This is a genomic window from Bacillus sp. FSL W8-0645 (assembly GCF_038007905.1).
Classification (GTDB): domain Bacteria; phylum Bacillota; class Bacilli; order Bacillales; family Bacillaceae; genus Bacillus; species Bacillus pumilus.
Genome location: NZ_JBBOYC010000001.1, coordinates 3,050,752 through 3,162,954, shown reverse-complemented (window position 1 = coordinate 3,162,954; position 112,203 = coordinate 3,050,752). Strand labels below are relative to the sequence as shown.

Below are 112,203 nucleotides of genomic sequence, written 5' to 3'. Positions count from 1 at the left end.
TCCTAAACTAGAGTTGCAAAAATTGGAACTTGACTATAAACTCTAATAGTCAGGAGGTGAACTAATGAAGTACTTAACCAAAGCACTGATTTTAGCTAGCATAATTCTGTTTGTTTCAGGGTACCAAGCCACTGTATCAACTACAGAACCTGTTTATCAAACCAAAGACGTAAAAGTAGGAATGTAAAAAGACGTTACCAGAAATGGTACCGTCTTTCGTGTTTTTATGGGGAGTTTCCTGTTTTCTGTTTTTGCGAAAACAGGAAACCTTTTAAAAATCCAGTCGCTCAAATCATAAAATAATAATAGATTAACTACATATACTAATATTTTTGTTCTAATTGAGGAGGGCTATTATGAAAATTGATATTGATTATGAAGAGTTCATGGACATAATTAAAGGCAATAAAGATCAAATGGATTCTTAATCTTTATTGCCTATGTTTTGTGAATTTCTATAACTTTCTAAAACAGTTATCATCACTTTTAACTCATCGTCAGAAACGGGTTGTCCTTTGTGAGTAATATTGTATTTTTCTTTTAAGTTTTCAATTGAAAGGTCTTTCTCAAACGTTAGAATTTTTTCACCAGGAGACATTTCTTCAATCTTATCATCTTCTAAGAAAAAATAAGATTTATGAACGCCAAAGTAATCGGCCAGTTTCTCTATCATATCCATAGAGGGTTTTTTCAAACCTCTTTCAAGTCTCGATAAATAGCTATGAGTAACATTAATTGCCTCTGCAACTTCTCTAAGTGTTTTTTTCTTTTGTTTTCTCAATGAACGAATTGACTCACCCATTTTGTTTTCCACGGTAAAACACCCACCTTATCTAGCTCAATTATATCACAGAATGTTCCTGTCATGAAAAATCTTTTTGTATAACTATTGTGTTAAAAATAAACCTGTGGTAAACTTTTGGTACATCACAGACACCAAAGAGGGTGAATAAAGTATGTCCGTTTTCATTGAATTTGGAAAACTAGTCAGAAGAATTCGTATTAAAAGAAAGCTTTCTCAGACTGAATTAGGAGAAATGACCGGGTTTTCAGCTTCATTCATCAGTAGAATAGAGAATGGAAATGCGAAGCCAAGTATTGATGCAGTTGAAAAAATTTCAAAAATATTAAATATAGAAGTGAAATTTTTTTTGATAAATTAGGTGTCTGTGAGGAAACAAAATATTGGGAGGAGTTACATGCACTTAAATCTATTTGTTGCCCGTAAGGAAAAAAGGATGTCTCAAAGAGAAATAGCTGAATTGATTGGAACACACCCACAAACTTATCATCTGAAAGAAACTGGGAAAAGAGATTTTCTGCTTGATGAAGCTTTAACTATCGCTAGTTTTTTTGGTCAGAAAGTGGAGGAGTTATTTAATAAAGAGGAGGTTAAATCATGAATAAAAAAACAAGTGAACCAAAACTTCAAAGTAAAAAAAAGAAAAAAAGAAACGTGTTTGTTGGAGAGGAATTTTTTGGAACAGAAGACAGGGAAAAACTCTTTACTGAGGCTGTGGCGCCTTATTACACACCAGTAAAAAAAGAGAAAAACAAAAAAAATAAAGAGGCTTGAAACTTTTGTTTTACCTTTTTTTAGAGGACAAGCTTTAATAAGAAAAACTATTTATGAAAAACATTAGGAGGCTTTTAAAGATGGGGGAAGTCAAATGGGTGAAACTAAGCACCCAGATGTTCGATGATGAAAAAATCAAACTCATTGAACAAATGCCTGAATCTGACACTCTGTTGATTATATGGGTTAAGTTACTTGCTCAAGCAGGAAAAACTAACGCATCTGGTTTTATTTATCTAAGTGAAAATGTGCCTTACACAGACGAAATGTTAGCGCATATCTTTGGAAGGCCACTAGGAATTGTCCGAATGGCTTTAGACACTTTCAGGAAATTCGGGATGATAGAAATTAATGAACAGAATTATATCAGTATATGTAATTGGGAGAAACATCAGAATTTAGATGCCCTTGAAAAAATTAGAGAACAAAACAGAAAAAGAGTCTCTAAACACAGGGACAAACAAAGAGCTTTGAAACTCCCAAAACCGTGTAACGTTACAGATAACATTACGGTAACGCAGAGTAACGCAACAGATATAGATAAAGAATTAGATAAAGATAAAGAATTAAAAGATATATTGTCGGGCAACCCGACTGTTAATCCTGAAACTCAAGAATCTGAAATTCCATTCAAGCTGATCATTGATCTTTTGAACAAAGTAACAGGGAAGTCTTTCAGACATTCATCTGCTGCTACACAAAGATTAATTAAAGCGCGCTGGAATGACGGATTCAGATTTGAAGACTTTAAAACAGTGATCCTGACAAAAACTAATCAATGGCTTAAAGACGACAAAATGAATAAATACTTGCAGCCAACGACATTGTTTGGAACGAAGTTTGAAGGATATCTGAATGAAGGTTCGGGGGTGATGAAGCGTGCAGAAGCAAGAGCAAAAGAAACAACGCCGTATGACAACCTTTTCTAGTGTAGGTGCTCAATTATCACATCTTGCACCGCAGCTGATTGGTGAAAGGCAATGTCCTAACTGTAATGAAATGGTGCCTATCTATTTGCAAAGAGACAAAGAGATCAGTATTTGTCTTTCATGTGACAACAAAAACATTCAAGAAAGCATGGAACAGTTTCGGATAAGAACTGAGGCCGACAGGTTTTTCAAGTCTTACAGTCTCGTTCCTGATGAAACAAGAAAAGCGACATTTGACAATTTCTATCCCAATGGACTTGACCAATCTCAAGCAGATGCTCAACACACGTTACAAAGATATGTGAAAGAATTTGATAATTTGAAAGAAACCAAGTCTTTCCTGCTACAGGGTTTATACGGATTAGGGAAGAGTCACCTAGCTCACAGTGTTGCTATGGCGTTGAAGGACCAATACAAAAAAGTCATTTTTGTAAACTCAAAACTTTTGTTGAAACGGATTCAATCGACCTACGGTTCATCAGAAATTAGCGAATCTCAAATTTTACAGCAGATAAATGATTGTGACTTATTCATTCTCGATGATATTGGTGCAGAGTATGTCAAAAGAGAAGCGAACGATACAGAGTCTTGGGGAATTGATTTGATGCTAACTATTGTTGAATCAAGAGAAAACAAAGCCAACATTTACACCACGAATTACAACGCAAAAGATTTGGCAGAAAAGTATGGGCGGCATGGTGGACGCATTTTGTCACGAATGGCACATGGCTGTCGGACCCTCAAATTAACAGGACAAGACCGACGAATCGCTGGAATCTTGTAGCCAATATGTTTCAACACTACTCAAGGTTGAGAGTTTATTAGCTCAATTGGATGCCAGTTTAAAAGACTATGAAAAACACAAGGAGGAACGATCATGAAAAAAGGCGGTAGAAAGCCGACAAGAGCCGAAAGGAAGATTTTAGTGGTAAATGGGTTAAACCCACTTTATTGGCTCGTAGAAAAGAATCTGGCGACATCTGTGCACGTTGTACACAAAGAGGTTGGGCGCAGAAAGGAAATTGCGAAATGAGTGTCACTAGAATCATTTTGGATCATGTCAATTTCGAATGGACGATTGTTGGCCTCAAGAGATTTTTGGATTACTGGTACGAAGGCAGGTCGATCGAAGAGATGGCGGAGTTATTTAACCGACCATCAGAAGAAGTGTTGCTGCTGATGATTGATTTTTCAAAAAGAGGAAAGATCAAGGAGCGACCGAACGGTGTCGGCGCAAACGAGCCTATCTATATCAAAAAAAGCGCAATGAGCTACAAAAAAAGAGATTTACGCAGGCTGTTTGAACAACAACCGGTTTACTATGCTTGTCCGCACAGCGATTTCATATGGGATGAAAAAGACATTATTTTATTTAGACAAATGTGGCAGGACCATGAGCCGATTAGACACATCGCAAATCGTTTGGCCCGCAATGTCCATGACATCCTGTTGCTGATTATAGATCAAGCCGAACTAGGCAAGATCGAACCACGTAAAGGCGGCGCACTAGGAAAGGAGTACAAGCATGAAAAGAAAAAGCATCCTGTTGCCATTTGAAAAAGCGACAGCGCGACAACTCGAAGTCATTGCGAGATATGAAGAGTGTCCGAAACAGCTAAAGACAGCAGCCGTGCGCCACCTCAAAAAGAGGGGAGGCATTAAGTGATGACAGTTGCAGAGAGAGAATTTCTGATCGAGTGGTTGAGTCTTACAAATGGGGCTTATGGGCGAGAGCATTGCGAGAAACTGACTGACGAAGAACTCGAAAGAATCTTTAATCTCAACGTTCCGCAGCGTGACGAATAGGGAGGTGAACATATTGGAAAAAGTAACGAACCCATACAAAGCAGGACCAGTTGAAAAACGGATAATGTCCGAAGACGAATTGGCAGCTTACAGGCAGAAGCATCCACCAAAACCATATAAAAAAAGACTCAGACGTATAGATTGGCGTTGGCATCGCACAGATCAATACGTTGAATCTCAGTGGTAAGAATTCACATCAGTTCAATGTGAGTAATTAAACTTAGGAACCTTAATTATATCACACTGGAGTGAAGATTGTGAATAGACCACAGGCTATCTCATTAACAAAAAACGAGCCTTTCACAACATTAGTTGAACAAGGAAAAGTACAAGTGATCGTGCTGGACGGGATCAACAACACAGCGCATTACATAGAGGCTCCCGAACACGGTCACACAATCATTGAAACGATTAAAGGGAGTTTTGACCGAGTTAGATTTGATTTCAGTTATAAAACTAAACAATAGCAGGGGTTCATCCCCTGCGGGGGGAGGAACCACGATGTTATCAAAAGATCAATTAAGCGTTGAGGCCCTTTCGCATGAGGTCGAATGTTTAAAAAGAGAAATAGAGAAAAAGAATGATGCTCTTTACTCATTCTCACAGTTTTTCTTAAACGAACTGGATTGGGAGCAGAAACAATTTAAAAGAACTAAATCTGAGTTTCACAGAGGTGGATCAGAAGTCCTGAAAAACCTTGAGAAGCATTATGAATTTGTTTTTATGAAGCGATTGGACGGTGAAAAAGTATGAGTCAGAAACTCAAAAAAGGCGACATGGTAGTCATGCATACATGCGTGGAAGCGGTGCTAAACGAAGGTAGAGTGTGGAAATGTGCAGCTGATGAATTTAATCCAAGCGCACCTGCTGTTTTCCTAGAAGGTTTTTCAGGATACTTTGCTACTGAATTTCTGCAAAAAGTAGACGTGCCTGTCATTGAGTCAGAAATGGACCTATACAACGAGATTCAACGCCTAAAGCAAGAATTGAGGTTCTCAAACAAAAAGAATGAGCAGTATTTGAATGAATGGAAAAAGGCTGAAACACAGGCAAACAGAGCAACGGAAAAACTAGGGGATGTCACCATTGAACTGAAAAATTTACAGCGATCTTTACTAATGGAGGCGGGGAAATAATGAGCCTATCAATTACTACTTCTTCAAAAGTTGAGTTAACTAAAGAACAAGCCAAGGCAGTAGAAGCAGGCGTGAAATATTACGAATCACATGGGATGGAACGTGGCGTTAGATTGAATAGATTGTTTGTATTTGAACATTGGCTAGTAAAAAGAGGCGACACACCACCGTGGGAACTATTATTCACACCTTTAAATGATGTTGATCCGCATGACTTAATGAGTGCTTTAACAAATGGCTATGTGGTGAAGGAGGAGCAACGATGAGTCTACCAAAACATATCGAGCTTTCACAGACTGTCAAAGCCTGCAAACATCAAGCAATGACAATAGATGATGCAGCTGCACATCTTCGAGTGCCTGACTATGTGGTGCCGATGCTGGTACGCAAAAACGATGATCTGATCATAGAGGGCAATGTTGTCATGGCAAAGCGTGAGTCAAACGGGCCTGTCATCTTCACGCTACTGTTTTTCATGGGGATTATTGCTGTCGCTGGGTTGATGCAATGAAACAGCTCAATCTATTCCGTGAAATCATTGTAGACAACTTTGCAGGTGGCGGGGGAGCAAGCACAGGCATCGAGCTTGCGACAGGCCTATCGGTTGATATAGCTATCAATCACGATCCGGCTGCCATTGCAATGCACAAAACGAATCATCCTGAAACTGAACATTATTGTGAATCTGTGTGGGATGTTGAGCCAAAAGAAGCTGTTAAAGGTCGAAAGGTTGGCTTAGCTTGGTTTTCCCCTGACTGTAAGCACTTTTCTAAAGCAAAAGGCGGTAAGCCAAAGGATAAAAACATTCGCGGTCTAGCATGGATCGCAGTTAAATGGGCCATTGCTGTAAAACCAAGAGTCATCATGCTGGAAAACGTAGAAGAGTTTCAAACATGGTGTCCGTTAGATGATGCAGGGTACCCAATCAAAGAGAAAAAAGGCAAAACCTTTAAATCATTTGTGAAATCGCTTGAGGCGTTAGGATATGAAGTTCAATTCAAAGAATTAAAAGCCTGCGATTATGGCGCACCGACAACCAGGAAACGTTTTTTCATGATAGCCCGCTGTGACGGTAAATCCATTGTTTGGCCGAAGCCAACGCATGGCGATCCAAACAGCCTACCTGTTCAAACGGGAAAGCTGAAACCGTGGAGAACAGCTGGTGAAATTATTGATTGGAGCATAGGAACACCATCCATCTTCAATCGAAAAAAGCCACTTGCGGATAATACGTTAAGACGAATTGCACGGGGCATCCAACGTTTTGTGGTTAACAATCCAAACCCGTTTATTGTTCGTATCGGTCAAACTGGATTCGCTGGTGATCGGCTGCAATACGAGTTAACAAAACCGTTAACAACGATCACAACTAAACAGGAGCATTGTTTAGTTTCACCAACACTTATGGTAAACACAACAGGACATGCAGGAAGCAGAGTTGATCAGCCCATTAAGACAATTACAACAGGTGGTCATCATGCATTAGTCACACCATTTCTAGCAACCTATTATACAGAAACAACAGAAAACGGTGTCAGGGGCCAAACACTAGGCGAACCAATTGCAACAATACCAACTTCAAATAGATTCGGCTTAGTCAAAGCATTCTTAACAAAATATTACGGTTCAGATGTCGGACAGAAGATAAACGAGCCATTACACACCATAACAACTAAAGATAGATTCGGGTTAGTCACCGTAAAAGGAGAAGAATATCAAATAGTGGATATCGGCATGAGGATGTTACAACCTCATGAATTATTCGCCGCACAAGGTTTCCCATCAAATTATGTAATTGATCGTGATTGTGACGGAAAGGTTTACCCGAAAACAAAACAGGTAGCAAGATGCGGTAATGCTGTTCCGCCACCATTCGCAGAGCAGCTGGTGAGAGCGAATTTACCTGAACTATGCGTACCTGTACACATGAACAAATATTATAGCAAAGCAAACTAGCGGCTTAGGAGGAAAAATCGTGAGAATAGGCAGCATGTCAACATATGAAAGTAAACCATGTGCATTATGCAATAGAAAAACTACCAGCTATAAAATCTATGAACAATCAAATATGCAATTAAGAATTCCTCTTTGCGACACAAAAGACAGGAAGTGCTTTGACAAAGTGGATGTTAAAGATACAACAACATTCTTCTTAAAAGTTATCAAAAAGGATATTCAGGAGGACGCGAAGTGAAGCTCAATAAAAAGCAACAAAATCAAATAATCGAGAGAATGAACGACTTTGGAGAAAGAGGAGTTCGTTCGAATGGAGCGGATAAAGAAGCTGTTGCCGGAATGGCTACTCTTCTTTGGATGCTACAGGTCTTAAACATTGATATGGATTCACTAAAGGAGGAAGCACGATGAACGAAAACCCGATTATCTCATCTGTTATCGAAAAACTAAACCGCCAGCAGGAAAAGGGCCTGCAAAAGTACGGGGTTGAGGTCAAAACCTCTTCCTACGACTTAAAAGGCTGGTTAGAACATGCTCAGCAAGAAGCAATTGATTTTGCGACATACCTTGAAACTGCCATTCAGTTGTTGGAAGAACAGGTTAAAAGCAAAAACAAAGAAGAAATGAAGTTTTATGAGACGCACGAGCCTTATTACGCATTGATTAAAGCGCGCAATATCGAACGTGCAATGGAGATTTACAATAATGACGTTACTGGTGATGAAGAGAAAGAACTTGCGGAAAGTATCAAAGAAGTAACGGCACTATATGCAGCAACAAAGTATAGTCGCTGTACTGGAGAAGATAACAAAACAGTTCCAATTGAAGAAGTTCTTGAAGATTTAACGAACGAAAAAGAAATGAGATTGGCAATAGACGGGAGCTTGCTATGAAATATTCAATTTTGAGTGTTCGTGATGCTTCTAAATATGTTCCAAGAGATCTACTAACGAAATTTTTGGAGCATCTAGCAGAGGTGGAAATTCATATAGAAGAAGGCCGAATAAAAGATGGAAAAAAGCCTTCTAACAACTATGTGATTATTAATCAAGATGAGCCATATATCCATGAAATAATTGACGTTATGAAAAGAAATGGGCACTGGGAAGGGGAATGAATCATGGGATTAGATTTTACTCATTGCGCTGCACATTGGGCATACAGCGGATTCGGTAATTTTAGAAGAAAGTTAGCAGCATGTATCGGAATGAATTTAGATGATATGCAGGGCTTTGGTGGAGATATACCATTTGAGAACTATGATGATGACATCATTCCATTGCTGGATCATTCAGACTGTGAAGATGACTTACCGCCTGACGTTTGTAAAACTGTTGCTGCTAGATTGAAAGAACTTGTCCGCAACTGGCCTGATGATGATAGAGATAAAATAAATGCCCTTTATCTTGCAGAGGGAATGGAACTAGCGCATCAACTAAATGAACCATTGGAATTTATATAAGAGGGGACAATGACAAATGAAAAAACTACTAATCACACTAACTATTATTATTGCGGCGGTGCTTTATGCGCCGTCTGCTCAAGCGGTATGGTCAAACTGGCAGACTGAGGGATATGGTCATCAAGCGCGAGTCTTTACGGATGACACCAATTACTATGCAGGTGCAAAAACGGTCGATTGGAGAGCGGAAAAGAAGGGATCGAGCACAATCTATTACACCGCTGGCGTTTACAAAAAGCGAAGCGGTGGCGGCCTAACGGATACGAACCTTATACAAAGGGGCAGCTTCAAAGCGGCCACGCCTCTAAAGTCGTTTAGTGTGAGTGAAATCCGCAAGCGTACCGGCAAAGGAACATATGTTATCCAGCTGGACTGCTACACCGATTCCAAGAAACGAAACTATATCGGCACCTTTGAATCCTTGAAATTCAATATTCGATAGGAGGTAGCGGAATGACAAAAATGACTGCAAAGAAAATGGCGGATATGTTAGAAGGCTATGAACAGAATGCTTATGAAGGATATTTTGGAGTAGATTGGCTCACTGATGTGGGTGAGAATCTGAGAATGTATATGATTAACTGCCATCTTGAAAAACGTGATCCAACCTTTGAAGGATTAATGCAATGGATTACTGATCTTCATATTAAAGCAATGGCTTAAAAACTAAATAAGTCCAAGACGGAGAGCCTGCGGACACTGATCAACACCTTTTACGGGTGCTGGTTGGTGTCCGTTTTTTATTTGTCGGAAAGGAGCAACACCATGAAGAAGGAAAAGCCAAAAAAACAGCCGCAGGAGCTTACAGAAAGAGAGATACGCGAGCTTATGGGGCAAAACATGCAACGGTTAAAAAGAGCCAAAGGCGGGGCCATGCGCCGGAAATAAAAGGAGTGATTGGGATGGCTAATAAAAATGATAAGAAACCAAACGAACAAACAGATCAAATGAATTTAGATATCCCTCAAATCGACGAGGAAAAAACAAGATTCAAAATGGAAAAGATGATGGAAAAATATAAAATGCTTAGGTTGCAAACGCCAGATGACTTTCTTCCAAAGATCACAACAACTTATACGATTACACCACCGAGTTTTTCGAACCAATTCCACTCATCCACCGAAGAAGCAGCTCTTAAAAAGATGGATTGGGAGATTGATCGTGAAAAATATATGAAGCGAATCGAAAGGGGTATTAATCGTCTTACGCAAAAAGAGCGGCGCATATTAGTTATGCTCTATATGCAGGATGAAGAAATGTTCGATTACGAAATTTATGTGGACATGGGTCTCAGCCAGCGGAACTATTACCGATTCAAAAATAAAGCCTTTTACCGTTTAGCCTTCGCGCTTAGAGAAGAAGTGTACAAGGGGGACAAGTCATGAATTTTGTTCAGCCGATAAGAGACTTTGAAAAGGTGGAGCAAATGAAGGCTTATCTAAAAAGGAAAAACAGAAGGAATTATATATTGTTCATATTGGGGATCAGTACTGGCTTAAGGATATCTGATATTCTCAAGATCAAAAAAGAAGACTTGTTGAAAACACACCTGGTCCTCAGAGAAACAAAAACAAAGAAGCAAAAGAGGATTCGTATACCGCCATCAGTTAGAAATGAATTAATCGCTTACGCTAAGGATCTTAAAGATGGATCATACGTAATCAAAAGCAGGCAAGGGGAAAATAAAGCGATAGATAGATCGGTGGCATATCGCATTCTTAGAGCGGCCGCTGAACAAGTGAACATCACTGAAATAGGCACGCACACATTAAGAAAGACCTTCGGCTACCATTTTTACAGACAGACAAAGGATGTAGCCATGCTGCAAGAAATATTCAATCATGCCAGCCCAGATATCACAATGAGATACATCGGAATCAACCAAGACAACATGGATTCCGCAATGATGAAGTTTAAGATATAATTTTTTTAGATATATCTGCACCAAAAAATATCAAGGAGTGCAGTCATTAAAGAAATTAAGAGAAAGCTTTATGTGGCAAGGATTTCAGCGATCCCGTGAGTGCAACACGCTATGTTTTATAATGCAGTCAAATTTACTAAGGAGGAAGATGATAAGCATGAACATTGAACAGGCAAGAAATCGAATTAGAGAATTGGAAAATTTCATAGAGATGGTGGAGAATTACAATGCCGATACGTTTGAAAAAGAAGCCATTAAACTCTATGTGTTGACTGAGAGCGTCAGCAAGGTTGCGGATGAACTTAACGATAAAGGGTACAGAGTTGGGAATAGGAAAGTGATTGGTAAAGATGTTTCTGATATCCTTAGAAGTAAAGCCGAAGATGATTTGCACGCTTTGGCCAATAAAATGTTTAGTAGGAATAAAAATAAAGCTTCTAGGAGGTGGTGAATAAAATGATTAAAGCTATCACAAAAGGTAATTAATTTAAGAGCGGCTTCCAATAAGGAGGTCGCTTTTTTGATTGGCATGAAAATGGCACACTTTTGGCACGATCTTGGCAAAGCATTTTGTCTGAGAGCGGTTATGATGGTATTAGGTGATAAATTGAGAGCGGCTTCCATTGTGGAGGTCGCTTTTTATATGGAGGTGTTAGCTGTGGTAGAAGTAACTGTAATCTCTATGGAGCGACACATGAAAGAAGAAGTTGAGGAGTTATATCGAGGAGCAGATTTACTCATACCGTTTAAGCGTGTTCCTTATGTCGTTGTGAATGCTGAAATTAAACACAAGGGCAATATGATTAAATCAGAGTATACATTCTTTGATGCCGAGGATATGTCTTTCAAGGAAGCGCAAGAGCGCATAATTGATATGCTGGCGAATGGTCTTGCCGATTGAATTTGTGGAATAAATGACAGGAGGTAACAAGTATGAGCGACAAGCAAAATAAAACAACCCCTGCGGCAACAGAGGTTGATGATGAACGGATGCAAGCTGAACAGCTTTTGAATGATATTAATTCTGGAAATATCTCAATTAACAAAGCAAGATCTGTTCTAGGTTTGTCACCGTTAGCAAATCAAGCAGCTAATCTAAAATATATTGCTAGTCAAAATAGTTCTATTTGATATATAGAAGGTTCCTCATCTAGTTTATTAAGATTTTGCAGATTTTTTAATGCTCTAATTTGCATGTTGTTATGTTTACATAATTGTGGAATAGCAACTAACAAAGCCTCATGAGGAAGGTCAAGATTGTAATGACGGGCTAATACTTCTCGAAGCTCAGCTGAATTAATTGTATTAAATTTCTCACCTAAAAAAAGAATACCAAACCTTTCACTTTTTATGTTATTTAGACTAATACTTTCTTGCTTTAAATCTTGCAGCGCTTTACTAATGATCATCATTTCATTAAATGTATTTTGAATATCTGACTTAATATCACTCATATTTTCACCTCCTATCTAAACATATAGGAATATTATACCAATGAGTAAGGAGAAAAGAGAATGACAAATAAGAACATTATTGTTTATTCAAAAAAAGATGGGGTCAACAGACTTTTACCTATTGACACCAACGATTTGATTTCTTTGACAAAAATCGTTGAAAAGAATTATCCGACAGAGAAAGATTTTATCTATGCCTTAGTGCAAGGTGTAGAAATTAAATTATTCTAAACGAGTGAAATACATGTGAAGCGCCTTTCCAATGGATGGGTGCTTTTTATTATGAGGAGAGTGTTGAATATGTTTTTAGACTTAACTTACAGAAGCATCTATGACCAACTTGATGAAGCGTTAACTAAGAAGACTTTGATCGTTATCACTGCTAGGACAAGACGAATCGGCAAGACAAAAGCGCTTGCGCATCTGGCTGCAATTAAAGAATTACCGATTGTCGTCAAGGATTCAATGGTTAATATGTATACAAAAGAGTATCCAAATGTACGGATTACCGGGGAATCTGCCGCTAAAAGAAGTACCTTTTTAAATACTGTGTTGGTTGAAGAAGGCGTACAGGAGACAACTATCACTATATTAAGAGATAAGGGCGTTACGGTATCTGGGTTCTTTGTTGACCCAAGATGGTCCGTGGTATCTGGGGAATATGTTCCGTACGAAGAACGAAAAAGAACTGAACACGGCACCGAACAAGCAACAACTGTATCGGAACCTCCTTTGCTACAAATCACATTGAAAGATATACATTCAGTTCCTGAAGTGATTCACAATGGTGAGCCATTGGAAGGACGGATTGATATAGATTTCAATTGGAAAACGGGCGGATTTGATACAGTTGGCTCTACTTATATTAATCTGCGGACACTTGGGAATAAGGGTAAGAAACCAATTGAAAAAAGGATTGAGTATAAACGCGGAGAAGCAATGGATGAGCTGCCGACAAAAGATGATCTAGTTTGGGATAAAGAACGAGGCATTTACCTTCGTCCTTGAAAAAACGTGAATGATAGCACTGTCCAATAGGGCGGTGCTTTTTATATGGAGGAGTTATCTGTGGTAGAACTCTTAATCTTAAAAGGTTGTTCAAAACAACGCACAAGGACTTTCATCGTAGGGGCAAACACTCGTCACGCAAGAGCACTATGGCGACATGTGAAAAAGAAATTCCCACAATATAAATACCCTCACTATGTTTCTAGGGACCCTGCATTGCTGGACGGGGTGAATCCTAGCGAAACAATTTTAATTTTGTTACCAGGCTACTCTCGAAATCCAGTAGTCAAACACTTTGAGTTCCAATGGTTGAAGGAAAATGCCATTGAAGTAATTCATATCAATAGTGAATAAAACAAAGGGGTGAATGATATGACAACGGAACCGCCTATAGGTGTTATGCCTAAGTGGATACATGATGAACGTAGAGCAGAAGATCTGGCAGCAGCTATTGAACGAAGAATAACAGAAAGATTAGAAATTCCCCATGAATGGTTTGAAGAGTATAACAACCTTCTCGAATCCCAAGTGAAGAAATAATGGTGGTGTCATATGAAATGAATGATGTCTTATGTGAAAAATGCAAAAAATATTACGCTGTGGAAGTGAGGGAAAGAAAAGAAGCGAAAGGAATTGTAGTTCAATTCTTTCTTTGTCCTCATTGCGGAAACGTAAATATTGTTTCTGTAACGAATAAAGTCATACGTCAGAAATTGCGAGAATTGAGGAAGGCGCGCACCTTTTATGAACAAGCAACGACACATAGAAGCGCACAACGGCGTTTTGAAAAGTACACGCAACTACATGAAAGTGTCAAACGTCTTATGCTGCCTTTAATTGATAAAGTAAAACAACAATATAGTTAATTAGCATCCTTCGGGGTGCTTTTTATTTTGGGGAGGGACACAACGTGGACAACTCACTCAGGGAACTAATCATTAACACAGCAATTGGACACGCAATAAGAACAGACCAATTGTATAACGGTCTTAAAGCCCTTAATAAAAGGGGATGCATATGGGCGGATGGGGAGATCATCAGGGGGTTAGGGCTGCTTGGGTCTTATGGTGTGAGGGATAGGCAAGCTATAGACAGCCTGTTACATGTCAGCCAGACTCTGTCCTATGAAGCAGCACGATCCTATCTAGCATCATATCAAAGGGAGTACAGGGAGTTTTATGCCGTACAGAAAGTGGGGCATCTTCATGCCTTTGTTTTGTTTGCGATGATAGCTGGTGAATCCAATGCCACCTAAACCATTGAGAGAGTGTAAGGTGCGAGGGTGCAGGGAGTTAACAAGGGATGGTTATTGTCCTGCTCATGCTGATGGTAAGCAGCAGGAAGCGAAGTATTACAACAAACATGTTCGAGATAAACAATCAACAAGTTTTTATAAATCAAGAGAATGGAAACAGACAAGACAACTTGTTCTAATGCGAGACAATTACCTTTGTCAAAGCTGTTTAAAACAAGATCGTGTCGTTCCTGCTGTCATGGTTCATCACATAGTGGAGCTAAAACAGGATTGGAACAAGCGATTAGACTTAAACAACCTCGAAAGCATGTGTAATAGCTGTCACAACAAGGTTCATGGCAAGCGAGGGTCATAGTACCCCCCGGCATTAAATCCCTAGGAAACGGCTTCGTGATGATCGGTGAGCCGTCGTCTACAAACAAACACCGCTTTTCAAAGTTTCCGAAAACACGAAAAACCCCCTCGGAGAAAATACCGAGAGGGCTTGATACGACTGGTTTTGTTGTTAATTCGATCATAGCATGATTTTGCTCAAAAACAAGCATAAATTTCAAAAAATTGAAACGGAATGAGGTGAAAAATATGCCGAGACCTGCAAAATCCGCAACACTTCAATTGATACAAGGTAACCCAAACAAGAAAAATACTGAAGAATTGGAAATGCGCGCCGAGCAAGAACAGAAAATGAAAATGCGATCAAACAACATCAAACCTCCATCCTGGTTAGATAAGGTTGCTAAAAAGGAATTCAAACGGATTGCCGAGTTATTAAAGGAAGTGGACATTATAACGGAGGCAGATATCAGCATGTTGGCCGCCTATTGTAATGCCTATTCACAATACATTTCAATCACTAAAGTTATAGAAGAAGATGGAATCATGGTTCATAAGGATGGTTTTGATGATGAGGGGAATCCAATTGAATTAATTGGAGAAGAACATCCTTTATTGAAACGGCAGAAAAATTTCTTTGATCAAATGAAGTCAACTGCAAATGATTTTGGACTTACTCCGTCAGCACGCGCAAAATTGGCTATCACCAAAACACAGGAGATAAGGGAAAAGACGGCAGCGGAAAAGGAGTTTAATATATGAAGACTATCAAACAATTTATGATTGACTATTCGCGTGATGTGTTATCAGGTGAAATTGTGGCGTGCAAAAAACACCAATGGGCTTGTCAACGTTTTCTAAAAGATATTGAAAGAGAAGGGACAGCAGATTTTCCCTATTTCTTTGATGACGAGAAGGCAAGGCGCTTTCTATTTTGGATGACACAGTTTAAACATACAAAAGGTCCATTACAAGGTGAAAATATTGTACCTGAACCCATTCAGATTTTTATTTTCGGTAATATTTACGGTTGGGTCCATAAGGATACAGGGTACAGAAGATTTAAAAAGGCTTATTGGCAAGTCGGTCGTAAAAATGCCAAAACACAAAGCCTTGCTTGTGTAGGATCATATGAGGCGTTTGCAAATGATGAATACATGTCTGAGGTGTATATTGGTGCAACAAAAACGGAGCAAGCCAAGATATGTTGGAATGAAATTAAAGCTCAAATCAGCAAGTGTGAGCTGCTTAATGTACCTGAAAAAAAATACCGGGTCGCCTATGGACAAATAGAACACCTTAAAACGTTGTCAAAAATTGAGGCGCTATCAAAAGATGCAGGGAAAACAGGTGATGGTTTTAACCCTCAATGCGGCATTATAGATGAATATCATGCTCATAAAACATCTGAAATATATGATGTTCTTGCATCAGGGATGGCAACAAGAACACAACCACTCATGATGATTATTACGACAGCTGGATTTGAATTAAATAATCCTGCATACCGAGTAGAATACCCTTACGTTACTAAAATTATCGATCCAAACAATGTTGAAACAAACGATCAATATTTTGTCATGATTAATGAACTCGATCCAGATGATGACATCAAAGATGAACGAAATTGGATTAAAGCAAATCCGATTGTTGCCGCAAATGAACATGGATTGGATTTCTTGCGCGGAGAGTTAGAAGTGGCCCTTGCAGTTCCAGAAAAAATGCGTAGTTTCTTAACTAAAAACATGAATATTTGGGTCAATATGCGTGATGGCGGATATATGGACATGCAAGCGTGGTCTGATTGCGGGAAACAGGAGAGTCTTCCTGATCTTTATGGTAAAGAGTGTTATGTAGGCATCGACTTGTCAAAACGAATCGACTTAACTGCTGCAAGTTTTGAATTTCAACTTGATAACGGTATGTTTTTTGTGACATCACATGGTTTCATGCCAGAAGATACATTTCATGAACGAATGAAGACAGACCGAGTCCCTTATGATCTGTGGGTTAAGAAAGGTTGGCTCACGCTTACTGATGGAGCTGTTGTTGATTACGATTATATACGTGCTTACATCAAACGTCTTGAAGAAGAAAAGGGTTGGAAAATTAAAGAGATTGGTTATGATCCATATAATGCTACGCAGTTTGCTCAGCAGATGGAGGCTGATGGCTACGTCATGATCGAGATTAGGCAAGGGGTGCAGACTTTGTCAGAGCCAACTAAAGATTTTCGTGAAAAGGTCAAAGCGCGAAAAGTTATACATGATAATAACGATCTTCTAACTTGGGCAATGGGGAATGCTGTAACAAAAATTGATGCTCAAGAGAACATCATGCTTGATAAATCAAAATCGTCACAACGTATTGACCCAGCAGCTGCACTCATAAACGCTCATGTGAGAGCTAGTCAAGTAAATCAGCATTTTGACTTAAATGAATATATCCAGTCTGGCCAATTTAGTTTTTAGAAGGAGAGCTATTGAATGAAAGAATGGTCAAAATACTTAGAAGATGTTTTCCTTTTACTTGGAATGGTTTTGATTGCAATTGCATGTTTTAGAATCTCCGTAAACACCGGGCTTTTTGTCTCAGGTGTTTTTTTCGTTTCCACTGCTTTTTTAATTAGCAGAGTCACCCTGAATCAAAATAAAGAAGATGAAATAGACAGGGGTGAATGAATTTGTTATTACGAGGACGACCGAAGATTGAAAATCGTGTAGCAGAAGAAGACAGCGGATCTCTATTGAGTCCTGCTAAGTGGTTTCGGAACATTTTTGCAGGTGTTGAAACGTCATCAGGGGAGCATGTCTCTTCTGAGAATGCGATTTTACATCCAGATGTGTATGCTTGTGTGAAAGTGCTTGCTGAAGATGCAGCTAAACTCCCTATAAAATTATTTCAGAGCAAAGAAGGAAGCGTAAAGACTATTCAAAACGACATTAGCAGGATGATTTTGCATAAGGTAAACCCGTATATGACCAGTTTTACGTGGAAAGCTCTTGTCATGTTAAGAATGGCAACCTGGGGGAACAGCTACAATCGTCTTGTCTATAATAGTGATGGTGATGTCAAAGCGATTTACCCACTTAATCCAGAGTCAACAAATACAAATATTGATCCTAAATCGGGGAAGGTTTGGTACTCAACTACGATCAATGGTGAGTATGTTGAACTGCACTATCATGAAGTCCTGCACTTCAAAAACCTATCTTTAGATGGCATCGTAGGTCAAACGCCTATATCAGTTATTCGAGATAATATTGGATCAAATAGGGCAGCCACAAAATTCAATGCTAAGTTTTACAAAAATGGTGGGGCACCGTTTGGTGTCATCAAAACACCGTCTTTGTTGAATAGAGAGAGTAAGAAGGTTCTTAGAGATGATTGGGAAGAAGTCAACGCAGGTCAATCCATTGCGGTACTTGATGCGGGTCTTGATTATTCACAAGTAACAATGCCTATGAAAGATGCTCAATTTATTGAATCTATGAAATGGAATCGTCAGCAAATAGCCTCCATCTATAAAGTGCCACCTCATAAAATTGGGGAATTGGATCGAGCAACCTTTTCGAATATCGAGTCACAGTCTTTGGATTACGTAAAAACAACCTTGCAGCCTATCGTGACAAATATTGAACAAGAATTGAACGATAAAATCCTTACTCCTGCTCAATTAAAAGAAGGCTTTTATTTTAAATTCAATTTGGAAACAGAATTACGTGGAGACAGTAAAACAAGAGCTGAATTTTACGAAGTCATGCAGCGTGTAGGGGCATTCACTATTAATAAAATCCTAGAAAAAGAGGATATGACAGGTATTGGAGAAATCGGAGATGAGCATTTTGGTAATTTGAATCTAGTTCCCCTTTCAATCATGAAAGAATATCAGTTAAGCAGGGTGAGGAAGGAGAATCTGAAAGGGGGTGACGGAGATGAAGAAAAAGAAGAAGTATTGGAACATGAAGCCACTGAATGATGTTTCTGCAGAAATAACTTTGTATGGTTCCATTACTGGCGAAGGCTGGTTTAGTGAAAGTTCTTCTAAAGCATTTCAAGCAGATTTGAAAGATTTGGGCGAAGTGACCGAAATCGATCTTTATATTAATTCACCGGGTGGTGATGTATTTGAGGGACAAGCAATCCACTCGATGCTGCAGCGGCATAAAGCGAAGATAAATGTTTATGTCGATGCGCTAGCAGGAAGCATAGCTTCTGTCATAGCAATGGCTGGCGACACTATCACGATGCCGAGTAATTCAATGATGATGATCCATAACCCTTACATGGGTATGATCGGTAATGCTGCGGAATTTAGAAAAGCTGCAGAAGACTTGGACAAAATCACTGATAGCATTGTTTCAACCTATTTGGCAAAGGCAGGAGAGAAACTAGAAGAATCGACCTTGCGCGACCTTTTAGATAATGAAACATGGTTAACAGCTGATGAGGCGTTGCAATATGGATTAGCTGATGCAGTTGCAGAGGAAAAGAATGTTGCAGCTCAGATAGATGAGAACATTGTTTCTCAGTTCAAAAACATACCTGCTACAATCGTTGCAAAACTATCCAAAGAACCTGAAAGCAATCAAGAGAACATCATAAACTTGAAACAACAACAGAATGCCATACATGCAGCACTCCTAGAAATTTAGGGGTGTTTTTTTATGGGAAATTTGAGGAGGAAACCATTTTGAAAAAATCAAAAACACAGAACAAATTGCTACGCCTGCCTATCCAATTCTTCGCTAAGGAAGGTATGACAGTAAAAGAAAGAGAACTACGCCAATCTTTAGCGGAAAAACGTGATGAGATCATGGCCCTAAATGATGAGGGCAAGGTTGATGAAGCTAAAACAATGCTTGCTGAGGCGCAGGTTTTGAAAGAACAAATTCAAAACTATGAAGAAATGCGAAATATGTACGTTGATTACGGTGATGAGGATCAGCAGGATGATCAGGGTGTTAAATCGCAGGTTGTTTCAAACGATGTCAGCGGTAAACAAGTATTAAATCATACAGAATTATTTGCTGATGCCATCATGAAAGGTAAGGCACCAAAACCATTGGCTGCAATGAAAGAGTCTGTGGATGAAGATGGAGGCTTAATTGTACCAGAAGACATCACCACAAAGATCAACGAAAGACGACGTCAATTTGATACGCTGGCTAATCTTGTTGATGTTATTCCAGTTGGCACAAATAAAGGCGCAAGAACGCTTGAGAAAAATGCTGATATGCAGCCTCTGGTCGACATTGATGAATTAGAAGATATTGAAGAATTGGAAAATCCAAAGTTTGAGAGAATTAAATACGACATTAAAAATCGAGCCGGTATTTTAGTTCTTTCAAATGATCTATTGAGTGATACGAGGGAAGCCCTCATGCAATTCTTAGTCAATTGGTTGGGAAAAAAATCAGCTGTTACACGCAACGTGAACATCTTGAAAGTATTGAACAAATTAGACAAAAAAGCTGTTTCCACCACAGATGACATTAAAGACATTACAAATGTACAGCTCGATCCAGCTATCAATGAAACTTCTGTATTTGTAACAAACCAGTCAGGATTTAACTATCTTGATAAGTTAAAAGACAACCAAGGAAGATACCTTTTACAGCCAGATCCAACAAACAAAACAAAAAAACTATTATTTGAAAAAACTGTACATGTGATTTCAAATAAATATCTTCCAAATGGCGGTAAAACAAAACCTAAATATCCTCTGATTATTGGTGATTTGCGTGAAGCAGTAAAACTTTTCGACCGTCAGCAGTATTCCATCCGATCTACTGATGTAGGTGGAAAAGCGTTTTATAGAAACTCAACAGATGTACGAGTTATCCAAAGGGATGATGTTGTGCTATGGGATGAAGAAGCTGTCGTGTTTGCTGAATTCACCGGAATTGAAGTTATTGATGAAAAGCCACCTGAAACTGATGATGATAAAGCTGTAGACGCTGGAAAATAAACAAAAAATGAAAGGAATTGATTAATCATGGCTAAAGATTTTTTGAATGAAAGTAATGGAGTATACACATCTGCAGAGGCTGGCGCTGATGGGAAACCTATCACGCCTGTTTCTATCAGAGACAACAGTGAAGAAAATCCTCTTATTGTTAAGGGATTAAAAGGTGATCCTGGTGAACAAGGTCCTCAAGGTCCAAAAGGTGAAAAAGGGGATCAAGGAGAGCAGGGGCCGAAAGGTGATAAGGGTGACGCAGCAGTATTAGAGTCTGGCTCTATTAAAAATGAACATCTAAGTGATGGCTCAGTAAATTCCCGGTCGATCGGCAAAGGCAGCGTTATGTGGGAAAATCTCAATTCTGCTGTAAAAGACTTGATCACCGAATTGCAAAATAGAGTCGAAGCTTTAGAAAACCCAAAATCTGAATAAAGGTGATGCCAAATGACTGAGGCAGAACAAAAAGAGCTTGAAAAAGCAAAAAAATACCTCCGCATTGATGGTGATGCGGAGGATGATTTGATTTTACATTTTATCGCTGCAGCAAAAGAGTACATCAGCTCTGCAACGGGTCTGAAATTTCCTAATAATTTAGCACGAGCAGAACTGGCCGTTATGTCTTTTGTGACTCACTGGTATGAGAATAGGCAAATATCCGGAACGACATCAAATCTTGATGGTGTGCTCACAACAATGGTCAATCAACTCAAATACTTGGTTGTGGATGGTGAAAAAGATGTTGAATGATATGAGGCATCGCATTCAGTTCCAAAAGAAAAAAGAAAAGAGTCGTTTGCCTGTCGATGGTGACAACGGCTGGGAAACTATGATTGAGTGTTGGGCCAAAGCAGAGGGATTAAAAGGTGCTGAATATTATGCTGCAGCTGCCATTCAAAAAGAACATACAATCAAATTCACCATACGTCACAGGGAAGATATCGACGAGCACATGAGACTCCTATTCCAAGGAAAAACTTACGAAATTGAGTCTATTACACCCAATTATTCAAGACTTCATTTCCTCACAATTAGAGCTAGGGTAAAGGCGGCGAAGTAATGTTTAATTTACAAATCGACGGCTTAGAGGAATTAGAGAATGCAATTGGCAACATGCAGAGAAAGGTCAGTAAGATGCATAAAGAAGCTCTTACAGCTGGCGCAACCGTGATAAAAGATGAACTTCATCCAAACACACCAAGATCCGACAAAGGCCAAAAACACATGCAGGATGATCTTGATATTACCAGGCTTCGCACTGATGGGGACGGGTTGAAATATGTGGCGGTTGGTTGGCCGAAATCAAAGTCACGTAAGGACACGAAGTGGAGAATTCATTTCCCTGAATTCGGCACCTTACATCAGCCAGCGCAAAAATTCTTTACGAGAACTGTCGATGCGAAATGGGATGAGGCTATACGTAAAGTAGCAGATAAATACCGACAGGCGCTGAGCAAACTATGATCAATCAAAACTTAATAAGGCGTGCAGATACTTGCAAGAATGCCATTTTTGAAGCGTTGGAGAATGATCCAGCGCTTTTGTCTTTAATAGACAAAGATGACATCTATGAGCTTGCAGTGCCAGAGGGTACAAAGTCGAGTCCACCGTATGTCGTGTTGCAAGAAATCAACTACAAACCGATCAAATGGGCTGATAACAGGCCCATACAAGATAGCGCAACCTATCAAATAGATGTTTATCACAATGCCGATCCGCAATCCATCATGGCTACAATCGGGGATGTGATGGAGCGTTTAGATTTTGCCCCAACGATACCCATTTCTGATTTTTTAGAGAAAGAGAGGTTAATCAGAAAAGGATATCGTTTTGAAAAAAATATAATACTAGGAGGCTAACTATGGCTGAGTACAGTTCAGTAACTGGTTTGCAAAATGTTCAGTTTGCACCACTGCAAAAGAAAGGGAAATTCTTTGTGCCAACTGAAATTTTAAAATATGAATATGCAATCAATATGAAGGTGGAAACTGAGACATCAACCGAGAAGCAGTATGCAGATAACAAGCTGGTCGATTTAGTGGTTTCAACTGGTTCTACAAAGCTAGAAATTGAAATGCGGGATCTTCCTATGGAAATTCTTGCGAAGTTGCTAGGAATCGAACAGGACAAAAACGGGTTGTACTTGTTCAAAAAGAACATTACCCCGCCGTGGGTCGCAATGACGTTTGAAGGTCCAAAAGCAAACGGAAAGTCTCGTCATGTCGGTTTAGTAAAAGGGCGTTTTTCTCTTCCAGGCGATGAGTGGAAGACAAAAGAAGATAAGACAGATTTCCAAACCATTAAACTGTCTGCGGAATTTGTTGACCGTGAGCAGGACGATCTTTTTAAAGTGGTCACAGATGAAGATGCTGAAAACTTTAATCTTGATGCTTTTTACAAGTCTGTTTTTGGAGAAGCATACAAAGATGATAAAACAGAAAACGGCAGCAGTGTTGATATTGGAAAAGGTGTTTAAGAGGGCTGAAAAGCTCTCTTTTTTCATTGGAAAATAAAAAACAAGGAGGAGTCACGATGACTCAAAAACAAATTTCTATCTCTATTTGGTTCGAAGAAGAGAAAAAACACAAAACATTTATTGCGCCAAGAACAAACGCAAAAACACTTTATGAGGCATTTGAGTTAGATGAAAAAGCAACAGAGACGAAGAATGCGAAAGAACTTGTTAAAAGTCTGAATGAACGAATCAAATTTATTGTACGTGTCTTTCAGAATCAATTTACTTTCGATCAGTTTCAAGAAGGCTTTCAATCCTTCGAAATTGCGGATGCAGTTAGAAAAATCATGATGGAGATCATGGGATTTAAAGCAGCCGAAACGCAGGAAGAAAAAGATTTTTTGCCCGACATGAAGGCGTAGATGAGCCTTTAAAAAACGGCAAAGATCAATTAAATAATATCTATACTAAATTACTTGAGCAAGGCTGGAAGATGCATGAAATTGATCAAATGGATATTTTTCATTTCTTAGAATTGAATGCATCAAGCAAAGCAAAAGAAGTGACGATTGATCAAATATTCTAAGTCTTGAAATCTTCGTCAGGAAAGCGGGGTGGTACATAAATGACTCAAGCAATCGGCAATATGGTCGCCAAAGTCAATCTGGATGACTCAGGTTTTAACAGAGGTATAACAGGTCTTCAAAGGCAAATGCGTCTTGCTAATTCTGAATTTAAAGCAGCTACTGAAATTTATAAGAATACCGGCAATCGAGCAAAAGAATTGCAAGCCAAAGTTGATGGACTTAACAATAAATATCGTATTCAGGGTAAAGTAGTAGAAGAGCATCGAAAACGTTATGAACAATTGGTAAGAGAAAAAGGGCGTGATAAAAGAGAAACACAAATTCACGCTCGAAAACTCAACGAATCCATCGCTGTACACCAGAAGCTAGAAAAAGAGCTTCGGCAGGTATCTAAAGAATTCGAGCAGTTACAAAGCACCAGCAATAAAGCAGCTGGTGTTTTTTCTGTTTTTAAGAAGAATGCTGGGGAAGTATCAGAAGAGTTACAATCTGTCTACTCTGCTGCGGGAATGGCAGGGAAGGCATTAACAGGTATCGGAGTAGCAGGCACCGTCGCAATAGGTGGAGCTGTTAAAGTGGCCGCAGACTTTGAAAAGGCGATGAGCAGGGTCGGTGCTGTGGCAAACGCCTCTTCTGTCGAAATGGATCGTCTCACAGAAAAGGCGCGTTATTTAGGGGCTACGACACAATTTACAGACGGACAAGTTGCCGAAGGAATGCAATACCTTGCAATGGCTGGTTATAAAACAAATAACATCATTGGTGCAATGCCGGGCTTGCTTGCTACTGCGGCAGCAGGGCAAACAGATTTAGGTGTAACAGCAGATATTGTATCTGACATCTTAACGGAATTTCACATTGCTGCAGAAGATACAAACCGTGTGGCGGACGCCATGACCTACACGTTCACTAACTCGAATGCGACATTACAGCAGATTGGTCAAACGATGAAGTACGCGGGACCAGCTGCAAAAACTGCAGGTGTCAGCATGGAAGAGTTAGCGGCCGCAACGGGCATCATGGCGAACAGTGGAATCAAGGCAGATATGGCGGGTACTGCATTACGATCCACCTTAACAAGGTTAGCATCACCACCAAAACAAGCAGGAAATGCAATAAATGAACTTGGCTTGAGCGTTACCGATTCTACTGGAAAAATGCGCCCTCTTGCAGATATTATTGGCCAAATTAACGAAAAGACCAAGAATTACACTGAGACTGAAAAAATACGTATTGCAAAACAATTGGCAGGGCAGCACGCCTTATCAGGTTTTATTACTTTGCTACATGCGGGTGAAGGTAAGCTTAATAAATTCACTAAAGAAATAGAAAACAGTGGCGGTATAGCTGAAAAAGTTGCAAAAGAGCAAATGGACAACCTTGCAGGATCTGTGGAATACCTGCGTTCAGCCGTAAATAACGCGGTTATTTCATTAGGTAATCAATTTATTCCTACAGTCCGCAAAGTGGTAGATGGATTAACAAAAGTCGTTAACTGGTTTGATCATCTTCCTCCATCTGTTATGGGAACTATTGCGGTTACTGGTGCAGCAGTTACAGCTTTCAGTCTTTTAGGTGGAGCTTCGTTGTTGTTATTGAGTCTCATCCCAAGAATGGCCGAAGGATGGAGAGTGCTGCGTACTGCTGGCACGTATCTGACAGGCACTGTCAGAGGATCATCAGCAAGTCTAGGCGTATACTCGACACAAGTTGCTACAGCGGGCGTTGCTTCACGAACTGCGGCAACTGGCATCAACACAGCTGCAGCATCAACAGCCGTTATGTCCACTCGAATGGGTCGTTTACAACAAAATACGGGTCTAGCGACGACTCGAATGGGCCGTCTAAATCAAACGGCCACAAGAACATCAAGGACAATGCGTGGTCTTGGCGGTACGTCTCGTATTGCTGGTGGCGGTTTAATGATGTTTGGTGGACCAATGGGTATGATTGGAGGTCTTGCACTCTCATTTTTGCCGGAGATACTAAAATTCGGTAAGGGCATAGTGATGATGGGTGTAAATGCCGTAAAAGGCGCAGGAGGATTCACAAAACTTGCAAAAGGCGGTTTTGGCCTGTTTAACATCCTTAAAAAAGGTGCAGGTGTTGTGAGTTTGCTTAGAGGCGGTTTATCTGTGCTTGGTGGTCCTGTAGGCATGTTAATAACAGGAGTCACGCTTCTAGGCGAAGCAGGTTTTAAATATTATGACAACCTGAAAAAACGCGTCTTACCAGCAACGATAGATTTTGGTGATAAGGTATCTGAATCCACTTCTAAAGCTATAAATGCTTATAAAGACATGGAGACAAAAGCCAATGCAAAATTAGACAGCCTTTATCGACATCAAACAAAGATCACAGATGATCTAGCCAAAGATATAACAGGTAAATTCTCAGAGATGGCAGGCACGTTGAAAAAAGGTTACCAAGACAGTGCTGATAAAGCCTTAGATGTTTTGGGTAAATTCTATGCGGAAAATGATGCTCTTAAAGATAAAGACGAGCAGGGAATTCTTAAGAGCATCGAAGAAGGTAATCAGAAAAAGCAAAAGGCAATAGAGAAACACGAGAATAAAGTAAAAAAAATCTATGAAAAAGCAGCTAAAGAACACCGTAAATTAACTAAAGAAGAATGGAAAGAAGTCAAAGAACATACACAAGCAATGAATAAAGAAATTGAAACGGCTCTTACAAAAAGCAAGGATGAACAAACACTCATTTCCAAAAAGCTAAAAGCTGAATCGTCCAATTTATCTGCAAAGCAGGCTGCCGCAACGGTGAAAAATAGTAAATCAGCAAAAGACAAAGTCATTAGTGATGCTGAAGAACAATACAATGCAGTTGTGAAAGCTGCAGATGACCAGCGTTACGTCAAAGGTAATATTAGCCAAGAAGAACATGATGCGACCGTTAAAGCTGCAAAAGAACAAAAAGATAAAACAATAGAGAAAGCTGAAGAAACTCATAAAGGCGTTGTGAAAGAAGCAAAGAAACAAGCACAAGGACACATCGATCAAGTTGATTGGGAGACTGGCGAAGTGCTAGATGAATTTAATACATTTATTGTTGATTTAGCTGGTGTCGTCAATACCGTTACTGACTATATCAATAAAGTCCTCGAATTCATGAACATGAAGACAATTCCTGAGTGGAAACCTAAAGGATACGTAAGTAAAAAAGGCGGCGCAAAAAATGCATATGCCAAAGGTACTGACTACCATCCGGGCGGTCGTGCGCTGGTTGGTGAGGAAGGATATGAGCTTGCTCATACTCCGGGTATTGGAACATATATGGTCGGCGTTGGTGGTCCTCAAATTTGGGATTTACCTCGCGGAACATCAGTCTTGCCACATGACGAGACCAAAAAAATCACTTCACAGGGCTTACCGGGTTATGCAGGCGGTGTTGGTGATTTCTTTAAAAAGGGCGTCAAAAAAGCTGGTGAAGTAGTCGGCAAGGTGAAAGATTTTGGGTCAGATATGTTTGACCTTGTGATGGCTGGTCCAAAGAAAATTATCAGCAATATATTTGGCGGTCTTATTCCCTTTAAATCCGGCAAAGGGATAGACGGACTTGGAACAGGTATTTTAAAGACGATTCAAAAAGGAGCTTTAGGATTTCTAACAAAATCGTTAGGTGATTTTGGAGGCGATGGCGGAGCATTCAAAGGTTTAGGTGGTAGTGCTGCAGTCAAAAAGTGGGTTGCACAAGCTATCGGTATCACAGGCATTTCCCCATCCTATGCAAAAGCATTAGAAACCATTGCCATGAAGGAATCAAGTGGTAACCCGACATTAGTTAACAGATGGGATAGTAACTGGAAAGCAGGACACCCATCACAAGGGCTTATGCAGTTTATACCAAGCACATTTTCTGCATACAAAAAGTCTGGATATGGAAACATCAAACATCCAGTACACCAAATTGTTGCCGCAATTAACTATCTTAACAAACGTTATGGCGGTATCTATAACCATCCGGGATTAAAATCTATGGCGCGCGGTGGCCCTTACATCGGTTATGCATCTGGTGGTGTCATTGACAATCATCAAATTGCGCAGCTAGGGGAGAACGGTTGGCGCGAATATGCAATCACCACTGAACCAAAGTACCGTAAGCGTTCTTTACAGTTGTATTCTAATCTCGGCAAAGAGCTTGGGGTGCCTAGTTTTGGAGAAGGTATGATCTCCACAGCTTTACAGATGCTTGATCGCATTAGTAACAAAGGAGACAAGCCTCAGAGCAGGCAGCAAGATGGATCTGACATGAGACAGATGATTGAAAATCAAAACAAGCAAATTGGTCTTATGGCTCAACAAATAGACCTGTTGTCTCAAGGATTAATGATGATGCAGAAGGGGTTTGAACAATTAATTGCGAAGGACCCTAACTTCAAAATTGATGGTCGAAAAGTTGACCAAACCACAGGAGATAGATACAGAAAACAAGCATTTATGAGTGGGGTGAGGTAGATGGAATTATATATTGATTTTAACAATGGATTGGGTGAGCAAAGTCTAAATGACTTGCTTCCTCACTTCCATCCGTTAAGCCTGACACCTGCCTCACCAATTGTTGAATTTGAGACAGTGTCATTGCCACGAATTAACGGTATCATGTTACCGCAACATCCACGGGATGTGAAGTACAAAGAAAGACAGATTCAGCTTGAAATATATATGAACTCAATCATTGCTGAAAATTTCTACAGCTATAGAAGTGAACTATATGCTTTATTAGTTAAACCGTACCCATACTATATTGCTTGCGATTTATTCCCAAACAGGCGCTTCTTGGTGACTTGTGATGGGAATTTTTCAGTTCCAAAGGAAAAAGAAAAGAATCATGTTGTGTTTACAGTAGAATTTACGGATGTTTTGGGTGCTGCTGAATCGAAAAGTACATCACTAAATCGTCAATCATTTGAGGGTGAACGGTGGAGTCCTGGAATGAATATTGAGATGCGTGACGACCTAGAGTATTCATTCAAGAATAAAAAAACGTTCAGCATCTACAACATCGGAGATTTTAGAATCAACCCTTTGAGGCATGATTACCAAGTGACGTTGAAAGCCAAGGGAAAAGGTGTAACCATCATCAATCATACAACGGGGGAGCGATTGAAAATTGAAGATGAGTTAACTAAGTCACGCGAAGTTTCTTTTATTAAACAGTACACCGTTGCTAACAAGAAACGTCTCAAGACATCTGGTAGGCTTCCGTCACTTGATATCGGCAGAAACGATTTCGAAATCCAAAACGCCAGCGATATTGAAATTGTGTTTGACACAAGGTTCTATTACGCATAAGGAGGGGTGACATGGCTGCGGCTGACTTTATTAAAAAACTGGCACCGGGAGCGCAAAAGGTTTACAAAAAATATAACGTGCTTGCAAGTCTTGTCATCGCTCAAGGGTGCTTAGAAAGTGGTTTCGGGACGAGTGGTCTTTCTAAACAAGCCAACAATCTGTTTGGGGTCAAAGGTACATATAACGGAAAATATGTACTGATGTGGACAAGTGAGCAAGATAAAAAGGGGAACGTTACCAGGATACAAGCTAAGTTTAGAAAGTATCCATCATACGCAGAGAGCTTAGCTGATCTTGGGAGCTTATACACTCGTCTAAGTCGTTACAAGGCAGTGGTCGGTGAAAAAGATTATAAAAAGGCAACTACAGCCGTTTTCAAAGCTGGATATGCTACTGATATACATTACCCGTCAAAACTCAACAGCATCATTGAAAAATACAATCTGACTAAGTACGATGGCGAAATCGTTCCTGACGTTCCCGATGTTCCAGAAGAACCAAGTGAACCAGAAACACCAACTAAACCGACATATCCAAGCAAGGAATACGATGGGAAGGACATGCCACTCAATCAACATTTGCCGTCTGATGTGGATTTCCCGCAGCTTCACGTATCAAGCAAGGATGGAAAGGATGTCATAGAGATCACTGGTGTGTCTGTTGACTTCACGGCCGATCCAACAGGTAAAAAATCGTTCAGCTTTACACTGCCGCGTACACAGGAAAATGCCACAGAGTTTGAGCTATTGGTTGTGGACAACATTTTATATCTTGATGAAAAGAAATATAATCATCAAAAATACTACATTACGAATGTAAGTTTGCATCAGGAAAATGGAGTGCTAACAAAAACGGTTACAGCTGCGCATATCTTTTCTGTTCTATTAATTAATAACAGAATTGAAAAAACAGTTTCTAAGAAATTAAGCATTAAAGAAGCGCTTGATATTGCTCTCAAAGGAACTGATTTCAAATATGTCATTCATGCAAAAGATGGTGAAATTTCTTCTGCGGAACAAGAAAACTTCGGTGAAAAAAATTCCACAGAGCTTATGGATGAAATCATTGAAGATTATGATATAGAGTTAGACGTAGATAATTACAAAATCCATGTTTACAAAAAAATGGGACAAGAAATAGATTTTGTGCTTGATAGTCGCTATAACATGCCTGGGATCACAATCACGACAGATTCTCAGAATTGTACAACTCGGGCATGGGGATACGGCGCTCAAAAAGAAACGGATTCTGTTTCTAAATCAAAGGATGACAGCAAAACAACAAAAGATGAAAAAGAAGCATCAAAAGATGAAGAAAAAGAGCCTGAATATGTTTTTGAACCAGTTCTTTATATTCATCCCGATGAAGATAAATTCCTCATTGAAGGTAAACCACGCTGGGCGGAACCAATTAAGGATGAGAGATACAAAAAATCTAGCAGCATCATTTCAGCATTAAAAAAGCATGTAAATCCATATCCTGAAATGACAGTAGAGGTGGAGTTTCAGAAAATATATGAACCAAAACTTCTTGAAATTGAGCAAGATTTCTGGTTAGGCGACACGATACATGTCATCGCCGACACAGCAGACGGAATAACCTTTGAGGACGATTTGAGAGTTGTCTCAATTCAGCATAACCCTCTCAATCCGTATAGCAGCCCAACGATAACATTTGCGAACTTCCGCAAAGACATACAACGAATAACAGTAGATCAAGCAAAACAAGTAAAAAACTTACAACGATATATAAACGACATGCTCAAGACGCTTAGATAGGGTCTTTTTATTTTTGCCAAAAAAGGAGAGTGAGAACATGGTAAGGCTGAGAAAACAATATGATACAACTCGAAACTCAAGATACGCTCATCAGTTGAGTGAAGATATGCAAAAAATCGAAGATCAATTGAATCAAAACGAAGATCAATTGAAAACACACAAAAAGGGCGTTTTAGTTCACACATCAGATCAAATTAAACATGGTTTGTTCACCGTTGCAAATAGGATCGATAATGTGTGGGCTAGATTGACAAACCTTGTATTGAATCATGATGGCAAGGACGTAAAAGAGGTTGTAGATATACGAGTCGCAACGGACGCTAGTATACACAAGACGGCTAAAGATCGCCTAGACTACGAGTTCGCAAAGATTGATAAGCGATTCAAGCGCGAAGTGCATGTGGACGATTTTGGAGCCGTACCCGATGGAAAGACAGACTCTACAGAGGCTTTTAAAAAGGCGTTTGGAAACGGTCGAGTTCGAGTAAAAGCATCTGCCGGCGTATATATCGTTCGCGGAATACGTATTCCTTCTAATTCGGCATTGATCGGACAGGGAAAAGGGATTACTACTTTCAAACTTCATGAGGATGCACCTGCCAGCACGATTCTTTTAACAAACAAAGACCATAGCGGTAACAAAAACATTTACGTTGATGGTTTTTCATTAGACTGGAATCGTGATCGACAGGGCGGCATGAGGGCAACGGGCGGCATTGCCTCAAGTGCATTAACTTTCGCCAAAGTCCATTTTGGCTGGGTGAAAAATGTTCAATCCATTAATCCGGGATTACATGGTTTTGACTTCACCGCACCATCTTACAATATATCAGGATCTAATTATACAAAAGATGGATGTAGATATATTTGGATTGAGAACTGCGAGGCGAGTGGGTACGGTGATGACGGTATTTCGACTCATTATAGCGAATACATCTTTATCAAGTCATGCCATTGCACTAACCCTAGCGGAAAGGCACATAAAGAAGGCGAGTCAAATTCTAACGGTATTGAGATTGATGATGGATCTCGAAATGTTTGGGTAGATGGATCTTATACAAGCGGGAACATTAGAGGAGTAGAGGTCAAAGCACATGCACAATGGCCGGCGGCTCAAAATGTTCATGTATCAGATCATGTATCTTATCGAGACGTGCGGAGTTATGATGCACGACACATTGGACACCACAGCGCATCTGACCCGCAAAGTACAACAGCGCGCGATGTGTCGTTTACAAATTGTGTGTCGATTGAACCTGTATTTAATGATATGTACAAGGGGTTATCGCCTAGAGCGCTTGTAGTGTCTGCTTACCATCGTGTTAAAGTAACTAATTTTACAGCGATAGGTAACCCATCTTATGACTACAAAGGGAATCCAGTTGTTGCTATTCAATACAAAAGTAGACGGGTGGATATCAATGGTTTAACAATCACTGGCTTTAAAAGAGCTTCTCACGATGTTCGAGTTTTTGGTGGCCCGCAAAGAGCTGATGATGTTACTATCACGAACTTTAATATCGAGAATTCCGCACCTATAGGGATTGGGATAGGTGGAAGGGTCTATTCAGTCAAACTGATGGCAGGAAATCTTATTCATTCTAACGGCAACATTGGGGTGTATTCACCTAATACACAAACAACGATTGTAGGAGTACACGCAAATGGCTATAGCAAAGCAGCAGATCTAGCTAAAAATACTAATAAGCAGATGCCGACACGCTTAAAAGGTGGATTGGTTGCTGGTTCAACGTCAGGACACGCTTTGTCAGATTCGAGCGCGGTCATTGCTGCTACGGGTTCATGTAAAACAAAAGGTCCTGCAAATAGTGTATTAGCTTCTAGGGCGGGATCGTCAACCGAAGGATCAAGACAAGCTGTCATCGCATCCAACAACAGCCACACGAAGGGTAATGGATATGCCCGTACAATCTTGTCATCACATAATGTTAAACAATCAAAGAGTTACACTATTTCAGGGGGATACAACGATCTTAAATGGCAAATTTCATCTAAGTCAGGAAACATCACGAGTGCAGGTCAAGTACGTGGCGGGTCTTCTCTTTCGGATTACGCGGAGTATTTTGAAAGCGCAAGTGGTCATGAGATTCCGACAGGTACAATCGTTACACTGAAAGGCGAAAAAATTATGCCAGCACAATTAGGTGATTATCTACTAGGAGTGGTGTCAAATACTGCCGCAGTTGTTCTTGGAGAATCCACCTTTGAATGGCAAGGGAAGTATTTACGTGATCGTTTTGGTGCCTTGATAACTCAAAAAGTTGAAGTTGCTCACTATGATGAAGAAGGCAATGAAATTTTCGAGGTGCTAGATTTACCTATAGAAAACCCTGACTATGATCCTGAAAAGTCAAAAGCCTATCAATCAAGAGCTGAACGTAAAGAATGGCATGTGATTGGATTGGTTGGACAAGTCATGGTACGGATTGATGACACGGTAAACGTTGGTGATTCAGTCAAAGCTAAAAACGGTATTGCGACAAAAGGTCAGTCCAATTGGCAAGTGATGAATATTGAAACGCCTTATGATTCCGAAATGGGTTATGGTATTGCAAAAGTATTTATTAGATAGGAGGTGTCATTTATGGTTTCTAAAAATGGGAGATTAGATTTTGATGTAAACGCATATACCAGTTCAAGTGTATCAACCAGCATAAATTTTTGGACGCAGGATCGTCAGACAGCAAGGCTCATTTTCAAACTCACGAAAGATGGAGTACCACTGCCTTTAGCAGCTGTCACGGGAAAACTTGTATTAGTTATGTCTGACGGCAGCCGATTCATTCGAGACATAAATATTATTGATCGAGTGAACGGTCACGCCGAGTACGTTTTGTCAGACAAAGAGGTCAAGCACTACGGCACAGTACAAGCTGAGCTAAATTTGTACTATGCAAATGATCAATCTATGTCTGTGCACCAGTTTTCTTTTAACATTTCGAAGTCTCTCATTGATCAGGATATTATCCCGGTCACAGAATACTATGTGGACGAATTCGAAGCTTTAAAATCAAAGATAAATGATCTTTACGAAGAGTCTATAAAAACGATTGATGATTTGAGAGCCAAGTTTGAGGACTTGGAAAAGATCGAAACAAAACAAGGCGCCCAGTCTAAAGCAGATGCAGCACTTGCATCAGCTAAAAAATATACGGATGAACATGCAGAAACACCTGCAGGTGCAGAAGGTAAAGCAGCGGCAGCACTGGAAGCGGCAAAAGAATACGTCGATCCACACTTTAAAAACGAAAAAATCCATGTAACGGAATCAGAGAAAAGCAACTGGAACAAGAGCCAGCTTTATAGGCTTACACCTAACGATGGTAAAGTTGCAAGGATTCCGAATGGTACCGACATATTTACCCTACCTACAGGTCCTTACATGGGGGCCCAGCTCCTTAATGCTCCAGTAGAAAATGATACAAGCTTTTATTACGTCAATGTGTTGGAGACGGCCTATGAACAAAATGAAGTAGTTTATAAGTGCATTATCGCTACAAGGTCTTTTGATAACATAACTTGGATCGGTACATTTCATGCCCAAGGTTTCAAAGGATGGGATCGAGTGTTATCCGAAAAAGATTTAAGCAGCACATGGAACCAAGTAACGTTAGTCGCTGGAACAGTAAAACAATTTACGGGAAATCCTCTCCAATTCTCTATACGCCAAAATGACTTACTTCTTCGGGGATCGTTTGAGGGAGTCCCGGCGAACGATACAGTCATTGCCCGTTTTGCTCAAAAACCGTCAGGGGAAACCGTATTTGGGGGTGCCACGGTTGGATCGTACGGGTCGGCACGTTTGACGCTTGCGAAAGATGGATCATTAAAATTTGACGGTCTCAACGCAAATGATAATTCCAAGGTGAAGAGAATTGAGATAAATGAATCTATTCCGTTGTGGTAAAGGAGGGAAGCATCATGCACATTTATTACTTTGACGAGAATTTTAAATATCAAGGTGAAGATGTCATAAGTGATTATGAAGAGATGCCGAAAAATGCTACGGATGTACGGCCGAAAAAGGGTTTATACCTTCCTGAATATGATGCGGACAAGAGAGAGTGGTTTGAATCAGCATCCGAAGAGTATATAGAGGGCTTGCAGCCTAAACCCCCTTTGCCCAATGATATACCCACACTTAAAAAACAAATGGCTTTACTCACATTGCAGGTATCGCAGATTCAGAGGGGTGGGTCATCATGATATACCCGACGGCTGACGATATCAAAGTATTTTGGGATTGGGGCGTTTACACTCTTGAAATAATGAGAGAGTATGTCTCTTTAAAGGTAATCACAAAAGAAGAATTTGAGCAGATCACAGGCGTTTCGTTTGATAAGCCAGCTGCTTCTGCGGATTTAGGAACAACAGCATCTTAACAGGTGCTTTTTATTTTGCCTTCGAAAGGAGGTGGACAAAATGAGGGAGTAGGTGAGTGAAATGGAAATGGATTTGGCGCAGTATTTAATGACACAAGGACCGTTTGCGGTGTTGTTTTGTTGGGTGCTGTTTTATGTGCTCAACACAACAAAAGAGCGTGAAAACAAACTGATTGAGCAAATAGATGCTCAAAACCATGTGCTAGAAAAATTCAGTGAGAAATATGACGTTGTCATTGAAAAACTAGATCGTATCGAAAGAAACCAAAAATAAGACGAAAAGAGGAATTTATATGAAAAACTTTGACAAAGGCACTGTGATCCGTACGGTGCTTCTTTTAGTTGCTTTGATTAATCAGTTTTTAGTGATGTTTGGAAAGACACCTTTACCACTGGATGAAGAATCAGTAAACAATTTAGCAGATGTTTTATATGTTGCTGGCTCGACACTCTTCACAACTGTTATGACGCTCATCACATGGTTTAAGAACAACTATGTGACATCTAAAGGAAAGAAACAAAAAGAAGTCCTAAAACAAAAAGGATTAACGAAGTAAAGGGCTGCCCTAGGCGGCTTTTTTCTATACAAAGGAGAGATTGAATATGACGAAAAAAATTATGCTTGATCCAGGACATGGTGGGCACGATCCAGGCGCAGTAGCAAACGGATTGAAAGAAAAAGAACTTGTACTAACTATTGCTAAGAAAACTAAAGCGATTCTTGAAAAGGTGTATGGGGCATCAGTTAAGCTCACACGATCAACCGATGTTTACATTGATCTGTCTCAAAGAGCTAGACTAGCAAATAATTGGGGCGCTGATTATTTTGTATCTATCCACATCAACGCTGGCGGAGGAACGGGTTTTGAGACGTTTCGTTTTGATAAACTATCAGCATCATCCAGCACTGGCAAACAGCAAAAAATTGTACATGATGTAATTTATAAAAAGCTGAAAGGAACAGTATCAGACCGCGGAACTAAGTCTAAAAATTTGGCCGTCTTAAGAGAAACAAAAATGCCAGCAATTTTGACAGAGAATCTCTTCATCGACCGTAAAGAAGATGCCGCGCTGCTGAAACAAGATTCGTTCCTGAACCTATTGGCCGAGGGACACGCAGAAGGTATCGCGGGGGCCGTCGGTTTAAAAAAGGTGTCATCATCATCTAAAACAAGCTCTAAAAAAGAAACGGCGCCAAAAGGCATTAAAATGGCCGTAGTGAAGCCGAATGCAGACGGGTGGCTATGGGTCTATGATAAACCCAATTGGTCAGCGAAGCACAAAAAAGTAAAGCCTGGTGAAGCGTTTACGATTGATAAGACCGTCAACGTAAACGGATCAAAAATGTACAAGCTGAAATCAGGTCTTTATATCACAGCTGCATCTAAATATGTTGAGATATTAAAAGTATCAACAAAGTTAAAATCAAAGCAGAAATAAATGAAAAGCCCTTCCAAAATGGAGGGGCTTTTTTTATTTGTCGTAATTTCCATACTTTATTACTAACCAGCCCTTTGGTATTCGGTTATTTGTAACTATGGAAATTACTGTATATTTTAAGTTATCCTTAACCTGTGATTACAAAAGGGGGAGGGTTTGACTTGAATAAAAAATGGATAAAAAGAATATCATTGTCCATTGTAGCTACGTTGGGTATTTCCTGTACGCTTGGAGAGTTTGCAGATGCAAAAACTAATCAGTCACAATATGTGCAACAAAACGAAACAACAGAATCTTTCACCAAGAATGATCCTGAATTATATCAAGGCGCTTTAGAACTTGGCCTATCTGACAATGACATCTTTAAAATCGACAGTCTTTTCGACAAAGAAGATAAAGCCACAGTACATAATCCGTTTTTTGTAGTAATGGCGGCAATTACAAGCATGGCTGCCGTTGTTGGTACAGGATATGGCGCAGGGCGTTATATTGCAAAACAACTGTACAAACGTAAACAGCTCAGCAAGAAGTTTTACAAAAAACATAGATGGAAATTCAGAGCCGCATTAGTACCTGTTATCGGTATTCCCGGAACGTTTGGCTTCGATGACTACTACATGGACATTTGATTATGTTTGAATATATTTTGATTTTACTCATAATCGCAACTTTGTTACTGACAGTCGTAGAGGTTTCTAAGATCAAACGAGAAAATAAATCCCTCAGAAACGAGATAGAAGAAATAAAGAAAAACATTAACAAATGATACTTGTCGGCCGTCCATCCGGGCGGCTTTTGTTGTTTACTTAAACCTCCATTCCTTCTTCTCTTTATCCCATTCTAATTCTTTTCTTGTGATAAGGTTTTTAACAGCCTTACGGATCGCGAGTTCATCTTTACCCGTTTTCCTTTTAAGGTCATCAATCGAAGGATTCTTGCGAAACCGGCTCATATTATAAATGATTCGGTAAAGTTTCCTTTCAAGATCGGTCACACCGTACCCTCCTATAAAAGAATGTATGTTCGATTATAAATGTAATAAAAAACCCTTCAACTTGAAGGGTCATTTTTAAGAAGAAACTTTATCGGTAATTTTCATTTGTTTCCCAGCACGTTCATACTAGAATTTAGCTACTGTTTCACATGCAATTTATCATTGCACATGTGCGGTGGCCGCTACTAATTAGTTTTTATGATTGCTGGCACATTAATTCTAGTTGTTTGATTAGTATCTATATCAGTAATATCTAACTGACTTGAAGAATAATAATTCGCTTTATAAGTACCATTATCAATCTTATAGTTCATTTCATCAGGTGCATTATAAGACCATCCATTATATTCACTTATTCCTTTAGTTAGGAACCAGTCACCGATTTGCATAAAATTAAATGGAACCTCACCTTTATTTGGTGAGAAATAGGCCATACCATTAGGAGTCCAACCTTTAAGTGTACCATAAAACCCTAATTTCCCTACTGCCTCACCTTCAGTGATTAGATAAGTAACTTCAACACTTTGTCCAGGATCAACGGTTATTTTTTGAGATGGTATTTTAATAGTATTACTTTCAGTTGTTGTTTGTGATTTAGATTCTCCGTACTTATATACTGCAGATAATTCTGTTTTTGTACTACCAACTAAAGGGATCATAAACTTTGAGGTAGACTTCAATCCGAAATCGGCATTGTTCGTATGAGTTAAAACTGTAGAATATGTTCTTGTAAAAGATCGTTCTGGAGTTAATAATTCTCGTGGTTTATTTGTGTTATTAGTGAGAACCTCCTTAGTAGCTATAACATTATTAGTACTAGTCTGTATTGGATCTCCGATGCTTTTTACAAATTGATTATCCATCCATGCTGCTACATGCCCATCTATTGGAGGAGAAGAAGTAAAATAACCTTGTGCATACACTTTGTAGTATTCCTCTGAACTATTAAAATAACGAGGCTTTGAAAGTACCTGGTTGTCTGGGTAATTAATAACTAGATTATTTCCATAGCGCAAATCATACGACATGTCAGACCATCGGTGTTTTAACTGAGTGTATGCATCACTATCGGCGTATACATCTAGCGGTTTAAAAGTAAACATTAGAAGTAAAACAAATACTGAAAAGAATGCACATGTAAATATTTTTCTTGTTTTCATTCGTTATTCATCTCCGTTTATTTTTTAGAAAAGAAGTTATAAATATAAAATCCACAACATTCTCTTTGATTTAACTATAGTTAAATTTTCCAATTATGTAAAGGCTTTATTTTTTATCATTTTATGTTATTTGGTATTTTTTCTACAGATGTTTTTTCCTTTTAAGGTCATCCATCGAGGGATTCTTTCCGAATCTGCTCATATTGTAGATGATTCGGTAAAGTTTCCTTTCAAGATCGGTCACACCGTACCCTCCTATAAAAGAATGTATGTTCGATTATAAATGTAAATTTAAAGCCCTTCAAGTTGAATTGGAGGGCCTTAATAATTTTAAAAAGATATTGCTACAATTAAGAATTTACTTAGGTTCAATATTTAGTATTAATGACATACTAGGAATTTTAGTTAACTGCACAGAGTAATCTCCATCGATTACATTAAGTGAATCTTTTTCGCTATCTAAAAAATCATTTAAATGATTAATATCGATATCCAAAGCTTTTAACACTGCTATTGTATGGAGTGCACCTTGTTCAGATGTTATATTTTCTGATCCAGTTGTAAATATGTGCAGGCGATAGAAGTTTTTATCTAGATCATGCCATGCTTGCAGGTTAAAAGTACCGTCAGAGTCATCAGTTCTGTTTAATAACTCTTTTGTGAAAATTTGTCCACTTGCAATTTCAGTTGGTGTGAAATCACCGACTTCATCAATTTTAATTTGCTGGATGTTTACTCCTTCTTCAGCATTTTTAAAGGCTAGCGCTGTTTTATTATATGATTTGGCGAACTCTTCAATTTTGAAATTAAATGGTTTTTCTGGATCTTTAACTTCACTTACTTTATTATTTTCTTCACTTTCAACTTTCTTAGTTTCTTTTACTTTTGAAGTGGTGTTTTCACTGTTGCATCCAATTAACAATGTAGTACATATCAATAGGAAGAAACACGCTTTAATGTAATTCAATATAAACCCTCCATAACAATTATTTTCCATATCAGTGTAGCATATTAACTGATATGAAGGACGAAAACATTGAATGTCATGGCAACATCATGGCGACAATTTGGCTACAAAAGCTTAAAATCATTGTTTTAATTTCTTGTAAAAACAGTACACTAAAGGTTGAAGAATCAACGGATTCAACTATTTTTATAAGTATAATGAAGCAATCTAATAGACTCCCACCGTCTCCATCAAAACTTTTAGAATGCAGTCGTATCAAGGGTTTGAAAGCCCTTGATGCGGGTCTGGCATCATTTTTTCAACATGTTGTTCTAAACGATTGGTTAGCACAAAAGGATTTTATTAAAAACTTTAATAAAAAAAGACGCTAAAAATAGCGTCTTTTTTTTATTTAGTCATAGTATTATAACCTAAATTTTTATTCGGAGTCTCCTTGTTTACAGGTATTAAGAATTTAACTTTTATAGGAGGTATTTGTAAAGGTGTCGATGAATTTATTTTTTAAAAGAGTTTCAATTTTGACAGTAATTATCTTCACGATTAGTTCATTATCTACTCTAACTAGTTTCGCAGAGTCAGATATTGAGGAACAACCTGTGTTAGAGGGAGTTCTAGTAGGTGAAACAGTAGAGGGTATAAATTCAAATGATGTTAAATTGAGTAGGGAAGTTTTATCTGAAGAGTTCGATCTTGAAGAAGAGGTTAGAAATATGCCTTCGATAGATGAAATGACGAAAGATGAGAGAAAACTTTTTGATAAAATAGTAGAAGAACAAACAGAGCTATCAAATGTTACTGAGAAGGAAATATTTAGAAAAGAACTAACAAATTTCTTCGATAAAGAATCTGATACATATAATGATTTGTCAGCAGCACAAGAAGAGTTAGTGGAAGAAATAAATGATTCAACTCTAGTAGATAATGAGGATTTTGCATTTTCTAAAGATCTATTTGTTTCTTCCTTTGGGGTTAAAGAAGTTGAAGCTGCTAAAAAGAAAAAATCATCAGGTATAAAGGTTGGTGTATCTGTTAGGTTTGCAGGTGCAGTTTTCAATGCTGTTATTGGTTTTGCTGTCGGGGGTGGCGTTGGTGTTATACAATCATTTATTATTAAAAAAGGCAAAGCAGAAGCGAAAAGAATATTCACTAAAACCGTGTCAAGTAGATTAAAGGCGTGGGGAGCTAAAAAATTAGCGGTTTCTATTGGTGTTGCTGTCGCGATTGCTCTAAATTATTTGGATATTGGAACCCAAATTGCTAAACAATTGGATAAAAGGGATAAACGCCCTAATAATGGTTGGGTGGATATTTATTAGGAGGAATTTTGTGAAAAGTATAATGAAGTATGCTGTTATGATTCTCTTTATCAGTGTATTTTTCTATTATTACAATATGTTTGTACCAAAAAACTTTTTGTACATTATCATTGCACTTCCTATTTGTCTTATTGCTATTAACATTATTGATAAGTTATTTACTAATAAGTGATTATGAAAAATAAGCAAGCAAAAGCTTGCTTATTTTTTGTAAGGTAATTCAATTGAATATAATCTAATTGATCATTTACATTTAAATACTAGTTAGCTTTCTATTTAACTTATAATTAAACTGACAAAATAAGTACTAACATAGTCTCAATTTTGTATAGTTTTCAAGAACGTGTCTTCTGAGAAGACACCACCAACCGCACAAACAAAGGACAAACCACAATCACTGCCATCATCATCAACAAACCATTCGATACAATTTTCACAAACGTTGTTTGAATCACATAAACTGCAATCAGCAGTAAATAACTCACCAAAAATATCAATCCAGATGTTCTCTTCTCAAATGGCTTCTCCAAAAGAACCAGCATAAACAGCCCCGCCATGATAATCATAAAAGTCATATGCCTTCCGAGCCTCCTCTTCATTGATTCCCAATCCCCACATTGTACAGATATTTCTCCGAGCGCAACATATCTCTCCCTCAAATTAAGCAAAAAGTAGTGGAAATATAAGGTCTCATGGACAAAAGTCGACCGAAACTTTACAAAAAACCTCCACCCAAATCAAAATCACATCTTCCCATTTGTGACTTCCTCATATATAGTAAGATAGACTAGTTCTAAATAACTGAAATTGGGGCGTTTACATGGATTCGATTGTTTTATATTTTATTATGATCATGAGTGTTTCTGGCATTCTGTCCGTGATATTATCAATCATTGCTCATGCGAACCGCCACCGGTATATTGGCTGTCAATTGTTTATGTACATGTCTGGAGCAACTGCGATTTATATCTTTGGGCACACGTTTGAATTATTGGCAAGTACCCCTGGAGAAATCATGTTCTGGGTTTGTTTTCAATACATAGGTCTTCCGTTCATCGCGCCATTCAGTCTGATGATTGTGCTGCAATTTACGGGGTTCCATCAATATTTCACAAAGCGCCGCGTGCTTCTCATTTTACTGATTCCAATTCTCACCACCATTATGGTGTTCACCAACTCTTTTCATTCACTCTTTTACCGAAGCATCACGATGAATCCAGTAGACGGAATTTTATTGGCTGATTTTACGATTAGCTATTGGTATATCATTCATGGCGTTTATACATTTGGCTGTTCGATGCTCGCTATTTTTATGCTGGTTTGGTTTTTACGTGTCACAAAAAAAGAATATTTAAAGCAGATCCTCATTCTGCTAGTGGGAATGCTACTACCAACCATGACATCTTTTATCTATTTATTAGGCGTTACGCCTCTTCATATTGACCCGGTCCCTGTGGTGATGTTTTTAACCAATGCACTCTACTTATGGGCGATTATGTCGTTCCAGCTCTTTAAGTTCTCTCCCATTGCAATGGAGCGTGTGTTTGAGCATATGTCTGAAGGAGTTCTCATTTTAGATCGATACCGGACACTCATTGACTACAACCCCGCTGCTGCATCGATCGTTCCAGCACTTGCGAATAAAAAGGGAATTGGCTATAAAATCGACGATATTTTCTCAGAAATCACTAAAGAGTCAGCGTTCATTCAGTGGCTGCGTTCTCCACAGGATCATTCGCAATATGATTTAATGTGGAAAAAGGAAGAAGACCAGTCCAGCTATTATCACCTGACCGCTTCATCGTTATTTAATAGAAGAGGAGAGATCGAGGGCAGGCAAATTGTGATCAGTGATGTAACAGAGCAGCGTTTGCTCCAGGAAGAGCTGGAGCGCCGTGCGTATATTGATGGATTGACGAATATCTTCAATCGGTCTTCATTTATTGAACGAACGCAGATGATCCTAGAAGAGGATGCGCAAGATACGGCTGTTATGTTGTTTGATATTGATTTTTTTAAACAAATCAATGACACGCACGGACATCATATTGGAGACGAGGCGCTGCGTCATGTTGTCACCATTTGCCAGCAGCATTTACAAATGGACGATTTATTCGGACGATATGGCGGAGAAGAGTTTGCTATTTGTCTGCCGCATCATTCTTTTGAAGAGGCGTGTCATATTGCGGAGCGAATTAGACATTCGTTTGAGATGAGTTTCTTTGAGAATGATGAGGAAAAAGTGCGAGTGACAGCGAGCTTTGGAATTGCTCACACAGCTTATGATCCCAATGTATTAGAAACTCTTCTATTTGAAGCAGACCAAGCTTTGTATATGTCAAAACGCCAAGGACGCAACCGGATTTATGCGTCCACTGGAGCGGACTATATGCTTTATGAAGAGCATTAACCTGCTGCTAGCTTCTCATTGACGGTTGTCCTGACATTCGATATGATAAACATAACATTTGAACGGTTTCCTAAAGGGGAGTAGCTTTTACGGTTTGGTCGTCATTACAGAAACATCCGTTGTTTCTCGGCCATTCCGGCATGAACATGTTAGCCAGACCTTTGCCTATTACACATGAGGCAAAGGTCTGGCTTTTTTAGGTCTTATTGCATCTGTGTGATGGGGGGAGCGGGACAAATGATGCTTTCAACCTCAGATGAAAGGATGATCAATCTTGAAAAAATATGTGATCTCTTTGCTCTTTTCCGGCACGCTTGTATTAAGTGGATGCTCTGGTTTGCTTGACCAAGTAAGTGATACAACGACATATGTCACAGAGGCAAATGAGTATGTGACGGACATTCAGCAATTTACGGAGGACTTTCCACAGTTCGCAGAAGAAGCTGTGAAAAACGCCGCCAAAAAAGCAGAATTAACCCAGCAGTTAGAATCATTGAATGCAGACATTCAAGAATTTAATGAAATCACAGCACCTAAAATAGCAGAAGACCTGCATGCGCAGATCATTGAAAAAAATAAGGTGCTGTCAGAGGAAATACAAACGTATTTACAGCAATTGAAAGCAGACAACATCGACGTTGCCGCCATGCTTGAGGATCAGCAAGGATTGATCAAGCAGCTTCAGCAGTCCGTCAATCTATTGCAGGACATTGAACAATTAACAAACTAAAGCAAACACGATAGAGTGTATTCAGCATATCTTTGCCTTTTCCGGTGGAGATATGCTTTAATTTAAGTAAAGATAAGTCATATTAGAAAAAAGGTGATCACATGACAGAACATGAAGAAAGACATATGGCTTCGCCAAGAGCCGACAAGGATAAAGATCAATTGATCAATCGATTGAAACGAGTGGAAGGACAAGTGCGTGGGATTCAGCAAATGATTGAAAACGATCGTTACTGTATAGATGTTGTCAATCAAATCTCCGCTGTCAATGCGGCTTTGAAAAAGGTCAGTCTTCAATTGATGGAAAAGCATACCCATCATTGTGTAGCAGATGCAATCAAGAGCGGCAATGGGGATGAAGCCATTGAAGAGTTAATGACGGTCTTTACGAAACTGACAAAATCGTAGCATTTATATGTTTACATTTATACCCTACTAGGGTATAGTAAGGTGTAGAAAATGATTGATGGAGGCGATGAGAAGTGGAACAAGCAACACTTCAAGTGCAGGGCATGTCTTGCGGACATTGCGTGAAAGCAGTCGAAGGAAATGTAGGAGAACTAGCAGGTGTTGAATCTGTGAAAGTCCATTTAGACAAAGGAGAGGTGGAAGTTTCATTTCACCCAGATCAAGTCACGTTACACCGTATCTCTGATGTAATTGAAGAACAGGGATATGATGTCGTATAAATGAACATACGTGCTGCATAACAGCACGTATTTTTTTCAAAAAAAGATACCCCTATGGAGTATATGAAGAGGTGAGATGAATGAAAAAGGAAATTGATTTTCAAATTACGGGGATGACCTGTGCTGCCTGTGCAGGACGCATCGAAAAAGGATTGAACAGGCTGGAAGGTGTGGAGGATGCCAATGTGAATTTGGCGCTTGAAACATCTCATATTGTGTATGAAGCAGAACAACTCACACCAGATGATCTCAAGCAAAAAATTCAATCCTTCGGCTACGATGTGGTGATGGAGCAAGCGGAATTTGATATAGAGGGAATGACGTGTGCAGCGTGTGCCAACCGAATCGAGAAAAAAATAAACCGGATGGAGGGTGTTGATCACGGATCTGTGAACTTTGCGCTGGAGACCCTTCAGGTCACGTATCACCCAGGCCAAACGTCTACAAGTGATATAAAGGAAGCGGTTCAGTCCATTGGGTATTCTTTAATTGAACCAGCTGTAGATGAAGCAGAGGAAGGAAAGAAAGATCATCGCCAAGCAGCAATAGAGAAGCAAACGGCACGCTTTTTATTTTCAATGATTCTGTCACTGCCGCTTCTTTGGGCAATGGTCAGTCATTTTTCTTTCACGTCTTTTATTTGGCTGCCTGAAGCGTTCATGAATCCTTGGGTTCAGCTAGCGTTAGCAGCGCCCGTTCAGTTCATTGTCGGCTGGCCCTTTTATGTAGGTGCGTATAAAGCGTTACGTAATAAAAGTGCCAACATGGATGTTCTTGTCGCACTTGGGACGTCAGCTGCGTTTTTCTATAGTTTATATGAAAGCATTCAGTCAGCGGTTCAAGGCACACATGAGGCAGCCCTCTATTATGAAACAAGTGCTGTACTCATTACGTTGATCGTGCTCGGAAAATTAATGGAAGCAAGAGCAAAAGGGAGATCATCAGAAGCGATTCAAAAGCTGATGGGCCTACAAGCGAAAGAAGCGGTCATCGAGCGAGATGGGAAAGAGATGACCGTCCCTATTTCCGAAGTGAAAGTGAATGATCTTGTGTTTGTCAAACCGGGAGAGAAAGTGCCGGTAGATGGAGAGATCGTGGAGGGAACAACCGCAATTGATGAGTCCATGATTACGGGCGAAAGTCTGCCTGTTGATAAAACGGCTGGTGATGCGGTCATCGGGGCAACGATCAATAAAAATGGGTTTGTGAAAGTGAAAGCGACAAAGGTTGGAAAAGAGACCGCCCTTTCACAGATTATTAAAGTCGTAGAACAGGCACAGGGCTCAAAAGCACCGATTCAAAGGATGGCCGATCAAATATCAGGGATATTCGTACCCATCGTTGTAGGAATTGCTGTGCTCACCTTCATGATCTGGTTTTTCTTTGTTGATCCAGGGAATGTGACTTCAGCACTTGAAACCTTTATAGCGGTCATCGTCATTGCGTGTCCTTGTGCACTTGGTCTTGCTACTCCAACCTCTATTATGGCGGGTAGCGGCCGTGCGGCTGAATCAGGCATTCTGTTTAAAGGCGGAGAGCATTTAGAAGTGACCCAATCACTGGATACGGTGGTTTTAGATAAAACAGGAACTGTGACAAAAGGGGAGCCGAGTCTGACAGATGTAATAGCGTCTGCCAATTGGACAGAAAATACGCTCCTACAGTTAGCAGGATCAGCTGAACAACAGTCGGAACACCCGCTTGCCAGAGCGATCACAGATGGAATGAAGGAACAAGGTCTAGAAGCGGTCGAGATTGAAGCCTTCCAAGCTGACCCAGGTCATGGAATTGAAGCAAAGGCGGCAGGGCGCAAGCTTTTGATTGGAACGCGTAAGCTATTACAGAAACATCATATCCCATATGATCAAGTCGAAGCATCCGTCACAACGCTGGAGCAGCAAGGGAAAACGGCTATGCTTGTTGCCGTTGATGGAGAAGTCGCCGGCATTGTCGCGGTCGCAGATACGATCAAATCATCTTCACCTCAAGCGATCAAGCGTCTGAAAAAGCAAGGGATTCACGTCGTGATGATGACAGGCGATAACAAGATGACAGCAGAGGCGATTGCGAAACAGGCGGGCGTTGATCATGTCATTGCTGAAGTTCTGCCTGAGGAAAAGGCTGCTCACATTGCGGCGCTTCAGGAACAAGGAAAGAAAGTCGCCATGGTCGGAGATGGCATCAATGATGCACCAGCCCTTGCGACAGCAAATATTGGGATGGCAGTTGGAACAGGGACAGATGTCGCCATGGAAGCAGCAGATATCACACTCATGACAGGAGACCTCCATGCCATTGCTGATGCGCTTGAATTTAGTCGAAAAACGATGAGAAACATCAAGCAAAATCTATTTTGGGCGCTTGCTTATAATTGTATTGGGATACCGATAGCTGCTTTAGGACTTCTTGCGCCATGGCTTGCAGGAGCAGCAATGGCCTTTAGCTCCGTGTCGGTTGTATTGAATGCGCTCAGATTGCAGCGACTGAAACCGGTTAGAGAGGGAGTGGCACAATGAAGCTGAATGTCAAATGGATTTGGACGATTAGTGCATTGTTCTACGTTGCTCTGGTCCTTATTGGATATGCGATATACGCTGGAGCTTATTTACAAAAAGATACACCAAGTGAACAAATGCAAAATTATTAGGACTTCGCCCAAAAGCGAAGTCTTTTTTTAACAATTTTGTGGAAAAACCCACCTTTTAAAAGATTTTTCATAAAAAATTCACTTCTTTTTGTTCCTTTTTGTCGTTTTTTGTAGGTTCATCGTTAAGATGCGATTAAGCAACAAAGAAAGCGTTATCAAAAAAAGGGGGTTCACGTATGAAAAAGTTAGGGTTAGCTTCTCAAATACTCATTGCGCTTGTTCTGGGTGTTATCGTGGGAGCGCTGTTTTATCAAAATGAAACCGTTATTAATGTGTTAACGCCGATTGGCGATATATTCATCCATTTAATTAAAATGATCGTTCTGCCAATTGTTATTGCTGCGTTGATTGTAGCAGTAGCTGGTGTAGGGGATATGAAAACCATCGGAAGACTCGGTGGGAAAACGATTCTTTACTTCGAAATTGTGACAACGATTGCATTAGCAGTAGGACTGCTTGCAGCAAACGTCTTCCATCCTGGTACAGGAATTGACATGAGCAACATGGAAAAAGGCGATATCTCTAAATATGAAGAGACATCGAAAGCTTCTTCCGAAAAAGCAAGTTTCTCTGAAACGATTGTGCATCTAGTGCCAACAAACGTTTTCCAATCCATTGCAGAAGGTGATCTATTACCAACGATCTTCTTTACCGTCTTATTCGGATTAGGAATAGCCGCAGTAGGAGACAAAGGGAAACCAGTGTTAGGGTTCTTTGAGGGTATACTCGAAGCCATGTTCTGGGTGACCAATAAAGTGATGAAGTTTGCACCATTTGGTGTATTCGCGCTCATCAGTGTGACGGTGATCAAATTCGGGGTCGGAGCGCTTCTCCCGCTAGGTAAACTGGTACTTGTCGTTTACGGCACAATGGCATTCTTCGTGATTGTCGTACTTGGCATTATCGCAAAATTAGCTGGAACAAGCGTCTTTACACTATTTAGAGTGCTAAAAGAAGAAATCATTCTTGCATTCTCAACAGCAAGTTCAGAAGCTGTACTGCCTAGACTAATGGATAAAATGGAGAAGTTCGGCTGCCCGAAAGCGATCACGTCGTTCGTTATCCCAACAGGCTACACCTTTAACTTAGATGGAAGTGCCATCTATCAATCCATTGCCGCCATATTTGTTGCACAAATGTACGGCATGCCACTTTCCATCTATGAGCAAATTACGTTACTATTAATCTTGATGCTGACATCTAAAGGAATGGCTGGTGTACCAGGTGCATCAATCGTTGTTGTCATCACAACACTTGGTGCAATGGGACTGCCGCTTGAAGGACTTGCCTTCATCGTTGGGATCGACCGTATTCTTGACATGGTTCGTACAACTGTTAACGTATTTGGTAACTCACTTGCAGCCATTGTCATGTCTAAGTGGGAAAAAGTTTTTGATCAAGAGAAATCGAAGAAGTATATTGAGGAATTAAAACAACAAACAAAAGCAGCGTAAAAGGAGATCTTTTCAAATGACGAAGCTACAGGACAAGCAAGTTCGAATCGAACGAGACTTTCTAGGTGAAAAGGAAGTAGACACTCAAGCGTATTATGGAATTCAAACATTACGTGCAGTAGAGAACTTTCCAATTACTGGCTACCATGTTCATGAGGAACTCATCAAAGCATTAGGGATTGTCAAAAAGGCAGCCGCACTTGCAAATATGGATACACAGCGACTATATTCTGGTCTTGGAGACAAAATTGTTCAAGCCGCAGACGAAGTTATTGAAGGAAAATGGAACAATCAATTTATTGTCGATCCAATTCAAGGCGGGGCTGGCACTTCAATGAATATGAATGCCAATGAAGTCATTGCAAACAGAGCGCTTGAACTACTAGGAAAGGAAAAAGGTGCTTATACTGAGCTAAGTCCAAACACGCATGTGAACATGTCGCAATCAACAAACGACGTTTTCCCAACAGCGATTCATATTTCAACATTGAATATGATTGAAAAACTACTTTATACGATGGAAAACATGCATCAAGTCATGACAGAAAAAGCGCAAGAATTCGATCATGTCATCAAAATGGGACGTACGCATCTTCAGGACGCTGTTCCAATCAGACTTGGTCAAGAGTTTAGTGCTTATGCAAAGGTTCTTGCTCGTGATATTAAACGTATCAAGCAGTCTAGACAGCATTTATATGAAGTCAATATGGGAGCAACAGCAGTCGGAACTGGATTAAATGCTGATCCTAAATATATTCGCCAAGTGGTTGGCTATCTATCTGACATTAGCGGATTACCGTTAGTTGGAGCTGAAGACTTAGTCGATGCCACGCAAAATACGGATGCTTATACAGAAGTATCAGCTGCACTGAAAGTATGTATGATGAATATGTCCAAAATGGCGAACGATATTCGCTTGATGGCATCAGGTCCAAGAGCAGGCTTTGGTGAGCTTCACTTGCCGCCAAGACAGCCAGGTTCATCCATCATGCCAGGGAAAGTCAACCCAGTGATGCCTGAGGTCATGAACCAAGTGGCATTCCAAGTCATCGGAAATGACCACACGATCTGTCTTGCATCAGAGGCTGGTCAGCTTGAGCTGAACGTGATGGAACCAGTCCTTGTGTTCAACTTGCTTCAATCTCTCAGCATCATGAAAAATGTATTTGAGTCCTTCGTAGACAACTGCTTGCGTGACCTAAAAGCAGATGAATCTAGATTAAAAGAATATGTAGAAAAAAGTGCTGGTGTCATGACGGCGGTCAATCCGCATATTGGTTATGAAGCTGCTGCACGAATTGCCAGAGAAGCGATTCTTACAGGCGTATCTGTACGTGAGCTTTGTCTGCAAAATGATGTTTTATCAGAGGAAGAGCTTGATGTCATCTTGAATCCTTTTGAAATGACTAAACCAGGTATTGCTGGCGCATCACTTTTAGAAAAGGATCGTTTAGAAGATTAAGCGGCATCATGAGAAGCGCACACCGACAAAGTTCCGGTGTGCGCTTTTTCATGGATGTTTGTTTTTCTCAAGCCCACATAGTATACTATCGTCAATTATTAGGGATGTGACTGCGTTTGAATCTACTGAAAAAATGGCTAAATACAGAGCCTTATTTAATTGTGATGCTCATTGTACTGACACCGATTGGCGGAGAGTTTAAATTTTATCCTTTTGAGGACAGCTTTCGGGTCAGCTTTGGAACCGTTGTCTTTTTCTTTATCCTGCTTCAAATGAAAAAATTCCCGGCATGGGCAAGCGGTATCATTGCAGGGGTTTCTGTTTTTGCGTTTCGCGTGCTTCTTGATACAGCCGTCACAGGTCATCTTCCGCTGGAAGAGGCGATTTCATTCAGATTTCCTCCCCTGCTTTATTACGTCGTCTACGGCACGCTCTTTTATTTATTAAAGGTCAGACGTTTCCGCGATCAGCCTTGGCTGATTGGAGCGACAGGTATCATCATGGAGCTATGTGCGAGCGTTGTTGAAATGATTGCACTTCGTGGCACCATCGATGAAATTTTAACGATGCGGACGCTGTTTCAACTTTTCGTTCTAGCGATTTTCAGAAGCTTTTTCGTGTTGGCTTGTTATACAATGATTCGCTTATATGAAGAGCAGGCGAGAGAGCGTCAAATGAAAAAGGAAAAGGAACATCTGCTCATGCTCCTGTCTAATCTTTACACGGAATCTACATACTTTCATAAAACACTTGCACATGCTGAGCACATTACAGCGACATCCTATCAATTGTATCAATCCTTGCATCACGCAAAGGATGCAGAGTCAGTGGATTTGAAAAAGCTCGGAAAAACAGCCCTGCAAATTGCAGGAGAGGTGCATGAGATCAAAAAGGATAACCAGCGGATTTTTTCTGCCTTATCAAAGCTGATTCATGAAGAAAATTTCCAGGCTTATGCAAGTCCTGCCCATATTGCTGGGCTTGTGATTCGTATCCATGAAAATTACGCAGAATCTCTTAAAAAAAACATTGTCTTTCATTATGATGAAGATGGGCAGCATCCCGCCTATCACGTGTATACCATTCTATCTTTGTTAAATAATATCGTTTCCAATGCTGTCGAAGCCATTCCGGTGGATGGAGAGGTGTCTCTCTCTATTTCCCAGAAAGAGAACCATGTGATTTTTCAAATTAGTGACAACGGGCCTGGCATTAAAGAGCGTAATCATCATGTGATTTTTAAACCCGGTTTTACTTTAAAATACGATCAGGCTGGGAATCCATCAAGCGGTATCGGGCTTTCCTATGTGAAGGATACAGCGGAGAAGCTTGGCGGAAGTGTTGAGATGAGGAGTATCCCAAATAAACAAACGATTTTCACGTTAACGATACCATTGGATCCAGTTAGTAGAAAAGAGGGGGTTGGGAGATGAGATTTTTTATTGTGGATGATGATGAAGCCGTGCGTTCTTCACTGGCTCAGCTTATTGAAGATGAAGAGCTTGGCATTGTCGCGGGGGAAGCAGAGGATGGCGCAGAATTAACAGCAAGCTACTTAAATGATTTGCATATTGATATCTTATGTATTGATCTATTGATGCCGGAACGAGACGGACTTGAAACGATTCGAGCTATTAAGGATGAGTTTCATGGGAAATACTTAATGCTGTCACAGGTAGAAACAAAGGAATTAATCGGCCAGGCGTATACGCTTGGTGTTGAGTATTATGTGACAAAGCCAATCAATCGTGTAGAGGTCTTAAGTGTGCTCCACCTCATGATTGAGCGGCTTCATTTAGAGCATTCAATTGAAAATATTCAGCACTCACTCAAATCCGTCATGCAGTTTCAGCAGCGCGGTCAGACGAAAACGAAGCAGCGGGGGAAAAGTCTTGCAGAGGCAGGTCAGTTCTTGCTGGCGGAGCTTGGGATTGTCGGTGAGAAGGGGTCTAAAGATTTATTAGATATGATTCTCTTCACAGATCAATATTTAGCGCTGCATACCGATCATCATGATTCCTTTCCTTCTTTAAAGGTTATTTTCACGGGCGTCACCGAGGAAAAATTAAATGAGCCTTACACATCGGCAGACATTGCAAGAGAAGCGAAGGCAGCGGAACAGCGAGTAAGGCGTGCGATCAACCAATCATTGAAACATATCGCATCACTTGGGTTAACCGATTTTTCTCATCCGACCTTTGAAAATTACGCATCTAAATTCTTTGATTTCACCATCGTGCGAAAGAAAATGAGTGAATTAACAAAAGAGACGAGCGGTAGAGAAGAACATACCCGTATCAATGTGAAGAAATTTGTGCAGGTGCTCTACTACGAAGCAAAACGTATTTTTATGGAAGATTAAAAAAAAGACATGCTCCCTCATGAGGGAGACATGTCTTTTTTGGTGATGGATTGCAGGTGCATCTGCAGTACGGAGCGTATGAGCTGAGGCGGTAAGCGATGAGGCTGCAAGATTCCATTCAATGCAAGTCCGTTGATGACCGCATAAAGCCGCTCAGTTTCGACTAAAAGATCGATATGATCAAGCAAGAGCCCATCCTCTTTTAATTTCATTAAACAATATTGGGTCATTTGGAAAAGCTCGTCATACATCTTTGCATTGAGCGGCTGTAAATCAGGTTCAGTCATCGACTTGACTGTAAAAGCCTGCCACACCTCCATTTCAAATCTTCGTTCTTCGTCAAGTGGAAGAACCTGCTCCAATAACGCGAGGACATTTTCTTCCGTTGAACCGTTCAGCTGAAGTCCTGTCATCCGCTCTTTGACTCTTTCCTGAATCAATGTCATAGAGAAAAGAAATAGCTCCTGCTGTGTGGAGAAATAATGGCGCATAGAGCCCGCTGAAATGCCAGCTTCTACCGCTACTTTTCGTACAGAAGCGTTCTCCAATCCATTCTGTTTAATCACTCTCATGGCAGCTTGAGCGACTTTTTGTTTTTGTTTATGGTGATCGACGATTTTTGGCATACATTGATTTTAGCACAGCTATTGTTTTTTTAACACAGTTGTGTTACTTTTTATTTAATACAATTGTATTAAAAAGGATGTGGTGAATATTGATCGGGTTATTGATTGCGGCATGTGAAATTGGATTTTGGCTGTTTATTCTGGTGGGTTTAACACTTCGTTATGTGTTTAGACAGAAAAAGTGGGGCGCCTTTTTTCTCATTTGTACACCGATTTTGGATCTCATTCTTCTTGCAGCGACGTATATGGATTTAAGGCAGGGGGCTGTGGCGAGTGTCATTCACGGGCTCGCGGCTGTTTATATTGGGGTGAGCCTCGCTTTTGGACATCAAATGGTGAAATGGGCAGATGTCCGGTTTGCTTATCGATTTGCAGGAGGCCCTAAGCCGAAGGGAAGACCAAAGTACGGGAAGGAACGGTCTGTGTATGAAATAGTCGGCTGGACGCGGCATCTCGTCTCTTATGTCATCGGAGCCGGTCTACTAATTGGGTTATCCTACCTCATCCAAGCACCAGAACGAACGGAAGCACTGATGCAGCTAGCGAGAGTATGGGGAATGGTCTTAGCCATTGATTTCGTCATTAGCATCAGCTATGTGATCTGGCCGAAAAAACACCCGCAAAATATAGCCAGCTAATAAAAAAGACAGGCGAAATCACTCCGCCTGCCTTTTCTTATGATGAAAGCCCTTTGTAAATGGTGTCAATATTCCATTTCATCATCTTATAGTAGCTGTCCCCATCTTCACCTTTCTTTCCAATGGAGTCAGTAAATACTTTTCCTTTAATCGGAACCCCAGTTTCTTCAGATAGGCTTTCAAGGCTGCGTTGATCGACACTTGTTTCAAGAAAGAGCGCAGGCACTTGATGATCTTTGACGAAATGAATGATGCGCTTCATTTGTCCAGGTGTTCCTTCATTTTCTGTGTTAATCTCCCAAATGTAGCCTGCCTTCAGTCCATAGGCATCTGCAAAATACTTGAAGGCTCCCTCACTTGTCACAAGACGCTTTTTGTCTTTTGGCAGCTGGTCGAACTTGTCTTTTGCTTCATCATGAAGCGCTTGAAGCTTTTTGATATAGGCTTCTGTATTTTTTTCGTAATCCTCTTGATGCTCAGGGTCCGCTTTAATAAGTGCATCTCTGGCATTTTTAGCATACAGAATCCCATTTTCGACATTTAGCCAGGCATGGGGGTCCTGCTGGCTTTCCAGTCCTTTTGAAGACAAGTGCTTTACTTTGACGCCTTTACTTAATTCGGCTACAGGTGCATCATCCCCGTCCTTGCCACTCGATTCGAGCAGCTTTTGAAACCAGCCATTCCCTGTTTCAAGGTTTAAACCATTATATAGAACAAGGTCTGCATCCGTTGTATGCTGAACATCCTTTGGCAGTGGGTCAAATTCATGTGGGTCTGTACCAATGGGAACAATGCTGTGAATAGAGACGTGCTCTCCGCCTACTTCCTTCACAATGTCATAAAGAATGGAGTAGGTCGTGACGACTTTTAATGTGCCGTCATCTTTGCCGGAATTATTTTGTTTTGTAGAACAGCCTGTGATGACCATAAGGGCAATGAATACTGCGGTCAAACGGATTGCAAATACCTTCTTCATATATGTCCTCCTTTTACATAGACGCTTCCTTTTTTAGCTGCGTTCGTTTTCGTTTAGATCTTAATGATCTCCATAGAATTCCTTGCTTTGGTGAAAGGATAAAGGCACTCCCGAATAAAATGGTCGCAACTAGCACGATAGAAGCGCCAGACGACAAGTTATACGTAAAACTAAGCCCAAGTCCGACGACGGCAGAAACTGCCCCGAAAAATGCAGATAAATAAATCATAATCCATAGCCGGTCTGTTAAGAGATACGCAGTGGCTGCCGGCGTAATAAGCATGGCAACGACAAGAATAATCCCAACAGTTTGCAATGAAGCAACGGTCACAAGGGTCAACAACGTCATGAGAAAATAATGGATCATTCGATTCGGTAAACCGTAAACCGAAGAAATCACCGGATCAAATGAACTAATGAGCAATTCTTTGTAGAAAACGATGACGGCCAGCAGGATAAAAATGCCGATGCCAAGCGTAATCCACATATCAGATGATCGAACAGCTAGAACGTTTCCAAACAAGATATGATATAAATCACTGGAACTTTTCAAAAATGTGATCAAAATGATCCCGATTGAGAAAAAAGCGGTGAAAACAATGCCAATCGCAGAGTCATTTTTAATGCGGCTGTTTTGACTCACGTATCCGATCCCAATCGCTGTTAATACGCCAGTTAAGACGGCTCCGAAGAAAAAGTTAATTCCCAGCATATAAGAGATGGCGACACCTGGCAGCACAGCATGCGATATGGCGTCTCCCATCAAGGCCATGCCCCGTAAAATGATAAAGCAGCCAATGACCCCGCAAATAATGCCTACCATCACGGATGTAAATAACGCTTTTTGTAAAAACGCATATTCAAAGAGTCCGGTTAAAAATTCCATTACACGTCTCCTCCTGCTGATTTTAAGAATGGTAGCTGCGTTTCATATGCCTCCAGCATGACCTCTGGGCGAAGGATGTCGTGTACAGGTCCCGCTTTGATGAGTTTTTTATTTAACAGAACGAGATGACTGAAGTAATCATCGGCTTTACTTAAATCATGATGGACCACTAAAATGGTTTTTCCTTCATCCCGTAATTCCTTTAAAATGCGAACCATTGTTTCTTCACTTGCCATATCAATTCCAACAAATGGTTCATCTAAACAGAAGAGCTGTGCGTTTTGCGCAAGTGCTCTTGCAAGGAAGACACGCTGTTGTTGACCGCCGGATAACTCACCAATTTGTCTTTTGGCAAAGTCCTGCATGCCGACTTTTTCTAAACAGTGGTATGCATATGCCCGGTCTTCTTTTTTCGGACGTTTGATCAGGCCAAGCTTCGGATATGTTCCAAGTAGGACGGTATCCAGCACATGAATAGGAAACGTCCAGTCTAGATCATTTCTCTGAGGTACATAGGCGATCTGTTTTCTAACTTGTTTAAAGGGCTGTTCAAAAAAGCGAATATCCCCTTGGTCTTTTTCAATTAAATCTAAACATGCTTTGAGTAAAGTCGATTTACCGGCACCATTTGGACCTATGATTCCTGTCATCGTTCCTTCCTGTATGGAAAGAGAGATGTTCTCTAAAGCATCCTGCCCATGATATGAGACATGAAGACGGTCGATTGTTAAAGCATTTGGCATCTCTTGCGGCCCCTTTCAATCATCATTGCACTTCCTAAAGATATATGCATACATTAAATAATTTTGACTAAAGGATGAAATGATTCTCTAATGCTATTTTGTTTCCTTAGGGAAACTTTTATTTTATTCTAAGCGTCTGTCCTTCTTTTGTAAAGAGAAAAACTATATCTTATTCTGTCAGAGGGCAAATGATCGTTTTTATGTTATGCGCAGAGCGGTGGGCATGAGCTTGGTTTATTGAAAATCCGTGTGACAGAATGGGACACAAAAAAACCAATTATTTCTTCATAAATGATTGACAGAAGATAAGAAATCCTCATATAATAAGGGTAATCCAATATATGAATATATGCTCATATATAAAGTTTTTAATTTTTAATAGGTTGAATCGATCCAGGGAACGTTACTTATCATATAGAAAAAGGTGAGAACATGAAAAAGATGAAGGATGAATACGTATTAAGCGGTCTTGATTGCGGCAACTGTGCACGTAAAATAGAAACAGGTGTCAGCAAAATGGATGGAGTGGAAGCTTGCTCTGTTAACTTTGCGACAGGCACCTTGACTGTGACGCATGCAGATAAGCAAGAAACGATGTCAAAGCGAATTGAAAAAACTGTTCAGTCCATTGAACCTCATGTGAGTGTATCACCGAAAGAAGATGGTCATCATCACGATCATGATCACGGGACGAAAAATTTAAAAACGATTGTGCTGAAATTAATTGGCGGTGCAGTCATTGGAACAGCCGCTTTCTTTATACCTGAAGATGGTATATTAAAGTTCCTTATGTTCTTCGCAGCATATTTACTAGTCGGCGGTGATGTGGTTTTTAAAGCGCTGAAAAATATCGTGCGAGGCCAAGTATTTGATGAGAACTTTTTAATGACCATTGCAACAGTTGGTGCTTTTGTTATTCAGCAATATCCAGAGGCACTGGCAGTGATGCTCTTTTACCAAATTGGAGAGCTCTTCCAAGGGGCGGCAGTGAACCGTTCAAGACGTTCAATTAGTGAATTAATGAATATACGTCCAGAATACGCGAATCTAAAAGTCGGAAATGAAACGAAAAAAGTGAATCCAGAAGAAGTAAAAGTCGGTGACCGTATTGTCGTGAAGCCTGGTGAAAAAATTCCGCTGGATGGGCTCGTTATGGAGGGCTTCTCACTTGTTGATACATCCGCATTAACAGGGGAGTCGGTGCCGCGGGATGTAGAAGCGGGAAAAGAAGTTCTTGCAGGATTTGTGAATCAAAACGGTATACTTGAAATTGAAGTGCAAAAAGAGTTAAGCGAATCGGCCGTGACGAAAATTTTAGATTTGGTTGAGAATGCAAGCAGCCGAAAAGCGCAGACAGAAAATTTCATTACAAAATTTGCGAAATATTATACACCGGCTGTCGTCGTGCTCGCCTTATTGCTTGCCTTTGTGCCGCCGCTTCTTATTCCATCAGCACAATTGTCTGATTGGGTGTACCGGGCACTTGTCTTTCTCGTGATCTCTTGTCCTTGTGCTCTTGTTGTATCCATTCCATTAGGATTTTTCGGGGGAATTGGGGCAGCGTCTAAACGAGGCATCCTTGTCAAAGGCAGTAACTATTTAGAAGCATTGAATTCTGTGAAATATGCGGTATTTGATAAGACGGGCACGCTTACAAAAGGAAACTTTACAGTGACCAATATTGTCACAGCCAGTGACAAGTGGTCAGAAGAAGAGCTGCTTTCTTTTGCAGCACTAGCAGAAGCCCATTCCTCTCATCCTATTGCAGAATCGATTAAAGCGGCGTACAGCTCACCGCTTGATGAAAGTCAGATCGAAGCATATGAGGATATCGCGGGACATGGAATTAAAGCGACCATCAGCGGTTCTCACGTCTTAGCGGGAAATTACCGCTTGATGGAGCGAGAAGGTATTGCGTATGAAAAAGAAAAAAGAAGCGGAACCGTTGTGTACATGGCAATTAACGGTGAGTTTGCCGGATCAATCTTGATCGCAGATGAATTGAAGGACGATGCAATCGAAGCCGTTTCTGCTCTAAAAGCGTCTGGTATTCAAACCGTCATGCTCACTGGTGATGCTAAGCAAGTCGGAACTGCGGTCGCTAAGCAAATTGGCATTGATGAAGTACATGCAGAATTATTACCGCAGGATAAAGTAACGAAATTAGAAGAAATTGATCAGAAAAAAGCGCCTCAAGAAAAGCTATTATTTGTTGGGGACGGCATTAATGATACACCGGTATTAGCAAGAGCAGACATAGGAATTGCAATGGGCGGGCTTGGTTCAGATGCAGCTGTCGAAGCGGCTGATATCGTCATCATGACGGACCAGCCATCAAAGGTAGCAGAAGCCATCGCTGTCGCAAAACGAACAAGAAGGATTGTATGGCAGAATATCGCATTTGCCCTTGGTGTCAAAGGCGTTTTCCTATTACTCGGAGCATTCGGAATTGCGACGATGTGGGAAGCGGTCTTCTCGGATGTCGGTGTCACCGTACTCGCTGTTTTAAATGCGATGAGGGTCATGAAATAAAATTGTAAGGAAAATTTCATGAATACCATCTTTCATAATGGACCCCCTCTTGTTAAAATAGAAGAAGTTGGATAATGGCATTTTTCTAAGCTATTATCCTTTTTCTTTTTTAAAGGAATGATAAAGATAAGGTAGGTGCTTATGTGAGTAAAAAAAATAATCAATCTTCATCCATTAAATTTGCTGTCATTTTAACCATCATCGCAGCTCTTCTCATCGGTATATTTGTTGTGATTGGAAACAAGAACAGCCAAGAAGCACAAACAGTTGACAGTAAGCCTTCGATTAAAGGACAGCCTGTCATAGGAGACAAAAACGCAGCGGTGCAAATTGTCGAGTTTGGGGACTACAAATGTCCGTCATGTAAATCATTCGAAACAGACATTTTCCCAAAACTAAAAGCAGACTACATAGATAAAGGCGATGTATCATTTTCATTTATTAACTTGCCACTGCCTGTTCATGGAGATGGCGCAGTGTTAGCAGCACTAGCTTCTGAAGAAGTATGGAAAGAAGATCCAAAAAACTTCTGGGCATTCCATGAAGCTGTCTATCAAGCACAGCCAGATAGTGAAGCAGAATGGGTTACGCCTGCTAAGCTGACTGAATTAGCGAAAAAGACAACAAAAATTGATACGGACAAACTCAAAGATAACCTATCAAAGAAAACGTATCAGCCGCAGCTGAACACAGACGATCAGCTTGTGAACAAATACAAAGTGAATTCAACACCAACGATTTTGATTAACAATAAACAAGTTCAAAACTTCTATGACTATGATGAAATCAAAAAATTAATTGATCAAGAGCTCAAAGGGAAGAAATCATGAAGAATAAGCTTATTTACTTGTACAGTGCTTGGATTGTCTCGATCGTTGCGACGATGAGCAGCCTGTATTTAAGTGAAATTAAGAAGTTTATTCCATGCGATATGTGCTGGTTCCAACGCATTTTCATGTACCCGCTCGTGCTTTTACTTGGAATTGCTACGTTCCGGGGTGATGTCAAAGTGAAGTATTACGTACTGCCTTTGGCTGTGATCGGTGCTGGCTTTTCCATCTATCATTATATGGAACAAAAGATCCCAGGCTTTGCGTCGATTCGCCCTTGCCTCAGCGGTATTCCTTGTTCTGTTGATTATTTGAACTGGTTTGGTTTTATCACCATTCCGCTGTTAGCACTTATTGCATTTATTCTGATCATCATCAGTATGCTGCTGTTAAATGCAAAAGAAGATTGAGAGATAGCCTGCTTTTTAGCGGGCTATTTTTTATTTTTGCAAAAAGATAAAATTTAAAGAAAATTTGTGTTGCTTTTCGCTTATGTCAGATATACATTAAGGGAGTAGTGTTAGATGATCAGATCATGTAAGGAGATAAGCGGAAAATGGCATGGGAAGTCTTAAGTATCATTGGTATTATCGCATTCGCCATTAGTGGTGCGATAGTGGCAATGGAGGAAGAGTACGATATTCTTGGTGTGTACATTTTAGGGATTGTGACAGCATTTGGCGGTGGAGCGATTCGGAATCTATTAATCGGTCTTCCGGTGTCTGCTTTATGGTCACAGGGCAAGATGTTTACCATTGCTCTTGTATCCATTACGATTGTGTTTCTTTTTCCAAAGCTTTTGCTCAAGCACTGGAGCACATGGGGGAATTTCTCGGATGCGATTGGCTTAGCAGCGTTTGCGATTCAAGGTGCATTATTTGCTGTGCAAAGAGAGCTTCCACTCAGTGCGGTCATTGTGGCAGCCATTCTGACTGGAAGCGGTGGCGGAATTGTGCGTGATTTATTGGCAGGGCGAAAGCCGCTTGTGCTAAAAGCAGAGATTTACGCAGTTTGGGCAGCACTTGGCGGCTTACTCGTAGGACTCGGTTTAGCACAAGGAGAGATTGCTTTGTATTTGCTGTTTCTCATCCTCGTCGTATGCAGGGTTTGTTCCTATCTATTCAAATGGCGGCTTCCCGCTAGGTCTTATTTTTTAAATAAAGGGTAAAACGAGAAAAGAGCGAATTCGCTCTTTTTTTTGTGTTTGAAACGAGCTGGATGTCAGCAGGTAATGGAGTTTTCGTGTAAAATAAAAGCAGGGTCTTTTTGTTCATCATTGGAACAATACATATGATGAAAATTTTGTCAGCTGGCTGAATATCTGGATTCAGCCTTTTTTTGCCTAGATGGATTGTTATGTGTTGGTTTCACATTTTGCGGAATACTAAAAAAGCTCCTATGATCGGACGGATGAATCAACTCGAAATGAACACATCTTTGCATGTAAGCAAAACTTGACGAAAAAATTAAAAGAGGAGGGACACGTACTAGTGGAGATTTTTTTGGCAGTGCTCGTACTACTTGCACTCATTGCATCATCTAATATTATCAATCGTTTTGTCCCCTTTATTCCAGTCCCGTTAATTCAAGTGGGCTTAGGAATACTGGTGGCAGCTTTTCCTTCAGGTTTACATATTTCTTTAAATCCTGAACTATTCTTCGTTTTATTCATTGCGCCGCTGTTATTTAATGACGGGAAGCGTACCCCAAGGGACGAGCTGTGGAAATTAAGAGCGCCGATTCTTCTGTTAGCCCTAGGATTAGTCTTTGCGACAGTCATTGTCGCGGGATATACCATCCATTGGATGATCCCAAGCATTCCGCTTCCAGCCGCATTTGCGCTTGCAGCGATTTTATCACCGACAGATGTGGTAGCAGTCAGTGCACTTTCCAGCCGTGTGAATATGCCAAAGGGCATCATGAGACTGCTGGAAGGCGAGGGATTGATGAACGATGCATCAGGACTTGTTGCCTTTAAATTTGCCATTGCAGCAACAGTAACTGGCGCTTTTTCAATTGCTGAGGCATCCTTTAGCTTTGTCCTAATTGCCGCAGGTGGTCTATTGACTGGATTTATTCTATCCTTTTTTATCATTCGTTTTCGCTATTTTCTCCGCCGTTTAGGAATGGACGATGTCACGATGCATATCATTCTGCAAATCCTTACACCATTTGTCATCTATTTAGCAGCTGAAGAAATTGGTGTATCCGGTATTTTAGCCGTTGTTGCTGGCGGTGTGACACACGCTATTGAGCAGGATCGAATGGAAGCAAATTTAGCCAAACTGCAAATTGCTTCATCAAACACTTGGAATATTATTTTATTTATTTTAAACGGACTTGTTTTCGTTATTCTTGGATTACAGATTCCTGATGTATCGACAGTGATTTTCCAGGATGAAGCGTTTAATAATATGCAGGTCATCAGTTACATCTTAATCATCACGCTATGTCTCATGATCCTGAGATTCTTATGGGTATGGCTCTTCTGGGCAGGTAACTGGAGTGTAACGAAAAAGCAGAATGTGAAAAAACCGAAGCTGCGTGCTTCGATGCTGATGACATTCTCTGGTGTTCGTGGTGCTGTCACTTTAGCTGGTGCCTTCTCAATACCATTTACGCTTGCGGACGGATCACCATTCCCCGAGCGGCATTTGATTATTTTCCTTGCGGCAGGCGTCATTTTATGTACACTCATTTTAGCTAGTGTATTATTGCCTCTTTTATCTGAGAAAAAAGACAAGCAAATCGCCGTGGATTTGGATACAAAGGTTCAGCATGCGAAACGGAAGCTGCTGAGAAGTGCCATTAAAACCTTAAGAGAAGGAATGAATGAAGACAACAGGGAAGTGTCTCTAGCACTCATTAATGATTACCGAATGAAGCTGCGTAATATCCAGCGTGAGCCGTACCAATTCGGGATGAGAAGACAGGAACGAAAAATCAGATTGCATGGAATTAAAGCAGAACAAATGAAGCTTCAGCAATTAATTGATGAAGAGAAATTAGATATAGAAGAAGCCTATGAGCTACAGGAGAGATTTCATGAGCTGGAAATGCTGTATTCAAACTCCTTCAAAATTCGTTTTTCAAAAGTGAAGTTCCTGCGCTTGCTTCAATGGCTCCAATTATGGCGACCGAATCAGCTCGTTTCCAGCGGTATTTTAGAAAACGAAGACTCGTACAAGCAAATCCGTAAGAAAACGGCAGAGGCTGCTGTGGACTCGATCAAACAGCATATGACCGATGAAAATAAACAAACGTGTCACCAAGTGATTGGCTTTTACAACCAAGTCATTTATCGATGTGAACACGGTCCAAGCTTCTTTCAGCAAAAAGATCGTTCGTTTGACCGGAAGAAAAAAGAGCTTAACTTCCAAGCTGTACAGACGATTCGAAATGAAATTCAAACTTTGTATGAAAATGGTGAAATCAATCGTGATATTGCCCATCATTTAAGGGAGTATATCAATGATATGGAAGCTGTTCTCTTGACCAATACGTAATGTTGTCATCTTTTTCCCTATGTTTTATGATGAAGAAAGAGAACAAGCAGGGGGAGATCAATGATGGCGTATTATGGAGCAATTGAAGCTGGCGGTACAAAGTTTTGTTGTGCAATTGGCAATGAGCACGGGGACATTCTCGAAGAAATGACGATTCCTACAGAGCACCCAGAAAAAACATTACAAAAGCTCATCCCATTTTTCGAGCAGCATGACATTGAAGCATTAGGGGTCGGCTCCTTTGGACCGATTTGTGTCCAAAAGGACGACCCTTCTTATGGTTATATCATGAACACGCCGAAAGTAGAGTGGAAGCATTACCCGTTCATCCCAGAGCTAGAGAAGCAATTAGAAGTCCCAGTATCTTTTACAACAGATGTCAATGCGGCAGCTTTAGGTGAATTAACAAAAGGAGCAGCCAAAGGGCTGAATAGCTGTATGTATATCACGGTCGGTACGGGGATCGGTGCTGGCGCTATTGTAAAAAACGAGCTTCTTCACGGTCATTCGCATCCAGAGATGGGGCACATCCTTGTCAGGCAGCATGAATCAGACCCGTTTGAAGGAGTCTGCCCAGCGCATGGGACGTGCTTAGAAGGACTGGCAGCTGGCCCAGCGATTGAGAAAAGGTGGGGGAAATCTGCCAAAGAGCTCACAGAGGAAGAATCAGTTTGGGCACTCGAAGCCGATTATTTGGCGCAGGCACTGATGCAATACTCGCTCATTTTAAGCCCAGAGCGCATCATTATGGGCGGGGGCGTCATGAAGCAAAAACAGCTGTTTCCACTAATTCGAGAGAAGCTTGCTGTTTATCTCAATGATTATGTAGACCTGCCGCCGCTTGATACATACATTGTCTCTCCTGGACTTGAGGACAAGGCCGGCATGACAGGTGCTTTGCTGTTAGCCATCGAAGCGAAGAAAAACGCCTGATAATAGAGTTTTAATGGACAACGTGAGATAATGAAAAAGATGGAATCTATGAAAAAGGTGGTTGTTAAAATGGTTAAAAGCTTGAATGATACCGTAACACTGAATAACGGAGTGGAAATGCCTTGGTTTGGTTTAGGTGTATTCAAAGTGGAGGACGGCAATCAAGTGGTAGATGCCGTAAAAGCAGCCATACGAAACGGATACCGCAGTATTGATACGGCTGCCGTTTATAAAAATGAGACAGGCGTAGGCAAAGCGATTAAAGAATCTGGCGTGAAACGAGAAGATTTGTTCATTACGTCTAAAGTATGGAATACGGATCAAGGCTATGACAAAGCACTGGCTGCATTTGACGCAAGCTTGAATCGACTAGGTCTTGATTACTTAGACCTCTATTTGATTCATTGGCCTGGCCCAAATGCAGAAACATTTAAAGACACATGGCGTGCGCTTGAGAAGCTTTACAAGGATGGGAAAGTGAGAGCCATTGGCGTCAGCAACTTCTACATTCAGCATTTAGAAGAGCTATTAAAAGATGCTGAGGTTGTTCCAGCCGTGAACCAAGTTGAATTTCATCCGAAACTGACACTTGTCGAACTGCGTCAATACGCAAAAGAAAAAGGCATTCAAATTGAAGCATGGTCTCCGCTCATGCAAGGAAAGCTATTAGATCATGACGTATTAAAGGACATGGCTGCACGCTACAACAAATCTGTTGCGCAGGTCATCTTGCGCTGGGATCTGCAAAGCGGCGTCGTGACGATTCCTAAATCAATCAACGAAGAACGCATTAAACAAAATGCAGATATTTTTGATTTCGAACTTTCAAAAGAAGACATGGAAAAAATCGATGCATTAAACAATAACGAGCGCGTCGGCTCGAATCCAGAGACGATGACGGTTGGGTTTGAATGATAATGCAATAGAATAATGATAAGAACACCTTTCGATAGGCGTAGGAGTGAGACACTTCTATGACTAATGGAAAGGTGTTTTTTATTAATGAAAGACAATCTATGATTAAAAGCTATCTTGAAAGCGAGCATATCTCCTTAAATCCATCTTAAATCATATGAATTTCATGGAATAATAATGGTTCATATGGTAAATTTTGATTATAAATAAAAAGAGGCTAATTATATAAAAAAAGTCATTCTTGCTTTGTCGTTACCTTTGTGAGTAACTCTTTTAAAGACCGAGTTTGGGTTAATTTCATAATAATAAACGAGGCGCTTTTAATAACAATCTACAAAAAATAGTAAGAGGGGTTTTTGGAAAATGATCCATGTAAAAGGATTGACAAAAACATATCGACATCAGCCTGTATTTGAAGATTTACATATTCAAATAAAACATCAAAAAATAAATTTCATCATGGGCAAGAATGGATCCGGAAAAACAACTTTTATGAAATGCTTACTCCAATTAGAACACTATGAAGGGGAAATCTTGTATAACGATCAGCCAATTGACCAAGTAAGAAATGAGATTCAGGTGATGTTTGATGATACTCCACTCTATTTAAATCTAAACGGTTATCAAAATATAAGATTATTGTTAAATAGCCCTGTTGATCAAAAAAAGTGTGATGAACTGGCAAGAGAATACCTGCCACATGAGATTCTCAAGAAAAAGGTCAAACATTACTCATATGGACAAAAAAAGAAGCTAAGTTTCATATTCATTGCCTTAACAAAACCAACATATTTATTCTTAGATGAGATATCAAATGGTTTAGATTATGGAACAATGATGGAATTAAAAGCAATGATTAAGAAATGGTCTGAAGACATGACGATTATTGCTACAGGTCATCAGTTTGAATTTTATTCATCTATTGTGGATGAATTGTTTATTTTAAAAGACAAATCAATGATTCAAATCCATGACTTTCAGGAAAAAGGAGAGGATTTGGGTGACATCTATCAAACATATCTTTAAATTAATGAAAAAAGAGTTTTTATATCAATATTATGCAAAAGCATTTCTTGTCTTGTTCATTCCATTAATGCTGATTTCGTTATGGAATGTATATGCTCAATATGAAACAACAAAATCCAACTATGCCCAATATGTAAAAACAGAAAGTGAATACAAAGAGCTCGGGATTGATATTAAGAAGGCTTTGACGATGCCAGTCAACATAGAAGAAGGAGAACTAGCCGGAGCTGAGGGGGAAGTTGTAGAAAATGTCTTGAAATATGATTATGAGCAGTTTATTCATTCACTTCATTTGATGGAACCCACTCAAACGATTTCAACAACTTTAGAATGGATGGGATTTATCTTTTATCCTCTCGTATTTGGTTTATATGCTATTTATTTATCAACATATGATTTTAAATATAAAACGCTGAAAATAAAGGCAGTTCGATATGAGTGGAATGATGTATTGTTTTCTAAGCAATTATCTCTGTATGTCATCATTCTATTATTGATTCCTATTCTTTCTCTTATTTCTTATATAGCTAGCCATATCTTTTATTCTGCCATATCAAATGATATATCTGTTCAATTGTTTACATATCAAGATAGTACTGAACATTCTATATTGCTTCAATTCATGTTTGTTGTTTGTACTAGTTGGTTATTTAGTACAATTGTTTTTTATTTAGGCAGTTTATGTCGAAGTTTTATAATATCAGGGATCATCTATATGGTCTATTTTTTACTGATCCCTAACTTAGGTGTCTTTGATTTAAAAAACATGGTCGCCAACTTAGCTTTGCACCTTTTTTCGTTTAAAGGAAACTACCAATTATTTGAGCCTATTCCCATGAATATAACCACCATTCTGATTAGTATTTCATTGCTATTCTACCTGTCATCTTTGATGACTTATACTATTGTAAAACGTCAAAGTAAATATGTAGTCTAAATCCCCCTATTCTCATATAGAGGGATTTTTTATGTACTGCTTCTTCGCACAGCCAAGAGCATAATAAAAGATAAAATCACAATACAAATCGTCCATGCCCAAGCAAGCTCCATTCGTCCAGAATCAATCGCCACATAAATAGCGGTTGGGAGTGTTTGGGTTTTTCCTGGGATGTTGCCGGCAAACATTAAGGTCGCTCCGAATTCTCCAAGGGCTCTTGCAAAGCTGAGGATGCTGCCTGACAAGAGGGATGGCAGGGCAAGAGGTACCGTAATATAGGCAAAGACTTGGAATGAATGAGCGCCATCTACTTTTGCCGCCCCTTCAATATCTGATTCAACTGTAGAAAAGCCAGCCTTTGCTGATTGATACATGAGCGGGAATGCCACGACTGTCGAAGCAATGACCGCCGCCCACCATGTGAAAATGACCGGCTGATGGAAAATCCATTCAATCACGCCCCCTATTACACTATGCTTTCCGAATACGACGAGCAATAAAAAGCCAACGACTGTTGGCGGGAGAACGAGCGGCATCATCAGGAGCGTTTCCACAATCATTTTCCCTTTAAAAGTTGTTCGCTTCATCCAGAAGCCAATCGTTGTGCCAAAGACAGTGGCCAACAGTCCGCTAACGATGGCCACTTGAACGGACAGCCAAATGGGTGATAGAAAGTCTTCAGTCAGCATAGGCATTACGACACTTGAAAGCCGTATTTCTTAAAAATGGATGTGGCTTTATCAGATTGAAGAAATTGAAAAAAGGCCTTGGCTTCCGTTAGATGTTTTGTCCCTTTGACAATCCCTACTGGATATATAACCGGGGAGTGCATGTCCGAATTTGCCTCAGCTGCAATCTTTACCTTTTTGGAGACGAGGGCGTCTGTTTTATACACAACACCTGCTTCGACATTTTCAGTTTCAACGTAGCTTAGAACTTGTCGTACATCTTTGGCATAGACAGCATTCTTTTTCACTTGGTCCCATATGTTCAGTTTTGTGAAGATCTCTTTTCCATATGTACCAGCAGGAACCGATTCAGGTGTGCCAAGAGCAATCTTTCCTTTTATGTGCTGGACGTCTTGAAAGCTTTTAATAGAGGAAGAGCCATCTTTTGGCACAATAAGGACTAGCTCATTTTGTATGGCTTCCTTGATATAATCTTGATCAATGTCTCCAGATTGAACAAGTTCATCAAAGGGCTCTTCAGCTGCTGAGAAAAAAAGATCCGCTTTTGCTCCTTGAGCGATTTGCTGCTTCAATGCGCCGGATGACCCGAAGTTATTCGTTAATGTCACATGTGGATGCTGTTTGTGAAAGGAGACTTCAATTTCCTTTAGTGCATCCTGAAGACTTGCCGCTGCTGAAATCACAAGCTCTGTTTTTTTATTCGAATTAGATGGCTTCATCTCTGTTTGGCATCCACTCAGGAGCAAACATATGGAGATGAGGGCTAAGAATGTATACTTCATGTTCACACCTCTTATCATTCAATATCATGTAGTTCCCTTTATTATAAGCAAACTTATTTGAGCATTCATAGGCTTTCAGCAAAAAGAGAAAAGAAAAAGCCGCCAAATGGCGACTTTTAGCGTGACGACTAAGGAGATCGTTCTATCCTGTTTACTGCTGATAAAAACGCAGCAAATTCCCATTGATCACCTTGTCTGATAAGGAGAGCTCTTTATTGGCTTTTTCGATATAAGGCTGACATACCTCGTCCTGCTTCACGGGTTCTTTTGTTTTTTGATCATAGCAGGTGTTTTTTGTATAGAGATAATCATCTGTAATAAAGTTCCCGTTTCTCAGTACAGCGAAAGGCGTCCGTTCATTTGAAAATAAATCATTGCCGAATTGAATGGAATCCTTCGTTTCAATCCCTAGTAAGTGAAGAAGTGTTGGCTTTACGTCTATTTGACCAGCTGTTTCAGAAATCGTCTGCGGTGCTTGATCCGTGACACCAGGAATGTAAATTAAAAAGGGAACACGCTGCAGTTTGACCGCATCAAACGGTGTGATTTCCTCTTGATTAAGCAACTGTGCCATTGCCTCATGATGTGCCTCAGAGATGCCATAATGGTCACCCATGAGGACAAACATCGTATTGTGATACAATCCTTCTTCTTTCATACGGTCAAAAAATGTCTTAATCGCTTCATCTTGATAGCGGACGGTCGTCACATAGCGATTTAAAATGGTACTGGACGAATCATATTCATCAATAAACTGATCCTTCGGGTCAATTTCAAATGGAAAATGGTTGGTCAAAGTAATAAACGTACTGTAATAAGGCTGCTTCAACTTTTTTAAATGATCAACGGATTGATCAAAGAAGTCGATATCCTTTAAGCCCCAGCCAGTGGAATTCAGTTCATTGACATGATATGAATCGACATCATAAAAACGATCAATTCCTAGAGATTCATACATCACATCACGATTCCAAAACGTTTTATTATTTGCATGAAATTGGACGGATTGATAGTTTTCTTTTTTCAACTGCTTGTATAACGTGTCATATTCATTGTCACTTGCTGTGAAAAAGACAGCGCCGCTGCTAGAAGGATAGAGGGAATTAGCGACAATAAACTCTGAATCGGACGTCTTCCCCTGCTCTGTCTGCTGATAAAATTCATCAAAATAAAAACTCTTTTTAGCCAATTGATTTAAAAAGGGAGTGATATATTGTCCATTTACCTTTTGGTTCATGACAAATTGCTGCGTGGATTCAAGTGAAATGAACACAACGTTTTTGTCTTTAGCAAGTCCGAAGTACTTTTCGTTTGGTCCGCTGTAATCAGCCTTTGTGTAGTTTGCTACAGTAGAAAGCGTATCTTCATCTGCAAAGGCCTTTTGTCCAATGCGTGCCGTTTGGGCAGCACCGTCATACAGATGGAATTGGAACAGCCCTAGGTTTCTGACAATGACTTCACGATCATAAGAGCTTGTCAGAAATCGAGGGTGATCCATCATAGCTGAGCTGACATGAAACAATAGGAAGCTGCAACAGATCGCATAATATGTTTTGATCGTCTTGTATGACGCTTTTGGGGCTAATGGTTTGCGCTTGAGCAGCCAAGCAAGTACAACAAAATCAACGAGCATCAGCACAAAGAGCGGGTGGAATAATTCGGTCATACTGCTGCCCATATCTCCCATGTTCTTCGCTTGGAATAGCACGGGAATGGTAATGAAATCAATGTAAAAACCATAAAAGATCGTATTCGATATAAGAATAGCCGTAAGAATAAAATTTGCAGTCAATAAAAAGACCTTTTGTTTGGTTTCATTTAAAAAAAGAGCTATCCCAAACAAAGGGAGTAGAAAGCTAAGTGGATTGATCAAAAGCAGCCATTCATGAAACAGATTGGCCGTTCGTATGTGAAATCCTAGTTGATAAATGATGTATGTTTTCATCCACATGAAGAGGATGGAATACACTAAAAACCAGTGATTTTTGAAAAACGCTTTCATTTATGTATCTCCTCATCATTCTGTATTCAGCTGCAAGGCAAAAACACTTATCTTAAACCTACTAAAAAAATGAGGAATGATCAATTGATATCTTATTTTTTCGCAAAACTCTTTTTTATTCTGTTAGAACTGAATGGGGATAGATATGCCGCAGATGACGGCGATGTAATAGCAAGTGACGACAGTGAGAGCAGCTAGTACGACTTGTTCTCCTGTGCTGCCTGTTTTGACATAGAAGGGGAGACGCACTTTAATGGAAGCTGGAAATAAAAATTTAATGCCGTTCACTGTTCCAGCATCAAGGATAAGGTGGCTCGCCATTCCAACTAGTAAACCGATACTTAGGCTGTCATTTGGAATGTATGTTGTCGCAAGAAAATAAATGATCAGCAGAAATAATAAACTGTGAGTGAACGTGCGATGACCGAATACGCTGCTGATCAGTGCCGAGAGCAGCGGAAATTTTCTACCGATTTTACTTTTTGTATGGCAAAGATCGGGGATCAAAGCACCTGCTGATCCAGCTGCAGCCATGATGACTGGGTCGAATCCGTAGTAGTAGGCGACGGCTGTTGAGGCGGCGATTCCGCCCATAATGTGTGTTTTTCCTGTCATGATGCGTACTCCTGTTCTATCTTTTGTTCAAGTACCCACTATATCAAGGGTGAATTCATTCAGCAAGGCTTATTTCTAAAGAAAAAGAGGACAAAAGGGTTGGCTGATTGGAAAAACATTCTATAATAAGGGGGAAGTCATGTTGATACTAACGATAAGGATGCGATTCGGATGGGTAATGCAGACATTTTAAAAGAAATTGTTCTTGTACATTATGAAGTCAGCCGTAAATTAAACCGCAAGTTACTTGAGTTAGAAAAAGACATCACGCCTCCGCAGATATATGCTCTTTCTATTTTGATACAAGGCGAAGTATCACATGCTGAAGAGCTGAAACAAAGACTCTCTTTAAACCCAGGTGCAGCCTCCATTGCACTCAATAAATTATGTGAGCAGGGCTATATTCAGAGAGAACGGGACAAAGACGACCCCTCGCTCGTCCGTTTAGAAGCCACCGAAAAAGGGCAGGCGATTTATGAGAAGCATACACGTCTTTTCGGAAAGGTGATTCAGCATATGATGTCAGACTTTACAAAGGAAGACTTAAAGACCTTTTTGACGTACCTGCAAAAAATGAGACAGACCTTTCATGATGATTGAGCCTTTCCACTTTGTATAATGCGGCGCACTGTAGCACAAATTAAACAGGCAACCGCATTTTATGAAAAGGGAGGAAACAGCGATGTCATTTTTCCAAAAGGATAAAAAGGCGAAAAGCGAGAAAGACCACAAGCAAGTAGATCAGCTGTTAGAAGAAGCAAGCAAAGAGCTAGCAGGCGATCCGCTTCAGGAAGCTGTACAAAAGAAGAAAAACAATGATCAATAAGCAGGTATAGGGCAGAGCCATGATTCTCTGCCTCAGCGTGTAGACAAACCCTCGCATTCGGTGTCAGGTCTGCGCTCCGGTGCTCACGAATAGTCAATTCGCTCTGCTCCGGTGCTCGTCCTTCCTAGACTGCAAAGGTTTTCTATCACGCTGGAAAGAAGACAAAGGGCTAAAACCAGATCATTTTAGCCCTTTGTCAACAATCTGGGGCAGAGAAATGATTCTCTGCCTTTTTCTATGTTTTTCCCTTTGACAGAAGTGAGAATGTTTGATAACCTTCGTGTAGTAAAAATGAATAGAAATCCTCACGCTATGTCTCAGTGAGGTAGAGGTTGCGCGGATGATGAGTCACTCATGGGAGAGATGGAATCGAAGATCATGAGAAAAAAGGCATCAGCGCCGAAGTGTAGAGAGAGCTCCAACTTTCTTTATGCTGGGTCTGCATTGAATAAATGCAGGACTGCCACGTCTTTGAAGCGTGGAGGGCTATCCGGAGATCAAGGTGTATGTTTTGAAAAGCATGGACTGTTGTTCAGGCTTTTTTTTATGTTCTGAGTACCGAAGATAAGGGTATGCTGTTAAGAAAGTGACCCATGATGAACATAAAGAATACAAGTCATTGCTTCACAAATATATCAATGAAGATACTGCCGGGTCTGGTCCGAAGTGAATATAACGGAGGTACGAAAATGGAACAGACAAAAAAATGGGGTTTTTGGTTATTGACGGCTTTTGTCGTCGGAAATATGGTAGGTTCAGGCATCTTTATGCTGCCAAGTACGCTTTCCCAGCATGCGAGTCCTTTAGGTGTGACGATGGCATGGCTTGTCACAGGTGGCGGTGTGCTGATGATTGCACTTGTTTTTGGGCATTTGTCCATTCATAAGCCGCAGCTAACGGCTGGACCACAAAGTTATGCAAGAGCGCTTTTTAACGATCCGAAAAAAGGGAAAGCGGCCGGTTTTACAATGGTTTGGGGATATTGGGTAGCAAGCTGGATTAGTAATGTCGCAATTATTACGAGTCTTGCTGGTTATTTAACGACATTTTTCCCTATTCTCACCGTGAAGACGGAGATTTTCACCTTTGGTAAAGAAGCGATCACGCTTGGTCAGCTGACAACGTTTATTGTATGTACCATTCTTCTTTGGGGAACACATACGATCTTAATTACAAGCTTAAGTGCTGCAAGTAAATTAAACTTTATTACGACCTTTTCAAAGGTACTTGGATTCGTCCTTTTTATTGTTGCGGGATTATTTGCATTCCAAACGGCATTATTTGAACATTATTACTTCCCAGTTGCAGCAGAAGGCGAAGGAATGCTCGGACTTGGAGGCCAAATTCATCATGCGGCCATTTCCACACTATGGGCATTTATTGGCATCGAATCTGCTGTCATTTTATCAGGAAGAGCGTCCTCGCAGCGCGATGTGAAACGTGCAACGATTACAGGTCTTTTAATTGCACTTTCTATCTACATGGTTATTACTTTGATTACAATGGGCGTCCTACCGCACGATCAGTTGCAAGGCTCAGATAAACCATTCGTTGACGTGCTTCAGCTCATTATAGGACCGGCTGGCGGAATTGTAATGGCATTGCTTGCGATTATTTGTTTATTTGGTTCGATGCTCGGCTGGATCTTACTTGGTTCAGAAGTACCGTATCAAGCAGCAAAGGCTGGCGATTTCCCGGCAGTATTTGCAAAAACAAACAAAAAAGGCAGTCCTGTTTTTGCTTTAACGGTCACAAACATTATGTCACAGCTGTTTATTTTCTCAGTGATGTCTCGTACGATTAACGAAGCTTTTACCTTTTTAACAACATCAGCGACACTTGCGTATCTCATTCCGTATATTGTGTCTTCGATCTATAGCTTTAAAGTCATCATGCAAGGTGACACGTATGATCTTCAAAAAGGGAAGCGAACAAGAGACGGAATCATTGCACTTGTAGCGATGGGGTATTCCGCTTGGGTCATTATTTCAGGAACAGCTGATTTGAAAACATTTGGACTTGGCATCGGTCTGTTTTTAGTAGGTATTTTGCTTTATCCATTCATGTCAAAAGGATTTGCCAAAGGAACAGAATAAGGGAAACGTTTCTTCACTTGTGGAGAAACGTTTTTTTATGATGCAGATGTTAAACGGTCCACAATAAACTCAAGCTGTCCTTCTAGTGACACTGGGTCATTAAAGAAGTAACCGACAGGATCGATTTCAAATACGTGTTTATTTTGTACAGCAGGAAGTGATGCCCAAATGCTGCTTTCATACACCTGGTCTCCTTTACTTTTTGAACCGCTCCATGGACTAGTGAAAATATAGTCGCCTGCGTATTCTGGCAGCTTTTCAAGGGAAATGTTTGCATAGCCGACCCCGCTGTCGATGGCATCTTTTTTAACTGCCTTTGGCGCACGTAATTTCAACTCGTCATAAATAATTTCGCCTCCGCGTGCAAAGGTGTTTCCAAAGATATAGATACCTTTATCAAAAGGTGACACGATTGAAACGGTTTTGCTGCCGACCGCTTTTGTTACTCTAGGCTTTACCTCAGCAATTTTGGTGTCCCATTTCGTGATCCATTCTGCTGCTTTTTTCGGTGTACCTGTCATTTTACCGAATTCTTTTAGCTGATCTTTAAAGGAATATTGATTGTATTTAATGGCAACGGTTGGCGCAATTTTTTTGTATTGATCAAATTTCTCGTCTTCTCCCCAAGCGATAATCATATCTGGCTTCAAAGCGGCTACTTTTTCGACAGAAGGGGTTGTTCCAAGGTTTTTAACACCATCCGCTTTTCCTTTATAGAAAGGGTTTTTAAAGATGGGGGCAGTTGTAGCAATCGGTGTCTTGCCAAGTGTCACGAGGTCTCCGTAGTAGCTTTCTGCCAGAAGCACAATTCGTTTCGGATCTTTAGGGAGTTTGACTTCACCTTTGACATCTTGATAAGTGATTGTGTCATTCTGGTTGGCGCCAGATTTTTTATTTGAAGTGCTGCCGCAAGCAGCTGTAAACAGCATAAGAATGGCTAAGGAAATCAAAAGAAATCCAGATCGTTTTTTCACAAAGATTCTCTCCTATTCACTTTCTTGTGATAATGATTCTCAATTTCAATTGTATCGTAACATGATGGGATGAAAAATGCATCGGCTATTTTAGGTCCTAAAGAAAAATGGTAAATTTCTCACGGTTTTTTGATGAAAATAAAGAAAATGTTCAGAACAATGATTTCAAAAAGAAAAGAAAGTGATATACTAGACTTCGAGATTGATAATCATTATCACTAATGAGGAATAGATTTGAACGGAAAGGAAGAGACTGGTTTTGGGCTCACAATCGAATAAACAGCTGCCGGCCAAAGACGATGCAATGGATATTGTCACAAAGCCCTTTGGAACAGCAGTTGTTGTCATCATAGGAATCATCGCTTTAGCATTTGGTCTTTTTTTATCGGTATCATTAGGAGCGGCAAACATTCATTTGCACACTGTGTGGGAAGCCATTTTTTATTTTGATCCACAACAAACTTCACATCAAATCATCCGAGAATTAAGGCTGCCTCGTACAATTGGAGCAGCACTCGTCGGTGCCTTTTTAGCCGTATCGGGGGCTATTATGCAAGGCATGACAAGAAATGCGCTTGCGTCTCCTGAAATTATGGGTGTGACAAATGGCTCTGCATTTGCGATTGCCATTGCGTTTGCTTTTTTCCCAGGACAATCTTCTTTTACATTAATTCTTTGGTCATTTGTTGGTGCGGCACTCGCTGCCTCTATTCTGTTTGGTGTCGGTACTCTTTCAAAAGGTGGATTGACCCCAGTGAAGCTCGCACTAGCTGGTACGGCTGTTGGGGCACTTTTAAGCTCCATCTCCTCAGCAATTGCCATCCGGTTTGACGTCGCTCAAGACATGAGCTTTTGGTATGCTGGCGGCGTGGCTGGTGTGAATTGGAGCAATATTAAGGTCATCATTCCAGTTGCGGTTGCGGGGCTGATCATCGCAATGATTCTTGCCCGCTCGATCACTGTTCTCAGCTTAGGTGATGAATTGGCAAAAGGGCTTGGACAGTACACGAAAACTGTCAAGGTACTTGGAATATTGGTCGTCATTCTTCTAACAGGTGCTGCTGTCTCAGTGGCCGGTTCTATTGGCTTTATCGGGCTTGTGATTCCTCATGTCACTCGTTTCTTGGTCGGAGTTGACTATCGATGGATTATCCCATGCTCAGCTATTTTAGGGGCGGTTCTGTTAATTTATGCAGACATTGCTGCAAGGCTGGTCAATGCCCCATTTGAAACGCCAGTCGGTGCCATTACTGCAATTATAGGCGTTCCTTTCTTCTTATATTTAGCTAGACGTGAAAGGAGCGGGATTTAGATGGAAATGGTGCAGCAGGCAAAGAAAAAGAAATACAAACGAACGATGCTCATGATCTTTTTGGCGATCGTGGCTGTGTTCCTTATTAGTTTAAATACCGGAGAAATTCGCATTTCTCCGATGGATACATTGAAAACATTTTTTGGATTCGGAAGTGAAATGGATGAGCTTGTATTATTCGAGTTCAGACTTCCAAGAATGGTCATCGCTTTACTTGTTGGGGCTTCTATCGCTGTATCAGGAGCGATTTGGCAAGGTGTTTCTCAGAACGGTTTAGCCGACCCAGGCATTCTTGGTGTCAATGCGGGCGCAGGCTTTGCAGTGGTTTTGTTTATTTTTGCTTTCCAAGGTACGATGTCAAACCTAGGTGATTTTACGATCTTTGTACTGCCGCTCTTCGCTTTTGTAGGTGCAGGCTTTGCTGCATTTCTCATCTATGTGTTAGCGTGGAAAAAGGGCATCACACCTGTTCGTTTGATCTTAACTGGTATTGGTGTCAATGCTGCATTTTCAGCAGCGATTGTGGTGATTCAATTAAAAATGAGCCCAAATGATTTTAACCAAGCCATTGTGTGGTTATCTGGAAGCATTTGGGGCTCAAGCTGGACGTATGTCCTGGCTGTCCTGCCATGGATGCTGATTTTCCTTGTATTAGCGGTTGTAAGAGCACGCTACTTAAATATCATGAATTTGGGTGACCAGCTTTCCTATGGCTTAGGGATTTCGGTTCATAAAGAAAGAAGCTTTTTTATGCTGATTGCTGTTGCATTAGCAGGTGCTAGTGTCGCTGTTGCAGGTAGTATCTCGTTCCTAGGGTTAGCCGCACCGCACTTGGCGAGAAAGCTTGTTGGACCAAAGCATCAAGGAATGATACCAGCCTCCGCGTTGATTGGCGCATTGTTATTATTACTGGCAGATACACTTGGCCGCGTCATACTTGCACCATCAGAGGTGCCAGTTGGTCTTGTCGTTTCGGCTTTAGGCGCACCTTACTTCATTTACTTATTGATGAAAACGAACTAAGAAGGAAGGAGAGTACAACATATGAAATCGCTCGAAACAGAAAAGCTTTGTATTGGCTATAATGACCGTTTGATTGTAGACGATTTAAATATCAGTATCCCAAAAGGCAAGGTGACGACATTGATTGGACCGAATGGGTGCGGGAAATCAACGATTTTAAAAACAATGTCCCGTATCATGAAGTCCAATCAAGGAGCTGTTTACTTAAATGGCCAGGCCATCCATCAAACGCCAACAAAAGAAATTTCAAAACAAATGGCGATCTTACCGCAGACTCCCGAAGCACCAAGCGGGCTGACAGTCTATGAGCTTGTGTCATATGGACGTTTCCCGCATCAAAATGGATTTGGACGCTTATCAAATGAAGATAAACGAATCATCAGATGGGCACTTGAAGAAACGGGTATGATTGCTTTTCATGACCGGCCAATTGAAGCACTTTCTGGTGGACAGCGTCAGCGTGTATGGATTGCGATGGCACTTGCCCAGGAAACAGAACTGCTTCTATTGGATGAGCCGACGACGTATTTGGACCTTGCACATCAGCTCGAAATTCTTCAGCTGTTAGAACGGTTAAACAGAGAGCAGGGACGAACTGTGTTGATGGTCATTCATGATTTAAATCATGCGGCACGTTTTTCTCATTACATGATTGCCCTCAATCAAGGAAAAGTTATCAAAGATGGGTCGCCTCATGTGGTCATGACCAAAGAGGTGCTTGGTCAGGTATTCCACATTGATGCAGAAATTGTACTTGATCCTAGAACAAATAAGCCGATCTGTTTAACATATGACTTAATGAATCATGAAAGAAAGCTAGAAGCTGTGAATGGATAATAGATGGACAAGGAACTCGGTGTGACTACCGGGTTTTTTTGTGTCCTCGAAAATACCTAGTGTTTCCATTTTCTCCAGTTGATATTTTTCGCTTTTATGCAGAAAAGAGGTACTTTTTTACTTTAGACAATGGTAATATACGGTTAGAGATCATAGCTAGAAAGGAAAGAGATGCGTGGAAACAGCAAAAATATTGATTGCAGATGACGAAGAAGCAATTGTCAAAATGGTTGAACGCGTATTAAAAAAAGAAGGATTCAAGCATATATATAAAGCCTACCATGCAGATGAAGCATTAGATATTGTCAAAAACGAGGACATCCACCTCTTACTTCTAGACGTGATGATGCCTGGTAAGTCTGGCTTTGATGTTCTTCCTGAAATGAGAAAATATACGAAAGCGCCCATTTTCTATTTAACTGCAAGAACGTCTGATGTAGATAAACTGACCGGCTTTGCGCAGGGGGCAGATGATTACATTACAAAACCATTTAACCCGCTAGAGCTAGTGGCTAGAATTAAGGCTCACTTAAACCGAACTTATATCTCCTTGCAGGAAGACCAAGATGATGCCCAAAGCCGATATGAATATGCCCATTTCTCCTATCATCCTCATTCAGCCGAATTGAAAGTAAGAGGAGAGGTGACTGCATGCTCAGCCCAGCTTCTCTCCTTGCTGAAGTACTTTTGTGATCATCCGAATGTGGTTCTTTCAAAAGATCAAATCTATGAGAAAGTATGGGGCGTCCCATCATATGGTGATAACAACACCGTGATGGTTCATATCCGAAAGCTGAGAGAAAAGATCGAGTTAGATCCGAGTCAGCCAGAATATATTGTGACGATCCGTGGTATGGGCTATAAATTTATACCGCACCCAGCAAAGGTTCTTAAATAATTTATGAATTTACGAGCAAAACTCTTCTTTCACTTTGTTGGACAAATGTTTATTGTGATTGCCATTTTGATCATCGGAAATACGTTCTCTGATAATTTATATTTAAAAAAATACTACGAGAACATGGCTGAAACCGGTTTAACAAAAGCTGATGGAGATACACTCATGAGCTGGCTTTATTTTAACGAGGATGGAGAAATGGAAGCTGATGATCAGCTGAAACAAGCAGTGAGAAAACGAGACGGCTGGCTGCAAGTCATTGATTCAAAAAAACACAACGTCTATAGCTATCACCGCCCTAAGTCCATTCCAACTTCCTATCAAAAGGATGAAATGATCAAGATCTTTGAAAAAAGACAATTCAAAGATTATAAGATGTACTTCTGGCCAATTGAGATTGATCAAAAAAGCTTTATCGTGCTATATGGGTTTAAAACGAACAGCACAAAGGTCGCCAATTATCTGAAGCAGCACGAGAAAAATTTGGCTGCACTCTCTCAATATTCAGTTGAAACGAAAGAATTCTTGAAGAGAATGAATGGATCGGTGCATCTGTTCAATGATGAAGGGAAATATTTACAAGGTATTCGAGCCAATACCAATTTGAAACATGAGGTAACAGATGTTGAACTGCTCAAGTATCAATCAAAGCCTTGGGAGTTTAGAAGTGATCTGTCTTATATCAGGGTGAATAAAAACCGGTATATCATTATTTCTGTACCAAATAAAGTATACAGCCCAGATGGATTATACGATAAAGAAACAGACGCTTTAAATCAATATACGACCATCTTAATTGCAGGTCTTGCGATTACGATTATTATCGTCATGACATTATGGTACTCGTATCGCTATGGACTGCCGATCTATCACATTATCCGCTGGCTGATTTTCTTATCTAGAAATAAATTACAGGAACCAACAAATAGAAAAGGAATTCCAATCAGTAAAAATAAAAAAGGTCGTATTAAGCGGGAATACCGATTATTTGAGGATATTCTAAAAACAATGGATCAGCTCACGCTTACATTAAAAGAGAATGAAGCAAACCGAAGAAAAATTCAAACCACAAGGGAAGAATGGATTGCAGGATTGTCTCATGATTTGAAAACACCCCTTAGTACGATTTATGGCTACGGGCTCATGCTTGAATCTGATCAATATCAATGGTCAAAGGAAGAAGTCATGGAAATGGGACAGGTGATTCGTGAGAAATCAGAATACATGTCGACCTTGATTGAAGATTTAAACCTCACGTATCGATTGAAAAATGGGGCCTTGCCTATTAATCGAAAGCCGGTCGAGCTGGGTGAATTTTTAGCCTCTATTATGGACGAGTTTTCAAGAAGCTCTTTTTCTGAGGATTTTTCATCCTCTTTTGAAGATCAAACTAACGGTGTCATCTTTGAGATCGACAAAGCTTGGTTCAGACGAGTGATTGAGAACCTGCTGGCGAATGCAGTCAAGCATAACCAAAAAGGCACGCATATTACAGCTGTTTTGTCTGAAACAAATGAAGAAGTTCGGATCGAAATGAAAGACAACGGATGCGGAATGGCACAAGAAACGGTCGATCACTTATTTAACCGCTACTATAGAGGGACAAATACAAATGACCCAACGAATGGAACAGGACTTGGTCTGGCAATAGCAAAAGAGCTTGTCTTGCTGCATGACGGTGATATTCAAGTAGAAAGTGAACCAGGTGCAGGAACAACTATTGCGATTATCCTAAAAAAATCACCTCCTGTAAAATAGCCAAAAAACGATTTTCCTTTCTTAAGGAGATCGTTTTTTCCTGTTTTAGGATTGAAATCATCTTTGTAAACGATTACAATTAAATTGTTAACGTGAACAAATTATTTTCATACGATAAGAGGGATGGGGGAATTTGATGAAAGCCTTTTTAGAAGAGCAGTTTTTACTAAACAGTCCAACGGCGGAAAAGTTATACCATGAGTTTGCAAAGGATCTTCCAATCATAGATTACCATTGTCATTTAAGTCCTAAAGACATCTATGAAAATAAAACCTTCCGAAATATTACCGAGGCATGGCTTTATGGAGATCATTACAAATGGCGTGCCATGAGAGCAAACGGCATCCCTGAAACGCACGTCACGGGGGATGCATCTGATTATGATAAATTTTTGACGTGGGCGAAGACCGTCCCTATGACCATAGGAAATCCGCTCTATCACTGGACCCATCTAGAGCTGAGAAGGTATTTCGGAGTCGAATACCTATTAAATGAAAAAAATGCAGATATCATTTGGCAGAAAATCAATGAAAAGCTGCAAGGAGAGGGATTTGGGGCGAGAGACTTCATCATGAAATCAAACGTTGAAACCGTTGTGACAACAGATGATCCGGTCGATTCACTTCAATATCATCAAAAACTGCGGGAAGAAGGATTTTCTGTACAAGTGCTTCCAGGGTTTCGACCTGATAAAGCACTCGATATAGCGAATGATCTGTTTGAAAAATATGTTCATGAGCTGGCAGAGGCTTCAGCTATCCCAATACAATCCTACCAAGACTTCTTGAATGCCCTCCGTGCGAGAATTGATTTTTTCCATGAACACGGCTGCTTGATCTCGGATCATGCCATTAATGAAATGACATATGAAGAAACGACACAAGAAGAAGTGGAGACCATCTTTCATAAAAGAATGTCTAATCATCCATTGACGGAAAAAGAGAAGATTAAATTTAAAACAGAGACATTCATTATGCTAGGTCAGGCTTACTGTGAGCGTGGCTGGGCAATGCAGCTTCATATCAATGCACTTAGAAACAACAATACGAAAATGTTTGAGAGGCTTGGACCAGATACGGGGTACGATGCGATGAATGACGAAGACATTGCAAAGCCGCTTTGCCGAATATTAGATCGTTTAGAACAAGAAGATGCATTGCCAAACACGATTCTGTATTCCTTAAATCCAAGGGACAATGTAGTGATATCAACATTGGCTGGAAGCTTTCAAGACGGGAAGACACCTGGGAAGATGCAGCACGGCACAGCTTGGTGGTTTAATGATACGAAGCAAGGAATGACAGAGCAGATGATGGCTCTTTCCAGTATCGGACTGATCAGCCGTTTTATCGGGATGCTGACAGATTCACGAAGCTTTTTGTCCTATACAAGGCATGAATATTTCCGAAGACTGCTTTGTGATATCATCGGGGATTGGGTAGAAAAAGGAGAAGTCCCCTATGACCTTGAGCTGTTAGGGGAGATCGTGAAAGGAATCAGCTATGAAAATGCGAAGCGATATTTTCAATTTGACCGGGCAAAGCAGCTCCATCATCAAAGTAAAATCACATGAGGAAAAAGGCAAGAAAATGAAAGCGGTTTTATGATAAGATGGAAAAAAATCATAAAAGGCGGAATAGCATGACAGTCACAATTAAAGACATAGCAAAATTGGCAAATGTCTCTCATACAACAGTATCAAGGGCTTTGAATAACAGTCCTTTTATTAAAGAGAAGACAAAACAAAAGATTTTGTCGATTGCAAAACAGCTGAATTATTCACCAAATGTCCATGCCAGAGGCCTTGTATCACAAAAATCGTTTACAATCGGTCTGTTTTTCACGAGTTTAACAGAAGGCACATCCTCAAGCTTCTTTGTGGATGCGTTAAAAGGCGTCAATAGCGTCATGACAGAGCATTACAATCTGTTTGTTAGGGGTATTGACGATTTTCACGATTACACAACCATTCATAAACAGCGCTACGATGGCATTTTGCTGATGAGCCAAAGTGAGCACGATGAAGCGTTTATCCATCATGTCAAGAAACAGGGCATTCCAATCATTGTGCTGAACCGCCGTGTAGAAAGTAATGAAGTGATGAATATATTAGCAGATGATAGTCAAGGAGCATACCAGGCAGCACACTATTTCATTCAGAAAGGCCATCAACAAATCGCCATCATTGAAGGAAAAGAAGGCTTTAAATCGACTCAGGAGAGAAAAGCTGGCTTTCTCCAAGCGTTAATTGATCACCATATTCCTATGAAAAAAGAATATATGATCAAGGGTGACTACCATATGAAAAGCGGCTATGAATCAATGGAATCCCTGCTGACACTTGATCATCCGCCAACAGCGCTTTTTTGCTCTAACGATGACATGGCCATTGGTGCGATGAATGCTTTATATGCAAAGGGCAAGACGTGTCCAGACGATGTCTCTATTATTGGTTTTGACGATATTGCATTTTCATCCTACACCACACCTGCACTGACCACGGTAAAAAAGCCAATCGAAAAAATGTGTGCACTTGGAGCAGAAGCCATCCTATCGGTCATAAACGGTGAAGAGCAGGAAGAGGATCATATGGAAAAAGTGTATGTCCACACAGAGTTGATGATCAGAGATTCAGTCAAAAAGGTGCAGTAATCAGCATCTTTTAAAGAAAAATGTTCACGTGTGCATAAAATCAGAGAGGGGAATCCATTTGAAACGTTTATCAAAAACCATATACCCGGTGCCTGAGTATCCAGAAACGATTTTGCAGATTGGTGAAGGGAATTTTATGCGAGGCTTTATTAATTGGCACATTCAAAAGCTGAACGACTGCACAGATTTTAAAGGAAGAGCTGTTGTTGTTCCTCCGAGAAAAGGATCTGTTGCAGCTTTAAATGAACAAGATGGCTTATACACATTATGTATACAGGGCTATCATGACCAGCAAGAAATGAATGAGCGCATGGTCATTCAATCGATCAGCAGAGGAATCAGTACTTATACGGATTATGATGTTTTTTTACAAGTAGCTGAAAACCCCGATCTCCGTTTTGTCTTCTCCAACACGACAGAGGCAGGACTTATGTTCAGAAAGGAGGATCGCTTGGAGGATCGACCGCAAGCGAGTTTTCCAGGAAAGCTGACAGCGTTCTTATATCACAGGTTTAAAGCATTTGCTGGAGATGAACAAAAAGGGCTGATCATCCTTCCATGTGAACTGGTCGAACATAACGGTGACCGCTTGAAGGGATATGTGATAGACATGGCAGCTGAGTGGGATCTGCCGCTTGCGTTTATCACATGGATCAAGGAAGCTAATACGTTTTGTAATACGCTTGTGGATCGGATTGTTCCTGGGTTTTCTAAGGAAGCAGCTGAAATTGTTCAAAAGGAAGAGGGGTATATCGACGAGTTGCTTGTCACGGCAGAATACTATCACCTCTTTGTTATTGAAGCACCTGTCCTCGTACAAAAAGAGCTGCCCTTTCAAGAAGCAGGTTTAAATGTCCTTTTTGTAGAGGATATTGCGCCTTATCGCATGAGTAAGGTACGGATTTTAAATGGTGCCCATACAGCGATGGTGCCAATCGCTTACTCATGCGGGGGAGAAACTGTAAAAGAGGCTGTGGATGATGAGGATGTTGGTACGTTCATCCGGCGGATGCTGGAGGAGGAAGTGCTGCCAGGGCTTGAGCTCTCTCGAGATGAGCTTCTTCTTTATACACAATCGGTTTGGGATCGCTTTTGCAATCCATTTGTGAAGCATCAATTGCTGGATATTGCGCTCAATGGTGTATCTAAGTTTCGAACCCGTATTCTTCCGTCATTGCTTGATTATGTTGAGCAAAAGAAACAGCTGCCAATGAAACTCGTGTTTTCACTCAGTAGCCTCATTTTTTTTTACAGATCACATGCAGATAAGATAAAGGATGATGAGACTGTACTGGTTTTCATGAAGGAAGCCTTTGAAGGAGAGAACCAATCTAATGAAGCGATCGCAGCTAAGATTCTATCATGTGAGTCATTATGGGGGAGAAATTTAACGGATATAAATGATTTGGTTCACGCTGTAGCTGATCAGCTTACCTTCATACAGGAGCAAGGGATGAGAGCGGCTGTTCAACGAATGCTGCAACATCATTATGAAAGTCAGGGGGAGAAGGCATGAAAGATTTTATTGTGATTCACCCTTCAGATAATGTCGGTATTGCTTTAAAAGTACTTGAACAAGGGGAGGAGCTGCAGCATCAAGATCATTCCGTTGTTTTAAAAGAGACCATCGCCAAAGGTCATAAGTTTGCATTGGCTGATATCAAGCAAAGAGAGAATATCATGAAATATGGCTACCCCATTGGGCATGCAACGACTGCCATTTCTGCTGGAGAATGGGTGCATACACATAACATCAAAACCAATCTATCAGGCAAGCTTGATTACGAATACAAGCCTTCATTCACAGATAACCCCTATGAAAAAACGAATCTTACATTTAAAGGATATAAACGAAAAAACGGGGAAAGCGGGATTCGCAATGAGCTTTGGATTGTCCCAACCGTTGGATGCGTAAATGGCATCGCCGATCAAATCATCCAAATTTTTACTGCTGAAATGGGCGGAAGCATCCATCCGTTTGAAACAGCTCTCGTATTAAAGCACAATTATGGATGCTCACAGCTTGGGGACGATCATGAAAATACAAAAACCATTTTACAAAATGCCGTGAAGCATCCCAATACTGGAGGAGTGCTCGTCCTCGGACTTGGATGTGAAAATAACGATATTGACAATTTTCAGTCTACATTAGGTGAATATGACCGTGAGAGAGTGAAATTTTTAAGAAGCCAAGAAGTAGGTGATGAAATTGAGACGGGAGTCGCTTTACTCAAAGAAATTTATGAGGCAGCGAAAGAAGATCACCGTGAAGAGGTCCCGTTATCTGAGCTGAAAATCGGCTTGAAGTGCGGGGGATCAGATGGATTCTCCGGCATTACCGCAAATCCGCTTTTAGGAAGGCTGTCCGATTTTATTGTTGCTCAAGGAGGCACGACAGTGTTAACAGAAGTGCCCGAAATGTTTGGAGCTGAAACAATTTTAATGGAGAGAGCGGAATCAGAAGCGACTTTCGACAATATTGTGCAAATGATCAATGACTTTAAACAATACTTCATGGATCATCGACAGCCAGTATATGAAAATCCTTCCCCGGGAAATAAAGCAGGTGGAATTTCGACATTAGAGGATAAATCTCTCGGCTGTACACAAAAAGCAGGGACTTCTGACATTCAAGATGTGTTGAAATATGGGGAATTGCTGAAGCGAAAGGGCTTAAATTTATTAAGTGCGCCGGGGAATGATTTGGTTGCTTCATCTGCTCTTGCCGCTTCTGGCTGTCAGCTTGTCCTTTTTACAACAGGCAGAGGGACACCATTCGGCACGTTTGTCCCAACAATGAAGGTTTCGACGAATACAGCCTTATATGAAACAAAAAAACATTGGATTGACTTTAATGCGGGAGAACTGCTTGAAGATGTACCAGAAGATGTTGTGTTAGAAAAATTTATTTCAACTGTCATTGATGTGGCGAGCGGAAAGCTATTAAATCATGAAAAAAACAATTTTAGAGAGCTGGCTATTTTCAAAACAGGTGTCACACTTTAAGGCGACTGGGGGATGAGAATGTGTCTAGAAAACGGGATTTAATGTATATCACAGCAGGAACGGTACTCACAGGAATCGGACTCACTCGTTTAACAAGGCAAGGGAAGAAAGACAAAGAAGCAAACGGAATCGATCAAGTGTTAAAGCAGATAAAAGCACCGCTGTTCCCTGATCGTGAATTTAATGTGGTTCATTATGGTGCAGATGCGAAGGGGACCGAGCTTTCAACAGATGCTATACAGTCTGCCATTGATGATGCGCACCGTTTGAAAGGGGGACGTGTGCTGATTCCAGAAGGGACGTTTGTGACAGGTGCGCTAGAATTGAAGAGTCATGTAGAATTGCATTTGCATGAGAAAGCGTATGTGGCATTCACCCAAAACCGAAAGGACTATTTGCCGCTTGTACTGACAAGATATGAAGGGGTTGAGCTTTATAATTATTCACCTCTCATTTATGCACACCATGCAGAAAACATTGCCATTACAGGAGCTGGAACGCTTGATGGCAGAGGGGATGAGCATCATTGGTGGCCTTGGAAATATGGCACGAATGGCCAGCCTTCTCAAGATCGAGATCGTCAGCTTCTATTTGACATGGCTGAAAAAAGAATACCAGTAGAAGAAAGAGTGTTTGGAGAAGGGCATTATTTAAGATCAAGCTTTATCCAACCTTACCAATGTCAGCAAGTTCTTATTGAGGGAGTGACAGTGAAGGATTCACCGATGTGGCAAATTCACCCTGTACTAAGTGAAAATGTGATTGTCCGTGGAGTCCATATTATCGGGCATGGACCAAACACAGATGGTGTCAATCCAGAGTCTTGCCGGAATGTGCTCATTGAAGATTGTTATTTTGATAATGGCGACGATTGTATTGCCATCAAATCTGGAAGGAACGAGGACGGACGGAGAATAGGGATTCCATCTGAAAACATTGTCATTCGTAGAAATAAGATGCGTGATGGACACGGCGGAGTGACGATTGGGAGTGAAATCACTGGCGGGGTAAGGTATGTCTATGCAGAGAATAATGTCATGGATAGTCCGAACCTTGACCGGGCACTGCGGATTAAAACCAACTCTGTCAGAGGTGGTACCATTGAACATATTTACTTTAAAAACAACACAGTCAAAAGCCTAAAGCATGAAGTGGTCTGTATCGACATGATGTATGAGGAAGGGGATGCGGGTCCACATCGTCCTGTTGTACGTCATATTCAAGTAGAAGGACTGAAAAGCAGCGGCGGACGATATGGTGTGAAAATAGCCGCCTACTCACATTCCCCCGTGACAAACTTCAACATGAAAAATTGTGTCATAGATCATGTGACGTATCCACTTTCTTTGGAGCATGCTGTAGCGCCTTCTTTTCAGAAAGTCGTCATCAATGGGGAACAAATTAATAAATAGATAGGCGAAAAACAGTCTTTTTAGAGGCTGTTTTTCATTTATAAGATCGAAAAGACGCTTTTAGAAATCACATATACAACCTATCTGCACTGTAGTATAATATTCCCGAAATTAGAAAAGAATTGACGGAGAGAATTCGTCAAGCAGTACATAAATCAGGGGGTTCATTCATGAAAAAGTTAACGGCCATTTGGCTATCGCTCCTGCTTGTGATGGGTGTTTTAGCAGGATGTGCAGGTGCTGAAACAGACCATAAAGCAAAGAGTTCACAAAATAACGAAACAACGACTGCGGCATTTCCTGTCTCGATTAAAGATGCAGCTGGTAAAACAGTCGAAATCAAAGAACAGCCTAAACGAATTGTTTCATTAATTCCAAGTAATACAGAGGTTGCGTATGCGCTTGGTCTTGGAGATAAAATGGTTGGACGATCTGATTTTGACAATTATCCAAAGGAAGTTGAAAAGGTAGAGAAAATTGGCGGACTTGAATTCAATGTCGAGAAGGTGATTTCATTAAAGCCTGATCTTGTACTAGCTCATGCCTCACAGATGGGATCAAAAGAGGGATTTAAACAGCTAGAGGATGCAGGAATTCAAGTACTGACTGTAAATGATGCCACTTCTTTTAAGGATGTGTACAAATCGATCAATATGATCGGTGAAGCAACAGGTGTAAAAGAAGCATCAACAAAGCTTGTAGACGAGATGAAAGCAAAATTGAATCACATCAAGAAACAAGCAGAAGCGATCTCCAAAGACAAACAAAAAACAGTCTTTGTTGAAGTTTCAGGTACGCCTGAAATTTATACAACAGGTACTCATACATTTATGGATGAAATGCTTTCTGTTATCCATGCGAAAAATGCTGCTGGTGATCAAACTGGCTGGGTACAAATGACAGAGGAATCAATTATCAAACGAAACCCTGACGTGATCATCACAATTGATGGTTCCAGTTTAGCTGATCTGAAAAAGAGAGACGGCTGGAATGCGGTCAAAGCAGTGAAGGAAAAACAAGTCTTTCAATTGAATACGGATCTCGCATCAAGACCGGGACCGCGATTGGTTGAAGGAGTCGAGGCTCTTGCGAAAAGCATCTATCCTGACACGTTCAAATAAATTCATCATCGCATACACACTAAGTGCTTTACTTCTTGTGGTGAGCATTGGAATGGGAATCTCCTTTGGAAGCTTAGGGATTCCCATTCCTTCTATTCTTCGTATATTTGTTCATGAACTATTCGGTGTGCAGATAGGCACAATAGATTCAATTGATCGCAATATTATGATGAATATCCGGCTGCCGAGAGTAATATTAGCGGCACTAGTCGGAGCAGCGCTGGCGTTATCTGGTGCAGCCTTTCAAGGTTTATTAAAAAATCCTCTTGCTGACCCATATACACTGGGTGTATCTCAAGGGGCATCAGTTGGAGCCGTCGCGACCCTATTTTTCAGTTTGCAGCTCCCTTTGCTCGGCAGTTTCACACTGCCTTTTTTCAGTATGATAACAGCGCTTGTGACCCTATGTCTCGTCCTCTTTTTTGCGCGTCTTGTTCATCGGGGGATGAGCATTTCCTCTTTAATTTTAACAGGAGTGATTTTCAGCTCTTTTTTGGGCGCGCTTATATCATTAATGATTGCTTTAACGGGTGATGATTTAAAAGAGATTATTCATTGGCTTCTTGGTAGTGTGTCCATGAGGGGCTGGCGCTATATTGCGCTTTTCCTTCCTTTCTTTCTGATTGGGACCTTTGCATTAATGCTGATGGGGCGAGATTTGAATGTCATGACGTATGGCGAGGAGAAAGCAAAGCTATTAGGTGTACATGTGAAAAGGAGCAAATATATCGTGCTGCTTGCTGGATCGATTCTGACTGGTAGTGCAGTAGCGGTGTCAGGTACGATCGGATTTGTGGGACTTGTGATTCCGCATTTTATTCGCCTCTTAGCGATCACAGACCACCGGCACCTCCTGCCTTTGTCTATGCTGAATGGCGCTTCCTTTCTCGTTTTAGCAGATGTGTTATCACGCACGATCATTGAGCCGACTGAATTACCGATCGGCATCATCACAGCGTTAATTGGTGCCCCTGTATTCGGCATCATCCTCATCCGTAAATATAGAGGAGGGACGCATCTATGATTCAAGTGAAGGAAATCAAAGGTGGATATGGAGAGAAAGAGGTCATACGCGGCATCAGTCTTGAGGTAAAGCAAGGGGAATTTCTCGGTATACTTGGTCCAAATGGAAGCGGGAAGTCGACCTTGCTTAAAATGATCTCTGGATTGCTGGAACCTGATAGTGGTGAGGTACGCCTGAGCGGTCAACTGATTCAATCCTATCGTCCAAAGGCACTTTCGCAAAAAATGGCTGTTCTACCGCAGAAAACGGACCAAGCCTTCTCATTTACAGTGGAAGAAACGGTTCAATTCGGTCGTTATCCATATCAAAAAGGATGGTTGCAATCTGTTACCCAAGAGGATATGCGAATCGTAAACAAAGTAATGGAACAAACGGATGTTGCACAATTTAAGGGGCAATCTATTCATGAGCTAAGCGGGGGAGAACAGCAGCGTGTGTACTTGGCACAGGCACTAGCCCAGCAGCCTGAATATTTATTGCTCGATGAACCAACCAGTTTTCTTGATTTGGCCTATCAAAAAGACTTGCTTGATTTAATTAAAGAAGAGACCACTTCCTCTAGGTTGACGGTGATCGGTGTGTTTCATGATGTGAACATCGCCAGTTTGTATTGTGATCGGCTGCTGCTACTTGATGAAGGAAAGACAGAAATAGTAGGGCTGCCGCATCACGTCTTGACGCCTGAGCGAATCAACCGTGTATATGAAACAGATGTAACACCGCTCCAACACCCGCGAAGGGCAAACCCTCAGTTGACCATTGAACCTGCGGGGGCTTCTGTAGCATCAAATGCAAAGTTAGCGGATGGGTGGAAAACGTATGGCGGGGAAGGAATGACGTTTTCCCTCAAACAGCCGCTCCGCATCCTTTCCTCACATCAGAAAAAGGGCGGCTTCTTTTGGAAAAGGTCTCTCGGAACGGGAAGTGAGATGCTTCGTGACGAGTTGGATGATCGTGAAGGACTATTGTTTTACGATCAAACAAGTGGACCAAAACAATTTGCTGCTGAAGACACAGACGACGACATGGTGCTTTACGGCATGCGTCATCAAGAAGAGTTGACCATTTGGCTTGTACTGAAAGAGTCTATATCAGACGGATCGTCTGTTCAGCTCATGGGGCAGCTTGTCCACATGATGAAACGGGAGACGAGCATGTTCATTCATCATCTATGTATCGCTGCTGCGGGTATGCAAGAAACGGAAGATGATGAGCATTTACACGAAAGATTAAAGCAGAAAGTGCACCTTCTTCTTTATTCATTGAATGCCATTTAAAAGTGAACCAAAGGGTTCGCTTTTTTGTTTATGATGCGATCACAGTACTTTAGTTAAACAAATACATCCTTTTCACTTCAGGTTATACTAAAAGGACAAAGCAATAGACAAGGAGGAACACCAATGAAACTTTATACAAAAACAGGGGATCGAGGTCAAACAGGCTTGATCGGCGGGAGAGCCGATAAGGATGATGTGAGAGTAGAGGCGTACGGCACGTTAGATGAGGCGAATAGCTTCATTGGACTCGCGCATGCACATTTACGTCAGCATGGCGAATTGTTTCAAGACATTTTGTCAGAGCTGATTGTGATACAGCACGAGCTGTTTGACTGCGGCGGTGATTTGGCAGCAGTGAAACCACCGAAAGAAGGTAAATTAACTGAAATGTCTGTATCAGTCCTTGAGCAAAGAATGGATGTCTATGTAGAAGAAGCCGCGCCACTCACGAAGTTTATTTTACCGGGCGGCCAGGAAAGTGCAGCTCTTTTACATGTGGCGCGGACAGTCGTCAGAAGAGCAGAGCGGCATATGGTGACGCTTGCGAAGCAGGAGGAGATTCCATCAGTTGCGCTCACATATGTAAACCGGCTTTCTGACTATTTATTTGCAGCTGCCCGAATCGTGAATCATCGGCTCGGTGAAGCGGATGTTGAATATGAACGAAGTGCAAACGTATTTCGGTCTAAATAAAGAACAGCACTCTTCAAATGAGAAGAGTGCTTTTTTATTGGATTCTACCGCTCAGTCTGAGCGAAGTTACGACTCTGGTCGCAACGAAAGATCAATCTGCGACACGTTTTGCCAGCTTTCTTTTTTGACTATAGTAAAAGCAAGGAGCAAGAAAGGAGGCATGAAGATGAAAATAACAAGTAAAACCATCATCGGTTCGATTTTAATGTTTGTCGGTCTATCCATCTTCTTCGGTGGTTCACTAGGAGGGCTGATCCCGATTCTGATTGGGGCGTGGCTCATCTATGTAGGTGTAAAGAAATATGAAAAAGGCAGTAAAACCTTCGGCGTCATTCTAGCAGTCATTGGTGTCATGATCGTTGTGCAAGCTCTGCCGTTTATCCTTGGAATCGCATTGGCTGGGGGGCTTCTCTACTTCGGCTGGACGATGATCAATGGTGAACAGGCAAAAGAATCATCAAGTAGATCATATATGGAGCCAAACACGTCACCGAAAATGGAAGAACCTATGCACACGTCATTTGATCAAGAATGGGAAGATTTTTTAAAGAAAAAATAAGAGGAGGAAATTCAAATGGTATTCAGAAGAATGAGAGATATGTTTGTTGCAACGGTCAATGAGGGCTTAGATAAAATGGAGAATCCACGTGTCATGCTAAATCAGTACGTTCGTGATATGGAGGACGATATTGCCAAAGCGAAACATGCGATCATCAAACAGCAAACGATTCAACAAGGCTTCCTGCGCAAAGCAGAAGAGACGGAAGCATTTGCTGATAAAAGAAAGAAGCAGGCTGAGCTGGCATTTCATGCAGGAGAAGAAGAATTAGCACGAAAAGCGCTCACAGAAATGAAGTATTTTGAAGAAAAGCATCAGGAATATCAGGAAGCTTATCAGCAATCTGTGAAACAATTAAAAGAGCTGAAAGAGCAATTGCAGCAGTTAGAAACGAAGCTGCGTGATATTAAAGACAAGAAGCAGGCACTCATAGCAAGAGCAAATGCCGCACAGGCAAAGCAGCATATGAACGAATCTATGAATAAAGTAGATAGTGAAAGTGCATATAAAGAATTTCTTCGAATGGAGAACCGTATCGAAGAAATGGAGACAAAAGCGGGCAGCTATACACAATTTGAGGATCAAGGAGCATATGCTCATCTAGACTATGCTGATGAGGTTGAAAAAGAATGGCAGAAGCTCAAGCTGGAGAAGAAGCCTGAGCAGCAGCAAGCAAACTAAGAAATCAATGGCAGATCGGAAGAAAAGCAGGATTTTTCTTCCGATATTTGATTTCTTTCTGTTTCGCTTTTCCTTATAATGAAAAGGTCAGAAGATAAAGGGATGGTATGAATGAAGCGGTTAATCGGTCTAATTTGTATACTTGTAGGTGTCTTTTTAATGATTGGGATGCTTTTCAAAAACGAAGATCTCTTTCATTTGAGTTTCTCCCGTGAAAAAGCAGTCACAACAGCTTCAGCGAAAAAAGATGAAATTGATCAATTAGATATTTCTCTTTCTGGATTTCGCGTGAAGGTAAAGCCTGAAAATCGTTCCGATATTTCCGTGATGGTCGTAGGTGGAAAAGGGAAAATGTATGCGGAACAAACAGGCAGTATATTTAACGTCCGTGCTGAAAATAAAGGATTCTTGTTTTTCTCTTCATTTGAAAAAGGAGAACTCTTAGTCAAAATTCCAACAGATTATCATAAAAATGTGAAGATTACGGGTGGAAGCGGCGTCAGTGAGGTGGACGGCGAAGGGAAACTGTCTCTTCAAGATGTGACGCTTAAATCAACAAGCGGAAACCTCAATGCCGAGAATTTCTCAGCAAACAATGTCGAAATCAAAGCGACATCCGGCAGACTCTCTGTGTCTCACATCGATGCGAAAAATAGTGATATTGGAGCAACCTCAGGCCGTGCCGATATTAAAGATGTCAAAGGCGAACTGCAGCTAGAAATGACGAGTGGTAGATTGACGGCAAGCTTTGATACCATTGAATCACCTGTCTCCTTTCACATGACATCAGGCAGCGCAAAATTTAACCTGCCGGATGAAGGAGATTTTAACGTCAAAGTGAAAAAAACAAGTGGAAGTGTGGATCACTCCTATCATTTTGATCAAGCAGATAGTGAAGGTCGAGGCTTTACAGGTACGCAGGGAAAAGGGACACACTTAGTCGATATTGAAATGACAAGTGGAAACTTAAAGCTGCGGTAATGAACGGAAGAAAGGAAGGAGGCGAGTCAACTGCGTTTTTCAAGGAATCAAATTTTAGGCATCATTGTCGTGATTTTTGGTATTAATCTATTTCTCAAAATTATTGGGATCGGAGCCGAATTGTTTTGGCCCGTGTTTTTTGCGCTGGCAGGCTATTGGCTGCACTCAAGATCCAAACGTTGGCTCGGTTCAGTTTCCTATATTTTTGCCGGCTTTCTCTTTTTAAAATTCCTGCTCAATATTACATTTAGTCTCACAGGATATTTATTTGCGGCCTTTTTGATATATGCCGGCTATCGCTTATTGAAAAACAAACCCGTTTTTGATGTCGATAAAAAGGAAGCATCGGAGGGCGATAAGCCTTCTCTGAAAGTCAATCTTGAAAAAGAGGGCGAGCAAAAGAAAACAAAGAGCCAGACAAAGCCGCGCAAGGAGCATGACTTTTTTATCGGTGAAGTCAGGCTGATGAAAAAGCCGTTTCAATTAAGTGATTTGACGATTTCAGGGTTTATCGGGGATGTCAAAATCGACTTATCAAAGGCCATCATCGCAGAAGAAGAGAGCACGATCGTGATAAGCGGGCTCATCGGAGATGTGGATATTTTCGTACCGCAGGATATTGAAGTATGTGTGAGTGCTTCAGCTGCCATTGGTGATATGAAAATTATTGATGAAAAAAGAAGCGGATTCGGCAGTAAAGTGTATGTGATGACCGACAATTACGATGAGAGTAAACGAAAAGTGAAAATCTCCATCTCTTTACTGATCGGAGATGTGGATGTGAGATACTTATGAGGAAACTCCATCTAGGTATCCAGTGGCAATCTATTCGTCTTGGAGTAGGGATCTCGCTTGGTGTTGTCATCATGACGATGCTGCCCATGTTTTTTTATTATCAGCTTGATCCGATGATTCTCCTCTCTACCCGCTGGTTCGGCATCCCATTTTTTTGTATTTTACTGATCATTAGTCTTGCCATTGGGGTTTCTGCCTCACATGTATTTGGCTATCAGCATAAAAAGCGTCTTGATCAGCTTGTAGAGTCGATTTTAAAGTTTGAAAATGGGAACTTTGCATACAGACTGCCGTCTCTTGGCGACGATGAAATTGGCTTAGCGGCAGATCAATTAAATGAAATGGCGAAACGAGTGGAAGGTCAAGTAGCCTCTTTGCAAAAGCTCTCGAATGAGCGGGCAGAATGGCAGGTGCAAATGAAAAAGTCGGTCGTCTCAGAAGAACGTCAGCGTTTAGCACGAGAACTGCATGATGCGGTCAGCCAGCAGTTATTTGCGATTTCAATGATGACCTCTGCGATTCTTGAAGTCATGAAGGAAAAGGATGAAAAGATTTTAAAGCAGATGCGCCTAGTCGAACGAATGGCTGGCGATGCACAAAATGAAATGCGTGCCCTTTTGCTTCATCTCAGACCGATCACCCTTGAAGGAAAAGACTTGAAAAAGGGCTTGATTGAGCTCCTAAATGAATTTCAAGCAAAGCAGCCGATTGATATTGATTGGGAAATAGAAGATGATGTTCCGCTGTCTAAAGGAGTAGAGGATCACCTCTTCCGAATTGTACAGGAAGCCCTGTCAAATGTGTTCAGGCATGCAAAGGCGACAAAGGTGACGGTGCGTCTGCTCATTCGAAATCGGCAGGTGCAGCTGAAGATTATCGACAATGGGATCGGCTTTCAAACCGATCATGTGAAGACGGCCTCCTACGGACTGGAATCAATTCGTGAAAGAACAAGTGAAGTAGGCGGTGTCGCAGAGATTATGTCATTTGAAGGAAAAGGAACACAAATTGATGTGAAGGTTCCCATTTTTGATGAAGGAAAAGGAGAGAACGTTCGATGATTCGAGTGCTTTTAATCGACGATCACGAAATGGTGAGAATGGGGCTTGCTGCTTTTTTAGAGGCACAGGCTGATATTGAAGTCATTGGTGAAGCGTCAGATGGACAAAAAGGTGTAGAGCTAGCAGTTGAATTAAGGCCAGATGTCATTTTAATGGATCTTGTCATGGAAGGCATGGATGGTATCGAAGCAACGAAAAGAATTTGTCAGGAAATTGAAGATGCACGAATTATCGTTCTGACGAGCTTTATTGATGATGATAAAGTTTATCCAGTGATTGAAGCAGGTGCTTTAAGTTATTTGTTAAAAACATCCAAGGCAGGAGAAATTGCAGATGCCATTCGGTCTGCAAGTATCGGCGAACCAAGACTAGAATCAAAAGTAGCTGGAAAGGTGATGAATAAACTTCGTCATTCCTCAAATGGATCGATCCTTCATGATGCATTAACAGCAAGGGAAATGGAAATCTTGAAGCTGATTGCTGATGGGAAATCGAATAAGGTCATCGCTGAGGAACTATTTATTACAATTAAAACAGTGAAGACACATATTACAAACATTCTTTCCAAACTCGATGTAGAAGACCGGACGCAAGCGGCTGTGTATGCGCATCGTCATAAGCTGATTCAATAAAATAAAAAAACAGCTTTCAAAAGAAAGCTGCTAGAACATGCGTAAATTTAGTCCTTCTGTCCTGTGATCGGACGTTCGGATAGTTGATGGAGCTCAGGAACTGGAAAAGCCTCCTGCTCCTCGGCCGATTTGTCTTCTAGGGCTTTCTTCATCTCGGATAATAGCTTTACGCTCTCCTTTGCCAATGCTGCCTTTTTCTCTTGCAAACCAATGATCTGTGAAAGTCCGACGAATATACCGCCTCCAACAAGAAGGAGCGCAGGGGTTTGTCCATAATAAATCACGATCAAAAATGTGCTCGAAAAGCTGTCGGCTTCAATGAAGAAATCTTCTTTTGATTGCATGAATACAACGACTAACAGGAGTATTCCTAGAATCAAAAATAGAATGCCGGCCGAAAGTAAAGCTCGTTTCATGATTGACACCCTTTTTTTCTTACCATTTTAACATACTCTATAAGGATTGTGTTGCGCCCTTAGTCCCGAAGTCACGGATTTTCACATTTGCTTTGTAACGAATATCTGATTCACTAAAAATTTCATCCCAATGTTTTGCTTCTTTTCGAAAATCCTTCGGGTAGGCAATACTCGCCTTTTGATAGAACCCGCAAATATCTGCTTTGATCTCATGCTGTAATTCACCGATGAAATCTTTAACGCTTGTCTCTAATCGACGCTTGACAACGCCTTCAATTTCTCTGAGATACTTTTCATTAAAAGCGTTTTCACGTTCATTCCAATCCTCAGACAATCGTCCATCAAGCTCCACTGACACATCAAATTGATATTTTCCGCTGGCTGATTTATTGGTTTTAATATGGTGCTTGAGTTTGAAAATCTCAAAAGAGTAGCTGCTGTGTTCATATTCAAATTCAATGACTCCACCCAGTCCGTCTCCAGTTAACAGATTGTATGACTGTACTGCTAACGGAGAGATATTGGTGAGAAATCGCTTATTCTTAATAATAGAGGCTCCATCGAGCATTAATTTTCCTTGATCGACGCTGACTTTCGGAATAGCGAAAGATACATTGTTTTGCATGGCAGAAGAAATATCTCCTAATGAGACAGTCTTAAACATGAGAATGGTCGATTTTCTATTCTCAGAAAGATCGTATAAGGTCGTAGAGGCTGGCTGTCCGTCGTCATTGATTTTCAGCATGTCTCCAGGATTCTTAGAGGTCATAAAGACGAGGCCTCCTCTCCTCGTTTCATTGTCTCGAATGAATTGATTAATGACGAGGTCGAAATCATTCTCATTGATGAGTTCCTCAGAAAACAATAACACCCGTAGCTGCTGTGCGAAAATGCGATGGCTTTTCAGCGCCGTTGTGCGGAATATTTGATGCACAGAATCCCCGTTTGTTTCAATGATTTTCGTAGGGTCTTTGATGTTTGATTCCTGAGAGATCTTTTGAGGAACGAGGACTTGCATAGATACCTTTAATTTATTCCCTTGGTCCCCTTTGTCTACTGCAAATCCAATCGCCATGTTAAGCTCCTCAATATTTGTGCTATCCCAGCAACCACTTAATAGAACCAGCGTCAAAAGAGCAACAGCTACTTTCTTTTTCATGTTGTGTTCCGCCTCCTTTTGAAAAACACGATGATAAATAAGAGAAACGGGAGAATGCCGAACAGCAGGAAAAAGAGGTTGTTCACATAGGTTAAATAATTTCGCACTGTATCGACATCCTTTGGAAAAATCGCTGCAAAGTAAATGACAATTCCCATTAAAACAAGGACCACTTTTTTAGGAAACTTGGTCAGTTTAGACACCCCGATTGCAGCAAAAAATGTATATCCGACAAAGCTTGTATAAAGCTGAATCAGCCAAACGATAAGCAAAAAGGAGTCAATTCGTTCAATAAAAATCCCCTGAATATCAAATGATTGAAATAAGGCAATGGTTGGCCAAGTCAAAGTCGCCGTTTCTTTCACCGTGAACGCACCAACCACAAGAATATAGGTGAAAATATAGATGATCGCAGGAATCAAAAAGCCGACTGTACCATAAGCAAAGGTGTGTTTTTGCGTGTTCAAATAGGCAGGCATAAACAGCATCATTTCAATGCCTACAAACGAAATGGCTGATGCGTTCAAAGATTTGAAAACAGGGGAGAATCCCTCTCCTAAAACGGGACGGAGGTTATCTAGCTTAAATTCTTGCACGCTCAGTCCGTAAGCGACAAATAAAATGATGAGCGTCACAATCAGAATAAAAGGAAATAGCCTGGCTAAATCACCAATTCCTCCAATGACAAGATAAAAACCAACCAAAATAAAGCTGATCATTGTCATCGCTACAGGTGTGTTTTGAAGCAGAAAGAACTTCACCATTTCCGACATAGCCCGTACTTCATAGCTAGCAACGCCAAGAAAATAAATAATAATCAAGAGGTTGGCAAGCGCGCCAATCCATTTTCCAAGTCCCTCATTCGTATAATCATAATATGAGGAGAAGGGGACTTTTTTCATCATCAGGACATTTGCAAAAATAAACACAATGTAAATGACACTCATGAGTAAGAGTGCAATCCAGCCGTCAGGTGTAGCCGCAGCCTGAGCCATTGCTCTTGGCAGAATCATCATACTTGCGCCTAGTGTTGTATTTGCAATAATGGCACTTGCCTGATAGCTTGATATCGACTCTTTATGATTGACCATCTCGTTCTCCTTTCTGTTGATTTTTTAAGGGCAATCGAATAATGGAATTGTCCTCGTTTTTATAGCTGAACACAAAATCTGGTGAGAAATATGGTGTGCCAAAACTTTTTTGCCGTGTGAGATGAGTAAGGAGTACGAGCATAAACAGCACAATCCCGTATAAACCAAAGGTAGCCGCAGCAAACATGGACACAAAGCGGAGCACACGAAAGGACATGCCCATCCCGTATTGAGGAACAGTAAAGGACGCAAGGGCCATCACGCTGACGATAATCACCATGATTGAGCTCACAATATGAGCCTGAACGGCTGCCTGCCCAATGACAACCCCGCCAACAAGTCCGATCGTTTGACCGAGCGGGTTTGGCAGCCTTAAGCCGGCTTCCCGCAGAAGCTCAATCGTCATCTCCATGATGAGTGCCTCCACAATAGGCGGAAAGGGGACATTTTCTCTTGTACTTGAGATCGAAATAGCTAGAGTTGTTGGTAAAAGTCCTTGATGGAACGACACAAGCGCAATATAAATGGCTGATAAAAATAATGTCAGAAAGATCGAGGTAAACCGCAGCATACGAATGAGAGAGGCGGCGATCCATCTTTCATAATAATCATCTGGTGATTGCATAATCGTCGCGAGTGAAGCAGGTACAATTAACACAAAAGGCGAATGATCGACAAAGATGGCGACTCGCCCATTGTTCAAAGCAGAGGCGACTTTATCAGGCCGTTCTGTGTTTTGAATTTGCGGAAAAGGAGAATACACATTGTCTTCAATGAGCTCCTCAAGAACACCAGAGTCTTGTATATCATCAATGGTGACTTGTTTGAGCCGTTTTCTTACCTCTTTTAAAACAGAGGTTTCAACGATACCGTCAATGTACATGATGGTCACTTGGGTGTATTTCTTTTCCCCGATCTTCATGTTAACTGTTTTGAGGTCAGGGTTTTTCAAGCGCTGTCGCACGAGAGCTAAGTTCGTGTTTAAATCTTCAATGAAGCCAACTTTCGGCCCTCTTACGACTGTTTCAGATGTAGAATCCCCTAAACTGCGTTTCTTTGTTCCATGCGTTTCTAAAATATACGCATGCTGAAATCCATTAATCAGCACCACGCAATGCCCTTCAAAAATCGCATCGACCAATTCTTCAGAGGTCTTCACCGAACGTGTCGTCATCATGGATAAATTAGATTCCAGCTTCTCTTTTGTAAGAGACGTATGATCTTGGAGAAGCAGCTTTAAAAAGGTTTGAATCTCCATCTTTTCGTTCATTTCTTTTATGTATAAATAGTAAACAACCTGCCCGTGAGGCAGCGTTTTTTTCTCATGGACTAAATCATCCATTTCCTTTAATTGAGGGAGAATGACGGAGAGATTATCGTATAAGTGCTCTTTCAATGGAGTCTGATTCAAAATGATCACCCGCCTCAAATAACTTTTTCTTAGCATTACCTGCTTGAAAAAACAATATTCTGTGTTACATTATTTTGTGGTAAAAGAAAGAATGAGGGTTTTGGAGGAAACAAGATGGCACAAATTCGTTTAGCAGGAACAAAAGAGGAGATTGACCGTATTCTACAGTCGTTTGACAAGCATTATGAAGTGACATATACATCAAAGGATTACGGAAAAACGAACCCAAAATACAAATATTCGAAAGATGTCCGCGTTTATATTGAACTAAAATTAAAATAAAGATAAAATTTTAATTGAAAACGCTTAAAGGATTTTGGTTTTTTGTATAGAATAGAGTTGAGTGTATAAAGCTATGGAGGGATACATAATGACAGAATTTAGAATCGAAAAAGATACAATGGGCGAAATCAAGGTGCCAAAGGACAAGTTCTGGGGTGCACAAACACAACGAAGCAAAGAAAATTTCAAAATCGGTTCTGAGAAAATGCCAAAGGAAGTTGTGAATGCGTTTGCAATTTTGAAACGTAGCACAGCGATTGCCAACGAACGTCTTGGCAACCTTGAGAGCGAAAAAGCAGAAGCAATTGCTGCTGTATGTGATGACATCATCAGCGGAAAGTATGACGAGCATTTCCCGCTTGTTGTATGGCAAACAGGTAGCGGGACACAAAGTAACATGAATATGAACGAAGTCGTTGCAAATAGAGCAACTGTTTACTTAAAAGATAAAAATAGTGAGTTCAGCATTCATCCGAATGATGACGTCAACCGCAGCCAAAGCTCAAATGACACATTCCCAACTGCTATGCACGTGGCAGCTGTTTTAGCTGTGTACAAAAAATTATTGCCTGCGATTGATCAATTAAGAGCGACTCTTGATGAGAAAGCAAAAGCATATCAAGAGATTGTTAAAATCGGTCGTACGCATTTGCAAGACGCAACTCCACTGACAGTAGGTCAAGAAATTAGCGGCTGGGTGTACATGCTGGACCGTTCAAAAGAAATGATTCTAGAATCAACTGAAAAAATGAGAGAGCTTGCGATTGGCGGAACAGCTGTTGGTACAGGAATTAACGCACATCCTGAGTTTGGTCAATATGTCGCTGAGGAAATCAGCAAGCTGACAGGTCAAAAATTCAATTCTTCACCAAACAAATTCCATGCGCTGACAAGCCATGATGAAATTACGTATGCACACGGTGCCCTAAAAGCACTTGCAGCTGATTTAATGAAAATTGCCAACGATGTGAGATGGCTGGCAAGTGGTCCTCGCTGCGGAATTGGTGAATTGATCATTCCTGAAAATGAGCCAGGAAGCTCCATTATGCCAGGTAAAGTCAACCCAACTCAAAGTGAAGCTTTAACAATGATTGCAGCACAGATTATGGGGAATGATGCAACGATCGGTTTTGCTGCCAGCCAAGGAAACTTTGAGCTGAACGTATTTAAGCCGGTTATCATCTATAACTTCTTGCAATCAGTTGAATTACTTGCTGACGGCATGAACTCATTCCATGACAAGTGTGCAGTTGGAATCGAACCAAACCTAGAAACAATCGAGAAAAACTTGAACAATTCATTGATGCTTGTGACGGCACTTAACCCGCACATCGGATATGAAAATGCAGCGAAAATTGCAAAGCTTGCTCACAAAGAAGGTTTAACGTTAAAAGAAGCAGCACTTCAATTAGAGCTGTTAACAGAAGAGCAGTTTGAAGAGTTTGTGAAACCAGAAGAAATGGTGACACCGAAAGCAAAATAAGAACCAGGGGCGGCTGCCCCTGGTTTTTTTCATTGAACGTGATGTGGACAAAAATGAAACCCAGGTTGTGACTTGGGTTCTACAAATGATCTTCTTTCAAAATACGCAAAAGTGATTCAGAGTGGGTTTGGAGCGGTGCGTATAATTTTAATTGATGCAGCATGCCTTTCACGATGACTTGTCTAGGTTTCTGTTTGTTTAATTCATTTTCTAGAATGCCGAGTGCTTCAAATAAATCAGGCTCGTCTTTCACTTCATAGTGTGCTTCAGCCTGCTCTCTTAATTCTTTTAAAAGAGATTCTGTCAGCGGGTCGAATGACCGTTCATAAATAGGACCAAACCAATCGCTCGCTTGATCTACAGAGATGAGCGGAAGATCATGTCGCTCCATCATACCGCCCATCAAATCATCGATACGGTGAATCATCGTTGCGGCTAGCTCCTCAGCCTCTAGCTGAAAATCATATAAAATCGCAAGCTCGAAATAAACGTGGCTCATTCCCTCAATCGTCAAACAAAGATCAGCCATATAAGGAATCGCTGCATCTCCATATACCTGCTTAATGTTATCAATGTGAAGCTGAATGGTGGCAAGTCTGATTTGTTTTGCGAGCTGCTGCGTTTCTTCATTCATTGGCAGTGCTCGATCGCTCAGCTGCATTTTAATAAAATCCTTTTGCTGCAAGATATTATCGTAGTAGACAGTGAGCTGCTTACGGTAGGCTTCCTTTGGTGTGCCTCCCTCTGTTTGAACCTCATGGATCCGGGTAAATACCTTATCGTAATAGTAATGTAAGATTGAAATGAGCAGTGCTTCCTTTGATTTAAAATAAAGATAAAAAGCACCCTTTGACATGTGGCATTCATCCGCAATTTCCTGAACAGACGTTGTATTGTAGCCTTTACTGGCAAACAATTTCATGCCGGCCTCAATGATCATTTTCTCTTTCTTCTTCAATATGAATGTCATCCTTTCTTACCGAGAGACAAATGTCTTAGGAAACGTGCGCAAAGAGATGTGACTTATCGGTCATAAACGACGAAAGTTTTCAAAAATTAATCAGATTGTAACTTGTTTTTTACAGTGTAATTCTTTATATTATAAAGTAAGGTGACCAACTGGTCAAAAAATGTGAAAGGATGATGTTCCATGAGAGAAATCGATGATATGATGAGACGCTTGCGAACAAAAGGAATTCAAGTAGAAAAAGTCAAAATGCCGAAAGAGACAACCATTGAAAAGAAATGGATGTATCAAGCTGGCAAGAAAATCAAAGCCACATACCGTGATTTCAATGGGTATTCATTCATCTAAAAAAGACTGCGGTCAAAAACCTACAGTCTCTTCTTTGGTACCGTGATCGTATAACGTACACCTAGATCATCATTTTCAATTGATATAGACGCTTGATGCATGGAGAGAATTTTTTTGACAATGCTTAATCCAATACCGAATTCGCCCTTTTTTCCCTTACTAAAAGGTTCGTATAGGTTGGATAGCATATGTTCTTCAATTGGAGGACCGTCATTACGAATAACAATGCGTATTTGATCCTCTTCCTGTTTCATTTGAATATCAATTTTCCTTTTTGCGTAGCGAAGTTGATTTTCTAGTACATTCTCAAATAATTTGCTCCATTGTTCTGGATCGCCTTCAAGAGTAGCCTCATCATCTAAGTCCACGTTCCACTGTAATTCATTTTTCGACCAGCGTATTCGGTCGACCACTTCCAGCATCGTATTACTCAGTAGGAAGGAAGCATGTGCAGGGTGTTGATTTGATAAATAATCAAGCTTTGTTAAGTACAGCAAATCCTTGATTTTCTTCTCAAGCTTTTCTGCTTCACCTTCAATGACTTCCACCGTTTGTTCAAGATCTCCCTTAGGAAAAATACCATCTTTAATCGACTGCGTATAGCCGCGGATGACCATGACAGGAGTCTTTAAGTCATGTGATATATTTTGCAAAAGAGTCCGTTCTGTTTCATCCTTTTGAATGAGTTTTTGTCTCATTTCTTCAATGGTATGACCAAGCTTTCCGATTTCATCTTGCCGGTCAACGATGACAGGATCGTCCCAGTCCTCTTGTGCAATCCGCTTCACGTGCTTTTCAAACGCAACGATTGGACGGGATAAGTAGCGGGCAAGCCAAATCGATGGAATCCAGCTTAATAAAATAACGGTGCCCAAGATAAAGATCAGCTGTTTAAACAGCGTAAAGGAAAGGTCATCTCGATAAGAGTCTGGCGCATAAGACAAAAGAATATATTGTGTATTGCCTGTTGATACTTTTTTGATGACAAAAAAGATGTGCTGGCCATTCACCTCTTCAGAATAGCGTTTCGTTGCGCTTTTTTGTTTTTTCACAAAGGATTGGATTTTCTCAATAAAGGCGTGCGGGAAAAACTGCGCCATTTGGTTTAATTCATCTGACGGAATCAGAATGTGCTGCACCGAGCGGTTTTCCGGTGTCGACTTTGGCGAGCCGTCTCGGTTCAACGGATATTCTGTGAGAACCTGTTGTTCATTTTCGATATTTTTATAAATTTCATTCGTGAAAAAATTTCGTAATGTATTGGAAAATAGAATGATCAGGACAATCGAGATGGTGAGCAAAATACCAGAGATGACGATCCAAATTTGAAAAGCGAGTGGTTTGTTCTTCATCCTTTTAGCATCCTATAGCCAAATCCATAGATGGTCTCGACCTTTAAGTCGGGCATTTTTTTGCGCAATCGTCTGACAAGGTCATCCACCACACGATCTGTCCCGAAGTAATCGTGTCCCCAAATTTTGACGAGAATATCTTCACGAGAAAAAGCATGTCCTTGATGATGTGTAAATAAAAGCAGCAAGTCAAATTCCTTAGAAGTTAAGTTAATCAGCTGATCTCCTTCATACACCTCTCTTACATCCTCATGAATGACATAGGAGGAGACGGGTGTGACACTTTGCTGCTGCGGAGTATCGCTGTTTTTGTACACAAGCTCAAGCAGCTTTTGCACCCGAATGATCAGCTCGCGCGGAAGAAATGGCTTCGCAATATAGTCACTGCTTCCTAGCTCTAAACCGAGGACACGATCAATATCTGCGTCACGTGCTGAAATGAAAATGACCGGTACGTCAGGTGATGCGGCTTTGATTTCTTTAATCAGTGTGTAGCCATCTGTATCAGGCAGCATGATATCTAAAATCCATAGATGCGGCGGCTTATTCATTGCTTCGCGTGCCGCTTCTCCGGTTAAAAAAGAGGAGACATTCCAATTTTCACTTTCTAAATATTTGGTTAAAAGTTCGTTTAAGTTTTGTTCATCTTCCACTAAATAAATGGTGTACGACAAAGTCTTCCACATCCTCTCAACGTCATTATAACGGGATACAAAGGCGGCATGTCAACAATCACATGCTTTTTTCACAATTTCACATATTCTTCTCATCATTATCCCATAATGTTTGTTTATGATAAGCTCAAGGGAAAAAAGGGCATAGACAAAAGGCAGATCAATAGGTGCTTTTCACGAATGTGCGCACCTTGCTTTTTTTCTATGAATAAGTATTATATAATTTGACATATTGTCATGTAGTATTTTCAATGATGTTGCCATTAAGAGGACATGAGTCCGATCTACACATATGAATCAAGCAAGTCATGAACATGATGTAAAGGAGTGTAAGCGATGGATTTCCGAAGAGAAGATGAAGAGAAGAAGTTGAATCAACAAGAAGATGTACATCAAGAGAATGAGAAACAAATAGACGAACCTGAAAAAGAAAAGGAACTCGTTTTTCAACCTCATGAAAACGAAGCTTCTGCCACTCAGGAGAGTGTGACAAACCATTCTCCTCAAATGGGGGATGACCGTGTGTCGAAAAAGGAGAAAAAGCGGAAAGCAGCATGGCTCAGTCCGATCCTTGGAGGAATTATTGGCGGAGGCCTTGTGCTTGGCATTACACCGCTTTTGCCGCAGTCACAGGACACAGCAGCAAACACTCAAACGCAAACAGCGTCAAGTGAACCGGCAGCTTCTGAAAATTTCTCAACAAAACAAATTACCAATGCCACGAATGTCTCTGATATGGTAGAAGATTTAGAGCCAACCATTGTGGGAGTCTCAAACTATCAATCTACCCAAAATTCGTTTGGCCTTAGCGGTGATTCAACAGAAGCTGAAGCTGGAACGGGTTCTGGTGTCATCTTTAAAAAAGATGGCAAAAAAGCGTACATTATTACAAATAACCACGTAGTCGAGGGTGCCAATAAACTGAAAGTCACACTTTATGACGGAAAAACAAAAGAAGCGAAGCTTGTCGGCAGTGACGTGATGACAGATTTAGCTGTTGTAGAAATCAATGCAGACGGCATTGATAAAGTGGCGAGCTTTGGTGATTCTTCTAAGCTCCGTGCTGGGGACAAAGTGATCGCAATTGGGAACCCGCTTGGTGCCCAGTTCTCTGGTACTGTGACAGAAGGGATTATTAGTGGTCTTGATCGTACAGTTGAAGCGAACACATCGTCTGGTACGGTGGAAATGAATGTACTGCAAACAGATGCAGCGATCAATCCAGGAAACAGCGGTGGACCGCTTATCAATACAGATGGTCAAGTCATTGGTATCAACAGCTTAAAAATTAGCGAAAGCGGTGTGGAATCACTCGGCTTTGCAATTCCAAGTAACGATGTCAAACCGATTGTAGATGAGCTGTTGAAAAATGGAAAGGTTGAACGTCCTTACCTTGGCGTACAAATGATTGACCTTGAGCAAGTGCCTGAAACGTATCAAGAAAATACGCTCGGCCTATTTGATAAACAAATCGGCAAAGGGATTTACGTAAAGGATGTATCAAAAGGATCACCTGCACAAAAAGCAGGCTTGAAGTCTGGAGATGTCATCATCAAGTTTAAAGGAAAAAACGTGGCGAATAGCTCTCAGCTGAAAGAAATTTTGTACAAAGAAACAAAAGTCGGCGATAAAACGACAATGACTGTTATTCGTGAAGGGAAAAATAAGAACCTAGACATTACCCTCGGACAGTCTGAAACTGAATAAATGAAAAAACAGGTGGACGTTAAAGGTCTACCTGTTTTTTTATGCTTATTTTTTTGAAGAGAGTGTACGTAATATGATCTTTTCCCACATGTTCCAAGGCAGGAGCTGCTTTGCGGTGAACGAAAACCGCACTCCTTTCCCAATCGGATATCTCAGCTTTTTCAGTCGCTTCTTCTCGGCTAATCGAATCACAAGATCTGCGACTTCACGCGGGTCCCCGTAGTTTGATTTCTGGGCATTGATATGAGCCATCATTTTTTGATAGATGTGTATGTATTTCGAGCCTTCCTCTGGCTGCAACATGTGCTCGTTCATAGACGTGTTCCAAATATTCGTTTGGAAAGAGCCTGGCTCGATCAAGGCTACCTGTATACCGAACGAGGCCAGTTCAATGCGTAAGCTCTCTGTGTAGCCCTCTAAAGCAAACTTGGAGGATACATAAGGAGAAAGTGCGGGCATTCCCATTAATCCGCTGATGCTACTCATATTGAATATCTTTGCACCATTTGTCATCAGCGGAAGGACGGCTTGTGTCACTTCCATGACTCCGAAGACATTGACATCAAATTGCTGGCGGTACGTGTTAACAGGAACCTCTTCAGCAAAACCCGCATAGGCTGTTCCCGCATTGTTGACAAGCAGGGTAATGGGGGCGTAAGCATGTAGCTTTTTCTGAAATGCTTGAATTGACTGCGTGTCTGTCACATCCAATGCTTCAATATGTATCGATGCGGATAACGAGGCTTGCTTGATTTCTTCAGCAAGCTTTTTTGCATTGGCTTCCTGCCTGACACCTGCAATCACTTTATAGCCTTGCTTGGCGAGACCTATCGTGATGAGCTTGCCAAAGCCGCTATTGGCACCAGTTACAATGGCTGTCCTTTTCATCATCTCGTACCTCCTTTTTGTTTCAATTTACCATAGCCCGCTCTTTTATTGAATAACGAAAAGAAGGATGGAGAAGAATAAAAAGCGATGATAAGAAATAGGAGGTAGCACATGATGTGTTGGAAGAAGGCGGGACAAATAGGAGTGCTGCTTTTTATGCTGTCTGGCTGCCAATCGATTGAGCCGCTCCAGCAAACAAAGGAAGCAGAAGCAGAGAGTCTCTCAGCGGTTCAAATGAAGGAACTTCCATTTGAGCATCTCCACCTGCATGTTCAATACGGGCAGAAAAGCGAATTATACGAAGCCACCTATCGTCAGGCGAAAGGAAAAGAAGAAGCACTGATTCGTGATCATATGAACGGTGTCCGCTATGAAGGTGAAGAAGCATTACGCGAGATGAAGATGAAGCTAAATGATATGTCGATTCCTAGTGCGAAGATCAATGAAACGTATGTAAATGAGCTATTAGCTGCTTTTAATTTAGACGATGATTATCAGCGAATTCAGGTCGATATGAAGCTTGAAGATGGGACCAAACGTACATTCCAAAAGAAGAAGTAAAACGGAACTTTCTCATTTTTTAATTGAAAATGATTTTCAAGATCACTTAAATCTGATACACTAAATTGAGATAAGTGATCTTTTGCGTCTATATATAGACGATATTTCATATAAAAAATTTGCATGAGAAAAGGAGCGTTTGAGCGGAATGAGTGCCATTTCTACTGAAGGTTTAAGCTTAGGCTACGGAGAAACAATGATCATAGATGAACTAAATGTATCAATCCCTAAGGGTGAAATCACAGTATTTATTGGCAGCAATGGATGCGGTAAATCCACGCTACTTCGCTCTTTGGCCCGTCTCATGAAGCCAATGGGTGGTTCTGTCCTGCTTGAAGGTCATTCCATTGCCAAATTACCAACAAAGGAAGTAGCGAAACAGCTCGCCATTCTTCCGCAAGGACCAGAAGCGCCAGAAGGATTAACCGTGCATCAGCTAGTGAAGCAAGGCAGATATCCTTATCAAAATTGGCTGAAGCAGTGGTCAAAGCAAGACGAGGAAGCAGTGAATCGTGCACTGAAGTCAACAAAGATGGAAGACCTTGCTGATCGAACGGTCGATTCATTATCAGGTGGACAAAGGCAGCGTGCATGGATTGCGATGACGTTAGCGCAGGAGACGGATATCATTTTGTTAGATGAGCCGACGACGTATTTAGATATGACGCATCAAATTGAAATTCTCGACCTTCTGTTTGACTTAAATGAAAAAGAGCAGCGCACGATTGTCATGGTTCTTCATGACCTGAATCTCGCATGTAGATATGCTCATCACCTTGTAGCGATTAAAGACAAGACGATTTTTGCAGAAGGAAGACCAGAAACGGTCATTAATTGTGATCTTGTGAAAAATGTCTTTGATATGAACTGCCAAGTGACAACAGATCCTTTATTCGGAACGCCATTATGTATTCCGCATGGCAGAGGACGCTGTATTGTGCAGCAAGCGCAAGCGGAGACATTTCTCGCTGCAAGATAATCGTATGTCAAAAGCCTGACAACTGTTACGTACAGAGTCAGGCTTTTTTCTGAAAAAAGGAGCGGAAGATCAATGGGAAATGAACTAGACGAAAAGCTGGAAGGCTTGCTTGAGAAATATACTGAGCTGCTGCTTGGCGAATCAACAGACGCACTGAAACAAGATGTGAAACAGTGGGTAATCTATTCTCATATTGCAAAAAGTATGCCGCCTCTAGCAAAGCACTTTAATGAAACGTATCCAGAGGCTAAGGAAGAAATCAAAGAAACAATTCAGCGGATCAAACAAATGAACGAAGCTCATCGAGCGAATCAAGATCGCTAAAAAACTGCCAGCTCCATACTGGCAGTTTTTCTTTATGACATCTGTGATGGTCCGTATGGAGATTGTTCTGTTAGTGTTTGCTGGAATTTCTGGTGCGCCTGCTGGAGCTTTTGCTGTTCAGCGGCTTCAACAGAATACCAGCCATATCGGAACATGACATCATATAAATGTCTTTGTGTTTTCTGAGTTTCTAGTGCAATTCGCTGAATATCCTGATAAAGAGATTCATGACTGAATTCATTGAGCGCTGTGTTGTATCCGCTTGTCATATATTTTTCAGTCGACAAGAGATCTGTGACAAAATCACGATCATTCATGTTTGTTGTCGTGGGAACCGGAGTTTGAGGATTCCCGATTTTTTGTTGGTTTTGTTGTTCCATGTTTTTTCCTCCTATTGCATAAAGTCAGTAGACTGGCCTTGTCCTGAGCTGCCTAAATGCTGAAGAATTTGTGTGTAATGCTGATGGTGCATTTGGCCCACTTGATTTAATTCTTGTTTCAATGTTTGGTCTTGGCAATGCTCGGCCATAAAGTGAGCCTTTTTCATAGCGATCAAGTTCCAATTCAGCATATCCTCTAAGTATAAGGAATCCTTCACTGAAATGACTTGCGGGGGCATATTCATTTGCTGATTGTTCAAGGTGTGTTCCTCCTTACGATTTTGTTTCCTTACTGATTCTTTTTATATTGTTGATTTTGACTAGTCTTTTTGCCGCCTAGGTCTGCTTCCTGTGATGGACCTGCGTTTCCTTTTACACTTGCAGCACTTACGCCTGCTTTCGATGGGTTTTTCTTCAAACGAGACATGTGGACATCACCTCCATTCTTACAATGCCCTCTCATCTTTAATTCATACGCCGCAAAGTAAGGCACATGAGAATGTGTAAATTTTTGAAATCCGCTCTTGAACTGTTTCGGAAAATCTTTTAAGATAAAGAAAGAGGCATTGCTTTTTTTTGGACAAAAAATGAATGACTGTTCATTCAAAATGTGTAGGGGGATATTTATGGGCAAACATATTCGCAAGGCGGCTGTCATTGGTTCAGGTGTCATGGGCTCAGGCATTGCTGCGCATCTAGCCAATATCGGGATACCAGTAACATTGCTAGATATTGTGCCAAACGAACTGACAAAGGAAGAAACGGCAAAAAACCGAACGCTTGATCACCCTAGTGTTCGGAATAGATTAAGTCAAGAAGCGATGAAAAAATTGTTAAAGCAAAAGCCAGCACCTCTTACTTCAGCAAAAAACCTATCATACATCACACCGGGAAATCTCACAGATCACCTTTCCTTATTACATGATGCTGACTGGATCATTGAAGTCGTCACTGAAAAGCTCAG

139 protein-coding genes and 1 riboswitch (2 of these 140 cut by a window edge) are annotated in these 112,203 nt (G+C 40.7%); of the genes, 113 read left to right on the top strand and 26 right to left on the bottom strand.

The window, feature by feature from the left end; all coding sequences use genetic code 11:
* Together NST39_RS16490 and NST39_RS16485 are read left to right on the top strand one after the other, a co-directional pair.
* On the top strand, window positions 1-46 hold the end of the coding sequence (locus NST39_RS16490; RefSeq protein WP_319610334.1) for an AimR family lysis-lysogeny pheromone receptor. Its footprint begins 1,043 nt before the window's first position; only the last 46 of its 1,089 coding nucleotides appear in the window; the start codon falls outside the window, past its left edge; its stop codon occupies window positions 44-46.
* Window positions 47-64: 18 nt separating this feature from the next.
* The gene (locus NST39_RS16485) at window positions 65-187 is read left to right on the top strand and encodes a hypothetical protein (RefSeq protein ID WP_258182045.1); all 123 of its coding nucleotides are present in this window, start codon (window positions 65-67) and stop codon (window positions 185-187) included.
* Window positions 188-424: 237 nt separating this feature from the next.
* Here the strand turns inward: NST39_RS16485 and NST39_RS16480 are convergent, their stop codons facing one another.
* Window positions 425-814, bottom strand: coding sequence for a helix-turn-helix domain-containing protein (locus NST39_RS16480; RefSeq protein WP_258182046.1), 390 nt, complete (start codon window positions 812-814; stop codon window positions 425-427).
* Window positions 815-956: 142 nt separating this feature from the next.
* Here NST39_RS16480 and NST39_RS16475 point away from each other — a divergent pair, with 142 nt between their 5' ends.
* From NST39_RS16475 to NST39_RS16345, 27 genes are all read left to right on the top strand, one after another.
* Window positions 957-1,163, top strand: coding sequence for a helix-turn-helix domain-containing protein (locus tag NST39_RS16475; RefSeq protein ID WP_319610333.1), 207 nt, complete (start codon window positions 957-959; stop codon window positions 1,161-1,163).
* Window positions 1,164-1,199: 36 nt separating this feature from the next.
* Entirely contained in the window at window positions 1,200-1,403 is a 204-nt protein-coding gene (locus NST39_RS16470; protein WP_025094052.1) for a helix-turn-helix transcriptional regulator, read from the top strand.
* The gene (locus NST39_RS16465) at window positions 1,400-1,576 is read left to right on the top strand and encodes a hypothetical protein (RefSeq protein ID WP_319610332.1); all 177 of its coding nucleotides are present in this window, start codon (window positions 1,400-1,402) and stop codon (window positions 1,574-1,576) included. Before NST39_RS16470 ends, NST39_RS16465 begins: the two co-directional genes overlap by 4 nt.
* Window positions 1,577-1,656: 80 nt before the next feature.
* A complete protein-coding gene (locus NST39_RS16460; protein WP_319610331.1) occupies window positions 1,657-2,505 on the top strand; it encodes a phage replisome organizer N-terminal domain-containing protein in 849 nt (282 codons plus the stop codon).
* On the top strand, window positions 2,456-3,289 hold the full coding sequence (locus tag NST39_RS16455) for an ATP-binding protein (RefSeq protein WP_319610330.1): 834 nt from the start codon (window positions 2,456-2,458) through the stop codon (window positions 3,287-3,289). Before NST39_RS16460 ends, NST39_RS16455 begins: the two co-directional genes overlap by 50 nt.
* A 93-nt stretch (window positions 3,290-3,382) precedes the next feature.
* Window positions 3,383-3,538: a DUF6906 family protein gene (locus tag NST39_RS16450; RefSeq protein ID WP_003216234.1), complete on the top strand. Its 156-nt coding sequence runs from the start codon at window positions 3,383-3,385 to the stop codon at window positions 3,536-3,538.
* A complete protein-coding gene (locus NST39_RS16445; RefSeq protein ID WP_341029347.1) occupies window positions 3,535-4,062 on the top strand; it encodes a hypothetical protein in 528 nt (175 codons plus the stop codon). The genes NST39_RS16450 and NST39_RS16445 overlap by 4 nt, the downstream gene beginning before the upstream one ends.
* Before the next feature lie 108 nt (window positions 4,063-4,170).
* Entirely contained in the window at window positions 4,171-4,311 is a 141-nt protein-coding gene (locus tag NST39_RS16440; protein WP_141235147.1) for a BH0509 family protein, read from the top strand.
* Between the two features lie 13 nt (window positions 4,312-4,324).
* Entirely contained in the window at window positions 4,325-4,498 is a 174-nt protein-coding gene (locus NST39_RS16435) for a hypothetical protein (protein WP_341029343.1), read from the top strand.
* A gap of 70 nt (window positions 4,499-4,568) precedes the next feature.
* A complete protein-coding gene (locus NST39_RS16430) occupies window positions 4,569-4,778 on the top strand; it encodes an XtrA/YqaO family protein (protein WP_341029341.1) in 210 nt (69 codons plus the stop codon).
* 34 nt (window positions 4,779-4,812) lie between these two features.
* The gene (locus tag NST39_RS16425) at window positions 4,813-5,064 is read left to right on the top strand and encodes a hypothetical protein (protein ID WP_340912406.1); all 252 of its coding nucleotides are present in this window, start codon (window positions 4,813-4,815) and stop codon (window positions 5,062-5,064) included.
* The gene (locus NST39_RS16420; RefSeq protein ID WP_341029340.1) at window positions 5,061-5,447 is read left to right on the top strand and encodes a hypothetical protein; all 387 of its coding nucleotides are present in this window, start codon (window positions 5,061-5,063) and stop codon (window positions 5,445-5,447) included. The genes NST39_RS16425 and NST39_RS16420 overlap by 4 nt, the downstream gene beginning before the upstream one ends.
* Window positions 5,447-5,713: a hypothetical protein gene (locus NST39_RS16415; RefSeq protein ID WP_167403869.1), complete on the top strand. Its 267-nt coding sequence runs from the start codon at window positions 5,447-5,449 to the stop codon at window positions 5,711-5,713. The genes NST39_RS16420 and NST39_RS16415 overlap by 1 nt, the downstream gene beginning before the upstream one ends.
* Entirely contained in the window at window positions 5,710-5,958 is a 249-nt protein-coding gene (locus NST39_RS16410; RefSeq protein WP_341029334.1) for a hypothetical protein, read from the top strand. Before NST39_RS16415 ends, NST39_RS16410 begins: the two co-directional genes overlap by 4 nt.
* Window positions 5,955-7,403: a DNA cytosine methyltransferase gene (locus NST39_RS16405; protein ID WP_341029332.1), complete on the top strand. Its 1,449-nt coding sequence runs from the start codon at window positions 5,955-5,957 to the stop codon at window positions 7,401-7,403. Before NST39_RS16410 ends, NST39_RS16405 begins: the two co-directional genes overlap by 4 nt.
* A gap of 234 nt (window positions 7,404-7,637) precedes the next feature.
* The gene (locus NST39_RS16400) at window positions 7,638-7,814 is read left to right on the top strand and encodes a hypothetical protein (protein WP_341029330.1); all 177 of its coding nucleotides are present in this window, start codon (window positions 7,638-7,640) and stop codon (window positions 7,812-7,814) included.
* On the top strand, window positions 7,811-8,296 hold the full coding sequence (locus NST39_RS16395) for a hypothetical protein (RefSeq protein WP_341029327.1): 486 nt from the start codon (window positions 7,811-7,813) through the stop codon (window positions 8,294-8,296). Before NST39_RS16400 ends, NST39_RS16395 begins: the two co-directional genes overlap by 4 nt.
* The gene (locus NST39_RS16390) at window positions 8,293-8,520 is read left to right on the top strand and encodes a hypothetical protein (RefSeq protein ID WP_341029325.1); all 228 of its coding nucleotides are present in this window, start codon (window positions 8,293-8,295) and stop codon (window positions 8,518-8,520) included. The genes NST39_RS16395 and NST39_RS16390 overlap by 4 nt, the downstream gene beginning before the upstream one ends.
* Before the next feature lie 3 nt (window positions 8,521-8,523).
* On the top strand, window positions 8,524-8,865 hold the full coding sequence (locus tag NST39_RS16385; protein ID WP_341029323.1) for a hypothetical protein: 342 nt from the start codon (window positions 8,524-8,526) through the stop codon (window positions 8,863-8,865).
* A gap of 16 nt (window positions 8,866-8,881) precedes the next feature.
* A complete protein-coding gene (locus NST39_RS16380) occupies window positions 8,882-9,307 on the top strand; it encodes a hypothetical protein (RefSeq protein ID WP_341029322.1) in 426 nt (141 codons plus the stop codon).
* 11 nt (window positions 9,308-9,318) lie between these two features.
* Entirely contained in the window at window positions 9,319-9,528 is a 210-nt protein-coding gene (locus tag NST39_RS16375; protein WP_341029321.1) for a hypothetical protein, read from the top strand.
* A gap of 102 nt (window positions 9,529-9,630) precedes the next feature.
* Window positions 9,631-9,753: a hypothetical protein gene (locus NST39_RS16370; protein WP_326254515.1), complete on the top strand. Its 123-nt coding sequence runs from the start codon at window positions 9,631-9,633 to the stop codon at window positions 9,751-9,753.
* Window positions 9,754-9,767: 14 nt separating this feature from the next.
* Complete coding sequence (locus NST39_RS16365) at window positions 9,768-10,250, top strand: ArpU family phage packaging/lysis transcriptional regulator (protein WP_186303777.1); 483 nt, start codon at window positions 9,768-9,770, stop codon at window positions 10,248-10,250.
* Window positions 10,247-10,789: a site-specific integrase gene (locus NST39_RS16360; protein WP_144459413.1), complete on the top strand. Its 543-nt coding sequence runs from the start codon at window positions 10,247-10,249 to the stop codon at window positions 10,787-10,789. Before NST39_RS16365 ends, NST39_RS16360 begins: the two co-directional genes overlap by 4 nt.
* Window positions 10,790-10,946: 157 nt before the next feature.
* Window positions 10,947-11,240, top strand: a complete 294-nt coding sequence (locus tag NST39_RS16355; protein ID WP_341029317.1) for a hypothetical protein — start codon at window positions 10,947-10,949, stop codon at window positions 11,238-11,240.
* A gap of 69 nt (window positions 11,241-11,309) precedes the next feature.
* Window positions 11,310-11,690 (top strand): hypothetical protein, encoded by a 381-nt coding sequence (locus NST39_RS16350; RefSeq protein WP_341029315.1) that lies wholly within the window; start codon window positions 11,310-11,312, stop codon window positions 11,688-11,690.
* Window positions 11,691-11,722: 32 nt separating this feature from the next.
* Window positions 11,723-11,920 (top strand): hypothetical protein, encoded by a 198-nt coding sequence (locus tag NST39_RS16345; protein ID WP_341028334.1) that lies wholly within the window; start codon window positions 11,723-11,725, stop codon window positions 11,918-11,920.
* Here the strand turns inward: NST39_RS16345 and NST39_RS16340 are convergent.
* The gene (locus NST39_RS16340; protein WP_341028332.1) at window positions 11,902-12,243 is read right to left on the bottom strand and encodes a hypothetical protein; all 342 of its coding nucleotides are present in this window, start codon (window positions 12,241-12,243) and stop codon (window positions 11,902-11,904) included. The two genes, NST39_RS16345 and NST39_RS16340, sit on opposite strands and share 19 nt — an antisense overlap.
* A gap of 60 nt (window positions 12,244-12,303) precedes the next feature.
* Between NST39_RS16340 and NST39_RS16335 the strand changes: the two genes are divergently transcribed.
* The 31 genes from NST39_RS16335 (at window position 12,304) to NST39_RS16185 (ending at window position 37,402) form a co-directional block, all read left to right on the top strand.
* The gene (locus NST39_RS16335; protein ID WP_341028330.1) at window positions 12,304-12,474 is read left to right on the top strand and encodes a hypothetical protein; all 171 of its coding nucleotides are present in this window, start codon (window positions 12,304-12,306) and stop codon (window positions 12,472-12,474) included.
* A 51-nt stretch (window positions 12,475-12,525) separates the two neighbouring features.
* On the top strand, window positions 12,526-13,251 hold the full coding sequence (locus tag NST39_RS16330) for a hypothetical protein (RefSeq protein ID WP_341028328.1): 726 nt from the start codon (window positions 12,526-12,528) through the stop codon (window positions 13,249-13,251).
* Window positions 13,252-13,311: 60 nt separating this feature from the next.
* Complete coding sequence (locus NST39_RS16325) at window positions 13,312-13,605, top strand: hypothetical protein (protein WP_341029314.1); 294 nt, start codon at window positions 13,312-13,314, stop codon at window positions 13,603-13,605.
* Between the two features lie 18 nt (window positions 13,606-13,623).
* Window positions 13,624-13,791 carry a hypothetical protein gene (locus NST39_RS16320; RefSeq protein WP_341029311.1) on the top strand — a complete coding sequence of 56 codons (168 nt, stop codon included), beginning with the start codon at window positions 13,624-13,626 and terminating at the stop codon, window positions 13,789-13,791.
* Between the two features lie 17 nt (window positions 13,792-13,808).
* Entirely contained in the window at window positions 13,809-14,117 is a 309-nt protein-coding gene (locus tag NST39_RS16315; protein ID WP_341029309.1) for a transglycosylase, read from the top strand.
* A 44-nt stretch (window positions 14,118-14,161) separates the two neighbouring features.
* Entirely contained in the window at window positions 14,162-14,506 is a 345-nt protein-coding gene (locus NST39_RS16310; RefSeq protein ID WP_341029307.1) for a hypothetical protein, read from the top strand.
* Window positions 14,496-14,861, top strand: coding sequence for an HNH endonuclease (locus NST39_RS16305; protein WP_165379008.1), 366 nt, complete (start codon window positions 14,496-14,498; stop codon window positions 14,859-14,861). Before NST39_RS16310 ends, NST39_RS16305 begins: the two co-directional genes overlap by 11 nt.
* Before the next feature lie 227 nt (window positions 14,862-15,088).
* Window positions 15,089-15,601, top strand: a complete 513-nt coding sequence (locus NST39_RS16300) for a phage terminase small subunit P27 family (protein ID WP_061408937.1) — start codon at window positions 15,089-15,091, stop codon at window positions 15,599-15,601.
* Window positions 15,598-17,310, top strand: coding sequence for a terminase large subunit (locus NST39_RS16295; RefSeq protein WP_341029305.1), 1,713 nt, complete (start codon window positions 15,598-15,600; stop codon window positions 17,308-17,310). The genes NST39_RS16300 and NST39_RS16295 overlap by 4 nt, the downstream gene beginning before the upstream one ends.
* A 15-nt stretch (window positions 17,311-17,325) precedes the next feature.
* Window positions 17,326-17,520, top strand: a complete 195-nt coding sequence (locus tag NST39_RS16290; RefSeq protein ID WP_216927557.1) for a DUF1056 domain-containing protein — start codon at window positions 17,326-17,328, stop codon at window positions 17,518-17,520.
* Between the two features lie 2 nt (window positions 17,521-17,522).
* Complete coding sequence (locus tag NST39_RS16285; protein WP_341029301.1) at window positions 17,523-18,818, top strand: phage portal protein; 1,296 nt, start codon at window positions 17,523-17,525, stop codon at window positions 18,816-18,818.
* Window positions 18,775-19,494, top strand: a complete 720-nt coding sequence (locus tag NST39_RS16280; protein ID WP_341029300.1) for a head maturation protease, ClpP-related — start codon at window positions 18,775-18,777, stop codon at window positions 19,492-19,494. The genes NST39_RS16285 and NST39_RS16280 overlap by 44 nt, the downstream gene beginning before the upstream one ends.
* A gap of 38 nt (window positions 19,495-19,532) precedes the next feature.
* Window positions 19,533-20,810 (top strand): phage major capsid protein, encoded by a 1,278-nt coding sequence (locus NST39_RS16275; RefSeq protein WP_341029298.1) that lies wholly within the window; start codon window positions 19,533-19,535, stop codon window positions 20,808-20,810.
* A gap of 27 nt (window positions 20,811-20,837) precedes the next feature.
* Entirely contained in the window at window positions 20,838-21,236 is a 399-nt protein-coding gene (locus NST39_RS16270) for a collagen-like protein (protein WP_341029297.1), read from the top strand.
* Between the two features lie 12 nt (window positions 21,237-21,248).
* Window positions 21,249-21,551, top strand: coding sequence for a head-tail connector protein (locus NST39_RS16265; protein ID WP_003216495.1), 303 nt, complete (start codon window positions 21,249-21,251; stop codon window positions 21,549-21,551).
* Window positions 21,541-21,861, top strand: coding sequence for a phage head closure protein (locus NST39_RS16260; RefSeq protein ID WP_003216322.1), 321 nt, complete (start codon window positions 21,541-21,543; stop codon window positions 21,859-21,861). The genes NST39_RS16265 and NST39_RS16260 overlap by 11 nt, the downstream gene beginning before the upstream one ends.
* Window positions 21,861-22,265 carry an HK97-gp10 family putative phage morphogenesis protein gene (locus NST39_RS16255; protein WP_341029295.1) on the top strand — a complete coding sequence of 135 codons (405 nt, stop codon included), beginning with the start codon at window positions 21,861-21,863 and terminating at the stop codon, window positions 22,263-22,265. The genes NST39_RS16260 and NST39_RS16255 overlap by 1 nt, the downstream gene beginning before the upstream one ends.
* Window positions 22,262-22,660, top strand: a complete 399-nt coding sequence (gene gp17, locus NST39_RS16250; protein ID WP_341029294.1) for a tail completion protein gp17 — start codon at window positions 22,262-22,264, stop codon at window positions 22,658-22,660. The genes NST39_RS16255 and gp17 overlap by 4 nt, the downstream gene beginning before the upstream one ends.
* A gap of 2 nt (window positions 22,661-22,662) precedes the next feature.
* A complete protein-coding gene (locus NST39_RS16245) occupies window positions 22,663-23,277 on the top strand; it encodes a major tail protein (protein WP_341029291.1) in 615 nt (204 codons plus the stop codon).
* 56 nt (window positions 23,278-23,333) lie between these two features.
* Entirely contained in the window at window positions 23,334-23,678 is a 345-nt protein-coding gene (gpG, locus tag NST39_RS16240) for a phage tail assembly chaperone G (protein WP_106035272.1), read from the top strand.
* A gap of 203 nt (window positions 23,679-23,881) precedes the next feature.
* On the top strand, window positions 23,882-28,315 hold the full coding sequence (locus NST39_RS16235) for a phage tail tape measure protein (protein WP_341029286.1): 4,434 nt from the start codon (window positions 23,882-23,884) through the stop codon (window positions 28,313-28,315).
* A complete protein-coding gene (locus NST39_RS16230; protein ID WP_217012945.1) occupies window positions 28,316-29,152 on the top strand; it encodes a phage tail domain-containing protein in 837 nt (278 codons plus the stop codon).
* An 11-nt stretch (window positions 29,153-29,163) separates the two neighbouring features.
* Window positions 29,164-30,930: a phage tail protein gene (locus tag NST39_RS16225; protein ID WP_217012946.1), complete on the top strand. Its 1,767-nt coding sequence runs from the start codon at window positions 29,164-29,166 to the stop codon at window positions 30,928-30,930.
* Window positions 30,931-30,967: 37 nt separating this feature from the next.
* Window positions 30,968-33,523, top strand: a complete 2,556-nt coding sequence (locus NST39_RS16220; protein ID WP_341029278.1) for a peptidase G2 autoproteolytic cleavage domain-containing protein — start codon at window positions 30,968-30,970, stop codon at window positions 33,521-33,523.
* A gap of 12 nt (window positions 33,524-33,535) precedes the next feature.
* Entirely contained in the window at window positions 33,536-34,858 is a 1,323-nt protein-coding gene (locus NST39_RS16215) for a phage baseplate upper protein (protein ID WP_341029276.1), read from the top strand.
* A 14-nt stretch (window positions 34,859-34,872) separates the two neighbouring features.
* Window positions 34,873-35,157, top strand: a complete 285-nt coding sequence (locus tag NST39_RS16210) for a hypothetical protein (RefSeq protein WP_341029274.1) — start codon at window positions 34,873-34,875, stop codon at window positions 35,155-35,157.
* Window positions 35,154-35,333, top strand: coding sequence for an XkdX family protein (locus NST39_RS16205; protein WP_075622183.1), 180 nt, complete (start codon window positions 35,154-35,156; stop codon window positions 35,331-35,333). The genes NST39_RS16210 and NST39_RS16205 overlap by 4 nt, the downstream gene beginning before the upstream one ends.
* Window positions 35,334-35,394: 61 nt before the next feature.
* Complete coding sequence (locus NST39_RS16200) at window positions 35,395-35,607, top strand: BhlA/UviB family holin-like peptide (RefSeq protein WP_034325266.1); 213 nt, start codon at window positions 35,395-35,397, stop codon at window positions 35,605-35,607.
* A gap of 19 nt (window positions 35,608-35,626) precedes the next feature.
* Window positions 35,627-35,890 (top strand): phage holin, encoded by a 264-nt coding sequence (locus tag NST39_RS16195; protein ID WP_277518874.1) that lies wholly within the window; start codon window positions 35,627-35,629, stop codon window positions 35,888-35,890.
* 46 nt (window positions 35,891-35,936) lie between these two features.
* Window positions 35,937-36,773, top strand: coding sequence for an N-acetylmuramoyl-L-alanine amidase (locus NST39_RS16190; protein WP_319610294.1), 837 nt, complete (start codon window positions 35,937-35,939; stop codon window positions 36,771-36,773).
* Between the two features lie 161 nt (window positions 36,774-36,934).
* A complete protein-coding gene (locus NST39_RS16185; protein WP_319610293.1) occupies window positions 36,935-37,402 on the top strand; it encodes a hypothetical protein in 468 nt (155 codons plus the stop codon).
* A gap of 173 nt (window positions 37,403-37,575) precedes the next feature.
* Here NST39_RS16185 and NST39_RS16180 read toward each other — a convergent pair whose 3' ends face one another.
* From NST39_RS16180 to NST39_RS16170, 3 genes are all read right to left on the bottom strand, one after another.
* Entirely contained in the window at window positions 37,576-37,767 is a 192-nt protein-coding gene (locus NST39_RS16180; RefSeq protein ID WP_319610292.1) for a hypothetical protein, read from the bottom strand.
* A gap of 185 nt (window positions 37,768-37,952) precedes the next feature.
* Entirely contained in the window at window positions 37,953-38,927 is a 975-nt protein-coding gene (locus NST39_RS16175; protein ID WP_341029267.1) for an ETX/MTX2 family pore-forming toxin, read from the bottom strand.
* Window positions 38,928-39,285: 358 nt separating this feature from the next.
* Window positions 39,286-39,894, bottom strand: a complete 609-nt coding sequence (locus NST39_RS16170; RefSeq protein ID WP_319610290.1) for a hypothetical protein — start codon at window positions 39,892-39,894, stop codon at window positions 39,286-39,288.
* Between the two features lie 53 nt (window positions 39,895-39,947).
* On the opposite strand from NST39_RS16170, the gene NST39_RS16165 reads away from it, so the two are divergent.
* Together NST39_RS16165 and NST39_RS16160 are read left to right on the top strand one after the other, a co-directional pair.
* Entirely contained in the window at window positions 39,948-40,265 is a 318-nt protein-coding gene (locus NST39_RS16165; RefSeq protein WP_341029264.1) for a hypothetical protein, read from the top strand.
* Between the two features lie 111 nt (window positions 40,266-40,376).
* Complete coding sequence (locus NST39_RS16160; RefSeq protein ID WP_341029262.1) at window positions 40,377-41,210, top strand: hypothetical protein; 834 nt, start codon at window positions 40,377-40,379, stop codon at window positions 41,208-41,210.
* 335 nt (window positions 41,211-41,545) lie between these two features.
* Here NST39_RS16160 and NST39_RS16155 read toward each other — a convergent pair whose 3' ends face one another.
* Window positions 41,546-41,785: a hypothetical protein gene (locus NST39_RS16155; RefSeq protein ID WP_341029260.1), complete on the bottom strand. Its 240-nt coding sequence runs from the start codon at window positions 41,783-41,785 to the stop codon at window positions 41,546-41,548.
* Between the two features lie 245 nt (window positions 41,786-42,030).
* Here NST39_RS16155 and NST39_RS16150 point away from each other — a divergent pair, with 245 nt between their 5' ends.
* The 10 genes from NST39_RS16150 to NST39_RS16105 all read left to right on the top strand — a co-directional run bounded on the left by NST39_RS16150 (window position 42,031) and on the right by NST39_RS16105 (window position 52,963).
* On the top strand, window positions 42,031-43,620 hold the full coding sequence (locus NST39_RS16150; protein WP_341029258.1) for a histidine kinase N-terminal 7TM domain-containing diguanylate cyclase: 1,590 nt from the start codon (window positions 42,031-42,033) through the stop codon (window positions 43,618-43,620).
* A gap of 274 nt (window positions 43,621-43,894) precedes the next feature.
* Window positions 43,895-44,350: a DUF6376 family protein gene (locus NST39_RS16145; RefSeq protein ID WP_341029256.1), complete on the top strand. Its 456-nt coding sequence runs from the start codon at window positions 43,895-43,897 to the stop codon at window positions 44,348-44,350.
* 101 nt (window positions 44,351-44,451) lie between these two features.
* A complete protein-coding gene (locus NST39_RS16140) occupies window positions 44,452-44,757 on the top strand; it encodes a metal-sensing transcriptional repressor (protein WP_065098016.1) in 306 nt (101 codons plus the stop codon).
* 74 nt (window positions 44,758-44,831) lie between these two features.
* Window positions 44,832-45,038, top strand: coding sequence for a copper chaperone CopZ (gene copZ, locus NST39_RS16135; protein WP_012011271.1), 207 nt, complete (start codon window positions 44,832-44,834; stop codon window positions 45,036-45,038).
* 80 nt (window positions 45,039-45,118) lie between these two features.
* Window positions 45,119-47,554, top strand: a complete 2,436-nt coding sequence (locus tag NST39_RS16130) for a heavy metal translocating P-type ATPase (protein ID WP_341029253.1) — start codon at window positions 45,119-45,121, stop codon at window positions 47,552-47,554.
* Entirely contained in the window at window positions 47,551-47,685 is a 135-nt protein-coding gene (locus tag NST39_RS16125) for a hypothetical protein (RefSeq protein ID WP_341029250.1), read from the top strand. Before NST39_RS16130 ends, NST39_RS16125 begins: the two co-directional genes overlap by 4 nt.
* A gap of 176 nt (window positions 47,686-47,861) precedes the next feature.
* Window positions 47,862-49,139, top strand: a complete 1,278-nt coding sequence (locus tag NST39_RS16120) for a cation:dicarboxylate symporter family transporter (protein WP_003213370.1) — start codon at window positions 47,862-47,864, stop codon at window positions 49,137-49,139.
* Between the two features lie 16 nt (window positions 49,140-49,155).
* Entirely contained in the window at window positions 49,156-50,601 is a 1,446-nt protein-coding gene (gene aspA / locus NST39_RS16115) for an aspartate ammonia-lyase (RefSeq protein ID WP_058013682.1), read from the top strand.
* 116 nt (window positions 50,602-50,717) lie between these two features.
* Window positions 50,718-52,034: a sensor histidine kinase gene (locus NST39_RS16110; RefSeq protein WP_319610287.1), complete on the top strand. Its 1,317-nt coding sequence runs from the start codon at window positions 50,718-50,720 to the stop codon at window positions 52,032-52,034.
* Window positions 52,031-52,963: a response regulator gene (locus NST39_RS16105; RefSeq protein WP_044138951.1), complete on the top strand. Its 933-nt coding sequence runs from the start codon at window positions 52,031-52,033 to the stop codon at window positions 52,961-52,963. Before NST39_RS16110 ends, NST39_RS16105 begins: the two co-directional genes overlap by 4 nt.
* A gap of 17 nt (window positions 52,964-52,980) precedes the next feature.
* On the opposite strand, the gene NST39_RS16100 is transcribed toward NST39_RS16105, so the two are convergent.
* Window positions 52,981-53,589, bottom strand: a complete 609-nt coding sequence (locus tag NST39_RS16100; RefSeq protein WP_065098020.1) for a TetR/AcrR family transcriptional regulator — start codon at window positions 53,587-53,589, stop codon at window positions 52,981-52,983.
* Between the two features lie 89 nt (window positions 53,590-53,678).
* Between NST39_RS16100 and NST39_RS16095 the strand changes: the two genes are divergently transcribed.
* A complete protein-coding gene (locus NST39_RS16095) occupies window positions 53,679-54,227 on the top strand; it encodes a hypothetical protein (RefSeq protein ID WP_341029243.1) in 549 nt (182 codons plus the stop codon).
* A 37-nt stretch (window positions 54,228-54,264) separates the two neighbouring features.
* On the opposite strand, the gene NST39_RS16090 is transcribed toward NST39_RS16095, so the two are convergent.
* From NST39_RS16090 to NST39_RS16080, 3 genes are read right to left on the bottom strand one after another with little or no spacing between them, the layout of a single operon-like run.
* Window positions 54,265-55,203 carry a metal ABC transporter substrate-binding protein gene (locus NST39_RS16090; RefSeq protein WP_113768086.1) on the bottom strand — a complete coding sequence of 313 codons (939 nt, stop codon included), beginning with the start codon at window positions 55,201-55,203 and terminating at the stop codon, window positions 54,265-54,267.
* Between the two features lie 13 nt (window positions 55,204-55,216).
* A complete protein-coding gene (locus NST39_RS16085) occupies window positions 55,217-56,089 on the bottom strand; it encodes a metal ABC transporter permease (RefSeq protein ID WP_044138947.1) in 873 nt (290 codons plus the stop codon).
* Complete coding sequence (locus NST39_RS16080; RefSeq protein ID WP_012011260.1) at window positions 56,089-56,832, bottom strand: metal ABC transporter ATP-binding protein; 744 nt, start codon at window positions 56,830-56,832, stop codon at window positions 56,089-56,091. Before NST39_RS16080 ends, NST39_RS16085 begins: the two co-directional genes overlap by 1 nt.
* 432 nt (window positions 56,833-57,264) lie before the next feature.
* Here NST39_RS16080 and NST39_RS16075 point away from each other — a divergent pair, with 432 nt between their 5' ends.
* From NST39_RS16075 to NST39_RS16035, 9 genes are all read left to right on the top strand, one after another.
* Entirely contained in the window at window positions 57,265-59,364 is a 2,100-nt protein-coding gene (locus NST39_RS16075) for a heavy metal translocating P-type ATPase (RefSeq protein WP_341029241.1), read from the top strand.
* 143 nt (window positions 59,365-59,507) lie between these two features.
* A complete protein-coding gene (locus tag NST39_RS16070; protein WP_341029239.1) occupies window positions 59,508-60,194 on the top strand; it encodes a DsbA family protein in 687 nt (228 codons plus the stop codon).
* Window positions 60,191-60,604, top strand: a complete 414-nt coding sequence (locus tag NST39_RS16065; protein ID WP_003212957.1) for a disulfide oxidoreductase — start codon at window positions 60,191-60,193, stop codon at window positions 60,602-60,604. The genes NST39_RS16070 and NST39_RS16065 overlap by 4 nt, the downstream gene beginning before the upstream one ends.
* A 146-nt stretch (window positions 60,605-60,750) precedes the next feature.
* Window positions 60,751-61,362, top strand: coding sequence for a trimeric intracellular cation channel family protein (locus NST39_RS16060; protein WP_003212961.1), 612 nt, complete (start codon window positions 60,751-60,753; stop codon window positions 61,360-61,362).
* A 322-nt stretch (window positions 61,363-61,684) separates the two neighbouring features.
* Window positions 61,685-63,700: a Na+/H+ antiporter gene (locus tag NST39_RS16055; protein ID WP_341029237.1), complete on the top strand. Its 2,016-nt coding sequence runs from the start codon at window positions 61,685-61,687 to the stop codon at window positions 63,698-63,700.
* Between the two features lie 63 nt (window positions 63,701-63,763).
* Window positions 63,764-64,633: an ROK family protein gene (locus NST39_RS16050; RefSeq protein ID WP_341029234.1), complete on the top strand. Its 870-nt coding sequence runs from the start codon at window positions 63,764-63,766 to the stop codon at window positions 64,631-64,633.
* Window positions 64,634-64,702: 69 nt separating this feature from the next.
* Complete coding sequence (locus tag NST39_RS16045) at window positions 64,703-65,548, top strand: aldo/keto reductase (RefSeq protein ID WP_012011253.1); 846 nt, start codon at window positions 64,703-64,705, stop codon at window positions 65,546-65,548.
* Window positions 65,549-65,911: 363 nt separating this feature from the next.
* Window positions 65,912-66,574, top strand: a complete 663-nt coding sequence (locus NST39_RS16040; RefSeq protein WP_044140931.1) for an ATP-binding cassette domain-containing protein — start codon at window positions 65,912-65,914, stop codon at window positions 66,572-66,574.
* Window positions 66,549-67,511 carry an ABC transporter permease gene (locus tag NST39_RS16035; RefSeq protein ID WP_341029230.1) on the top strand — a complete coding sequence of 321 codons (963 nt, stop codon included), beginning with the start codon at window positions 66,549-66,551 and terminating at the stop codon, window positions 67,509-67,511. Before NST39_RS16040 ends, NST39_RS16035 begins: the two co-directional genes overlap by 26 nt.
* 29 nt (window positions 67,512-67,540) lie before the next feature.
* Here the strand turns inward: NST39_RS16035 and modB are convergent, their stop codons facing one another.
* From modB to NST39_RS16015, 4 genes are all read right to left on the bottom strand, one after another.
* Window positions 67,541-68,206 carry a molybdate ABC transporter permease subunit gene (modB, locus tag NST39_RS16030; RefSeq protein ID WP_044140928.1) on the bottom strand — a complete coding sequence of 222 codons (666 nt, stop codon included), beginning with the start codon at window positions 68,204-68,206 and terminating at the stop codon, window positions 67,541-67,543.
* Window positions 68,206-68,982: a molybdate ABC transporter substrate-binding protein gene (gene modA, locus NST39_RS16025; protein WP_341029227.1), complete on the bottom strand. Its 777-nt coding sequence runs from the start codon at window positions 68,980-68,982 to the stop codon at window positions 68,206-68,208. The genes modB and modA overlap by 1 nt, the downstream gene beginning before the upstream one ends.
* A gap of 151 nt (window positions 68,983-69,133) precedes the next feature.
* Window positions 69,134-70,984, bottom strand: a complete 1,851-nt coding sequence (locus tag NST39_RS16020) for an LTA synthase family protein (RefSeq protein WP_341029224.1) — start codon at window positions 70,982-70,984, stop codon at window positions 69,134-69,136.
* A gap of 123 nt (window positions 70,985-71,107) precedes the next feature.
* On the bottom strand, window positions 71,108-71,599 hold the full coding sequence (locus NST39_RS16015) for a metal-dependent hydrolase (RefSeq protein WP_050944121.1): 492 nt from the start codon (window positions 71,597-71,599) through the stop codon (window positions 71,108-71,110).
* A gap of 171 nt (window positions 71,600-71,770) precedes the next feature.
* Here NST39_RS16015 and NST39_RS16010 point away from each other — a divergent pair, with 171 nt between their 5' ends.
* From NST39_RS16010 to NST39_RS16000, 3 genes are all read left to right on the top strand, one after another.
* Complete coding sequence (locus NST39_RS16010; RefSeq protein ID WP_341029221.1) at window positions 71,771-72,199, top strand: MarR family winged helix-turn-helix transcriptional regulator; 429 nt, start codon at window positions 71,771-71,773, stop codon at window positions 72,197-72,199.
* Between the two features lie 82 nt (window positions 72,200-72,281).
* On the top strand, window positions 72,282-72,425 hold the full coding sequence (sspJ, locus tag NST39_RS16005; protein WP_003213383.1) for a small acid-soluble spore protein SspJ: 144 nt from the start codon (window positions 72,282-72,284) through the stop codon (window positions 72,423-72,425).
* Window positions 72,426-72,743: 318 nt separating this feature from the next.
* Window positions 72,744-72,922: riboswitch (Lysine riboswitch) on the top strand.
* 192 nt (window positions 72,923-73,114) lie between these two features.
* Window positions 73,115-74,521 carry an amino acid permease gene (locus NST39_RS16000; RefSeq protein WP_341029217.1) on the top strand — a complete coding sequence of 469 codons (1,407 nt, stop codon included), beginning with the start codon at window positions 73,115-73,117 and terminating at the stop codon, window positions 74,519-74,521.
* 35 nt (window positions 74,522-74,556) lie between these two features.
* On the opposite strand, the gene NST39_RS15995 is transcribed toward NST39_RS16000, so the two are convergent.
* Window positions 74,557-75,495: an iron-hydroxamate ABC transporter substrate-binding protein gene (locus NST39_RS15995; RefSeq protein WP_265208503.1), complete on the bottom strand. Its 939-nt coding sequence runs from the start codon at window positions 75,493-75,495 to the stop codon at window positions 74,557-74,559.
* Between the two features lie 259 nt (window positions 75,496-75,754).
* Here NST39_RS15995 and NST39_RS15990 point away from each other — a divergent pair, with 259 nt between their 5' ends.
* The 20 genes from NST39_RS15990 to NST39_RS15895 all read left to right on the top strand — a co-directional run bounded on the left by NST39_RS15990 (window position 75,755) and on the right by NST39_RS15895 (window position 97,217).
* A complete protein-coding gene (locus NST39_RS15990; protein WP_341029214.1) occupies window positions 75,755-76,807 on the top strand; it encodes a FecCD family ABC transporter permease in 1,053 nt (350 codons plus the stop codon).
* Complete coding sequence (locus tag NST39_RS15985) at window positions 76,808-77,830, top strand: FecCD family ABC transporter permease (RefSeq protein ID WP_065098030.1); 1,023 nt, start codon at window positions 76,808-76,810, stop codon at window positions 77,828-77,830.
* A 21-nt stretch (window positions 77,831-77,851) separates the two neighbouring features.
* Window positions 77,852-78,667: an ABC transporter ATP-binding protein gene (locus tag NST39_RS15980; RefSeq protein ID WP_341029210.1), complete on the top strand. Its 816-nt coding sequence runs from the start codon at window positions 77,852-77,854 to the stop codon at window positions 78,665-78,667.
* A gap of 175 nt (window positions 78,668-78,842) precedes the next feature.
* Window positions 78,843-79,565: a response regulator transcription factor gene (locus NST39_RS15975; protein WP_113768078.1), complete on the top strand. Its 723-nt coding sequence runs from the start codon at window positions 78,843-78,845 to the stop codon at window positions 79,563-79,565.
* A 3-nt stretch (window positions 79,566-79,568) separates the two neighbouring features.
* Window positions 79,569-81,323, top strand: a complete 1,755-nt coding sequence (locus tag NST39_RS15970) for a sensor histidine kinase (protein WP_185107870.1) — start codon at window positions 79,569-79,571, stop codon at window positions 81,321-81,323.
* Window positions 81,324-81,459: 136 nt separating this feature from the next.
* A complete protein-coding gene (gene uxaC / locus NST39_RS15965) occupies window positions 81,460-82,896 on the top strand; it encodes a glucuronate isomerase (protein ID WP_278176531.1) in 1,437 nt (478 codons plus the stop codon).
* 68 nt (window positions 82,897-82,964) lie between these two features.
* Window positions 82,965-83,975 carry a LacI family DNA-binding transcriptional regulator gene (locus NST39_RS15960; RefSeq protein ID WP_065098035.1) on the top strand — a complete coding sequence of 337 codons (1,011 nt, stop codon included), beginning with the start codon at window positions 82,965-82,967 and terminating at the stop codon, window positions 83,973-83,975.
* Between the two features lie 58 nt (window positions 83,976-84,033).
* Window positions 84,034-85,491: a tagaturonate reductase gene (locus tag NST39_RS15955; protein WP_341029205.1), complete on the top strand. Its 1,458-nt coding sequence runs from the start codon at window positions 84,034-84,036 to the stop codon at window positions 85,489-85,491.
* The gene (locus tag NST39_RS15950) at window positions 85,488-86,981 is read left to right on the top strand and encodes a UxaA family hydrolase (protein ID WP_341029202.1); all 1,494 of its coding nucleotides are present in this window, start codon (window positions 85,488-85,490) and stop codon (window positions 86,979-86,981) included. Before NST39_RS15955 ends, NST39_RS15950 begins: the two co-directional genes overlap by 4 nt.
* Window positions 86,982-87,001: 20 nt before the next feature.
* The gene (locus NST39_RS15945; protein ID WP_341029199.1) at window positions 87,002-88,393 is read left to right on the top strand and encodes a glycoside hydrolase family 28 protein; all 1,392 of its coding nucleotides are present in this window, start codon (window positions 87,002-87,004) and stop codon (window positions 88,391-88,393) included.
* Window positions 88,394-88,563: 170 nt separating this feature from the next.
* Entirely contained in the window at window positions 88,564-89,514 is a 951-nt protein-coding gene (locus NST39_RS15940; protein WP_065098039.1) for an ABC transporter substrate-binding protein, read from the top strand.
* The gene (locus NST39_RS15935; protein WP_185107880.1) at window positions 89,480-90,538 is read left to right on the top strand and encodes a FecCD family ABC transporter permease; all 1,059 of its coding nucleotides are present in this window, start codon (window positions 89,480-89,482) and stop codon (window positions 90,536-90,538) included. Before NST39_RS15940 ends, NST39_RS15935 begins: the two co-directional genes overlap by 35 nt.
* Entirely contained in the window at window positions 90,535-91,815 is a 1,281-nt protein-coding gene (locus tag NST39_RS15930) for a heme ABC transporter ATP-binding protein (protein WP_113768070.1), read from the top strand. The genes NST39_RS15935 and NST39_RS15930 overlap by 4 nt, the downstream gene beginning before the upstream one ends.
* A 123-nt stretch (window positions 91,816-91,938) precedes the next feature.
* Entirely contained in the window at window positions 91,939-92,508 is a 570-nt protein-coding gene (locus NST39_RS15925; protein WP_341029194.1) for a cob(I)yrinic acid a,c-diamide adenosyltransferase, read from the top strand.
* 166 nt (window positions 92,509-92,674) lie between these two features.
* Complete coding sequence (locus tag NST39_RS15920) at window positions 92,675-93,067, top strand: hypothetical protein (protein WP_065098043.1); 393 nt, start codon at window positions 92,675-92,677, stop codon at window positions 93,065-93,067.
* A 15-nt stretch (window positions 93,068-93,082) separates the two neighbouring features.
* Window positions 93,083-93,748, top strand: coding sequence for a stress responsive protein LiaH (gene liaH, locus NST39_RS15915; RefSeq protein ID WP_003213665.1), 666 nt, complete (start codon window positions 93,083-93,085; stop codon window positions 93,746-93,748).
* Between the two features lie 111 nt (window positions 93,749-93,859).
* Window positions 93,860-94,729: a LiaG family protein gene (gene liaG, locus NST39_RS15910; RefSeq protein WP_341029191.1), complete on the top strand. Its 870-nt coding sequence runs from the start codon at window positions 93,860-93,862 to the stop codon at window positions 94,727-94,729.
* Between the two features lie 30 nt (window positions 94,730-94,759).
* A complete protein-coding gene (gene liaF / locus NST39_RS15905; protein WP_044140904.1) occupies window positions 94,760-95,524 on the top strand; it encodes a cell wall-active antibiotics response protein LiaF in 765 nt (254 codons plus the stop codon).
* On the top strand, window positions 95,521-96,585 hold the full coding sequence (gene liaS, locus NST39_RS15900; protein WP_044140903.1) for a two-component system sensor histidine kinase LiaS: 1,065 nt from the start codon (window positions 95,521-95,523) through the stop codon (window positions 96,583-96,585). Before liaF ends, liaS begins: the two co-directional genes overlap by 4 nt.
* A complete protein-coding gene (locus NST39_RS15895; protein WP_003213157.1) occupies window positions 96,582-97,217 on the top strand; it encodes a response regulator in 636 nt (211 codons plus the stop codon). Before liaS ends, NST39_RS15895 begins: the two co-directional genes overlap by 4 nt.
* Before the next feature lie 47 nt (window positions 97,218-97,264).
* Here the strand turns inward: NST39_RS15895 and NST39_RS15890 are convergent, their stop codons facing one another.
* The 4 genes from NST39_RS15890 to NST39_RS15875 are packed head-to-tail and all read right to left on the bottom strand — an operon-like array spanning window position 97,265 to window position 101,294.
* The gene (locus NST39_RS15890) at window positions 97,265-97,633 is read right to left on the bottom strand and encodes a hypothetical protein (protein ID WP_003212877.1); all 369 of its coding nucleotides are present in this window, start codon (window positions 97,631-97,633) and stop codon (window positions 97,265-97,267) included.
* A gap of 37 nt (window positions 97,634-97,670) precedes the next feature.
* Window positions 97,671-98,792, bottom strand: a complete 1,122-nt coding sequence (locus tag NST39_RS15885) for a Ger(x)C family spore germination protein (protein ID WP_065098046.1) — start codon at window positions 98,790-98,792, stop codon at window positions 97,671-97,673.
* Window positions 98,789-99,883, bottom strand: a complete 1,095-nt coding sequence (locus tag NST39_RS15880) for a GerAB/ArcD/ProY family transporter (protein ID WP_106067280.1) — start codon at window positions 99,881-99,883, stop codon at window positions 98,789-98,791. The genes NST39_RS15885 and NST39_RS15880 overlap by 4 nt, the downstream gene beginning before the upstream one ends.
* Entirely contained in the window at window positions 99,870-101,294 is a 1,425-nt protein-coding gene (locus tag NST39_RS15875) for a spore germination protein (protein ID WP_319610277.1), read from the bottom strand. The genes NST39_RS15880 and NST39_RS15875 overlap by 14 nt, the downstream gene beginning before the upstream one ends.
* Window positions 101,295-101,408: 114 nt before the next feature.
* Here NST39_RS15875 and NST39_RS15870 point away from each other — a divergent pair, with 114 nt between their 5' ends.
* Together NST39_RS15870 and fumC are read left to right on the top strand one after the other, a co-directional pair.
* The gene (locus tag NST39_RS15870) at window positions 101,409-101,576 is read left to right on the top strand and encodes a YvzF family protein (RefSeq protein WP_003213147.1); all 168 of its coding nucleotides are present in this window, start codon (window positions 101,409-101,411) and stop codon (window positions 101,574-101,576) included.
* A gap of 88 nt (window positions 101,577-101,664) precedes the next feature.
* A complete protein-coding gene (gene fumC / locus NST39_RS15865; protein WP_065098049.1) occupies window positions 101,665-103,059 on the top strand; it encodes a class II fumarate hydratase in 1,395 nt (464 codons plus the stop codon).
* Between the two features lie 79 nt (window positions 103,060-103,138).
* Here the strand turns inward: fumC and NST39_RS15860 are convergent, their stop codons facing one another.
* Window positions 103,139-104,017, bottom strand: a complete 879-nt coding sequence (locus NST39_RS15860) for a TetR/AcrR family transcriptional regulator (RefSeq protein WP_065098050.1) — start codon at window positions 104,015-104,017, stop codon at window positions 103,139-103,141.
* 192 nt (window positions 104,018-104,209) lie between these two features.
* Between NST39_RS15860 and spxO the strand changes: the two genes are divergently transcribed.
* Complete coding sequence (gene spxO, locus NST39_RS15855; protein WP_095285802.1) at window positions 104,210-104,374, top strand: anti-adapter protein SpxO; 165 nt, start codon at window positions 104,210-104,212, stop codon at window positions 104,372-104,374.
* A gap of 20 nt (window positions 104,375-104,394) precedes the next feature.
* On the opposite strand, the gene NST39_RS15850 is transcribed toward spxO, so the two are convergent.
* Together NST39_RS15850 and NST39_RS15845 are read right to left on the bottom strand one after the other, a co-directional pair.
* Window positions 104,395-105,726 (bottom strand): HAMP domain-containing sensor histidine kinase, encoded by a 1,332-nt coding sequence (locus tag NST39_RS15850; RefSeq protein ID WP_065098051.1) that lies wholly within the window; start codon window positions 105,724-105,726, stop codon window positions 104,395-104,397.
* The gene (locus NST39_RS15845; protein ID WP_003212732.1) at window positions 105,723-106,400 is read right to left on the bottom strand and encodes a response regulator transcription factor; all 678 of its coding nucleotides are present in this window, start codon (window positions 106,398-106,400) and stop codon (window positions 105,723-105,725) included. Before NST39_RS15845 ends, NST39_RS15850 begins: the two co-directional genes overlap by 4 nt.
* A 336-nt stretch (window positions 106,401-106,736) precedes the next feature.
* Here NST39_RS15845 and NST39_RS15840 point away from each other — a divergent pair, with 336 nt between their 5' ends.
* Entirely contained in the window at window positions 106,737-108,107 is a 1,371-nt protein-coding gene (locus tag NST39_RS15840) for a S1C family serine protease (RefSeq protein WP_044140893.1), read from the top strand.
* Between the two features lie 45 nt (window positions 108,108-108,152).
* Here the strand turns inward: NST39_RS15840 and NST39_RS15835 are convergent, their stop codons facing one another.
* Window positions 108,153-108,998, bottom strand: coding sequence for an oxidoreductase (locus NST39_RS15835; RefSeq protein WP_341029182.1), 846 nt, complete (start codon window positions 108,996-108,998; stop codon window positions 108,153-108,155).
* 111 nt (window positions 108,999-109,109) lie between these two features.
* On the opposite strand from NST39_RS15835, the gene NST39_RS15830 reads away from it, so the two are divergent.
* From NST39_RS15830 to NST39_RS15820, 3 genes are all read left to right on the top strand, one after another.
* Window positions 109,110-109,556 (top strand): YusW family protein, encoded by a 447-nt coding sequence (locus NST39_RS15830; protein WP_170965972.1) that lies wholly within the window; start codon window positions 109,110-109,112, stop codon window positions 109,554-109,556.
* A gap of 148 nt (window positions 109,557-109,704) precedes the next feature.
* A complete protein-coding gene (locus tag NST39_RS15825) occupies window positions 109,705-110,535 on the top strand; it encodes an ABC transporter ATP-binding protein (protein ID WP_341029179.1) in 831 nt (276 codons plus the stop codon).
* A gap of 72 nt (window positions 110,536-110,607) precedes the next feature.
* On the top strand, window positions 110,608-110,859 hold the full coding sequence (locus tag NST39_RS15820; RefSeq protein WP_044140890.1) for a YusU family protein: 252 nt from the start codon (window positions 110,608-110,610) through the stop codon (window positions 110,857-110,859).
* A 32-nt stretch (window positions 110,860-110,891) separates the two neighbouring features.
* Here NST39_RS15820 and NST39_RS15815 read toward each other — a convergent pair whose 3' ends face one another.
* Genes NST39_RS15815 through NST39_RS15805 form a run of 3 tightly spaced genes read right to left on the bottom strand, consistent with a single transcriptional unit; the run spans window position 110,892 to window position 111,666 of the window.
* Entirely contained in the window at window positions 110,892-111,239 is a 348-nt protein-coding gene (locus NST39_RS15815; protein WP_058013724.1) for a spore coat protein, read from the bottom strand.
* Window positions 111,240-111,250: 11 nt separating this feature from the next.
* Window positions 111,251-111,484, bottom strand: coding sequence for a hypothetical protein (locus NST39_RS15810; protein WP_341029986.1), 234 nt, complete (start codon window positions 111,482-111,484; stop codon window positions 111,251-111,253).
* 44 nt (window positions 111,485-111,528) lie between these two features.
* On the bottom strand, window positions 111,529-111,666 hold the full coding sequence (locus NST39_RS15805; RefSeq protein WP_003212904.1) for a YuzL family protein: 138 nt from the start codon (window positions 111,664-111,666) through the stop codon (window positions 111,529-111,531).
* A 199-nt stretch (window positions 111,667-111,865) separates the two neighbouring features.
* Here NST39_RS15805 and NST39_RS15800 point away from each other — a divergent pair, with 199 nt between their 5' ends.
* Window positions 111,866-112,203, top strand: the 5' end (the start) of a protein-coding gene (locus tag NST39_RS15800; RefSeq protein WP_341029176.1) for a 3-hydroxyacyl-CoA dehydrogenase NAD-binding domain-containing protein. Its footprint extends 2,050 nt past the window's final position; the window shows 338 of its 2,388 coding nt (coding positions 1-338); it begins with the start codon at window positions 111,866-111,868; its stop codon lies beyond the right edge, outside the window.

What these genes read in the sequence shown, in the direction of transcription:
- NST39_RS16485 (WP_258182045.1), top strand. Translation starts at nt 65, where the DNA reads ATGAAGTACTTAACCAAAGCACTGATTTTAGCTAGCATAATTCTGTTT.
- NST39_RS16475 (WP_319610333.1), top strand. Translation starts at nt 957, where the DNA reads ATGTCCGTTTTCATTGAATTTGGAAAACTAGTCAGAAGAATTCGTATT.
- NST39_RS16470 (WP_025094052.1), top strand. Translation starts at nt 1,200, where the DNA reads ATGCACTTAAATCTATTTGTTGCCCGTAAGGAAAAAAGGATGTCTCAA.
- NST39_RS16465 (WP_319610332.1), top strand. Translation starts at nt 1,400, where the DNA reads ATGAATAAAAAAACAAGTGAACCAAAACTTCAAAGTAAAAAAAAGAAA.
- NST39_RS16460 (WP_319610331.1), top strand. Translation starts at nt 1,657, where the DNA reads ATGGGGGAAGTCAAATGGGTGAAACTAAGCACCCAGATGTTCGATGAT.
- NST39_RS16450 (WP_003216234.1), top strand. Translation starts at nt 3,383, where the DNA reads ATGAAAAAAGGCGGTAGAAAGCCGACAAGAGCCGAAAGGAAGATTTTA.
- NST39_RS16445 (WP_341029347.1), top strand. Translation starts at nt 3,535, where the DNA reads ATGAGTGTCACTAGAATCATTTTGGATCATGTCAATTTCGAATGGACG.
- NST39_RS16440 (WP_141235147.1), top strand. Translation starts at nt 4,171, where the DNA reads ATGACAGTTGCAGAGAGAGAATTTCTGATCGAGTGGTTGAGTCTTACA.
- NST39_RS16425 (WP_340912406.1), top strand. Translation starts at nt 4,813, where the DNA reads ATGTTATCAAAAGATCAATTAAGCGTTGAGGCCCTTTCGCATGAGGTC.
- NST39_RS16420 (WP_341029340.1), top strand. Translation starts at nt 5,061, where the DNA reads ATGAGTCAGAAACTCAAAAAAGGCGACATGGTAGTCATGCATACATGC.
- NST39_RS16415 (WP_167403869.1), top strand. Translation starts at nt 5,447, where the DNA reads ATGAGCCTATCAATTACTACTTCTTCAAAAGTTGAGTTAACTAAAGAA.
- NST39_RS16410 (WP_341029334.1), top strand. Translation starts at nt 5,710, where the DNA reads ATGAGTCTACCAAAACATATCGAGCTTTCACAGACTGTCAAAGCCTGC.
- NST39_RS16405 (WP_341029332.1), top strand. Translation starts at nt 5,955, where the DNA reads ATGAAACAGCTCAATCTATTCCGTGAAATCATTGTAGACAACTTTGCA.
- NST39_RS16395 (WP_341029327.1), top strand. Translation starts at nt 7,811, where the DNA reads ATGAACGAAAACCCGATTATCTCATCTGTTATCGAAAAACTAAACCGC.
- NST39_RS16390 (WP_341029325.1), top strand. Translation starts at nt 8,293, where the DNA reads ATGAAATATTCAATTTTGAGTGTTCGTGATGCTTCTAAATATGTTCCA.
- NST39_RS16385 (WP_341029323.1), top strand. Translation starts at nt 8,524, where the DNA reads ATGGGATTAGATTTTACTCATTGCGCTGCACATTGGGCATACAGCGGA.
- NST39_RS16380 (WP_341029322.1), top strand. Translation starts at nt 8,882, where the DNA reads ATGAAAAAACTACTAATCACACTAACTATTATTATTGCGGCGGTGCTT.
- NST39_RS16375 (WP_341029321.1), top strand. Translation starts at nt 9,319, where the DNA reads ATGACAAAAATGACTGCAAAGAAAATGGCGGATATGTTAGAAGGCTAT.
- NST39_RS16370 (WP_326254515.1), top strand. Translation starts at nt 9,631, where the DNA reads ATGAAGAAGGAAAAGCCAAAAAAACAGCCGCAGGAGCTTACAGAAAGA.
- NST39_RS16365 (WP_186303777.1), top strand. Translation starts at nt 9,768, where the DNA reads ATGGCTAATAAAAATGATAAGAAACCAAACGAACAAACAGATCAAATG.
- NST39_RS16360 (WP_144459413.1), top strand. Translation starts at nt 10,247, where the DNA reads ATGAATTTTGTTCAGCCGATAAGAGACTTTGAAAAGGTGGAGCAAATG.
- NST39_RS16355 (WP_341029317.1), top strand. Translation starts at nt 10,947, where the DNA reads ATGAACATTGAACAGGCAAGAAATCGAATTAGAGAATTGGAAAATTTC.
- NST39_RS16345 (WP_341028334.1), top strand. Translation starts at nt 11,723, where the DNA reads ATGAGCGACAAGCAAAATAAAACAACCCCTGCGGCAACAGAGGTTGAT.
- NST39_RS16340 (WP_341028332.1), bottom strand. Translation starts at nt 12,243, where the DNA reads ATGAGTGATATTAAGTCAGATATTCAAAATACATTTAATGAAATGATG.
- NST39_RS16335 (WP_341028330.1), top strand. Translation starts at nt 12,304, where the DNA reads ATGACAAATAAGAACATTATTGTTTATTCAAAAAAAGATGGGGTCAAC.
- NST39_RS16330 (WP_341028328.1), top strand. Translation starts at nt 12,526, where the DNA reads ATGAGGAGAGTGTTGAATATGTTTTTAGACTTAACTTACAGAAGCATC.
- NST39_RS16320 (WP_341029311.1), top strand. Translation starts at nt 13,624, where the DNA reads ATGACAACGGAACCGCCTATAGGTGTTATGCCTAAGTGGATACATGAT.
- NST39_RS16315 (WP_341029309.1), top strand. Translation starts at nt 13,809, where the DNA reads ATGAATGATGTCTTATGTGAAAAATGCAAAAAATATTACGCTGTGGAA.
- NST39_RS16305 (WP_165379008.1), top strand. Translation starts at nt 14,496, where the DNA reads ATGCCACCTAAACCATTGAGAGAGTGTAAGGTGCGAGGGTGCAGGGAG.
- NST39_RS16300 (WP_061408937.1), top strand. Translation starts at nt 15,089, where the DNA reads ATGCCGAGACCTGCAAAATCCGCAACACTTCAATTGATACAAGGTAAC.
- NST39_RS16295 (WP_341029305.1), top strand. Translation starts at nt 15,598, where the DNA reads ATGAAGACTATCAAACAATTTATGATTGACTATTCGCGTGATGTGTTA.
- NST39_RS16290 (WP_216927557.1), top strand. Translation starts at nt 17,326, where the DNA reads ATGAAAGAATGGTCAAAATACTTAGAAGATGTTTTCCTTTTACTTGGA.
- NST39_RS16280 (WP_341029300.1), top strand. Translation starts at nt 18,775, where the DNA reads ATGAAGAAAAAGAAGAAGTATTGGAACATGAAGCCACTGAATGATGTT.
- NST39_RS16270 (WP_341029297.1), top strand. Translation starts at nt 20,838, where the DNA reads ATGGCTAAAGATTTTTTGAATGAAAGTAATGGAGTATACACATCTGCA.
- NST39_RS16265 (WP_003216495.1), top strand. Translation starts at nt 21,249, where the DNA reads ATGACTGAGGCAGAACAAAAAGAGCTTGAAAAAGCAAAAAAATACCTC.
- NST39_RS16260 (WP_003216322.1), top strand. Translation starts at nt 21,541, where the DNA reads ATGTTGAATGATATGAGGCATCGCATTCAGTTCCAAAAGAAAAAAGAA.
- NST39_RS16255 (WP_341029295.1), top strand. Translation starts at nt 21,861, where the DNA reads ATGTTTAATTTACAAATCGACGGCTTAGAGGAATTAGAGAATGCAATT.
- gp17 (WP_341029294.1), top strand. Translation starts at nt 22,262, where the DNA reads ATGATCAATCAAAACTTAATAAGGCGTGCAGATACTTGCAAGAATGCC.
- NST39_RS16245 (WP_341029291.1), top strand. Translation starts at nt 22,663, where the DNA reads ATGGCTGAGTACAGTTCAGTAACTGGTTTGCAAAATGTTCAGTTTGCA.
- gpG (WP_106035272.1), top strand. Translation starts at nt 23,334, where the DNA reads ATGACTCAAAAACAAATTTCTATCTCTATTTGGTTCGAAGAAGAGAAA.
- NST39_RS16235 (WP_341029286.1), top strand. Translation starts at nt 23,882, where the DNA reads ATGACTCAAGCAATCGGCAATATGGTCGCCAAAGTCAATCTGGATGAC.
- NST39_RS16230 (WP_217012945.1), top strand. Translation starts at nt 28,316, where the DNA reads ATGGAATTATATATTGATTTTAACAATGGATTGGGTGAGCAAAGTCTA.
- NST39_RS16225 (WP_217012946.1), top strand. Translation starts at nt 29,164, where the DNA reads ATGGCTGCGGCTGACTTTATTAAAAAACTGGCACCGGGAGCGCAAAAG.
- NST39_RS16220 (WP_341029278.1), top strand. Translation starts at nt 30,968, where the DNA reads ATGGTAAGGCTGAGAAAACAATATGATACAACTCGAAACTCAAGATAC.
- NST39_RS16215 (WP_341029276.1), top strand. Translation starts at nt 33,536, where the DNA reads ATGGTTTCTAAAAATGGGAGATTAGATTTTGATGTAAACGCATATACC.
- NST39_RS16210 (WP_341029274.1), top strand. Translation starts at nt 34,873, where the DNA reads ATGCACATTTATTACTTTGACGAGAATTTTAAATATCAAGGTGAAGAT.
- NST39_RS16205 (WP_075622183.1), top strand. Translation starts at nt 35,154, where the DNA reads ATGATATACCCGACGGCTGACGATATCAAAGTATTTTGGGATTGGGGC.
- NST39_RS16200 (WP_034325266.1), top strand. Translation starts at nt 35,395, where the DNA reads ATGGAAATGGATTTGGCGCAGTATTTAATGACACAAGGACCGTTTGCG.
- NST39_RS16195 (WP_277518874.1), top strand. Translation starts at nt 35,627, where the DNA reads ATGAAAAACTTTGACAAAGGCACTGTGATCCGTACGGTGCTTCTTTTA.
- NST39_RS16190 (WP_319610294.1), top strand. Translation starts at nt 35,937, where the DNA reads ATGACGAAAAAAATTATGCTTGATCCAGGACATGGTGGGCACGATCCA.
- NST39_RS16175 (WP_341029267.1), bottom strand. Translation starts at nt 38,927, where the DNA reads ATGAAAACAAGAAAAATATTTACATGTGCATTCTTTTCAGTATTTGTT.
- NST39_RS16165 (WP_341029264.1), top strand. Translation starts at nt 39,948, where the DNA reads ATGAAGGACGAAAACATTGAATGTCATGGCAACATCATGGCGACAATT.
- NST39_RS16155 (WP_341029260.1), bottom strand. Translation starts at nt 41,785, where the DNA reads ATGACTTTTATGATTATCATGGCGGGGCTGTTTATGCTGGTTCTTTTG.
- NST39_RS16150 (WP_341029258.1), top strand. Translation starts at nt 42,031, where the DNA reads ATGGATTCGATTGTTTTATATTTTATTATGATCATGAGTGTTTCTGGC.
- NST39_RS16140 (WP_065098016.1), top strand. Translation starts at nt 44,452, where the DNA reads ATGACAGAACATGAAGAAAGACATATGGCTTCGCCAAGAGCCGACAAG.
- NST39_RS16130 (WP_341029253.1), top strand. Translation starts at nt 45,119, where the DNA reads ATGAAAAAGGAAATTGATTTTCAAATTACGGGGATGACCTGTGCTGCC.
- NST39_RS16125 (WP_341029250.1), top strand. Translation starts at nt 47,551, where the DNA reads ATGAAGCTGAATGTCAAATGGATTTGGACGATTAGTGCATTGTTCTAC.
- NST39_RS16120 (WP_003213370.1), top strand. Translation starts at nt 47,862, where the DNA reads ATGAAAAAGTTAGGGTTAGCTTCTCAAATACTCATTGCGCTTGTTCTG.
- aspA (WP_058013682.1), top strand. Translation starts at nt 49,156, where the DNA reads ATGACGAAGCTACAGGACAAGCAAGTTCGAATCGAACGAGACTTTCTA.
- NST39_RS16105 (WP_044138951.1), top strand. Translation starts at nt 52,031, where the DNA reads ATGAGATTTTTTATTGTGGATGATGATGAAGCCGTGCGTTCTTCACTG.
- NST39_RS16100 (WP_065098020.1), bottom strand. Translation starts at nt 53,589, where the DNA reads ATGCCAAAAATCGTCGATCACCATAAACAAAAACAAAAAGTCGCTCAA.
- NST39_RS16090 (WP_113768086.1), bottom strand. Translation starts at nt 55,203, where the DNA reads ATGAAGAAGGTATTTGCAATCCGTTTGACCGCAGTATTCATTGCCCTT.
- NST39_RS16085 (WP_044138947.1), bottom strand. Translation starts at nt 56,089, where the DNA reads ATGGAATTTTTAACCGGACTCTTTGAATATGCGTTTTTACAAAAAGCG.
- NST39_RS16080 (WP_012011260.1), bottom strand. Translation starts at nt 56,832, where the DNA reads ATGCCAAATGCTTTAACAATCGACCGTCTTCATGTCTCATATCATGGG.
- NST39_RS16075 (WP_341029241.1), top strand. Translation starts at nt 57,265, where the DNA reads ATGAAAAAGATGAAGGATGAATACGTATTAAGCGGTCTTGATTGCGGC.
- NST39_RS16065 (WP_003212957.1), top strand. Translation starts at nt 60,191, where the DNA reads ATGAAGAATAAGCTTATTTACTTGTACAGTGCTTGGATTGTCTCGATC.
- NST39_RS16060 (WP_003212961.1), top strand. Translation starts at nt 60,751, where the DNA reads ATGGCATGGGAAGTCTTAAGTATCATTGGTATTATCGCATTCGCCATT.
- NST39_RS16050 (WP_341029234.1), top strand. Translation starts at nt 63,764, where the DNA reads ATGGCGTATTATGGAGCAATTGAAGCTGGCGGTACAAAGTTTTGTTGT.
- NST39_RS16045 (WP_012011253.1), top strand. Translation starts at nt 64,703, where the DNA reads ATGGTTAAAAGCTTGAATGATACCGTAACACTGAATAACGGAGTGGAA.
- NST39_RS16040 (WP_044140931.1), top strand. Translation starts at nt 65,912, where the DNA reads ATGATCCATGTAAAAGGATTGACAAAAACATATCGACATCAGCCTGTA.
- modB (WP_044140928.1), bottom strand. Translation starts at nt 68,206, where the DNA reads ATGCCTATGCTGACTGAAGACTTTCTATCACCCATTTGGCTGTCCGTT.
- modA (WP_341029227.1), bottom strand. Translation starts at nt 68,982, where the DNA reads ATGAAGTATACATTCTTAGCCCTCATCTCCATATGTTTGCTCCTGAGT.
- NST39_RS16020 (WP_341029224.1), bottom strand. Translation starts at nt 70,984, where the DNA reads ATGAAAGCGTTTTTCAAAAATCACTGGTTTTTAGTGTATTCCATCCTC.
- NST39_RS16015 (WP_050944121.1), bottom strand. Translation starts at nt 71,599, where the DNA reads ATGACAGGAAAAACACACATTATGGGCGGAATCGCCGCCTCAACAGCC.
- NST39_RS16010 (WP_341029221.1), top strand. Translation starts at nt 71,771, where the DNA reads ATGGGTAATGCAGACATTTTAAAAGAAATTGTTCTTGTACATTATGAA.
- sspJ (WP_003213383.1), top strand. Translation starts at nt 72,282, where the DNA reads ATGTCATTTTTCCAAAAGGATAAAAAGGCGAAAAGCGAGAAAGACCAC.
- NST39_RS16000 (WP_341029217.1), top strand. Translation starts at nt 73,115, where the DNA reads ATGGAACAGACAAAAAAATGGGGTTTTTGGTTATTGACGGCTTTTGTC.
- NST39_RS15985 (WP_065098030.1), top strand. Translation starts at nt 76,808, where the DNA reads ATGGAAATGGTGCAGCAGGCAAAGAAAAAGAAATACAAACGAACGATG.
- NST39_RS15980 (WP_341029210.1), top strand. Translation starts at nt 77,852, where the DNA reads ATGAAATCGCTCGAAACAGAAAAGCTTTGTATTGGCTATAATGACCGT.
- NST39_RS15970 (WP_185107870.1), top strand. Translation starts at nt 79,569, where the DNA reads ATGAATTTACGAGCAAAACTCTTCTTTCACTTTGTTGGACAAATGTTT.
- uxaC (WP_278176531.1), top strand. Translation starts at nt 81,460, where the DNA reads ATGAAAGCCTTTTTAGAAGAGCAGTTTTTACTAAACAGTCCAACGGCG.
- NST39_RS15960 (WP_065098035.1), top strand. Translation starts at nt 82,965, where the DNA reads ATGACAGTCACAATTAAAGACATAGCAAAATTGGCAAATGTCTCTCAT.
- NST39_RS15950 (WP_341029202.1), top strand. Translation starts at nt 85,488, where the DNA reads ATGAAAGATTTTATTGTGATTCACCCTTCAGATAATGTCGGTATTGCT.
- NST39_RS15940 (WP_065098039.1), top strand. Translation starts at nt 88,564, where the DNA reads ATGAAAAAGTTAACGGCCATTTGGCTATCGCTCCTGCTTGTGATGGGT.
- NST39_RS15930 (WP_113768070.1), top strand. Translation starts at nt 90,535, where the DNA reads ATGATTCAAGTGAAGGAAATCAAAGGTGGATATGGAGAGAAAGAGGTC.
- NST39_RS15925 (WP_341029194.1), top strand. Translation starts at nt 91,939, where the DNA reads ATGAAACTTTATACAAAAACAGGGGATCGAGGTCAAACAGGCTTGATC.
- NST39_RS15920 (WP_065098043.1), top strand. Translation starts at nt 92,675, where the DNA reads ATGAAAATAACAAGTAAAACCATCATCGGTTCGATTTTAATGTTTGTC.
- liaH (WP_003213665.1), top strand. Translation starts at nt 93,083, where the DNA reads ATGGTATTCAGAAGAATGAGAGATATGTTTGTTGCAACGGTCAATGAG.
- liaG (WP_341029191.1), top strand. Translation starts at nt 93,860, where the DNA reads ATGAAGCGGTTAATCGGTCTAATTTGTATACTTGTAGGTGTCTTTTTA.
- liaS (WP_044140903.1), top strand. Translation starts at nt 95,521, where the DNA reads ATGAGGAAACTCCATCTAGGTATCCAGTGGCAATCTATTCGTCTTGGA.
- NST39_RS15895 (WP_003213157.1), top strand. Translation starts at nt 96,582, where the DNA reads ATGATTCGAGTGCTTTTAATCGACGATCACGAAATGGTGAGAATGGGG.
- NST39_RS15890 (WP_003212877.1), bottom strand. Translation starts at nt 97,633, where the DNA reads ATGAAACGAGCTTTACTTTCGGCCGGCATTCTATTTTTGATTCTAGGA.
- NST39_RS15885 (WP_065098046.1), bottom strand. Translation starts at nt 98,792, where the DNA reads ATGAAAAAGAAAGTAGCTGTTGCTCTTTTGACGCTGGTTCTATTAAGT.
- NST39_RS15880 (WP_106067280.1), bottom strand. Translation starts at nt 99,883, where the DNA reads ATGGTCAATCATAAAGAGTCGATATCAAGCTATCAGGCAAGTGCCATT.
- NST39_RS15870 (WP_003213147.1), top strand. Translation starts at nt 101,409, where the DNA reads ATGGCACAAATTCGTTTAGCAGGAACAAAAGAGGAGATTGACCGTATT.
- fumC (WP_065098049.1), top strand. Translation starts at nt 101,665, where the DNA reads ATGACAGAATTTAGAATCGAAAAAGATACAATGGGCGAAATCAAGGTG.
- spxO (WP_095285802.1), top strand. Translation starts at nt 104,210, where the DNA reads ATGAGAGAAATCGATGATATGATGAGACGCTTGCGAACAAAAGGAATT.
- NST39_RS15850 (WP_065098051.1), bottom strand. Translation starts at nt 105,726, where the DNA reads ATGAAGAACAAACCACTCGCTTTTCAAATTTGGATCGTCATCTCTGGT.
- NST39_RS15840 (WP_044140893.1), top strand. Translation starts at nt 106,737, where the DNA reads ATGGATTTCCGAAGAGAAGATGAAGAGAAGAAGTTGAATCAACAAGAA.
- NST39_RS15835 (WP_341029182.1), bottom strand. Translation starts at nt 108,998, where the DNA reads ATGATGAAAAGGACAGCCATTGTAACTGGTGCCAATAGCGGCTTTGGC.
- NST39_RS15830 (WP_170965972.1), top strand. Translation starts at nt 109,110, where the DNA reads ATGTGTTGGAAGAAGGCGGGACAAATAGGAGTGCTGCTTTTTATGCTG.
- NST39_RS15825 (WP_341029179.1), top strand. Translation starts at nt 109,705, where the DNA reads ATGAGTGCCATTTCTACTGAAGGTTTAAGCTTAGGCTACGGAGAAACA.
- NST39_RS15820 (WP_044140890.1), top strand. Translation starts at nt 110,608, where the DNA reads ATGGGAAATGAACTAGACGAAAAGCTGGAAGGCTTGCTTGAGAAATAT.
- NST39_RS15815 (WP_058013724.1), bottom strand. Translation starts at nt 111,239, where the DNA reads ATGGAACAACAAAACCAACAAAAAATCGGGAATCCTCAAACTCCGGTT.
- NST39_RS15810 (WP_341029986.1), bottom strand. Translation starts at nt 111,484, where the DNA reads ATGAATATGCCCCCGCAAGTCATTTCAGTGAAGGATTCCTTATACTTA.
- NST39_RS15805 (WP_003212904.1), bottom strand. Translation starts at nt 111,666, where the DNA reads ATGTCTCGTTTGAAGAAAAACCCATCGAAAGCAGGCGTAAGTGCTGCA.